General features: G+C 63.1%; 107 protein-coding genes and 1 tRNA gene. 53 read left to right on the top strand and 55 right to left on the bottom strand.

What is annotated here, in order from left to right:
* Positions 1-378: 378 nt before the first annotated feature.
* The gene (locus PVW51_RS17575) at positions 379-3438 is read left to right on the top strand and encodes a valine--tRNA ligase (protein ID WP_274576368.1); all 3060 of its coding nucleotides are present in this window, start codon (positions 379-381) and stop codon (positions 3436-3438) included.
* A gap of 79 nt (positions 3439-3517) precedes the next feature.
* Here the strand turns inward: PVW51_RS17575 and PVW51_RS17580 are convergent, their stop codons facing one another.
* Positions 3518-4306, bottom strand: coding sequence for a crotonase/enoyl-CoA hydratase family protein (locus PVW51_RS17580; RefSeq protein WP_274576369.1), 789 nt, complete (start codon positions 4304-4306; stop codon positions 3518-3520).
* Between the two features lie 134 nt (positions 4307-4440).
* Here PVW51_RS17580 and PVW51_RS17585 point away from each other — a divergent pair, with 134 nt between their 5' ends.
* The 3 genes from PVW51_RS17585 to rpiB are packed head-to-tail and all read left to right on the top strand — an operon-like array spanning position 4441 to position 6278.
* On the top strand, positions 4441-5544 hold the full coding sequence (locus tag PVW51_RS17585; protein WP_274576370.1) for a pyridoxal phosphate-dependent aminotransferase: 1104 nt from the start codon (positions 4441-4443) through the stop codon (positions 5542-5544).
* 51 nt (positions 5545-5595) lie between these two features.
* A complete protein-coding gene (locus PVW51_RS17590) occupies positions 5596-5778 on the top strand; it encodes a hypothetical protein (protein ID WP_274576371.1) in 183 nt (60 codons plus the stop codon).
* 50 nt (positions 5779-5828) lie between these two features.
* Complete coding sequence (rpiB, locus tag PVW51_RS17595; RefSeq protein ID WP_274576372.1) at positions 5829-6278, top strand: ribose 5-phosphate isomerase B; 450 nt, start codon at positions 5829-5831, stop codon at positions 6276-6278.
* Here the strand turns inward: rpiB and PVW51_RS17600 are convergent.
* Positions 6275-7483 carry a pyridoxal-phosphate-dependent aminotransferase family protein gene (locus PVW51_RS17600; RefSeq protein WP_274576373.1) on the bottom strand — a complete coding sequence of 403 codons (1209 nt, stop codon included), beginning with the start codon at positions 7481-7483 and terminating at the stop codon, positions 6275-6277. The two genes, rpiB and PVW51_RS17600, sit on opposite strands and share 4 nt — an antisense overlap.
* A gap of 142 nt (positions 7484-7625) precedes the next feature.
* On the opposite strand from PVW51_RS17600, the gene PVW51_RS17605 reads away from it, so the two are divergent.
* Complete coding sequence (locus PVW51_RS17605; RefSeq protein WP_269365132.1) at positions 7626-9482, top strand: ABC transporter ATP-binding protein; 1857 nt, start codon at positions 7626-7628, stop codon at positions 9480-9482.
* Positions 9483-9755: 273 nt separating this feature from the next.
* Here PVW51_RS17605 and PVW51_RS17610 read toward each other — a convergent pair whose 3' ends face one another.
* The gene (locus PVW51_RS17610) at positions 9756-10433 is read right to left on the bottom strand and encodes a TIGR04283 family arsenosugar biosynthesis glycosyltransferase (RefSeq protein WP_274576375.1); all 678 of its coding nucleotides are present in this window, start codon (positions 10431-10433) and stop codon (positions 9756-9758) included.
* A gap of 64 nt (positions 10434-10497) precedes the next feature.
* Here PVW51_RS17610 and ygfZ point away from each other — a divergent pair, with 64 nt between their 5' ends.
* Positions 10498-11259 (top strand): CAF17-like 4Fe-4S cluster assembly/insertion protein YgfZ, encoded by a 762-nt coding sequence (gene ygfZ, locus PVW51_RS17615; RefSeq protein WP_274576376.1) that lies wholly within the window; start codon positions 10498-10500, stop codon positions 11257-11259.
* 72 nt (positions 11260-11331) lie between these two features.
* On the opposite strand, the gene efp is transcribed toward ygfZ, so the two are convergent.
* Positions 11332-11895: an elongation factor P gene (efp, locus tag PVW51_RS17620; protein WP_114272728.1), complete on the bottom strand. Its 564-nt coding sequence runs from the start codon at positions 11893-11895 to the stop codon at positions 11332-11334.
* Between the two features lie 220 nt (positions 11896-12115).
* On the opposite strand from efp, the gene PVW51_RS17625 reads away from it, so the two are divergent.
* Positions 12116-12436 carry a DUF6280 family protein gene (locus PVW51_RS17625; protein ID WP_008228933.1) on the top strand — a complete coding sequence of 107 codons (321 nt, stop codon included), beginning with the start codon at positions 12116-12118 and terminating at the stop codon, positions 12434-12436.
* A 144-nt stretch (positions 12437-12580) separates the two neighbouring features.
* On the top strand, positions 12581-14038 hold the full coding sequence (locus PVW51_RS17630) for a cobyric acid synthase (RefSeq protein WP_274576386.1): 1458 nt from the start codon (positions 12581-12583) through the stop codon (positions 14036-14038).
* 3 nt (positions 14039-14041) lie between these two features.
* Here PVW51_RS17630 and PVW51_RS17635 read toward each other — a convergent pair whose 3' ends face one another.
* The 3 genes from PVW51_RS17635 to PVW51_RS17645 form a co-directional block, all read right to left on the bottom strand.
* Complete coding sequence (locus tag PVW51_RS17635; RefSeq protein ID WP_274576387.1) at positions 14042-15067, bottom strand: hypothetical protein; 1026 nt, start codon at positions 15065-15067, stop codon at positions 14042-14044.
* 74 nt (positions 15068-15141) lie between these two features.
* The gene (locus PVW51_RS17640; RefSeq protein ID WP_274576388.1) at positions 15142-16590 is read right to left on the bottom strand and encodes a TolC family outer membrane protein; all 1449 of its coding nucleotides are present in this window, start codon (positions 16588-16590) and stop codon (positions 15142-15144) included.
* 35 nt (positions 16591-16625) lie between these two features.
* A complete protein-coding gene (locus tag PVW51_RS17645; protein WP_274576389.1) occupies positions 16626-17279 on the bottom strand; it encodes a protein-L-isoaspartate O-methyltransferase family protein in 654 nt (217 codons plus the stop codon).
* 145 nt (positions 17280-17424) lie between these two features.
* Between PVW51_RS17645 and PVW51_RS17650 the strand changes: the two genes are divergently transcribed.
* Positions 17425-17498: transfer RNA gene (locus tag PVW51_RS17650), tRNA-Cys, on the top strand.
* A gap of 137 nt (positions 17499-17635) precedes the next feature.
* Positions 17636-18469, top strand: a complete 834-nt coding sequence (locus PVW51_RS17655) for a DUF3883 domain-containing protein (RefSeq protein WP_274576390.1) — start codon at positions 17636-17638, stop codon at positions 18467-18469.
* Between the two features lie 69 nt (positions 18470-18538).
* Here PVW51_RS17655 and hutU read toward each other — a convergent pair whose 3' ends face one another.
* The 4 genes from hutU to hutI are packed head-to-tail and all read right to left on the bottom strand — an operon-like array spanning position 18539 to position 23689.
* Positions 18539-20209: a urocanate hydratase gene (hutU, locus tag PVW51_RS17660; RefSeq protein ID WP_274576391.1), complete on the bottom strand. Its 1671-nt coding sequence runs from the start codon at positions 20207-20209 to the stop codon at positions 18539-18541.
* Positions 20206-21000, bottom strand: a complete 795-nt coding sequence (hutG, locus tag PVW51_RS17665; protein ID WP_274576393.1) for an N-formylglutamate deformylase — start codon at positions 20998-21000, stop codon at positions 20206-20208. Before hutG ends, hutU begins: the two co-directional genes overlap by 4 nt.
* On the bottom strand, positions 20997-22502 hold the full coding sequence (gene hutH, locus PVW51_RS17670) for a histidine ammonia-lyase (RefSeq protein WP_274576394.1): 1506 nt from the start codon (positions 22500-22502) through the stop codon (positions 20997-20999). The genes hutG and hutH overlap by 4 nt, the downstream gene beginning before the upstream one ends.
* Positions 22499-23689, bottom strand: a complete 1191-nt coding sequence (hutI, locus tag PVW51_RS17675) for an imidazolonepropionase (RefSeq protein ID WP_274576395.1) — start codon at positions 23687-23689, stop codon at positions 22499-22501. The genes hutH and hutI overlap by 4 nt, the downstream gene beginning before the upstream one ends.
* A gap of 78 nt (positions 23690-23767) precedes the next feature.
* Between hutI and PVW51_RS17680 the strand changes: the two genes are divergently transcribed.
* Together PVW51_RS17680 and PVW51_RS17685 are read left to right on the top strand one after the other, a co-directional pair.
* Complete coding sequence (locus tag PVW51_RS17680; protein WP_274576396.1) at positions 23768-25126, top strand: formimidoylglutamate deiminase; 1359 nt, start codon at positions 23768-23770, stop codon at positions 25124-25126.
* A complete protein-coding gene (locus PVW51_RS17685; RefSeq protein ID WP_274576397.1) occupies positions 25123-25767 on the top strand; it encodes a GntR family transcriptional regulator in 645 nt (214 codons plus the stop codon). The genes PVW51_RS17680 and PVW51_RS17685 overlap by 4 nt, the downstream gene beginning before the upstream one ends.
* Here the strand turns inward: PVW51_RS17685 and ptsP are convergent, their stop codons facing one another.
* The 5 genes from ptsP to PVW51_RS17710 form a co-directional block, all read right to left on the bottom strand.
* A complete protein-coding gene (gene ptsP / locus PVW51_RS17690) occupies positions 25768-28014 on the bottom strand; it encodes a phosphoenolpyruvate--protein phosphotransferase (RefSeq protein WP_269365159.1) in 2247 nt (748 codons plus the stop codon).
* 173 nt (positions 28015-28187) lie between these two features.
* Positions 28188-29426, bottom strand: coding sequence for an aspartate kinase (locus PVW51_RS17695; RefSeq protein WP_269365160.1), 1239 nt, complete (start codon positions 29424-29426; stop codon positions 28188-28190).
* A 170-nt stretch (positions 29427-29596) separates the two neighbouring features.
* A complete protein-coding gene (locus tag PVW51_RS17700) occupies positions 29597-30241 on the bottom strand; it encodes an SDR family NAD(P)-dependent oxidoreductase (protein ID WP_274576398.1) in 645 nt (214 codons plus the stop codon).
* A 10-nt stretch (positions 30242-30251) separates the two neighbouring features.
* A complete protein-coding gene (locus tag PVW51_RS17705) occupies positions 30252-30707 on the bottom strand; it encodes a DUF1178 family protein (protein WP_274576399.1) in 456 nt (151 codons plus the stop codon).
* 60 nt (positions 30708-30767) lie between these two features.
* Positions 30768-31199, bottom strand: a complete 432-nt coding sequence (locus PVW51_RS17710; protein ID WP_269365188.1) for an NUDIX hydrolase — start codon at positions 31197-31199, stop codon at positions 30768-30770.
* A gap of 185 nt (positions 31200-31384) precedes the next feature.
* On the opposite strand from PVW51_RS17710, the gene modA reads away from it, so the two are divergent.
* From modA to modC, 3 genes are read left to right on the top strand one after another with little or no spacing between them, the layout of a single operon-like run.
* Entirely contained in the window at positions 31385-32092 is a 708-nt protein-coding gene (gene modA / locus PVW51_RS17715) for a molybdate ABC transporter substrate-binding protein (protein ID WP_274576400.1), read from the top strand.
* Positions 32089-32778 (top strand): molybdate ABC transporter permease subunit, encoded by a 690-nt coding sequence (gene modB, locus PVW51_RS17720; RefSeq protein ID WP_274576401.1) that lies wholly within the window; start codon positions 32089-32091, stop codon positions 32776-32778. Before modA ends, modB begins: the two co-directional genes overlap by 4 nt.
* A complete protein-coding gene (gene modC / locus PVW51_RS17725) occupies positions 32775-33863 on the top strand; it encodes a molybdenum ABC transporter ATP-binding protein (RefSeq protein WP_269365170.1) in 1089 nt (362 codons plus the stop codon). The genes modB and modC overlap by 4 nt, the downstream gene beginning before the upstream one ends.
* Positions 33864-33865: 2 nt before the next feature.
* Here modC and PVW51_RS17730 read toward each other — a convergent pair whose 3' ends face one another.
* Entirely contained in the window at positions 33866-34633 is a 768-nt protein-coding gene (locus tag PVW51_RS17730; protein ID WP_274576403.1) for an EcsC family protein, read from the bottom strand.
* 45 nt (positions 34634-34678) lie between these two features.
* A complete protein-coding gene (locus tag PVW51_RS17735) occupies positions 34679-35167 on the bottom strand; it encodes a GNAT family N-acetyltransferase (protein ID WP_274576404.1) in 489 nt (162 codons plus the stop codon).
* Positions 35168-35248: 81 nt separating this feature from the next.
* Between PVW51_RS17735 and PVW51_RS17740 the strand changes: the two genes are divergently transcribed.
* Complete coding sequence (locus PVW51_RS17740) at positions 35249-35854, top strand: flavin reductase family protein (protein WP_274576405.1); 606 nt, start codon at positions 35249-35251, stop codon at positions 35852-35854.
* Between the two features lie 229 nt (positions 35855-36083).
* Positions 36084-37157 carry a ribosome small subunit-dependent GTPase A gene (gene rsgA / locus PVW51_RS17745; protein ID WP_274576407.1) on the top strand — a complete coding sequence of 358 codons (1074 nt, stop codon included), beginning with the start codon at positions 36084-36086 and terminating at the stop codon, positions 37155-37157.
* A 57-nt stretch (positions 37158-37214) separates the two neighbouring features.
* Here rsgA and PVW51_RS17750 read toward each other — a convergent pair whose 3' ends face one another.
* Entirely contained in the window at positions 37215-38876 is a 1662-nt protein-coding gene (locus PVW51_RS17750; RefSeq protein ID WP_274576408.1) for a SulP family inorganic anion transporter, read from the bottom strand.
* Positions 38877-39181: 305 nt separating this feature from the next.
* On the opposite strand from PVW51_RS17750, the gene PVW51_RS17755 reads away from it, so the two are divergent.
* The 3 genes from PVW51_RS17755 (at position 39182) to PVW51_RS17765 (ending at position 41346) form a co-directional block, all read left to right on the top strand.
* A complete protein-coding gene (locus tag PVW51_RS17755) occupies positions 39182-40054 on the top strand; it encodes an S-methyl-5'-thioadenosine phosphorylase (RefSeq protein ID WP_274576409.1) in 873 nt (290 codons plus the stop codon).
* A gap of 135 nt (positions 40055-40189) precedes the next feature.
* Positions 40190-40819: a LysE family translocator gene (locus PVW51_RS17760; RefSeq protein ID WP_274576410.1), complete on the top strand. Its 630-nt coding sequence runs from the start codon at positions 40190-40192 to the stop codon at positions 40817-40819.
* Entirely contained in the window at positions 40816-41346 is a 531-nt protein-coding gene (locus tag PVW51_RS17765) for an adenine phosphoribosyltransferase (RefSeq protein WP_269365184.1), read from the top strand. The genes PVW51_RS17760 and PVW51_RS17765 overlap by 4 nt, the downstream gene beginning before the upstream one ends.
* A gap of 527 nt (positions 41347-41873) precedes the next feature.
* Here the strand turns inward: PVW51_RS17765 and PVW51_RS17770 are convergent.
* Positions 41874-43295, bottom strand: coding sequence for an FAD-binding oxidoreductase (locus PVW51_RS17770; RefSeq protein WP_274576411.1), 1422 nt, complete (start codon positions 43293-43295; stop codon positions 41874-41876).
* Between the two features lie 139 nt (positions 43296-43434).
* Positions 43435-44262: an MBL fold metallo-hydrolase gene (locus tag PVW51_RS17775; RefSeq protein ID WP_269367565.1), complete on the bottom strand. Its 828-nt coding sequence runs from the start codon at positions 44260-44262 to the stop codon at positions 43435-43437.
* 123 nt (positions 44263-44385) lie between these two features.
* On the opposite strand from PVW51_RS17775, the gene glyA reads away from it, so the two are divergent.
* A complete protein-coding gene (glyA, locus tag PVW51_RS17780) occupies positions 44386-45726 on the top strand; it encodes a serine hydroxymethyltransferase (RefSeq protein ID WP_274576413.1) in 1341 nt (446 codons plus the stop codon).
* Between the two features lie 196 nt (positions 45727-45922).
* The gene (locus tag PVW51_RS17785; protein WP_269367563.1) at positions 45923-46390 is read left to right on the top strand and encodes a hypothetical protein; all 468 of its coding nucleotides are present in this window, start codon (positions 45923-45925) and stop codon (positions 46388-46390) included.
* Between the two features lie 65 nt (positions 46391-46455).
* Here the strand turns inward: PVW51_RS17785 and PVW51_RS17790 are convergent, their stop codons facing one another.
* The 9 genes from PVW51_RS17790 to coxB all read right to left on the bottom strand — a co-directional run bounded on the left by PVW51_RS17790 (position 46456) and on the right by coxB (position 54021).
* Positions 46456-47040 (bottom strand): GNAT family N-acetyltransferase, encoded by a 585-nt coding sequence (locus PVW51_RS17790; protein ID WP_114272698.1) that lies wholly within the window; start codon positions 47038-47040, stop codon positions 46456-46458.
* The gene (locus PVW51_RS17795; protein WP_269367562.1) at positions 47040-48302 is read right to left on the bottom strand and encodes a M16 family metallopeptidase; all 1263 of its coding nucleotides are present in this window, start codon (positions 48300-48302) and stop codon (positions 47040-47042) included. Before PVW51_RS17795 ends, PVW51_RS17790 begins: the two co-directional genes overlap by 1 nt.
* Positions 48299-49687, bottom strand: coding sequence for a threonine synthase (gene thrC / locus PVW51_RS17800; protein ID WP_274576415.1), 1389 nt, complete (start codon positions 49685-49687; stop codon positions 48299-48301). The genes PVW51_RS17795 and thrC overlap by 4 nt, the downstream gene beginning before the upstream one ends.
* 4 nt (positions 49688-49691) lie before the next feature.
* Positions 49692-50363 carry an SURF1 family protein gene (locus PVW51_RS17805; RefSeq protein WP_274576417.1) on the bottom strand — a complete coding sequence of 224 codons (672 nt, stop codon included), beginning with the start codon at positions 50361-50363 and terminating at the stop codon, positions 49692-49694.
* 96 nt (positions 50364-50459) lie between these two features.
* Positions 50460-51272, bottom strand: a complete 813-nt coding sequence (locus PVW51_RS17810; protein WP_269367559.1) for a cytochrome c oxidase subunit 3 — start codon at positions 51270-51272, stop codon at positions 50460-50462.
* Between the two features lie 19 nt (positions 51273-51291).
* Positions 51292-51867, bottom strand: a complete 576-nt coding sequence (locus PVW51_RS17815) for a cytochrome c oxidase assembly protein (RefSeq protein WP_274576419.1) — start codon at positions 51865-51867, stop codon at positions 51292-51294.
* Positions 51867-52052 (bottom strand): cytochrome C oxidase assembly protein, encoded by a 186-nt coding sequence (locus PVW51_RS17820; RefSeq protein ID WP_274576421.1) that lies wholly within the window; start codon positions 52050-52052, stop codon positions 51867-51869. Before PVW51_RS17820 ends, PVW51_RS17815 begins: the two co-directional genes overlap by 1 nt.
* The gene (gene cyoE / locus PVW51_RS17825; RefSeq protein WP_274576422.1) at positions 52052-52987 is read right to left on the bottom strand and encodes a heme o synthase; all 936 of its coding nucleotides are present in this window, start codon (positions 52985-52987) and stop codon (positions 52052-52054) included. The genes PVW51_RS17820 and cyoE overlap by 1 nt, the downstream gene beginning before the upstream one ends.
* Positions 52988-53094: 107 nt before the next feature.
* Positions 53095-54021, bottom strand: a complete 927-nt coding sequence (gene coxB / locus PVW51_RS17830; protein ID WP_269367556.1) for a cytochrome c oxidase subunit II — start codon at positions 54019-54021, stop codon at positions 53095-53097.
* Between the two features lie 180 nt (positions 54022-54201).
* Between coxB and tldD the strand changes: the two genes are divergently transcribed.
* The 7 genes from tldD to PVW51_RS17865 all read left to right on the top strand — a co-directional run bounded on the left by tldD (position 54202) and on the right by PVW51_RS17865 (position 62191).
* Entirely contained in the window at positions 54202-55623 is a 1422-nt protein-coding gene (tldD, locus tag PVW51_RS17835; RefSeq protein ID WP_114272756.1) for a metalloprotease TldD, read from the top strand.
* Positions 55624-55764: 141 nt separating this feature from the next.
* Positions 55765-56937 (top strand): DNA-processing protein DprA, encoded by a 1173-nt coding sequence (gene dprA / locus PVW51_RS17840; protein ID WP_274576424.1) that lies wholly within the window; start codon positions 55765-55767, stop codon positions 56935-56937.
* A gap of 306 nt (positions 56938-57243) precedes the next feature.
* A complete protein-coding gene (gene topA, locus PVW51_RS17845; RefSeq protein ID WP_274576425.1) occupies positions 57244-59835 on the top strand; it encodes a type I DNA topoisomerase in 2592 nt (863 codons plus the stop codon).
* 96 nt (positions 59836-59931) lie between these two features.
* Positions 59932-60492 (top strand): L,D-transpeptidase, encoded by a 561-nt coding sequence (locus PVW51_RS17850; protein ID WP_269367553.1) that lies wholly within the window; start codon positions 59932-59934, stop codon positions 60490-60492.
* 94 nt (positions 60493-60586) lie between these two features.
* Complete coding sequence (locus PVW51_RS17855) at positions 60587-61291, top strand: CoA transferase subunit A (RefSeq protein WP_269367552.1); 705 nt, start codon at positions 60587-60589, stop codon at positions 61289-61291.
* On the top strand, positions 61291-61914 hold the full coding sequence (locus PVW51_RS17860) for a 3-oxoacid CoA-transferase subunit B (protein ID WP_269367551.1): 624 nt from the start codon (positions 61291-61293) through the stop codon (positions 61912-61914). The genes PVW51_RS17855 and PVW51_RS17860 overlap by 1 nt, the downstream gene beginning before the upstream one ends.
* Positions 61862-62191, top strand: a complete 330-nt coding sequence (locus tag PVW51_RS17865) for a GNAT family N-acetyltransferase (RefSeq protein ID WP_443069638.1) — start codon at positions 61862-61864, stop codon at positions 62189-62191. Before PVW51_RS17860 ends, PVW51_RS17865 begins: the two co-directional genes overlap by 53 nt.
* Positions 62192-62546: 355 nt before the next feature.
* Here PVW51_RS17865 and PVW51_RS17870 read toward each other — a convergent pair whose 3' ends face one another.
* Positions 62547-63371: a lytic transglycosylase domain-containing protein gene (locus PVW51_RS17870; RefSeq protein WP_205388093.1), complete on the bottom strand. Its 825-nt coding sequence runs from the start codon at positions 63369-63371 to the stop codon at positions 62547-62549.
* A 395-nt stretch (positions 63372-63766) separates the two neighbouring features.
* Here PVW51_RS17870 and PVW51_RS17875 point away from each other — a divergent pair, with 395 nt between their 5' ends.
* The 18 genes from PVW51_RS17875 (at position 63767) to PVW51_RS17960 (ending at position 82390) form a co-directional block, all read left to right on the top strand.
* Positions 63767-63952, top strand: a complete 186-nt coding sequence (locus PVW51_RS17875; RefSeq protein WP_114272684.1) for a hypothetical protein — start codon at positions 63767-63769, stop codon at positions 63950-63952.
* Positions 63953-64063: 111 nt separating this feature from the next.
* On the top strand, positions 64064-64246 hold the full coding sequence (locus PVW51_RS17880) for a hypothetical protein (protein WP_114272683.1): 183 nt from the start codon (positions 64064-64066) through the stop codon (positions 64244-64246).
* A 203-nt stretch (positions 64247-64449) separates the two neighbouring features.
* Positions 64450-65307 (top strand): Flp pilus assembly protein CpaB, encoded by an 858-nt coding sequence (cpaB, locus tag PVW51_RS17885; RefSeq protein WP_269367549.1) that lies wholly within the window; start codon positions 64450-64452, stop codon positions 65305-65307.
* A 218-nt stretch (positions 65308-65525) separates the two neighbouring features.
* Positions 65526-66962, top strand: coding sequence for a type II and III secretion system protein family protein (locus PVW51_RS17890; protein WP_269367548.1), 1437 nt, complete (start codon positions 65526-65528; stop codon positions 66960-66962).
* Positions 66949-67647 carry an OmpA family protein gene (locus tag PVW51_RS17895; protein WP_274576432.1) on the top strand — a complete coding sequence of 233 codons (699 nt, stop codon included), beginning with the start codon at positions 66949-66951 and terminating at the stop codon, positions 67645-67647. Before PVW51_RS17890 ends, PVW51_RS17895 begins: the two co-directional genes overlap by 14 nt.
* Positions 67648-67934: 287 nt before the next feature.
* The gene (locus tag PVW51_RS17900) at positions 67935-69176 is read left to right on the top strand and encodes an AAA family ATPase (protein ID WP_269367546.1); all 1242 of its coding nucleotides are present in this window, start codon (positions 67935-67937) and stop codon (positions 69174-69176) included.
* 23 nt (positions 69177-69199) lie between these two features.
* Complete coding sequence (locus PVW51_RS17905; RefSeq protein ID WP_269367545.1) at positions 69200-70633, top strand: CpaF family protein; 1434 nt, start codon at positions 69200-69202, stop codon at positions 70631-70633.
* Positions 70634-70707: 74 nt separating this feature from the next.
* Entirely contained in the window at positions 70708-71670 is a 963-nt protein-coding gene (locus tag PVW51_RS17910; protein ID WP_114272678.1) for a type II secretion system F family protein, read from the top strand.
* Between the two features lie 9 nt (positions 71671-71679).
* Positions 71680-72666 (top strand): type II secretion system F family protein, encoded by a 987-nt coding sequence (locus PVW51_RS17915; RefSeq protein WP_274576433.1) that lies wholly within the window; start codon positions 71680-71682, stop codon positions 72664-72666.
* A complete protein-coding gene (locus tag PVW51_RS17920) occupies positions 72666-73247 on the top strand; it encodes a tetratricopeptide repeat protein (RefSeq protein ID WP_269367543.1) in 582 nt (193 codons plus the stop codon). The genes PVW51_RS17915 and PVW51_RS17920 overlap by 1 nt, the downstream gene beginning before the upstream one ends.
* A 39-nt stretch (positions 73248-73286) precedes the next feature.
* Positions 73287-74135 carry a tetratricopeptide repeat protein gene (locus PVW51_RS17925; RefSeq protein ID WP_274576434.1) on the top strand — a complete coding sequence of 283 codons (849 nt, stop codon included), beginning with the start codon at positions 73287-73289 and terminating at the stop codon, positions 74133-74135.
* A 4-nt stretch (positions 74136-74139) separates the two neighbouring features.
* Complete coding sequence (locus PVW51_RS17930) at positions 74140-74634, top strand: prepilin peptidase (RefSeq protein ID WP_269367541.1); 495 nt, start codon at positions 74140-74142, stop codon at positions 74632-74634.
* 66 nt (positions 74635-74700) lie between these two features.
* A complete protein-coding gene (locus tag PVW51_RS17935) occupies positions 74701-76008 on the top strand; it encodes an ATPase (protein ID WP_269367540.1) in 1308 nt (435 codons plus the stop codon).
* Positions 76009-76274: 266 nt separating this feature from the next.
* A complete protein-coding gene (locus PVW51_RS17940) occupies positions 76275-78728 on the top strand; it encodes a ligase-associated DNA damage response DEXH box helicase (RefSeq protein ID WP_274576437.1) in 2454 nt (817 codons plus the stop codon).
* A gap of 290 nt (positions 78729-79018) precedes the next feature.
* Complete coding sequence (locus tag PVW51_RS17945; protein ID WP_274576438.1) at positions 79019-79861, top strand: retron St85 family effector protein; 843 nt, start codon at positions 79019-79021, stop codon at positions 79859-79861.
* A 134-nt stretch (positions 79862-79995) separates the two neighbouring features.
* Positions 79996-80970: a reverse transcriptase domain-containing protein gene (locus tag PVW51_RS17950; protein ID WP_274576440.1), complete on the top strand. Its 975-nt coding sequence runs from the start codon at positions 79996-79998 to the stop codon at positions 80968-80970.
* 329 nt (positions 80971-81299) lie between these two features.
* Positions 81300-81962, top strand: coding sequence for a ligase-associated DNA damage response endonuclease PdeM (pdeM, locus tag PVW51_RS17955; RefSeq protein ID WP_269367653.1), 663 nt, complete (start codon positions 81300-81302; stop codon positions 81960-81962).
* A gap of 8 nt (positions 81963-81970) precedes the next feature.
* The gene (locus PVW51_RS17960; RefSeq protein WP_269367652.1) at positions 81971-82390 is read left to right on the top strand and encodes a PaaI family thioesterase; all 420 of its coding nucleotides are present in this window, start codon (positions 81971-81973) and stop codon (positions 82388-82390) included.
* Positions 82391-82402: 12 nt separating this feature from the next.
* On the opposite strand, the gene PVW51_RS17965 is transcribed toward PVW51_RS17960, so the two are convergent.
* The gene (locus tag PVW51_RS17965) at positions 82403-83131 is read right to left on the bottom strand and encodes a LytTR family DNA-binding domain-containing protein (RefSeq protein ID WP_274576443.1); all 729 of its coding nucleotides are present in this window, start codon (positions 83129-83131) and stop codon (positions 82403-82405) included.
* 114 nt (positions 83132-83245) lie between these two features.
* Between PVW51_RS17965 and PVW51_RS17970 the strand changes: the two genes are divergently transcribed.
* The gene (locus PVW51_RS17970; protein WP_114274638.1) at positions 83246-83650 is read left to right on the top strand and encodes a DUF2306 domain-containing protein; all 405 of its coding nucleotides are present in this window, start codon (positions 83246-83248) and stop codon (positions 83648-83650) included.
* Positions 83651-83674: 24 nt separating this feature from the next.
* Here the strand turns inward: PVW51_RS17970 and folD are convergent, their stop codons facing one another.
* From folD to ruvC, 16 genes are all read right to left on the bottom strand, one after another.
* On the bottom strand, positions 83675-84577 hold the full coding sequence (gene folD, locus PVW51_RS17975) for a bifunctional methylenetetrahydrofolate dehydrogenase/methenyltetrahydrofolate cyclohydrolase FolD (RefSeq protein WP_274576446.1): 903 nt from the start codon (positions 84575-84577) through the stop codon (positions 83675-83677).
* 81 nt (positions 84578-84658) lie between these two features.
* Positions 84659-86335 (bottom strand): formate--tetrahydrofolate ligase, encoded by a 1677-nt coding sequence (locus PVW51_RS17980; RefSeq protein WP_274576449.1) that lies wholly within the window; start codon positions 86333-86335, stop codon positions 84659-84661.
* Between the two features lie 141 nt (positions 86336-86476).
* A complete protein-coding gene (locus tag PVW51_RS17985) occupies positions 86477-87058 on the bottom strand; it encodes an MOSC domain-containing protein (protein WP_274576465.1) in 582 nt (193 codons plus the stop codon).
* A 112-nt stretch (positions 87059-87170) separates the two neighbouring features.
* A complete protein-coding gene (gene ftsH, locus PVW51_RS17990; RefSeq protein ID WP_114274642.1) occupies positions 87171-89093 on the bottom strand; it encodes an ATP-dependent zinc metalloprotease FtsH in 1923 nt (640 codons plus the stop codon).
* 104 nt (positions 89094-89197) lie between these two features.
* Positions 89198-90451, bottom strand: a complete 1254-nt coding sequence (gene tilS / locus PVW51_RS17995) for a tRNA lysidine(34) synthetase TilS (RefSeq protein WP_269367646.1) — start codon at positions 90449-90451, stop codon at positions 89198-89200.
* A gap of 7 nt (positions 90452-90458) precedes the next feature.
* Complete coding sequence (gene ybgF / locus PVW51_RS18000) at positions 90459-91280, bottom strand: tol-pal system protein YbgF (protein ID WP_274576485.1); 822 nt, start codon at positions 91278-91280, stop codon at positions 90459-90461.
* 16 nt (positions 91281-91296) lie between these two features.
* Positions 91297-91818: a peptidoglycan-associated lipoprotein Pal gene (pal, locus tag PVW51_RS18005; RefSeq protein WP_269367645.1), complete on the bottom strand. Its 522-nt coding sequence runs from the start codon at positions 91816-91818 to the stop codon at positions 91297-91299.
* An 87-nt stretch (positions 91819-91905) separates the two neighbouring features.
* Entirely contained in the window at positions 91906-93228 is a 1323-nt protein-coding gene (gene tolB, locus PVW51_RS18010) for a Tol-Pal system beta propeller repeat protein TolB (protein ID WP_269367644.1), read from the bottom strand.
* 126 nt (positions 93229-93354) lie between these two features.
* Positions 93355-94509 carry an energy transducer TonB gene (locus PVW51_RS18015; protein ID WP_269367643.1) on the bottom strand — a complete coding sequence of 385 codons (1155 nt, stop codon included), beginning with the start codon at positions 94507-94509 and terminating at the stop codon, positions 93355-93357.
* Between the two features lie 3 nt (positions 94510-94512).
* The gene (gene tolR, locus PVW51_RS18020) at positions 94513-94983 is read right to left on the bottom strand and encodes a protein TolR (protein ID WP_114274646.1); all 471 of its coding nucleotides are present in this window, start codon (positions 94981-94983) and stop codon (positions 94513-94515) included.
* A 2-nt stretch (positions 94984-94985) separates the two neighbouring features.
* Positions 94986-95681, bottom strand: coding sequence for a protein TolQ (gene tolQ, locus PVW51_RS18025; protein WP_114274647.1), 696 nt, complete (start codon positions 95679-95681; stop codon positions 94986-94988).
* A gap of 118 nt (positions 95682-95799) precedes the next feature.
* On the bottom strand, positions 95800-96198 hold the full coding sequence (locus tag PVW51_RS18030; RefSeq protein WP_269367642.1) for a YbgC/FadM family acyl-CoA thioesterase: 399 nt from the start codon (positions 96196-96198) through the stop codon (positions 95800-95802).
* Positions 96195-96818: a hypothetical protein gene (locus tag PVW51_RS18035; protein ID WP_274576466.1), complete on the bottom strand. Its 624-nt coding sequence runs from the start codon at positions 96816-96818 to the stop codon at positions 96195-96197. Before PVW51_RS18035 ends, PVW51_RS18030 begins: the two co-directional genes overlap by 4 nt.
* A 35-nt stretch (positions 96819-96853) precedes the next feature.
* Positions 96854-97873 carry a Holliday junction branch migration DNA helicase RuvB gene (ruvB, locus tag PVW51_RS18040; RefSeq protein ID WP_269367640.1) on the bottom strand — a complete coding sequence of 340 codons (1020 nt, stop codon included), beginning with the start codon at positions 97871-97873 and terminating at the stop codon, positions 96854-96856.
* Between the two features lie 46 nt (positions 97874-97919).
* Positions 97920-98582, bottom strand: coding sequence for a Holliday junction branch migration protein RuvA (ruvA, locus tag PVW51_RS18045; RefSeq protein WP_114274651.1), 663 nt, complete (start codon positions 98580-98582; stop codon positions 97920-97922).
* Positions 98579-99085, bottom strand: a complete 507-nt coding sequence (gene ruvC / locus PVW51_RS18050) for a crossover junction endodeoxyribonuclease RuvC (RefSeq protein ID WP_269367638.1) — start codon at positions 99083-99085, stop codon at positions 98579-98581. Before ruvC ends, ruvA begins: the two co-directional genes overlap by 4 nt.
* Positions 99086-99416: 331 nt before the next feature.
* Here ruvC and PVW51_RS18055 point away from each other — a divergent pair, with 331 nt between their 5' ends.
* On the top strand, positions 99417-99635 hold the full coding sequence (locus tag PVW51_RS18055; protein ID WP_114274652.1) for a DUF1127 domain-containing protein: 219 nt from the start codon (positions 99417-99419) through the stop codon (positions 99633-99635).
* 259 nt (positions 99636-99894) lie between these two features.
* Here PVW51_RS18055 and PVW51_RS18060 read toward each other — a convergent pair whose 3' ends face one another.
* The 6 genes from PVW51_RS18060 to PVW51_RS18085 form a co-directional block, all read right to left on the bottom strand.
* Positions 99895-100239, bottom strand: a complete 345-nt coding sequence (locus PVW51_RS18060; RefSeq protein ID WP_274576467.1) for a hypothetical protein — start codon at positions 100237-100239, stop codon at positions 99895-99897.
* A gap of 109 nt (positions 100240-100348) precedes the next feature.
* On the bottom strand, positions 100349-101221 hold the full coding sequence (locus tag PVW51_RS18065) for a 50S ribosomal protein L11 methyltransferase (RefSeq protein WP_274576469.1): 873 nt from the start codon (positions 101219-101221) through the stop codon (positions 100349-100351).
* Positions 101221-102615: an MATE family efflux transporter gene (locus PVW51_RS18070; RefSeq protein WP_274576470.1), complete on the bottom strand. Its 1395-nt coding sequence runs from the start codon at positions 102613-102615 to the stop codon at positions 101221-101223. Before PVW51_RS18070 ends, PVW51_RS18065 begins: the two co-directional genes overlap by 1 nt.
* Positions 102615-103847 carry an MFS transporter gene (locus tag PVW51_RS18075; RefSeq protein WP_274576472.1) on the bottom strand — a complete coding sequence of 411 codons (1233 nt, stop codon included), beginning with the start codon at positions 103845-103847 and terminating at the stop codon, positions 102615-102617. The genes PVW51_RS18070 and PVW51_RS18075 overlap by 1 nt, the downstream gene beginning before the upstream one ends.
* A 217-nt stretch (positions 103848-104064) precedes the next feature.
* Positions 104065-104253 carry a hypothetical protein gene (locus PVW51_RS18080; protein ID WP_269367633.1) on the bottom strand — a complete coding sequence of 63 codons (189 nt, stop codon included), beginning with the start codon at positions 104251-104253 and terminating at the stop codon, positions 104065-104067.
* A gap of 120 nt (positions 104254-104373) precedes the next feature.
* Complete coding sequence (locus tag PVW51_RS18085) at positions 104374-106569, bottom strand: primosomal protein N' (RefSeq protein WP_274576476.1); 2196 nt, start codon at positions 106567-106569, stop codon at positions 104374-104376.
* A 118-nt stretch (positions 106570-106687) separates the two neighbouring features.
* Here PVW51_RS18085 and fsa point away from each other — a divergent pair, with 118 nt between their 5' ends.
* The 3 genes from fsa to PVW51_RS18100 all read left to right on the top strand — a co-directional run bounded on the left by fsa (position 106688) and on the right by PVW51_RS18100 (position 109140).
* On the top strand, positions 106688-107341 hold the full coding sequence (fsa, locus tag PVW51_RS18090; protein ID WP_114274657.1) for a fructose-6-phosphate aldolase: 654 nt from the start codon (positions 106688-106690) through the stop codon (positions 107339-107341).
* A gap of 144 nt (positions 107342-107485) precedes the next feature.
* Positions 107486-108193, top strand: a complete 708-nt coding sequence (locus PVW51_RS18095; RefSeq protein ID WP_114274658.1) for a DUF484 family protein — start codon at positions 107486-107488, stop codon at positions 108191-108193.
* Positions 108190-109140, top strand: a complete 951-nt coding sequence (locus PVW51_RS18100) for a tyrosine recombinase XerC (RefSeq protein ID WP_274576479.1) — start codon at positions 108190-108192, stop codon at positions 109138-109140. The genes PVW51_RS18095 and PVW51_RS18100 overlap by 4 nt, the downstream gene beginning before the upstream one ends.
* Before the next feature lie 290 nt (positions 109141-109430).
* Here the strand turns inward: PVW51_RS18100 and meaB are convergent, their stop codons facing one another.
* Positions 109431-110411, bottom strand: a complete 981-nt coding sequence (gene meaB / locus PVW51_RS18105; RefSeq protein WP_274576487.1) for a methylmalonyl Co-A mutase-associated GTPase MeaB — start codon at positions 110409-110411, stop codon at positions 109431-109433.
* A gap of 79 nt (positions 110412-110490) precedes the next feature.
* On the opposite strand from meaB, the gene hrpB reads away from it, so the two are divergent.
* Complete coding sequence (gene hrpB, locus PVW51_RS18110; protein ID WP_274576481.1) at positions 110491-112686, top strand: ATP-dependent helicase HrpB; 2196 nt, start codon at positions 110491-110493, stop codon at positions 112684-112686.
* Positions 112687-112740: the final 54 nt, after the last annotated feature.

Here is a 112740-nt window from a genome sequence, read left to right on the forward strand (position 1 = left end):
CAAATCGCCTACCCGACCGGCGGGCAGGCGATGGCCCGGCGCCTTCGGCTTGTTCCGGGCCTGGGTGCTCATGTTTGATGGCAACAAAGTCCCGCTTGTCGGACCTTGACCCACACCGCTCCATAAGCCCTGCCTGGGTCAGAAATGCCTGACGTTTGCACCAATATTGAGTGACGACGCCCCTTGGCAAGATTCAACAAAACCAGTCCCGTTGAGGCAAAGATGCCCGATGTGCCACAAAGGGTATCGGTCCGGCCCATGTTGCCGCCGGGATCGGGGCACGTTTCGCCCCGCGCGCAGAAGCCTCGTACCGCCACCCTTTCCCTTCACCGCATCCTCCGCTAGATCAGCATCCAAACGACGACAGGATGGATCAGCATGGCCCTCGACAAGACATTCAACGCCCAGGACGCCGAAAAGCGCCTCTATGCCGCCTGGGAAAAGGCCGGTGCCTTCAAGGCCGGTGCCAATGCCCGCGAAGGTGCCGAAACCTTCTCCATCATGATCCCGCCGCCCAATGTCACCGGCGTGCTGCACATGGGCCATGCCTTCAACAATACCTTGCAGGACATCCTGATCCGCTGGCACCGGATGCGCGGGCATGACACGCTCTGGCAGCCGGGGCAGGACCATGCGGGCATCGCCACCCAGATGGTCGTTGAACGCAAGCTGGCCGAGACCCAGCAACCCTCGCGCCGTGAAATGGGGCGCGAGGCCTTTCTGGAAAAGGTCTGGGAATGGAAATCCGAATCCGGCGGCACGATCATCGAACAGCTCAAGCGGCTCGGTGCCTCCTGCGACTGGTCGCGCAACGCCTTCACCATGTCCGGCGCCCCCAACGCCCCCGAGGGCGAAGAGGGCAATTTCCACGATGCGGTCATCAAGGTCTTCGTGGACATGTACAACAAGGGCCTGATCTACCGCGGCAAGCGGCTGGTGAACTGGGACCCGCATTTCGAAACCGCGATCTCCGATCTCGAAGTCGAGAACATCGAAGTCGACGGCCACATGTGGCACTTCAAATACCCGCTCGCGGGCGGCGCCACCTATACCTATGTGGAAAAGGACGAAGACGGGAATGTCCTCTTCGAGGAAGAGCGCGACTATATCTCCATCGCCACCACGCGCCCCGAAACCATGCTGGGCGATGGCGCGGTGGCGGTTCATCCATCGGATGAACGTTATGCGCCAATTGTCGGAAAACTCTGCGAAATCCCGGTGGGGCCGAAAGAACACCGCCGCCTGATCCCGATCATCACCGATGAATATCCCGACAAGAATTTCGGCTCCGGCGCGGTCAAGATCACCGGTGCCCATGACTTCAACGACTACGAAGTCGCCAAGCGCGCGAAGATCCCGATGTACAACCTCATGGACACCAAGGGCGCGATGCGCGCCGATGGCAAGCCCTATGCCGAGGAGGCCGCCGTCGCCCAGGCCATCGCCAATGGCGAACAGGACTTCACCGAGGCTGACATCGCCGCCATGAACCTCGTGCCGGAAGCCTATCGCGGGTTGGACCGTTTCGAGGCCCGCAAGCGCGTGGTCGCGGACATCACCGCCGAGGGCCTTGCCGTGATGATCCCCGGCCCCATCGACGACAGCGACGGGCGGGTTTGCTCTGCCACCGACGACATTCCGCTGGTCGAGGCCAAGAAGATCATGCAGCCCTTCGGCGACCGCTCCAAGGTGGTGATCGAGCCGATGCTGACGGATCAGTGGTTCGTGGACACCAAAAAGATCGTCGGCCCCGCCATCGACGCCGTGCGCAATGGCGACGTGCAGATCCTGCCCGAGCAGGACAAGAAGGTCTATTTCCACTGGCTGGAAAACATCGAACCCTGGTGCATCTCGCGTCAGCTTTGGTGGGGGCACCAGATACCGGTTTGGTATGGGCCGAAAATGAACGGGATTTATCGCGAGCTAGGTGCTCTTGAGCCAATCTGCGCCGCAAGTGAAGAGGAGGCTATCGAAAAAGCTTCGAAAATCTACTCCGATACATGGCCCGGTACATTCGACATCACAATTGATAACAATCTTGTACCAAGTCAACGAATGGCTGAGGCCCAGCCATACCGTGGGCAGGAAGGGCAAGTAGAGTCTTACCATACGACTTTTACTCTTTCGCGCGACCCCGACGTCCTCGACACCTGGTTCTCCTCCGGTCTCTGGCCCATCGGCACGCTGGGCTGGCCCGAACAGACCGAGGAATTGCAAAAATACTTCCCCACCTCCGTCCTCATCACCGGCTTTGACATCATCTTCTTCTGGGTCGCCCGGATGATGATGATGCAATATGCCGTGGTCGACCAGAAACCCTTCGACACCGTCTATGTCCACGCGCTGGTGCGCGACGAGAAGGGCAAGAAGATGTCGAAATCGCTGGGCAATGTGCTCGACCCGCTGGAACTGATCGACGAATACGGCGCCGACGCCGTGCGCTTCACGCTGACCTCCATGGCCGCCATGGGGCGCGACCTGAAGCTGAGCACCGCGCGCATCGACGGCTACCGCAAGTTCGGCAACAAGATCTGGAACGCGACGGCCTTTGCCGAGCGTAACGGCGTGCTGGAGGTGCCGCACAGCGACACCCCCCCCGACACCACGCTGACAGTCAACAAATGGATCAAGGGCGAGATCGCCAAGACCCGCGAGGCTGTCGATGCGGCGCTGGCGCAGTACCGGTTCAACGACGCGGCCAACACGCTTTATGCCTTTGTCTGGGGCACCTTCTGCGACTGGTATCTGGAATTCACCAAGCCGATCTTTGACGGCGACGATGCGGCGGCCATCGCTGAGACACGCGCGACCTATGGCTGGGCGCTGGACCAGTGCCTGATCCTGCTGCACCCGATCATGCCCTTCATCACCGAGGAACTCTGGGGCCAGAAGGACCGCCCCGGCATGCTGGTGCACGCGGAGTGGCCGACCTATACCGCCGCCGCAATGGTGGATGCGCAGGCCGACGAGGAGCTGAACTGGGTGATCTCGCTGATCCAGAACATCCGCTCGGCGCGGGTGTCCATGGGCGTGCCCGGCAGCCTGAAGGTGCCGATGGTCTATACGGAAATCGACGCGGCAGGCCTGCTGGCATGGGAGCGCAACCAGGATCTGATCGCGCGGCGCGCCGGCGTCGAAAAACTTGAAAAAGTCGAGTCTTTCCCAAAGGGCACCGCCTCCATCCCGGCGCGCGCCGCGACGCTTGGCCTGCCGCTTGAGGGCATCATCGACATCGCGGCAGAAAAGGCCCGCCTGCAAAAGTCGCTGGACAAGCTGGCCAAGGAAATCGGCGGGCTCAGGGGACGCCTGAACAATCCCAGGTTCGCCGCCTCCGCCCCCGAAGAGGTCGTGGCCGAGGCCCAGGCCAACCTGGACGCCCGGCAGGAAGAGGCAGACCAGCTTCAGGCCGCCCTTGACCGGCTGGCGGAAATGGGCTGACCCCCTCTTTCATTGTTCCGGCAAATACACATGCGCGCGCCATCGCCCTGGCGCGCGCTTCATGTTTCCGGTGCCGCGGCTACTTGAAAACAGCGGGGCGTTTCCCGAATTCGGCCGCGACCACCTCCATCTGGTGCGGCTTGCCCAGCAGTTCGGCCTGCTCGCGCGATTCCGCCTCCAGAACCGCCGCCTCGCCGGCAACCTCCGCCAGTGAAATCAGCCGCTTGGCCGCGCGAATAGCCGAGGGGCTCTTGCCTGCGATGACCTCTGCCAGCGCCGTCGCCGCCGCCAGCGGGTCCTCGGCCACCTCGGTCACCAGCCCCCAGCGTTCTGCCTGTGCGGTGCCGATCGGCTCCGCCGTATAGGTCAACCGCCGCAGCACGTCGCTGCGCACCAGTTTCGGCAGCAGCACCATGCCGCCCATGTCCGGCACAATGCCCCATTTCATCTCCATCACCGCGAATTTCGCATCCGGTGCCGCAATCCTGATGTCCGCCCCCAGCGCCAGTTGCATGCCTGCGCCAAAGCAGACGCCGTGGATGGCGGCGATCACGGGGATCTCCATGCGGGACCAGACCATCGCGACCTCCTGCCACTGGTTCGTGGTGCCGTTGCCATGGCTGCGCGGCATCAGCAGTTCTGCCGGGTCCTTTCCGATCATGCCCGACAGGCCCGAAATGTCGATCCCGGCGCAGAAAGCCTTGCCCTCGCCGGAAAGCACGACACAGCGCGCCTCCGATGCCGCGACCTCGTTCCCGGCGGCGATCACCGCGTCGATCATCTCCTGATCCACGGCGTTCATCTTGTCCGACCGGGTCAGGCGGACAAAGGCGATGTGATTTTCATAGGTGATCGAAACGCGGCTCATGGCATCCTCCTGCAGGGTTTCGGACAGTAGAGCGCAAGCCGCGCCGCCGCGCCAGCCCAACGCTGCGGCACTCCGGAGCAGGGCTGCAGCGCGCACCCCCTTGCCCGGCGCGCCGACCGGGCCTATCAAACCACATGACAAACCATCGCCTCACCCCGCTTGCACATTCCCTGCCCGCCTCTGTCCCCTTTGTCGGGCCCGAAACCCAGGAACGTGCGCAAAAACGCCCCTTCACCGCCCGGCTGGGCGCGAACGAGAATGTCTTTGGCCCCTCGCCCCGCGCCCTTTCGGCCATGGCTGAAACCGGCCACTGGATGTATGGCGATCCCGAAAGCCACGATCTGCGCGCGGCCCTGGCCCGGCACCATGGCACGACGATGGAGAATATCGTGGTGGGCGAGGGCATCGACGGGCTGCTGGGCTATCTCGTGCGGCTTTTCGTGGCAGCCGGGGATGCGGTTGTCACCTCGGACGGCGCCTATCCGACCTTCAACTACCATGTCGCGGGTTACGGTGGCGCATTGCACAAGGTGCCTTACGTCGCGGATGGCGAAGACCCGGAAAGCCTTTTCGCCAGGGCGGCGGAAGTGGACGCCAAGCTGGTTTACATGGCCAATCCGGACAATCCGATGGGCAGCTGGCACCGGGGTGCCGATATTGCCGCCGCGATGAGCAATCTGCCCGAGGGCACGCTGCTGGTCCTGGACGAAGCCTATGTGGAAACGGCACCCGAAGGCACCGCGCTGCCGCTGCCTTTTGACGATCCGCGCGTCATCCGTATGCGCACCTTTTCAAAGGCTTACGGGCTGGCAGGCGCAAGGGTGGGCTATGCGCTCGGGGCGCCTGAACTGATCACCGCCTTCCACAAGGTCCGCAACCATTTCGGCATGAACCGCGCGGCACAGGCCGGTGCGCTGGCGGCACTGGAGGATCCGGACTGGCTGGCCCATGTGCAGGCCGAAATCGCCGCCGCCCGTGACCGGATCGCGCAGATCGCAGGCCGACACGGGCTGACACCGCTGCCTTCGGCGGCGAACTTCGTCACCATAGATTGCGGTCGGGATCACGCCTTTGCCAAGGCTGTGCTGGACGGTCTGGTTGCGCGCGGCATCTTTGTGCGCATGCCCTTCGCGGCCCCACAGAACCGCTGTATTCGCGTCAGCTGCGGCACGCCTGCAGATCTCGATGCCTTTGCCGCAGCGCTGCCGGGCGCGCTGGCGGATGCAGAAAAGGGCTGACTCGGCGCAATCGGCATATATACTTGATCACGATCAAGCTGCGAGAGACCGATGCGCGAGCCCCACGACCGTCCCGCTGCCCCGAACTACACTCAGGCCTGCATCGTGATGTTCGGCGTCAATCTGGCGTGGGTGCTGATGGCGATCTGGGCAATCTGGGGCCTGATCGCGGCAGCGGTTCTGGGCTGGATGGTGAACAAGGTGATTGATCGCATCGCCGCGACACGGCAATAGGGGCGCGCGCGGCCATCGCGCCCCAGACACCCTTTCGAAAGGCCTGCCTCATGTCCTCCAGCCTCCGCATCGTGCTTTCCAGCGATCATGCCGCCATCAACCTGCGCCGCGCCGTTGCCGCCCATGTCACATCGCGTGGCCATGAGGTGGTCGACATCGGCCCCGAGACGCCCGCGAGCACGCATTACCCCGACCACGGTGCCGCCGCCGCGCGGCATGTGACGTCAGGCGATTGCGCGCTGGGGATCGTGCTTTGCGGCACCGGCCAGGGGATCATGATGGCAGCGAACAAGGTGGCCGGGATTCGTTGCGGCGTCTGTTCTGACGTCTTCTCGGCCCGGATGATCCGCGCGCATAACGATGCCAACATGCTGGCCCTGGGGGCGCGGGTGATCGGCGATGGCGTCGCGCTCGACATTGTCGATGCGTTTCTCGACACCGCCTTCGAAGGCGGACGCCATGCCACAAGGGTCGACCTGATCATGGCGCTGGAAGGTTAGGCGCCTGCGATCACATCTGCTGCCGCCTCCAGCGCGCCGGGGCCGTGTTCGATCTTCATTGCGCGCATGCCGGCCTCGATCCCGCCCAGAAGGCCCATGATCATATGGCCGTTGGTATGGCCCATGTGCCCCAGCCGGAAAAATCCGTCGCGCGCCGGATCGCCGGGTTCAGCCATCCCAAGCCCGATGCCAAGGGTCAGCCCCAGCTCCTGTTCGACCCAGTTGCGCAATTCGGTGGCATGCGGGCTTTGCAGGCGCAGGGCGGTCACCGCGCAGCTGCGGTTGGCCGGATCGGCGACATTCATCCCGAAGGTGCCGGCCGTGGACCAGGCCTCGCAGGCGGCCCAGACCGCACGGGCCAGCATCAGGTGGCGCGCCCAGACCTGTTCGATCCCTTCGTCGTGGATCATGGTGAGGGCGGTGCGCAGGCCATAAAGATGGTGGGTGGGGGCGGTGCCCCCGTGGTATTGAAAGAATTCCTCCGGGTGGGCGCGCGGGCTCCAGTCCCAGTACCAGCTGACGCGGGGCAGTCTGGCGCGCGCCGCCTCCGCCCGGTCATTGAAAAAGACAAAGGCCATGCCCGGCGGCACCATCAGGCCCTTCTGGCAGCCCGTCACCATGACATCCACGCCCCAGGCATCCATCTCGAAGACGTCACAGCCCAGCGAGGCGATGCAATCGGCCATCAGCAGCGCGGGATGGTCCACATCGTCCAGCACCGCGCGCAGGGCCGCGATGTTGTTGCGGATGGAGGTTGCCGTATCCACATGCACGGCCAGAACCGCCTTGATCTGATGGCCCGTATCGGCCTTCAGCGCCTCGGCGATGCGGTCCATGTCCATCGGGGATTGCCTGCCGAAGTCGATGATATCCACCTCCAGCCCGAGGCTTCTGGCCATCTGCCCCCAGCCCAGCCCGAACCGCCCGGTGGCGGGGACCAGCACCCTGTCGCCGGGCTGAAGCACATTGGAGAGGGAGGCTTCCCAGGCCGCATGGCCGTTGCCGATGTACATGGCCACGTGATGATCCGTCCGCGCGACCCGTTTCAGGTCGGTGACCAGCCCCGGCATCATCTCTGTCAGCTCACCGGCATAGATATTGGGCGCGGCCCGGTGCATGGCGCGCAGCACCGCGTCGGGCATGACCGAAGGTCCGGGAATCGCAAGATAAGGACGCCCCTGCGCCAGTTTCGGAGTCTTTGCCATGGGTATGCCTTGTTGTGGTAGCTATGATCGGGCCGACACTACGCCCCCTTGATCCGGCGTCAATATCTCACCTGCCTTGCCCTGTCCCCATGGGTTGCGTACACAGGTCTGCAGACCGCCCCAAAGGAGCGTCCACGTCGATATGAACGATCAGACCTACACGTCGGGCGAGCTTTTGCGCTGGCTTTGGCGGGATTACCTGAAGAAACACACCAAGCTGATGATCGTCGCCATGATCTTCATGGGGATCGAGGGCAGCACGCTGGGTGCTCTGGCACGGCTGATGGAACCGATGTTCGACACGGTCTTTGTCGCCGGGGACCGCAGCGCGCTCAAATGGGTCGGGCTGGTGCTGGTCGGCATCTTTGCGATGCGCGCCATTGCCGGGGTGATCCAGAAGGTATTGCTGACCCGCATCGCGCAGCGCACCGCCGCCGACATGCGCATCGAACTGCTGGACAAGCTGATGGTCCAGGATGGCGCGTTTCACCAGTCGCATCCCCCCGGCTTCCTGATCCAGCGGGTGCAATCGGACGTGAATGCCGTGGGCGATGTCTGGCGCGCGGTCATCACGGGTGCCGGCCGCGACGCCATCGGCCTGCTGGTGTTGCTGGGGGTGGCGATCTCGATTGATCCGGTCTGGGCGTTCCTGGCCTGCATCGGGGTGCCGCTGATGGTGCTGCCCGCTGCTGCCGCCCAACGCTTTGTGCGCCGCCGTGCCCGCGAAGCGCGTGATCTGGGCGCGCATCTGGCAACCCGGCTGGACGAGGTGTTTCACGGCATCGTCCAGATCAAGCTGAATGCGCTGGAAGAATACCAGTCGCGGCAATACCGCGACCTGACCCGCAGGTTCATCACCACCGAAGTCCGCGCCGCCTTTGGCAATTCTGCGATACCGGGGATGATCGACATCATGTCCGGCATCGGTTTCATGGCCGTGATCCTTTATGGCGGCAGTCAGATCATTTCGGGTGACAAGACAATTGGCCAGTTCATGACGTTTTTCACCGCCATGGGCTTTACCTTCAGTCCGCTGCGGCGGCTGGGCGGGGTCAGCGGGCTGTGGCAGACGGCGGCAGCGGCGCTGGAGCGGCTCAAGGAGCTCTTGGATGCCCCCGCGCCCCAGACCAACCCGCAGCACCCCAAGGCACTGCCGCTGCCCGGCACCGATATCAAGTTGAAGAATGTGACCCTGTCCTTTGGCGAGGCCAAGGTGCTGGACGGTTTGTCCCTGACCGCGAAGGAAGGCGAGACAACGGCGCTTGTCGGGGCTTCGGGTGCCGGGAAGTCGACGATTTTCAACGTGCTGACCCGGCTCATCGACCCGCAGGAGGGCGAGGTCACCATCGGTGGCACCTCGGTCAAGGATCTGACGCTGGCGGACCTGCGCGGTCTCTTCTCTGTGGTGACGCAGGAAGCGCTGCTGTTTGACGAGACCCTGCGCGAGAACATCGTGCTGGGCCGGACGGATGTCAGCGAGGCGCGCCTGCAGGAGGTGCTGAAAGCGGCCCATGTGGCCGATTTCCTGCCCAAGCTTGAGCACGGGCTGGATACGAAGGTGGGGCCGCGCGGCTCTGCCCTGTCGGGGGGGCAACGGCAAAGGGTGGTGATCGCCCGTGCGCTGCTGCGCGACACGCCGATCCTGCTGCTGGACGAAGCGACAAGCGCATTGGATGCGCAGTCTGAACAGGTGGTCCAGGACGCGCTGGACCGGCTTTCGGCCGGGCGCACCACCATCGTGATCGCCCACCGGCTGGCCACCATCCGCAGCGCCGACCGCATCATCGTGATGGACCGGGGCCAGGTGATGGATGAAGGCACCCATGAGGAGTTGCTGGCGCGCGGCGGGATCTATGCAAACCTCTATCGTTTGCAGTTCGAAGACGGGAAGACCGTGTCGGACATCCGGGGCATGCGGGCGCTGCGGGCCCGTGAACGGGGGCTTGCCCCCGCCGCACCAAACCTTCTGCAACGGATTGGCCAGCGCCTGTTCGGCTGAGCATTGCCAGGTGGTGCGCTGATCGTCGCGATCTGGCCGGGGCCTTCGCTGACTACCGGGCGGACCATATTGGCTGGCTGATTGGCTGGCTGAGGCGCATGGCCAAGCCGTCCTTATGGTCGGAATGATGACATGTCATGCAAGATATGTCTTCTGAGACATGTCAAAAATGACATGTCATCATGTGACGCGACGCAGACCGGAAGACACCGCAGAGTCAGCAGAGCCTCCGGCCGGCAGGTTTGCACCGCGATTTTCCCGGATCAACCTGCCCTACCGCCGATACCCCTGAGCCAGCTGCTCCGGGTCGCTGCCCGCACTGTAGCGCAGCAAAGTCCACAGATTGCGCAGGCCCCGTCGCAGCCACCCCTGGCGCTGGTATTTCTCGGCGCTGGTGACGGCAACGGTATCAAGCCCCGACAAATGCCCCCGCAGGGCGCGCGCGATTGCCACGTCTTCCATTAGCGGGATGTCGGGAAAACCGCCGGTCTTTTCGTAAAGCGCCTTTGAAATCAGAAGCCCCTGATCCCCATAGGGCAGTCCGAAACGGCTGCGCAGGTTGGCCCAGCCACTGACCAACAGCGCCGGCAGCCCGCCCCTGTCGAACCTCAGGCGGCACCACCCGGCGTTGCTGCTGTTGCGGATGTGATGGCGCATGCAATCGGCCCAGCCGGGTTGCAGCCGCGTATCGGCATGCAGGACAAGCAGCCACTCGCCCCTGGCCTGCGCACAGCCGCGGCGCAGCTGCCCCCCGCGCGACGGCGCGCCCTGCAGCACCTGCGCGCCCCAGGCCTGTGCCAGCGCGGCGGTTGCATCGTCCGATCCGCCATCGCTGACGATCAATTCGCGGATAATCCCCGCCTCCAGCCCTTCCATCAGCGCCGTCAGACAATCCGGCAGCACGTCTGCCGCATTCAATGTCGGAATGATGACCGTGATCGGCGCGCGCATGGTGCCCCCTTTTGAACGCTGGACGGAAGCTATATGTCATGGCTACCGCAGAAAGGACACCATCATGACAAACCGCCGTATCCTGCGCCTGTCGGGCAAGGACACCCGCGAATTCCTTCAGGGTCTGATCACCAACGACATCCGCAAACTGGAAAAGGGGCCGATCTATGCCGCCCTTCTCACGCCGCAGGGCAAGTATCTGGCCGACTTTTTTGTCACTGGTCAGGAGGATGGCGCAGTCCTGCTCGATGTCGCGGAGAGCCTGGGCGATATGCTGGTGCAGCGGCTGACGATGTACAAGCTGCGCGCCTCAGTCACGATCGAAGACACCGGATTGCACCTGCATCGCGGCATCGGGACCCCGCCGCCCGACGGCTATGCCGACCCCCGACATCCGCAGATGGGCTGGCGCGCCTATCGCGCCGAGCCGCAGACAGATGACGAAACCGATTGGGACAGCCTGCGCGTGGCGCATCTTGTCCCCGAAACCGGCGTGGAGCTGACGCCCGATACATTCGTGCTGGAGGCCGGGCTGGACCGTCTGAATGGTGTCGATTTCCGGAAGGGCTGCTATGTCGGCCAGGAAGTGACCGCGCGGATGCGGCACAAGACGACGCTGCGCAAGGGTCTGGCACAGGTCGATGTCGCAGGATCGGCCGATGTGGGCACGGAGCTTTTGTCAGGTGACAAACCCGCGGGCACCCTGCTGACGCAGGCGGATGGCAAGGCCATCGCCTACCTCAGGTTTGATCGCGCCACGGGTCCGATGACTGCCGATACCGCCCAGGTCACATGGAACGGGTCGGGTTCAGCTATGACAAAATGAGCGGGCCTCGCCCCGATCCGCACCGGTTTGCGCTGCATGCGCAGCATAACGTCACGTCAAGGGCCTGACGCCTCAGGCGCGTTCGACGTATTCCATCGTCTCGGTGTTGACCACGATATCCTCGTCCTGGCCGACGAAGGGAGGCACGGAAACCTTCACACCATTGTCAAGAATGGCAGGTTTGAAGGAGTTGGCAGCGGTCTGCCCCTTCACCACCGGCTCGGTCTCGACAATCTTGCAAACGACCTTTTGCGGCAGTGAGGCGTTCAGCGCTTCTGCCTCGTGATATTCCACCACGATCATCATGCCGTCCTGCAGGAAGGGGCGGCGGTCGCCCAGAAGCTCGGCGGAAAGCTGCACCTGTTCGTAGGTTTCGGTATCCATCAGGACCAGCATCCCATTGTCTTCATACAGAAATTGCTGATCTTTCTGTTCCAGCCGCACACGCTCGACCTTGTCCGCAGACCGGAAGCGTTCGTTCAGCTTGGAGCCATTGCGCAGATTGCGCAGCTCTACCTGGGCAAAGGCCCCGCCCTTGCCGGGTTTCACATGGTCGACCTTGACCGCTGCCCAGAGGCCGCCGTTATGCTCCAGCACATTGCCGGGGCGGATCTCGTTTCCATTGATTTTTGGCATTTTGCAAAACCGTCATAAAGGTTGATGTATGTTCATCGCATCCTATATCTGGCGCATCGGCTCCCTGCAAGGCGAGCGCGGGTCATGCTGCAACCGCGAAAGGTCATGCGTTCACTGCATGGGAGACATGCGAAATATCGGTATCCGAATCGAGTGATATCCGTCATAAGAGGCCGCACGCCGAAATGACAAGAGCAAGAATAATAGAAAGGACGACGAGATGAAAGATTTCGTTGATGGCACCGCTTTCAATAACGAGCAAGGAAATCGGGCCAGGAAACTCTTCGCTGCCGTGGTACTGGCAGCGCTTGATGACGCGATTGCGGACGACAAGAAATACGGTAACGGACCAGAGCAGATTGCCCGCTGGGCGCGGTCACGTGACGGGCGCGAAGTGCTGAGCTGTGCCGGCATCGACCCGAACGAACGCGTCGTGACCGGGCTCATGGATTTCGTTGGAAAAGGTGTCAGGACCTCCGTCGCCCTGAGCCGTGAAGAATCCGAGCGGCGCAATGCTGCTCAGCAGGCCGAAGCGGCCTGATCCTCCCTCCGCTATCAGAACAAGATCAAACGCAGTCTCAGGGCTGCGTTTTTTTTCGCGCGGGGCGGAAGGGCCGAAGCCACATCCCCCTTTTCCCTCCGCGCGATTTGCGCCAGCTTGCGCACCAGTTGCAAAGGCGCTGAAATGACCAAAGCCATCATGATCCAGGGCACCGGTTCGAACGTGGGGAAATCCATGATCGTGGCCGGTTTGATTCGCGCCTGCGTGAACCGGGGCCTGCAGGTGCGCCCGTTCAAGCCGCAGAACATGTCCAACAATGCCGCCGTGACCGAAGACGGCGGCGAGATCGGGCGCGCTCAGGCGCTGCAGGCCCGTGCAGCGGGGGTGGCACCGCATACGGACATGAACCCCATCCTGCTGAAGCCCCAGTCGGCCACGGGGGCGCAGCTGGTGGTTCAGGGCAAGGTGGCAGGCCATCAGGAGGCGGCGGCATTTGGCGCGAACAAACGGGCGCTGATGCCCCATGTGCTGGAGTCCTTTCACCGGCTGGCGAAGGGCATAGACCTGATCATCGTGGAGGGCGCGGGCAGCCCGGCAGAAACAAACCTGCGCGCGGGCGATATTGCCAACATGGGCTTTGCCAATGCTGCCGGTGTGCCCGTCATCCTGATGGGCGACATCGACCGGGGCGGCGTGATTGCACAGATCGTGGGCACGCAGGCGGTCATGTCAGCGCAGGACAACGCAATGGTGCGGGGCTTTGCCGTCAACAAGTTCCGCGGCGACCGCAGCTTGTTTGACGCCGGTCGCGACGACATCGCGCGGCGCACCGGCTGGCCCAGCCTGGGGGTGATCCCCTGGTTCGACCAGGCGCACCGCCTGCCCGCCGAAGACGTGATGGACCTGCCCGCACGCGCACGTTCCGGCGGTGCGGGCTGCGTGATCGCGGTGCCGCGCCTGCCACGCATTGCCAATTTCGACGATCTGGACCCGCTGGCCGCCGAGCCGGGCGTGGATCTGCGCATGATCATGCCCGGCACGCCCCTGCCCGCCGAGGCCGATCTGGTGCTGCTGGTCGGCTCCAAAGCCACGATTTCCGATCTTGAGGCCTTTCGCGCCGAAGGCTGGGACATCGACCTGGCCGCGCATATCCGGCGTGGCGGGCATGTGCTGGGGCTTTGTGGGGGGTATCAGATGCTGGGGCGTCGGATCGCCGATCCGCATGGCATCGAAGGGCCGCCATCAGAAGTGGCCGGGCTGGGGCATCTCGACATTGAGACCGTGATGGCCCCCAAAAAGCACCTGTCCCTCAAGACCGGCACCCATCCGGCAAGCGGCACAGCCCTGTCCGGATATGAGATTCATATCGGGGAAACCACCGGCCCTGACTGCGCGCGGGGCTGGCTGTGCTTCGATGGCACACCCGAAGGGGCCACCAGCGAAGATGGCCGTGTCCAGGGATGTTACATGCATGGGATCTTCACGTCTGACGATTTCCGCCGCGCCTATCTGGCGGATTTCGGCGTCACCTCATCCCACCAGTTCGATCTTGGCGTGGACAAGACGCTGGACACCCTGGCGGAACATGTCGAAAGCTACATGGACGTGGACCTGCTGCTGTCGCTTGCAGGCGAGCTCTGAGCGTTATTCCAGTTCCTGCGCGGTCAGGGCGCGGTGGATTTCACGCCGCACCAGCTTGCGCACATTGCGGGTGATCCGTTCCCCCAATGCGCCTTGCAGTTCGGCCCGCACGATCTCGCTGACCAGATCGCGCAGCGCTTCCTCGTCCAGCAACTGATCATCTTCGGCAAACACAGGGCGTTCGTCGGATTTTGCCGCCTTGGCATCTTCCGCCGCATCAGGCTGGTCGGCTTTGGCCTGATCTTCCGCGCTCCGGTCACTGAAGAAGCTGGCGGGATCCGGCTGTTCGCCCCGGTTTTCGGGAAGGTTGTGCAGGCGCGCAGTCGAGACCGTCTGCTCCACATCATCTTCCCATGCCATCGCAGGCGCTTCGGTGCCGGAATATTCACCATCACCCGGGCTGTCCGGTTCCCAGGTTTCTGAAATATTGCCAATTGCGGTTTCCAGCGCTTCAATCTTGGCGCTCAGCGTTGCGGCCTGGGCGTCATGCCGGGCGGGGGTGGCATCATCATCCGCATCCGGCCCCGGTGCCACGGCTTCATCCTCGTCCGCATCCTGGAATGCGTCATCGAAGGCGTAGTCGTCACGGCCCCCCTCGCCATCCTGGTCGGCATCATCGGCGAAATTATAGGGATCGGTTTCGTAATCGAGGGCCGGGTCATCCAGATCTGTTTCGATATCACCGAAATCCGGATCACCGGCGACGTCCGGCGCGGCGGATAGGGCTTCATCACCTGCCGCGGTATCGGGCGCAGGTCCCGTCCCGACCGAGGCTTCATCGCTCGCATCTTCGCCATAGGCCGCCTCGAATGCGGCATCCTCTTCGGACCAGTCCTGCGCCATGGCATCGTCAGCTTTGTCCGGCGTTTCGACGTCGGGCTCTGCAACACGCAAGGCAGGGGTCAACACCAGCCGGTCAGAGACAACGGGCCGGGTTTTGGTCTGCAAAGGACGTTTATCTTCAGAAACCAGACGGCGGATCGAAGACAGAACATCCTCCACCTCGGCATTTGTGACGGGGTCGGACATAGATTTTTACCACTCATTCCTCACGCGGAGGTTAGCGCGGATCAGAGATTCCCACAATGGGGCGCTGAAAATTGTCAGTCTTTTTGCAAAGCCCGCAAAACACGGTCAAGTTGACGCCCCTGCCGGGATTCCTTTGCCGGGCCGTCCTTGACCAGATTGTAATAACCCGCAGGGTCATAGATCTGGACCGGCAGCCCCAGGCTGGCCGCTGTCAACTGCCCCGTCGCCGAGAGGATCGAATAGGCGGCGATATAAAGGTTCGCGCGGGCCGAAACCTGTGTCGACTGGGCATCCAGCAGGGATTGCTCCGCATCCAGCACATCCAGTGTGGTACGCGCGCCCAGCGTCGCTTCCTCGCGCACGCCCCGGAAAGCGATACGTGCCGCGCGAATCTGACGCTCGGATGCTTCAAGCTGCGCTCTGGCAGAGGCAAATCCGGCATAGGCATTGCCAACCGCCTGTTCGACATCAAAGCGCACCACATGCAGATTGGCCCGCTGCGCATCCCTTTGCGCCATGCTCTTGCGCGCGGCAGATGACAATGCACCGCCTTGATAGATGGTCTGGCTGACGCCCAGGCCAATGGAAGCATTGTTGTTGTAATTCTGGTTGCCGAATTCCTCGGACACGCCGACCGAGCCGGAGAGCTTGATCTGCGGCGCCATCGCCGCTTCGCTCGCACGGATCAACAGGTCGGCAGCGGCTACCTGATGCTGGGCCGACTGCAGCAGCGGATGGCGGCGCAATGCCAGCCCCTTGGCGGTGTCGATGTCATTGCTGATCGCGGGCAGCTTGGGCGGTCCGCTCAACCGGCCGGGCTTGCGGCCCACGGCGGTACGGTACTCTTCCTGCGCGCGCAACAGGTCACCTTCGGCCCCAGCCAGGCCGCTTCGGGCATTCGCCAGCTGCGCCTCGGCCAATGCAACGTCGGTCCGGGTCACCTCACCGACTTCAAAGCGGTCGCGTGCCGCGCGCAGCTCCTGCGTCAGCAGCCGCACGTTGTTCTGGCGCAGCGCCACGAATTCCGATGCTTCGATCACACCCATATAGGCACTGACCGCGCGCAACAGGATCTGCTGTTCGACATTCAAAAGCGAATCGCGGGTGGCAAGAACCGTTTCCTTGGCCGCCTCGATGCGGAAGGCCGAGGCGCCAAAATCATAGATCAGCACCTCGGCAATCAGGTTGATCGATGCATTCAGCGAATTGGAACTGCCTGTTGTCGCGAAAAAGCCCTGTGGCGGCGAATCGCGGTAGCTCTGGGTCAGGTCAGCGGTCCAGCGCAGAACCGGCTTCAACGCGGCGCCGGCAGCGGCGACATCTTCGTCGGCGGCCCGCAGGACCGCGCGATTCTGTTCCAGCAACCCTGAATGGTTGTATGCCCCGACCAGCGCATCCGCCAATGTTTCGGCCTGAGCCGGCCGGTCCGCGGCCACCAGAGCCGTCGCAAGACAGACAATGCCCGCCGCGCGCCGCAGTTTCTGGATGGAAATCACCTGCATCATGAGTTTCTCTCTGCTCATATCCTCGGCCCGGCACGCCGCCGGGTCTGTTTTTATCAGAATTCGAAGGCAACCTCGCGCCCGAAACCCGGCAATACCGGTGCCGCCGCATTGAAGGCCATCCGCCAGCTGATGTCCGCGCCGCGCTTGCGGCCGACGCGCACCTCGCCCAATTCACCGTTCATGAACAATGCCGCGATCCGCCCGTCTTCCTTGAGCTGATCGAGCAAGGGGGCTGGCACCTGCTGCACGCCGCCCTGAAGGATGATCACGTCATAGGGGCCATGTTGCTGCGCGCCCTCGACCAGCGGGCCGACATGCACCACCGCGTTATCCGCCCCGGCGGCCATCAGCGCTTCCTGCGCCTCATGGGCCATGGCCTCATCCTCTTCGACGGCAACGACAGCTTCGGCCATATGGGCGATCACTGCGGTGGAATAGCCCATGCCCCCACCGACATCCATCACAAGTTCCCGGTTGGTGATCGCCAGAACATCCAGCATCTTGGCCAGGGTGCGCGGCTCAAGCAGGACACGCCCCTGCCCCAGGTCGAGGTTTTCTCCCATATAGGCCGCTTCGCGTTGGGCAGATGGAACAAAGTCCTCTCTCGGCACGGACAGCATCGCCTCTATGATCGGAAACTTGGTCACATCGGAGGGTCGGACCTGGGTATCGACCATCATATTGCGGCGCGTGGCGAAATCGATCATCAGCTAAACTCATCTGTTCAGATTCTCTTTGATCAGGTGTGCCACATCACTCGCGGCGCGGCAACGGCCCGAACCTCATTTTCACCGCTTCATGGGACTTGCAGGCACAGATGTGATCAGATAGCAGTGCATCACCCCATCGGCTGGCGAGTTGGCGGAGTGGTTACGCAGCGGATTGCAAATCCGTGTACACCGGTTCGATTCCGGTACTCGCCTCCAATCTCTTTAACAACGCAGACGCTTGTTTCACTGCTTTGGTAGCGCGGATACTGGTGCGGTTTGCAGGCCGGCTTACAGATTCCGCAGTTTTCGCCTCCGCGCGTGACTGCCCAGCAGACTGCGGCTAAGGTCCTGAAATGGCAGAAGGTCCCTGGACAGACGAAGAGAACGATCTGATCGTGGCGGATTATTTCGCCATGCTCGCCGACGATCTCTGTGGCCGCCGATATGTGAAGGCGGAACACAACCGCGCCCTTCAGGAACGGATCGACCGCTCCAAAGGCTCGATCGAGTTCAAGCATGCAAATATCTCGGCCCTGATGCCGGCCTTCGGCCAGCCGATCCTTACCGGCTACCTGCCCAGGTTCAATGTTCAGACGACGCTGGCCGAGGCCGTCGACCGCTGGCTGCGCGCTCATCCGGAATGGGTCGAGCGGCTGCCAATGGCCGCGACCCCGGGTATGGCCTTCACCAACGACCGCCTGTTCCTGGATACTCCGCCCACGATGCGCAACACCCCGCCCCCAGAGGAGGCTGAACAGTTGCGCAGCATCGCGCAACATTTCGACGTCGCGGCACAGCAGGAACGCAATCGCGCGCTCGGACGGCTGGGCGAAGAACGTGCCCTGGCTCATGAACGCGCCACCCTCAGGGGTGCAGGAAGAAACGACCTCGCTGACAAAGTGGAGTGGACCAGTGATGTTCAGGGCGACGGCGCGGGCTACGACATTTTCAGCTTCGCCCCGGACGGCACCCCTCGCCTGCTTGAGGTCAAGACGACAAATGGCTGGGATCGCACGCCGTTCCATATCTCACAAAACGAACTGCGTGTGGCGGATGAGAACAGGGATACCTGGCATCTCTTCAGGATCTACAACAACGCGCGGGGACCGAGAGCATTCGAACTCCGCCCCCCGCTGGATCACCACGTCACCCTGACGCCGACGAGCTTTCAAGCCCGGTTCGATTAGTATGTCTGCTCATTTGCCGGGACGGCGGGCGGGGTGTCGTGAGCTATGCTCACGCACGCCGCCTTGCCGTCAGCGCAGAATCCCCGGCAGGTTCAGCCCGTGTTCGCGGGCGCAATCCAGCGCTGTTTCATAGCCTGCATCCGCATGGCGCATCACCCCGGTCGCGGGGTCGTTCCACAACACACGCGCGATACGCTGGTCGGCTTCGGGCGTGCCGTCGCAGCAGATCACCATGCCGGAATGCTGGGAAAACCCCATGCCGACGCCGCCGCCGTGGTGCAAGGACACCCAGGTCGCGCCGCTGGCCGTGTTCAGCAGCGCGTTCAGCAGCGGCCAGTCGCTGACGGCGTCGGAACCATCCTTCATCGCCTCCGTTTCCCGGTTCGGGCTCGCGACGGAGCCGGAATCGAGGTGATCGCGCCCGATGACGATGGGGGCCTTCAGCTCTCCGCTGCGGACCATTTCATTGAAGGCAAGGCCCAGCTTGTCCCGCAGGCCCAGGCCGACCCAGCAAATGCGCGCAGGCAGGCCCTGAAAGCTGATCCGCTCCCGCGCCATGTCGAGCCATTTGTGCAGATGCGGGTCGTCAGGGATCAGCTCCTTCACCTTGGCATCGGTCTTGAAGATGTCCTCCGGATCGCCCGACAGCGCGCACCACCGGAACGGGCCCACGCCCCGGCAGAACAGGGGACGGATATAGGCGGGCACAAAGCCGGGAAAGGCAAAGGCATTCTCAAGCCCCTCTTCCAGCGCCACCTGGCGGATGTTGTTGCCGTAGTCCAGCGTCGGCACACCCGCATTCCAGAAGTCGACCATCGCGGCGACATGAACCTTCATCGAGGCCCGCGCGGCCTTTTCCACCGCCTTCGGATCCGTTTCACGCCTGGCGCGCCATTCGGCCAGTCCCCAGCCCTGCGGCAGGTAGCCGTTCAGCGGATCATGCGCGCTGGTCTGGTCGGTCACGATATCGGGGCGCACCCCGCGCCTGACCAGTTCGGGAAAGACATCCGCCGCATTGCCCAGCAGGCCGACCGATTTCGCCTCGCCCTTCGCGGTCCACTCCGCGATCATCGCCAGGGCCTCGTCCAGCGTTTCGGCGCGTTCATCAAGGTAGCCGGTGCGGAGCCGGAAGGCGATGCTGTCGGGGTTGCATTCGACCGCCAGGCAACAGGCGCCCGCCATCACGGCCGCGAGGGGCTGCGCACCGCCCATGCCGCCCAAACCCGCCGTCAGGATCCATTTGCCTGTAAGGTTGCCATCATAATGCTGGCGACCCGCCTCGACAAAAGTCTCGTAGGTTCCCTGCACAATCCCTTGTGTTCCAATGTAAATCCATGATCCGGCGGTCATCTGGCCGTACATCGCCAGCCCGCGCTTGTCCAATTCGTTGAAGTGATCCCAATTGGCCCAGTGCGGCACCAGATTACTGTTTGCAATCAACACCCTGGGTGCATTTTCATGGGTTTTGAACACACCCACAGGCTTTCCTGACTGCACCAGAAGGGTTTGATCCGCCTCCAGCGCGGTCAGAGAGGCGACAATCTGGTCGAAATCCGCCCAGGTGCGCGCCGCGCGTCCGATGCCACCGTAAACCACCAATTCATGTGGATTTTCAGCGACATCCGGGTGCAGGTTGTTCATCAGCATCCGCAGCGGCGCTTCGGTCAGCCAGCTCTTGGCGGTGATCTCGGTTCCGGTGGCAGGATAGACATCGCGGATGTTGTGACGGGGGTCGGTCATCGCAGTGGCCTTTCGTTAAGAAGTTCGATCAAGTCATTGAGAATACGGTAAAGCACCGGTCTGAGCCGCTCTGCCTTGTCGGCGCGCCACTGCCATGGCGGGCGCTCGTCCATATAGGTGGATTGGGCCAGCTCCATCTGCAGCGCATGCTGGTTTTCGGCCGGTTTTCCATAGTGTCGGGTGGTCCAGCCGCCTTTGAAGCGCCCGTTGAGTGCCGTTCGATAGTCCTGCGCGGCCCTGCACCGGGTATGGACGGCCCTTTCCATGATCGGTGAACAACTTTGGGATGAATTTGTCCCGATGTTCAGATCTGGCAGAGTCTCCTCAAAAAGATAGGGGATAACAGACCGGATCGAGTGGCAATCGTATAAGAGCACCACGCCATGTTTGGCCTTCACCCGCGCCAGTTCTGTGGATAAGGCGTCATGATAGGGCCTGTGATAGGCCTCTTTCCTTCGCGCGATCTCTGCTGCGTCGGGTGCTGCACCTTCAAGGTGGATCAGCTTGCCGTCAAAATCCGTCAGCGGACAAAGGCCCGTGGTATTCAAACCGGGATAAAGTGAATTGTCCTCGGGGCTGCGATTCACGTCGATCACGTAGCGATGGATCGGTGTACGCACCGTGCTCACATCCAGCCCGAGGCCGTTGTACAGCCGGTCGATATGCCAGTCGGTATCGGCCAACGCACGGCCGGTTTCGTTCAGCCCCTCCCAGATGTCCGGCGGCACCTCGGTGCCGGTGTGCGGCAGGCCCAGCACGATGGGCAGGCTGCCCTGAACCACTTCGATCATGTCGCGGCCTCCACTAATGCACCGCTGCGCACCAATGCGGTCGCAGCTTCGATATCCGGGGCAAGGTAACGGTCCTGCGCCAGCGTCGGCACCGCCCTGCGCAAACAGGCGATGGCCTTTTGCAACCGGGGCGCCGTCGCAAGCGGCGCACGCGCCTCGATCCCCTGGGCTGCGCACATCGCCTCAACCGCTTGAATCACGTAAAGATTATCCACCATCCGTGCCAGCCTGTAGGCCCCATGCGCGGCCATGCTCACGTGGTCCTCCTGATTGGCAGAGGTGGGCGTGCTGTCGGTCACGCAGGGGTTGGCAAGGTGCTTGTTCTCGCTCATCAGCGCCGCCGTGGTCACCTCGGCGATCATGAAACCGGAGTTCAGGCCCGGATTGGGCGTCAGGAACGGCGGCAGATCGTGGCTGAGGGTCGGATCGACCATCAGCGCCACGCGCCGCTGCCCGATCGCGCCGATCTCTGCCAGTGCGAGGGCGAGCATATCCGCCGCAAATCCAACAGGTTCGGCGTGAAAGTTCCCGCCCGAGACGATCAGCCCCTGCTCCACCAGCACCAGCGGATTGTCGGTGACGGCATTGGCCTCGATCTCCATCGTCTGGGCGGCCTGTCGGATCACGTCCTGCGCGGCACCCAGCACCTGTGGCTGGCACCGGATGCAATAGGGGTCCTGCACGCGGGTATCGCCTTCGCGGTGGCTGTCGCGAATCTCGGAGCCTTCCATCAGCGCGCGCATCTCTGCGGCGACCTCGATTTGGCCGCTGTGGCCACGCAGGCTGTGGATCTCGGCAAGCAGCGGCGCGGTGGACCCCATGATCGCATCGGTGCTGAGTGCCGCGATAACCATGGCATTGCGCACGGCGTTTTGTGCCTCGAACAGGCCCGCCAAAGCGCAGGCGGTCGAAAACTGCGTGCCGTTGATCAATGCCAGCCCTTCCTTCGGCCCCAGCACAACAGGCGACAGACCGGCCCGTTCCAGCGCCGTGGCACCGGACATTTCCTGTCCGTCATAAACCGCGCGCCCTTCGCCGATCATCACCGCCGCCATATGCGCCAGCGGGGCCAGATCGCCCGAGGCGCCGACAGAACCCTGCGAGGGGATCACCGGCATCACGCCCGCATTCAGCATGCCCTCCAGCAGGGCGCAGATCTCCCAGCGCACGCCAGAGGCGCCCCGCCCCAGCGAGTTGAGCTTGAGGACCATCATCAGCCGGGTCAGCGGCGCGCCCAGCGCCGTTCCCACACCGCAACAATGGCTCAGGATCAGGTTGCGTTGCAGGGTTTCGGTGTCTTCGGGCGCGATCTTGCGGCTGGCCAGCTTGCCGAAACCCGTGTTGACGCCATAGACCGGCGCAGCCTGCGCCGCGGCCTCTGCCACCAGCGCCGCGGCGCGCACGACCTGCGGTTTCGCGGCCACATCCAGCGTCACGGGATCATCGCCGCGCCAGATGCGCTCCAGCGTTTTCAGGCTGACCTGACCGGGATTCAGGATCATGAGACACCTCCGAAATAGCGTTGATGCAAGGGGTTGAAGCCGATGCGATAGGCCAGTTCCGCCGGATGCTGCACATCCCAGACACAGAGGTCCGCGCGCAGGCCCGCCGCGATGCGCCCGCAATCCGTCAGGCCCAGCGCCGCGGCGGCATGGGCCGTCACGCCGCGCAGGGCCTCTTCCGGGGTAAGGCCGAACAGCGTGCAGCCCATGTTCATCGCCAACAGCAATGACGTCAGCGGCGATGATCCGGGGTTGCAGTCGGTGGCCAGTGCGATCCGGGTTCCGGTGGCGCGGAAGGCTTCCACAGGCGGGGCCTGCCGCTCTCGCAGGGTGTAAAAGGCACCGGGCAGCAGGACGGCCACGGTGCCGGCCTCTGCCATGGCGCGGGCATCCGCCTCATCGGCATATTCCAGGTGATCCGCCGACAGCGCAGCATACCGGGCAGCCATCCGCGCGCCGCCAAGGTGGGAAAGCTGCTCTGCATGAAGTTTCACGGGCAACCCGAGGTCGCGTGCCACGTCAAAGACGCGGGCGATCTGGCCGGGGTCAAAGGCGATCCCCTCGCAAAAACCGTCAACCGCATCCACCAGTCCTTCGTCATGCGCGGCGCGCAGGGCGGGGATGCAGACTTCGTCGATATAGGCATCCGGCCCTGCGCCGAAGTCCTTTGGCACCGCATGGGCGCCAAGGAAACTGGTGATGATCCGAACCGGGCGCAGCCGGCCCAGGGCGCGGGCGGCGCGCAGCATGGTCAGCTCTGTCTCCAGGTCCAGCCCATAGCCTGACTTGACCTCGACCACGCAGGACCCTTCTGCGATCAAAGCGTCCAGACGTGGCAGGGCCGAAGCGATCAGCGCATCCTGGCCCGCCGCGCGTGTCGCCGCCATGGTGGAGACGATGCCGCCACCCGCCTGCGCCACTTCGGCATAGCTGGCGCCCTTCAGCCGCATCTCGAATTCTGCCGCGCGGTTGCCGCCATGTACGATATGGGTGTGACAGTCGATCAGACCGGGTGTCACCAGCCTGCCCTGCAGGTCCTGCCGGGGCAAATCGGTGTAGGCTTCGGGCAGATCTGCCCCGACCCAAGCAATCCGGCCCGCGTCCAGCACCACCGCGCCATTCTCCACCAGCCCATAGTCGGCCCCCTCCATCGTGGCGATTCTCGCGTTGCAGAGCACCTGCTGCATGGGTTGACCTCACGGAATGGTTGTTCAATATGTATAGACATATTCATACCCCACCCCGAGTCGTCAAGAGGGCAGACCATGAACAGCATCTTTGCGAAAACGGCGCTTTTGCCCGATGGCTGGGCCAGCAATGTGACGCTCTACCTTGAGGGCGGGCGCATTACCGACCTTGTCACCGGGGTTCAGCAAGAGGCCCGTTCAAGCGTCGACATCCTGTTGCCCGCCCCCACAAACCTGCACAGTCACGCCTTCCAGCGCGCCATGGCAGGGCTGACCGAGCAGCGCGGCGCGGAAAAGACGGACAGTTTCTGGACCTGGCGGCAGCTGATGTTCCGCTTCCTCGACAAGCTGACACCGGACGACGTGCAGGCAATCACCGCGCAGGTGCAGATGGAGATGCTGGAGGCCGGTTTCGCCGCCGTGGCTGAATTTCACTACCTGCATCACCAGCCCGGTGGCCGCCCCTATGATGCCCGCGCCGAGATGGCCCAACGCATCTGCGCCGCCGCCGACCAGACCGGAATCGGCCTGACGCTGCTGCCGGTGATGTACATGCAGGGCGGTGTCGATGGCCGGGCGCTGGCACCCGGTCAGGTGCGGTTCGGCAATGACATGGACGGCTACATGCAGATCATGGGGGGTGCGGAACAGGCGGTGGCAGGGCTCGCCGAGGATGCGCGGCTGGGTGTGGCACCGCATTCCCTGCGGGCCGTGACACCCGATGCGCTGCGCCATCTGCAGCAGTACAAGGGGCCGCTGCACATGCACCTGGCCGAACAGAAGGCCGAGGTAGAGGAGGTCAAAGCTGCCTATGGCGCGCGCCCGGTGACCTGGGCGCTTGATCACCTCGACCTCGGGCCGCGCTGGTGTCTCATCCACTGCACCCAGATGACCAGAACCGAGACCCGCGGCCTTGCGCAATCGGGTGCTGTCGCCGGGCTTTGCCCGCTCACGGAAAGCTCGCTGGGGGACGGTATCTTCAACGCCGTCGAATGGGCCGACGCGGGCGGCACCCTTGGCATCGGATCAGACAGCAACATCCTGATTTCATTGAAAGAGGAGTTGCGGACGCTGGAATATTCGCAGCGCCTGGTAACGCAGAACCGCGCGGTTCTGGCAACGCCGGACCAATCCACCGGGCGCGTCCTTTACGACATGGCCTGTGCGGGCGGGGCGCAGGCCGCCGGGCGCGATGCCGGCCGGATTGCGCCGGGGCACTGGGCCGATCTTGTGGCCCTTGGCGGTGACGCCACGGATTTCATCGGCCGCAGGGGCGATCAGCTTCTGGACACCTGGATTTTCGCAGGCACTGACGCCGCCGTCAGTGATGTCTGGTCCGCCGGGCGCCATGTGGTCCGGGAGGGCACCCATGTCGCCCGCGATGCGATCACCGCAGCCTACCGCGCCACCCTGCGGCGGCTAGAGGACGCGATGTGAGCACCGGCTGGCAAGAGGTACAGGCCGAAGTCCTGCGCCGCATCCAGAACCGCGAATGGCCCCCCGGCGGGCTGATCCCCGGTGAGGTTGCCCTGGCCCGAGAGTTCGGCTGCGCCCGCGCCACGGTCAACCGGGCGCTTCAGGCGCTGGCCGATGACGGCTGGCTGGAACGCCGCAGGCGTGCCGGCACCAGGGTCGCGCTGTCGCCGCTGAGACGGGCGCAAATGTCCGTCGCGGTCCTGCGCAAGGAGGTCGAGGCGCTGGGAAAAACCTATGGCCACCGCCTGCTAATGCGGAAGGTTGCGGGCTCCCTGCTTTGCCTGCAGACCCTGCACCAGGCCGATGGCACCCCCTATGGCATCGAAGACCGCGAGATTGACCTGACCCATATACCGGCGGCGGGCTCTGCCGATTTCACCATTCTTTCCGCAAACGAATGGCTGGTCCAGAACGCCCCCTTCGACCATGGCAACATGTCCTACATGTCAGAGGGCGCGACGGCTTTCGACGCCCGCCATCTGGAATGCGAGGAAGCCACGCCGCTCTTGGTCCTCTACCGCGAAACCTTCAGCGAGGCGGGCCGGATCACCCGGGTCAGGCTGGCCCATGCGCCGGGCCATGTCGTCAGGTTGCAGATCTGATCACGCCGAATGCTGGGCGCGCAGGTATTCCATCACTGCCGGACGCACCGACATATCCCCCTGATCGCGCGCCTTTTCGATGATCGCACGCACCTCATCCAGATTGCAGCGCCGCAGCAGGCTCTTGACCGGGCCGATGGAAGCTGGCCGCATGGAGAGCGACCGCAGCCCGATGGCCGCGAAACATACCGCTTCCACAGGCCGCCCCGCATCCTCGCCGCAAAATGACACATCTGTCCCGGTTTCCCGGCACCGTTCAACAATGCCTTCCAGGAAATTCAGAAAGCTCAGGTTCAGCGTGTCATAACGACGGCGCACGCGCTCGTTCTCCCGGTCAGCGGCAAAGAAGAACTGCTTGAGGTCATTGCCGCCAATCGACAGAAACTCCACCTCTTCAAAGAATTGCTTCGGCGCAAAGGCAAGGCTGGGGGTTTCCAGCATCGCACCCACTTCGATCTTGGAAGGCAGCACATGGCCCAGCCGTTCCTCGCGCGCCAATGTCTTGTCCATCTCGGCACGGGCGGCACGGAATTCCTCGAACTGCGCGACAAAGGGAAACATCACCGTCAAAGGCCGCCCGTTCGCCGCGCGGATCAGCGCCTGCAGCTGCATCCGCATCACGCCCGGCTTGTCCAGCCCGACCCGGATCGCGCGCCAGCCCAGCGCCGGGTTCGGCTCATCATTGGGCTTCATATAGGGCAGCACCTTGTCCGACCCGATATCGAGGGTCCGGAACACCACCCGCTTGCCATGGGCCGCGTCCAGCACCCGTGAATAGAGGGCCGCAAGTTCCATCCGCTTGGGCATCTGGTTACGCACAAGAAACTGCAGTTCGGTGCGGAACAGCCCCACCCCCTCTGCCCCCGAAGAGGTGAGCGAGGGCAGATCCGCCATCAGCCCCGCGTTCATGTGCAGCGACACCACGGCACCGCATTTCGCCTGCGCGGGCAGGTCCAGGATCGAGGCATATCTTTCCTGCGCCGCCGCCTGCATCGCAATCTTGTCGCGAAACGCCGAAGCCACGCTTTCATCGGGCCGCAGGTGCACGACGCCCTGCTCGCCATCCACCATGATGTGATCGCCGTTCAGCGCATCATTGGTGATCCGGCCGGCATGCACCACCAGCGGAATCGCCAGCGCCCGCGCGACAATCGCCGCATGCGACCCGACAGAGCCATTCTCCAGCACGATCCCGCGCAGCGAGCGGCCATATTCCAGCAATTCCGCCGGGCCGATGTTCCGCGCGACCAGGATCGGGTCCGCAGGCAGTTCCGCCCCGGTGTCATGGCCCTGCCCGGTCAGGATGCGCAGCAGCCGGTTGGACAGGTCATCCAGATCGCTCAGCCGCTCGCGCAGATAGCCATCCGTGGCCTGCCCCATGCGGGAGCGCGCCAGCGATTGTTCCTTTTCCACTGCAGCTTCGGCGGATAGCCCGCTCTGGATGTCTTCGCACATCCGCCGCATCCAGCCCTTGGAATTGGCAAACATGCGGTAGGCTTCCAGCACCTGGGTCTGGTCCTTGTCGCCCCCCGCCATGGCCAGCATCTGGTCCACACCGACGCGCAGCTGGTCCACGGCATCAATCAGGCGTTGTTCTTCCAGCACCGGGTCGTCCGCGATCGGGTTGGAGACCACCACGCGCGGTTCATGCAGCCAGACATGGCCCTCCGCCACGCCTTCCTGCCCCACCGTACCGCGCAGCAGCACCGGCTGGGAGTGACGGGCAGACATTGCCGCCCCCTCGCCCACGAAAGCGCCAAGCTCGGTCATCTCGGCCAACACCATGGCAACCACTTCCAGCGCATAGACTTCGTCGGCCGAAAACTCCCGCGCCTGCTTGGACTGCGCCACCAGAACGCCAAGGGTCTCCCCCAGCCGCTGAATCGGCACGCCGAGGAAGCTGGAATAGATTTCCTCACCCGTCTCCGGCATGAAACGGAAACCCGGCGCCTGTGGCGCATCCGGCGTGTTGATCACCTGCTTGCGCTTGGCCACACGGCCGACAAGCCCCTCGCCCATCCGCATCCGGGTCTCGTGCACCGCCTCCGCCTTGAGCCCCTCTGTCGCGCAAAGCTCAAGGGTTTCCTCATCCCGGAACAGGTAGATGGAACAGACTTCGCAGCCCATGGAGGTGGCAATCAGATGGGTGATCTTGTTCAGACGCGCCTGGCCCGCATCATCGGATGCCATGGCGTCGCGCAGACGCCCCAGCAGCTTGCGGCTTTCGCTTTCAAAACGCTCTGCCATGCTGACACGCCCCCCTTTGCTGTTCCGGCTTAGAGCATAGTCCACAGAAAACGGAAAGTGCCTGACTGTCCACCTCAGCGTGTATCGACAGCGCGGTCACAGCCGCGCGCGCGCCATGGCTGCCCAATTTCACGGCACGCGCTCAGGCTGCCGTGATGAACATGCCCAAAGGCTCAGGCCGCCTTGTCCAGCTCAAAGGCATCATGCAGCGCCTGAACCGCCAGTTCCATGTACTTGCGGTCGATCAGGACCGAGATCTTGATCTCGGAGGTGGTGATCACCTTGATGTTGATCCCCTCGTCGCGCAGCACCTGGAACATCTTGGCCGCCACCCCGGTGTGGCTGCGCATGCCGATGCCCACGACAGATACCTTCGCCACATCCTCATCCGCGATCAGCTCCTGGAAGTTGATCACGCCGCTTTCCTTGGCGCCGGCAATGGCGCGCTCGGCACGTTTGACCTGATCCACCGGGCAGGACCATGTCATATCCGTGCGCCCTTCTTCCGCGATGTTCTGCACGATCATGTCCACGTTGACCCCCGCATCGCTCAGCGCGGTAAAGATCGTGGCGGCGATGCCGGGACGGTCCGCGACCGAGACCATCGTCATCTTTGCCTCATCGCGCGAAAACGCGACCCCTGCGACCACATTGCTTTCCATGATTTCCTCCTCATCGCAAACGAGCGTTCCCGCATCGTCGGATTGTTCCTCGAAACTCGACAGGACCCGCAGCTTGACCTTGTAGCGCATGGCCAGTTCCACCGACCGGGTCTGCAGGACCTTGGCCCCAAGACTGGCCAGTTCCAGCATCTCCTCGAAAGCGATGCGGTCCAGCTTGCGCGCCTTGGAGGACACCCGCGGATCAGTGGTATAGACCCCGTCAACATCCGTATAGATGTCACAACGCTCCGCTTCGAATGCGGCGGCAAAGGCGACGGCGGTGGTGTCAGAGCCGCCCCGTCCCAGCGTGGTGATCCGGCCCTCCGGGCTGACCCCCTGGAAACCCGCCACCACGGCAACCCTCATGCCTTCGGCAAACTTGGCGCGGATATTCGCAGGCGGGATCTCCTCGATCCGCGCGGCGGAATGGGCCGAGGTGGTGCGCACCGGCACCTGCCAGCCCTGCCAGGACCGCGCCGGGACGTCCATCTCCTGCAGGGTCAGCGCCATCAGACCTGCGGTGACATTCTCGCCGCTGGACACAACCGCATCATATTCACGCGCATCATAAAGCGGCGACGTCTCGTTCACCCAGCCGACCAGCTCGTTGGTCTTGCCCGACATGGCCGAAACGATGACGATCACGTCATAGCCCTTGGCCACTTCCACGCCCACACGTTTGGCCGCGCGTCTGATCCGGTCGAGGGTCGCCACCGACGTACCGCCGAATTTCATCACCAAAACAGGCATATCACCCCCGCCTTTCAATCCCGGCGGGGTTTACGCGCAAGCGCCGTCCACTGCAAGCCTGCGCCCCTTTCATTGTTCCAAAAATGCACCGGAGCGCGAGGCAGCGCCTCGCAGCAATTTGGGGAACCCAAATTCATCAATCAAATGCGGCGCAGCCGCTCATTTTCCCATCAGTAGGCGTGGGCGCGGCCGTCCCATGTCTCGAAACATCCGGTTGTCTCAAGGCTGAGCGCGGCAAAACGCGCGGCCAGCCCGCGCACCGCATCCTGCGTGGTGATCTCGGCTGCCGCACCGCCCATGTCGGTCTGCACCCAGCCGGGATGATAGATGCCCACCGCAATCCCCTCTCGCGCAAGATCCGTTGCCAGGTTGCGCCCCAGATTCAGCGCCGCCGCCTTGGAGGCGCGGTAGATATAGCTGCCCCCCGGCGCGCGGGTGGTGGAGCCCATCTGCGAGGCGATGATCGCCAGTTTGGCCCCCTCCGCCCGGCGCAGATGCGGCAACAGCGCCTGAACCGTCAGAAACACACCGGTCACATTGGTGGCAAAGCTCTGCGCCCAGAGATCGGCGCCATAGCCGGTATCCAGATCGGCCCCCTTGTCCAGATAGACACCCGCATTGCAGACCAGCAGGTCGATCGCCGTCTCGCCCAGGGCCTGCGCCATTGCCGCATGGCTTTGCGGGCGGGTGACATCCAGCTGGATCTGCGCCGTGACCGACCGGCCGGTGCCGATCACCTCTTGACCCTCTGACCGGTAATGCGCGGCCAGGCCTGCGCCGATGCCCCGGCTGGCACCGGTAATCAGAATTGTCATGAGATGCCTCTCAGCTGAGCTTCTGTTTCGGTCGGAACGGCAGTGGCATCAGCGGCACACCGTCTTCGATCAGGCTGCGCGCCTGATCCAGCCGCGCCTCCCCATAGATCGAACGTGTCGGTTTTTCGCCCAGATGCATTGCCCGCGCCTCCTGGGTGAACCGCTCCCCGACATAGTCCGAATTCGCCTCCACCTTGCGGCGCAGTTCCGCCAGCGCCTGCTGCACTTCGGTGCTCGGCACGCTCAGCATCGGCGTGTCACCCGCCTCCGGCGCCAGCTGGTCCGTTTCAGATGTTTGCGGCCGTTTCGACAGGCGCGGCGCCATCACCGCCTTGGTCACCTCATGCGATCCGCATTCCACGCAGGTCACCTGACGCGCTGCCACCAGCTTTTCGAATGCCGCAGCCGACTGGAACCAGCTGTCAAAGCTGTGGCCCGCCTTGCATTTGAGGGTGTAGCTGATCATGGCCGCAGGTCGTCTCCTGATATCCTGTTTCTATTGAGATGGGTGCGCGCCACAGGCGCGTCAAGAAACATCTTTGGACCCCGACACCAGGCGCGGGTCGAAATCCAGAATCAGCCGGGCCAGTTCCGGCTCCGATACCATGCGCGCCGCCTTCTTGCGCGAGACCCAGGTGCGGCGGCGCTGGTCGCTTTCGGGAAACTGCTTGGACAGCGATTTGACAGCGACCGGAAAGAGCATGGCAAGGCAGGGCACATCGCTGATCTGCCCGACCTCCTTGGCATAGGTAAAGACGCCCAGGCAGCGGTCATCGGCCCGGCCCGTAACCCCCGCTTCCTCCCAGGCTTCCTGCAGGGCAGAGGCGGCTGGTGTCTTTGCATCCATGGGCCAGCCTTTCGGCACGATCCAGCGCTTTGAGCCGCGCGACGTGACCAGCAAAACCTGCACCTTGCCACGCCGGATGCGATAACAAAGCGCCGCGAACTGGGTCCGCATCTCATCCTTTCGCGCACCATAGAGCGAAATCGGGAGTTGCTTGATCTTCAACTCTTTCACGGATCCTGCCAATACATCCTGCCTGCCATCCAAGTATAAGCAATCATCCGGCAAAGGCCACCACCAATGGGCAGGACTTGTGCGCCCCCGACCCTTCGTCGATAGTGCGCCTGATGATCCGCCTGATGCCTCTTCTCTGTCTGTTTCTGCTGTTCTCCGGCCCTGCGCTGGCGGAGCGAATCACGGTCTTTGCCGCCGCCTCCCTGCGCGGTGTGCTGGAAGATGTCGCAGCGCTGGCGCAGGACGAGGTGATCCTGTCTTTCGGCGGCTCCGGCACCATGGCGCGGCAGGTCGCGGCGGGGGCGCCGGCAGATGTGATCATGTTGGCCAGCCCGCTCTGGATGGACTGGCTGGCGGAACAAGGCGTCGCGGGTGCGACCAATCCCGCCATCGTGGCCCGCAATGCCCTGGTGGTGATCGGCCCGGCCGGAGCCGCCCCGCTTGACGGCCCCGAAGACCTTGTCGCGCGATTGCAGGGCAACCGGCTGGCCATGGGTCAGCGCGACGCGGTCCCGGCCGGCGCCTATGCCCAGAGCTGGCTGCGTGCAGCCGGTTTATGGGATGATCTCAGCACCCATCTGGCTGAAACCGACAATGTACGTGCGGCCCTGGCATTGGTGGCAAGGGGCGAAACACCGCTGGGCATCGTCTATGCCACGGATGCGGCGGCGGAACCCGGGGTTTCGGTGCTTTACGAGGTGCCCGCGCAGCTTACCGGTCCGATCCTTTATCCGGCGGCGGCGCTGAACGCGGCGGGGGCACCCTTTCTCGACCTGCTGGTCAGCCCGCAGGGGCGCGCGGTCTTTGCCCGGCACGGGTTTCGCGCGCCGTGAACCTGGATGCCGCCGCATGGGAGGCCCTGCGCCTGTCGCTTTGGGTGGGTTGCTGGGCCACGGTTCTGGCCATGCCGCTGGCGCTCTGGGTGGCATGGCTGCTGGCGCGGCGTGACTTCTGGGGCAAATCCGCGCTGAACGCGCTTGTACATCTGCCGCTGGTCTTGCCGCCGGTGGTCACGGGGTACCTGCTGCTGATGGCCTTTGGCCGCACCGGCCTGCTGGGGCAACTGCTGGAATCGCTGGGGCTGAGGCTGGCCTTTCACTGGACCGGCGCGGTGCTGGCGGCCATCGTCATGGGTTTTCCGCTGATGGTGCGCGCCATGCGCCTTGCGATCGAGGCGGTGGACCCGAAGCTGGAGCAGGCCGCCGCCACATTGGGCGCACCGCGCCATGCGATCTTTGCCCGTGTCACCCTGCCGCTGATTCTGCCGGGAATCCTGGCCGGTTCGGTGATGGGCTTTGCCAAGGCGATGGGCGAGTTCGGCGCCACGATCACCTTTGTCGCGAATATCCCGGGCCAGACCCAGACCCTGCCCAGCGCGATCTGGTCCGCGCTGCAGATCCCGGGCGGTGAAAGCCAGGCGGTCGCGATGGTGTTCATGGCCTGCGTCGTGGCGCTGGGGGCCGTGGTCCTGTCCGAAGCACTGGCGCGCCGGGTGGCGGCAAGGATCGCGGGCACATGACGCTTGATCTGCACATCCGGCACCGATTTGCCGATTTCACGCTGGATGTGGCCTGCAAGGCCGGTCCGGGGATCACCGCCCTCTTTGGCCGTTCCGGCGCGGGCAAGAGCACTGTCATCAATGCCGTCGCGGGGCTGTTGCGGCCCGATGCGGGCCATGTGGCCATCGGCGGCACACGTCTGTTCGATGCGCAAACCGGGCTTTTTGTGCCGCCTGCCGCGCGGCGGCTTGGCGTGGTGTTTCAGGATGCACGGCTGTTTCCGCATATGGATGCACGCGCAAACCTGATGTTCGGGGCGCGGTTCCGCCCCGCCGGTGCGACGGGTGCGGGATTTGACGATGTGGTCGCCCTTCTGGGCCTGTCCGACCTGCTGCACCGCGCCCCCGCGACCCTGTCAGGGGGCGAGAAACAGCGCGTGGCACTGGGGCGTGCCTTGCTCAGCCATCCGCGCATGTTGCTGATGGATGAGCCGCTGGCCAGCCTGGACGGGCCACGCAAGCAAGAGATCCTGCCCTATCTGGAACGGCTGCGTGACGGGCCACTGAAGCTGCCGATCCTCTATGTCAGCCATGCGGTGGACGAGGTCGCGCGGCTGGCCGACACGCTTGTGTTGCTGCAGGACGGACAGGTGCGCGCCCAGGGTCCGCTTTATGACGTCATGGCCGACCCCGCCGCGGTGCCGCTGCTTGGGGTCCGCGAAGCGGGAGCGGTCATCGAGGCCGAGATCACGGCCCATGCCGAGGATGGCCTGTCGACGCTGCGGATCGACGCGGGCGTGCTGGAACTGCCCGGTGTGCAGGCCGCCGTTGGCGCGAGGGTGCGGCTGCGGGTGCTGGCGCAGGATGTCATCCTGTCGCGGGAACGGCCCGAAGGGCTGTCTTCGGTCAATGTCCTGCCGGTGGTGATCGACAGTGTGCATCCCGGCGACGGGCCGGGGGCCGCCATCGGGCTGCGCGCGGGGCGCGACCGCTTGCTGGCCCGCGTCACCGCCCGCGCCGTGCGGGAAATGGAACTGGTGCCCGGCATGTCCTGCTATGCCATCCTGAAAGCCACCACCGTGGCACCGGGCAGCATCGGGCGTTAGGCTCAGGTCTTGACCGGCGTGCGTGCCATGCGCGCTTCCAGCCCCTTGAGCAGTTCCGCATGGGGGACATCAGCGTCAATGGCAAGTTTGCGCAGCCCGAAATGCACATGGGCAATTTCCTGGTAATAGCTGGTATAGGCGTAATTCGTCGCCGCCCCTGCCACCGCGCCCAGCACCGGCACGGTCTGGGCGGCCAGTTTCTGCCCCATGACAATCGCAAGCTTTGGCGCGACACGGTGGACCACCGCCTGCACCGCCTTGCCCGTGAGCGTCATCCGGGCGGCAAGAAATCCCAGATCGGCCCCGTCATCCCCCGACAAGGGCCCGGCGGCGGCAAAGACCTGCACGCAATCGAACTGCACATTCTCCGCGCCGGGGTCAAAGCCGTGTTCGACCGCAACCCCCTGGATCACCCGCAGCAGCAGCGTCGTGGTGACCGGCAATTCGGCCAGTGCCGTGGGCAAACCGCCCGCACCACCTGCCGCCCCCATCGCGGCAGAAACCGCATGGTTGAGCCAGCTTTTCTGATCCGGCACGACGCTGCGGCTGGAATGGGCCGCCTTCATCGCCTGTTGCAGGGCGCTGAGCGTTGCACGTTCAAGGTTGGTGCGCAGCGCCTTTGGCAGCCGGTCCAGCAAATTCTCCGCACTGCCACCAATCAGGTTGAGCACATTCATCCCCAGCCCGTTGGCGGCGCGATAGCGTTTTGCCAGACGGTCAAGTTCAGCATCAACATCTATCGTGGCAGGCAGGTTGGTCTTGATGTCCATGCGCGGTCCTCCATCCCCTCAATGTGGGTCAGGCCGGCCTGCTTTTCAATCCACCCAGCGGGTGACATTGCCCCGGACCCCGTCCCAGGCACCGGGGACAAGCGCCCGGCCCAGCACGCGGTCGGGGTTTGTCGGCGGCGGCATCACCACATCGTCCAGCCGCACAAAGCCGAACCGCCCGTAATAGGGCGCATCGCCGACCAGCATCACGCGATCCCAGCCCAGCGGCGCGGCCAGCGACAGGCTGTCCTCGATCAGGTCACGCCCCAGCCCTTCTCCCTGCCGGGTCGGGTGCACCGCAACGGGACCCAGCAAGAGCGCGTCGAATGTGCCGATATGCACCGGCCAATAGCGGATCGCCCCGGCCAGAATGCCACCTTCATCCCGCGCCACCCGGCTGAGGCCCGGCACCGGGCGGACACCATCGCGCAGGCGATAGGAGGACAGTGCCTCGCGCCCCGGCGCGAAACAGGTGTCATAAAGTGCTTCGACCTCCCAATGGTCGTCCGGTGTTTCGGGTCTGAACTGGTACAAGTGGGCGGCCGTTCTAGGTTTGCGGTGGCAAAGCCCCTAACATGCGGATAGCCATGGGGGCAAACGATCATGGAGTACCTGATGTTCTACCGCCCCGAAGACGGCCACGGCCTGCCACACAACCCGTTCAACGCCCTCATCACGCCACGGCCCATCGGCTGGATCTCGACCCGGGGCAAGGACGGACACGACAACCTGGCACCCTATTCCTTCTTCAACGGCGCGGCCTATGTTCCGCCCCAGGTGATGTTCTCCTCGACCGGGACAAAAGAGGACGCCGGCGATACCAAGGACAACGTGGCCAATATTCGCGAAACCGGTGTGTTCTGCGTCAATGTCGTCGGTCTGGCCGACCGCGATGCGATGAACGCCTCCTCGGAGATGCTGCCGCGCAATGTGGACGAATTTGCCCATGCGGGCATCGAAAAGACCGAATGCAAGACAATCGACTGCCCCCGCGTGGCCAATGCCCCCGCAGCACTTGAATGCCGCCTGACGCAGATCGTTCCGCTGGTGGGCAAGAACAACTTCGTCGTGCTGGGTGAGGTCACCGGCATCCACCTGCGTGACGACTGCCTGGTGGACGGCAAATTCGAAAGCGCGACCTATATCCCGCTCAGCCGGATGGGATACCGCGAATACACCGCCGTGCGCGAGGTGTTCGAACTGGCCCGTCCGGACGATTGACGCCGCCCGATGCGATCCCTGCGCGCTTGATCGCGCTGCGGTTCGCGCCTATCCTGTCTCCAGCCAGAATGGAGGTTTCATGTCCCGGTAATGTGGGGCGGCAGCGCGCCACCCCGATGCACACCCTGACCCGCCGGTCCTGCGAAGCAGCGCGGGACGCTTCAGATGTGCCTGGAACACCAGAACTTACCAACCGGCAATGGCCGGTACGACATGAAAGATCACAGTGATGACACGGGACTATTCCCAATTTCTCGGCCCGAACAAATCCGGCCTTCCGCGACAAGAACTCTCCCTTCTCAGCCGACTGGGCTGGCAAAACTTCTTTGCCCAGCAAACCGATGTCGACGAAATGGCCGCGACGCCGCCCTGCCGGGTGGTGGAAGTCCAGCGTTCCGGCCTTCGCGTCCTGGGCGACGGCCTTGCCACCGAAATCCCGCCGGGGCCGGAAGCGACCGTGGGCGACTGGCTGCTATTCGACGCCGATCACCCGCAGCGCAGCCGGGTGCTGGACCGCAAGAGCCTGATCAAAAGGCGTGCGGCTGGGCATGACCGCAAAGAGCAGCTGATCGGGGCCAATATCGACACGGCATTCATCGTCACCTCCTGCAACGCCGATTTCAATCTGGCCCGGCTGGAACGCTATGTGGCCCTGGCGATGGAGACGCAGATCACGCCGGTGATCCTGCTGACAAAGGCTGACCTGAGCGACGATCCGGCCCCCTATCTTGCCGATGCGCGCAGCATTTCCGACCGGATCACGGTCCTGTCGCTGGATGCGCGGGGCGATGAGGCGCGCGGCACGCTGGCGCCCTGGTGCAAACCGGGAAAGACCGTGGCCTTCCTTGGTTCGTCCGGCGTGGGGAAATCCACACTCACCAACGCCCTGTCGGAGACGGCACAGGCGGCCACGCAGGGCATTCGCGAGGACGACGCGCGGGGGCGGCATACCACCTCGCACCGGCAGTTGCACATCACCGGCGCAGGCTGTGCCGTGCTGGATACGCCGGGCATGCGCGAGCTGCAGCTGACCGATGCCTCGGCCGGGCTGGAGGAAACCTTTGCCGATCTGGCGACGCTGGCGGCCTCCTGCAAGTTCAACGATTGCGCACATGATACGGAACCGGGCTGTGCCGTGCGTGCCGGACTGGAGACCGGAGAGATCGACAGCGACCGGCTGGCGCGCTGGCGCAAGCTGCTGGCGGAAGAGGCATTCAATTCGGCCACGCTGGCACAACGGCGGGCCAAGGACCGCGCCTTTGGCAAGATGGTGCGGGGCATTGTGAAAGACAACCGCAAGTAGCCGGTGGCGGACGGAGGAACCTTAGACTTCTTCCGTCCGCGCCCGCCCGGTGACGGCTCAGTGACCGCCCAGGATTCCGGTACGGACCTGGTAATTGACCGCAAGCTGGTATTCGGGGTCATCGTCGCTGTCCACCACAAGGTGCCCCGCCTTGGTCAGCAGGCGGTGGCAGTCGCGGCTGAGGTGGCGCAGTTCCAGCACCTTGCCCGCCGCCTCGTATTTCGCGGCCATCGCCTCGATCGCCTGAAGGGCGGATTGATCCACCACGCGGCTGTCGGCGAAATCCACGATCACGCGGGAGGGGTCGTTCGCCACGTCGAAAAGCTCGGAAAACCCCTCGGCAGAGCCAAAGAACAGCGGGCCCTGCACCTGATAGACCTTGGCACCTTCCGGTGTCTCGTATTTCTTGGCATGGATGCGGCGGGCGTTGTTCCAGGCATAGGCCAGCGCCGAGACGATGACGCCGACAACCACGGCAACCGCAAGGTCCTTGTAGACCGTGACCACCGTCACCAGCAGGATCACGAAGGCATCCGTCAGGGGCACCTTGCGCAGGATGGTCAGGGAATTCCAGGCAAAGGTTCCGATCACCACCATGAACATCACACCCACCAGAGCCGCCAGCGGGATCTGTTCGATCAAAGACGAGCCGACAAGGATAAAGAGCAGCAGGAAGACAGCGGCAGCAATGCCCGCGACCCGTGTGCGCCCGCCTGATTTCACGTTGATCATCGACTGGCCGATCATGGCGCAGCCGCCCATGCCGCCGAAGAAACCGGTGACCGTGTTCGCCACGCCCTGTGCGATGCACTCCTGCGACGCACCGCCCCGGGTGCCTGTCATGTCGCCCACAAGGTTCAGCGTCAGCAGGCTCTCGATCAACCCGATGGCCGCCAGGATCACCGCGTAGGGTGCGATGATATAAAGCGTTTCAAGCGTCATCGGCGCCAGCGCCGTGCCATAAAGGCCAATCCCCTCGCCAAAGGGCAGATGGAACGACGGGAAGCCCCCCTCGATCGAGGCCAGATCGCCCACGCGCGGCACGTTCATGCCGGTCGCGATGACCACCACCGCGATAACGCCAATCCCCGCCAGCGGTGCCGGGATCAGCCTGGTCACGCGCGGCGTGACCCAGATGATCGCCATTGTCGCCGCCACCAGCGCCAGCATCAGGTACAGAGGCTGGCCAGACAGCCATTCGCCACCGCCCATGCCGTGGCCTGTGTCCACCATCGTGCCCGGCACCTTGAACTGGCTCATCTGTGCCAGGAAAATGACGATGGCCAGCCCGTTGACAAAGCCCAGCATCACCGGATGCGGCACCAGACGGATGAACTTGCCCCATTGCATGACGCCTGCGAAAATCTGGATCAGCCCCATCAGCACCACGGTGGCAAAGAGATATTCCACCCCGTGCTGGGCCACCAGCGCCACCATGACCACGGCCAGCGCACCGGTTGCGCCCGAGATCATGCCGGGCCGCCCGCCGATCAGGGCGGTGATCAGCCCCACGAGGAAAGCGGCGTAAAGCCCCACCAGCGGATGCACCCCCGCGACAAAGGCAAAGGCCACCGCCTCCGGCACCAGGGCCAGTGCGACGGTCAAGCCGGACAGAAGTTCGATCCGCAGACGCCCGGCAGAGAACCGTTCGCCCGGCATCCAGCGCAGATCGGTGACATCGAGATTCTTGGTGAAGCTGCGGAAGGTGGTGCGCACCATGGGCTGGCATCCTGTCTTGGATTAACTTTGGGGCAATGGACAAACGGCACGCCGCTCGCGCGGCTCCTAACAAGCTTTGCCGCGGAATGAAACCCGCAGGACCGCGCAATTTCCCTGCGTTGATGACGCGGTACTTCCCAGTTCGGGAGGTATCGGGGGGATCGGACAGGTTCAACCGGTTGGCTCAGGTGCTTGGCACAGGTGATAACCGGTGCGTGAACGGACCTGTTTTCGGGCTTTCCCCCGCCTGCACATCCATGCAAACTCGGCCCGAACCGACCAGAACCGAGCAGGATGAGGCCCATATGACTTCCACCAAGATCGCCGTGATCGGCGGCTCCGGTATTTACGACATCGACGGGTTGGAAGGGGCGGATTGGACGCAGGTGGAGACCCCCTGGGGCGCGCCGTCGGACGCGATCCTGACCGGCAGGCTGGACGGCGTGTCGATGGCCTTCCTGCCGCGTCACGGTCGGGGGCATGTGCATACGCCAAGCTCCGTGCCCTACCGCGCCAATATCGACGCGCTCAAGCGGCTGGGCTGTACGGATGTCATCAGCGTATCTGCCGTGGGCTCCTTCCGCGAGGAAATGGCGCCGGGTGATTTCGTGATCGTGGACCAGTTCATCGACCGCACCTTCGCGCGGGAGAAATCCTTCTTCGGGCCCGGTTGCGTGGCACATGTCAGCGTGGCGCATCCCACCTGCCCGCGCCTGGGCGACGCCTGCGAGACCGCCGCGCGGCACAGTGGCATAAAGGTGCATCGCGGCGGCACCTATCTGGCGATGGAGGGGCCGCAATTCTCCACGCTGGCGGAATCCAGGATATACCGCGAAAGCTGGGGCGCGGATGTGATCGGCATGACCAACATGCCCGAGGCCAAGCTCGCCCGGGAGGCGGAGCTTTGCTATGCCTCCGTCGCGATGATCACCGATTACGACAGCTGGCATCCCGACCACGGGGAGGTGGATGTGACCCGGATCATCGCCACCCTGACGGGCAATGCCGGCAAGGCCCGCGACATGGTCGGACGCCTGCCCGGACTGCTGGGGGCGGACCGGGCGCCCTGCCCGCATGGCTGTGACCGGGCGCTGGAATTCGCGATGATAACGCAACCGGAGGCCCGCGATCCGAAAATGCTGGCAAAACTGGACGCGGTTGCGGGGCGCATGTTGTGAGCTGAGCGGCAATCGCGGATGTATGCCTGGGCGGCGGATGTTGCTCTTGTGTATTTTGGGAACAATGAAAACAGGGGGTTGCAGCCCCTTTGCGATCCTGTCTTTGCTGGTTGAAACGGAGAAGGGAGCCCATTCATGACATTCGACCTTTGGCTGACATTCGTGGCGGCCTCCACCGCGCTGCTGCTGATCCCCGGACCCACCGTCTTGCTTGTTCTGAGCTATGCGCTCAGCAAGGGGCGCGCGGTGGCGCTGGCCTCCGCCGCCGGTGTGGCGCTTGGCGATCTTGTTGCGATGAGCGCATCGCTTGCCGGGCTGGGGACGCTTGTGCTGGCCTCGGCCACCCTCTTCACCCTGCTGAAGTGGGTCGGTGCCGCCTATCTGGTCTGGCTGGGGATCCGGCTGATCCGTTCCGCCCCCGCCGCGGGACTGGATGTGCCGGGCAGTGCCGATATCGGTGCCGCAGGGGTGTTTCGCCATGCGGCGGCGGTCACGGCATTGAACCCCAAGAGCATCGCCTTCTTTATCGCCTTCGTGCCGCAGTTCGTCCGGACCGATGCGGCACTATTTCCGCAATTCGCGATCCTCACCGGCACATTCGTGGGGCTGGCGGCGCTGAACGCGCTGGCCTATGCCCTGCTGGCGGACCGGCTGCGCCGCGTCATCGCGCGCCCCGCCATCCTGACCTGGATCACCCGCGCCGGGGGCAGCGCCCTGATCGGCATGGGGGTTCTGACCGCAACGCTGAGAAAGGCCACTGCATGAAGCGCGTCGAAGACTATATCCGCACCATCGTCGATTTCCCCCATGAGGGGATCATGTTCCGCGATGTGACCACGCTCTTCGCCGACCCGCGCGGGTTCCGCATGGCCATCGACCAGATGCTGCATCCCTATGCGGGGATCGACATCGACAAGGTGGTGGGGCTGGAGGCGCGGGGCTTCATCCTGGGCGGAGCGATTGCGCATCAGCTCAGCGTCGGTTTCGTGCCGATCCGCAAGAAGGGCAAGCTGCCCGGCACCACGATCAGCCAGGAGTACAAGCTGGAATATGGCGAGGCGATTGTGGAGATCCACGATGATGCCATCCAGCCGGGTGAAAAAGTGCTGGTGGTGGACGACCTGTTGGCAACCGGCGGCACCGCCGAGGCAGGCATCAAGCTGATCGAGCGGCTGGGTGGCGAGATCGTTTCGACCGCCTTCATCATAGATCTGCCGGAGCTGGGCGGCCGCAAGAAGCTGGAAGCCATGGGCATGGAAGTGCATGCCCTTTGCGCCTTTGACGGTCACTAGGTCGTGTTGACATTCATTGTCGCCCACCCGTTTCAGTCCAAAATTGCTCAGTTCCAGGCAAGAGAGCGCGGAATAGCCAGCTATTTCAAGCTCTCTTTGCGCGCCCCGCCTTGAAATTGAAGCGCCAATACCCTGCTGCGCTACCCGCTCTCGGGATATTGGCGATGTTATTTGCCTTATAGTAAAGGCGGGACGCTGTAACGCAGAAATGGGCAATTTTGGCGAAACCCCTGCGGGGCGCGGCGGATTTTGCCTCTGCCATCCCGGATGTTCGCTTCCAATGATCACATTGCTGCGCTCACATCAGGGCGCCAGCGGCAAAATCCGTCTCGCGCGGATGGGCGACAATGAATGTCAACACGACCTAGGATCAGCCACCGTCTGGCGGATGCCGGGAGGCCTGCCTGTGGGGCGGTTGCGCCAAACAGGACGGAAGTTACACCCGTAGCATTGACCTGCCAGCGGCTGCGGAGCCCGTCAGCAGGCCTGGTAACTGCCGCTGTTGCCAGCGGTGAAACAGGCCTGCATCACGATGCCTCCATCCGCAGCACAGCGCCCGGGTTCATGATGCCCCTGGGATCCAGCGCCGCCTTGATCGCCCGCATCGCAGAGAGCTTCGCGGGGTCGCCGTAACGCTCCAGCTCCCCGACCTTGAGCCGCCCGACGCCATGTTCCGCACTGAACGATCCGCCGACCTCATGAACCAGGTCGTGAACGGACCGTTGCACAAGGTCGCGTTGACTGCTGTAGGCGTCGCGGGATTTACCTTTTGCAGGGAAAACATTGTAATGCAGGTTGCCGTCCCCCAGATGCCCGAAGCAGTTGATCCGGAAGTCACCCAGATCGGCGATGCGCTTTGCCCCCGCCTCGATGAAATCGGGCAAGGCGCGCAGCGGGACGGAGATGTCATGGCTCGATACCGCGCCGATGATGCGGTTGGCCTCTGGCAATTGTTCGCGAACAGCCCAGAAATCCGCGGCCTGCTGGGCATTTTGTGCAATCAGCCCATCGGTGACCAGCCCCGCCTCCAGCGCGGCCACAAGCAGCCTTTCCATCGCTTCGGCGGCATCCAGGCCGCCGTTCAGGCCCAGTTCGATCAGCACGCACCATTCCGGCGGGGTGGCAAAAGGCTGGCGCACATGCGGCAGCACCTCGGTCAGGAAGTCGAACCCCTGACGGTTCATCAGTTCAAAGGCGCTGATGGCCTCGCCCAGCTGGCTGCGCCCCAGCGAGAGCAGCTCAAGTGCCGCGCGGGGAGATGGCACAATCAGCAGCGCCGTGCCGGTCTGCTCTGACTGCGCAAAGAGCTTGAAGGCGGCAGCGGTGATCACCCCCAGGGTCCCCTCCGCCCCGATCAGCAGGTTGCGCAGATCATAGCCGGTGTTGTTCTTACGCAGCCGGGTCAGCCCGTGCCAGATCTGCCCGTCAGGCAGCACCGCCTCCAGCCCCAGGCAGAGGTCACGGGTATTGCCATAGCGCAGCACCCCGGTGCCGCCCGCGTTGGTGGCAAGGTTGCCCCCGATCCGCGCCGACCCTTCGGCGGCAAGTGACAGCGGGAACAGCCGGTCCGCCGCATGTGCGGCCGCCTGTACATCGGCCAGGATCACACCCGCCTCGGCCACCAGCACGTTTTCGTCGGCATAGACCTCGCGCACCGCGTTCATCCGTTCCAGCGACAGGACCATCGGCGCGGGCCCGTCGGGGATCACCTGCCCCGCAACCAGCCCGGTGCCGCCGCCATAGGGGATCACGCCGACGCGCGCCGCATTGGCGCAGCGGATCAGGGTGGAGACCTCCTCGACCGTGCGCGGCAGGGCCAGCAGGCCGATCAGGCCCTTGAAATAGCCCCGCGGCTCTTCGGCATAGCGCGGTTCGACGGGGCGCAGGACTTCGGCGGGCAAATGGTCCAGCAGAAGGGCTTCGAAATCTTTATCGGCAGGGTTCAGCATGCCACTTGATCAGCCCTGGCCGCGCCGGATGCAAGCCCAATAGCGTTTCCGGTTCACGTTGAAACGCCAATACCCTGCCACGCCTTCGGCGCTCCCGGGACATCGGCGATGCTTCGTTTCAACGAAAACCGGAAACGCTTTATCGCGCGACGTTGATATAGGAGGGGTTCAGCACCATGATCGTGGGCCGCGACGGCAGCCGGTCGAGTGAGACGCTGAGGTTGGCGCTTTCCAGTTCCACCACCTGGAATTCATCCGACATCCCGGTCAGGAAGGCATCCAGTGCATGGCCTGAAAACCAGTGCATCGGGATCACGATGGAAGATTTGAGCCGCCGGATCACCTGCATCATCACCGGCAGCGGCAGGGTGTACCCGCCATCGACCGGGGCCATCAGCACGTCGATCCGGCCCAGCGCGGCATATTGCGCCTCGGTCGGTTCGTGGTGCAGATGGCCCAGGTGGCCGATGCACAGGCCTGCCATCTCGAAGACGAAGATCGAATTGCCCTCCGGCTCCACCTCGGAAAACTGCGAGCGGATGTCAGTGGATACGTTGCGGATCAGCACTTCGCCCAGGTCGACCTCGTGGTCGATGCCTTCTCCGAACGGGCCCCAGCCCGGCAGCGCATGGGGAATCGCCGGGTCGGGAAAGGGGGTCCAGTGGCTGTCGTGGGCGTGGTTCATCGTCACAACATCCGGGATCAGCGGCAGTGTCCCGGTAAAGCCGGTGTAATCCGTCACCATGTTCAGCCCGCCGTGGCTGCGGATCAGAAAGGAGGCATGGGCGATGTAATGCAGGTGCACCGTTTCGGGCGCCACATCGGGCAGGTTGGCGGGGATCACATGCGCAATGCCCGGCGTGGCATCCGCCAGGGCAATGCAATGGCTTGGCGTGCGGTCCTGCGCCGAGACGGCGACGGGCAGCACCAGCGCGGCAAGGATCAAGGTGAAACATCGAGGCAACATGGCAGACCCCCTGCCGATCAAACTAACACGCGAATTCGATATTTCGAGCGGTTTGAACAATGCGGTTTGCCAAATCCCGCTGCGGCGATGCATGCTGCCCGAAAAACAGCAGAAAGACCTGAGATGCTTGCCAAAAGAAACTGGGTGCCTGCCGCCAGCGAAGCCCTTGTCCAGCGGGTTGCCACCCGGACCGCTGCCGCCGATACCGGCCAGACCGCAACGCGGATTGACGCGCTGATCGCGCAGAACCGGGAAATTCATGAACGCGCCTGTTTCAACCTGAACCCTGCCACCAACGTCATGTCACCCCGCGCCGAAGCGGCACTTGCCAGTGGCATCGGCACCCGGCCCTCGCTTGGGTATCCCGGCGACAAGTACGAAATGGGTCTTGAGGCCATCGAAGAGATCGAAGTCATTGCCGCCGAACTTGCCGCAGAGGTTTTTGACGCGGCCTATGCCGAAATCCGCGTGCCTTCCGGTGCTCTGGGAAACCTTTACGGCTTCATGGCGCTCTGTCAGCCGGGGGATACGATCATTGCGCCGCCTGCCTCTGTCGGGGGGCATGTGACGCATCATGCGGCCGGTTGCGCCGGGCTCTACGGGCTCAGGACCGTGCCCGCACCGGTTGATGCAGACGGCTATTCGCTGGACATCGACCAGCTGCGCAGGCTGGCCCATGAGGTCCGCCCCAAGCTGATCACGGTCGGGGCCTCGCTGAACCTTTTCGAACATCCCGTGGCGCAGGTGCGGGCCATCGCAGATGAGGTCGGCGCGAAAGTGCTGTTCGATGCGGCGCATCAATGCGGGATCATCGCCGGGCGCGCCTGGCGCAATCCCCTGAAAGAGGGTGCGCATCTGATGACGATGAGCACCTACAAGAGCCTTGGCGGACCGGCTGGCGGATTGATCGTGACCGATGATGCGGCCATTGCCGAAAGGCTGGACGCCATCGCCTTTCCCGGCATGACCGCGAATTTCGATGCGGCCAAATCGGCGGCTCTGGCCCTGACCCTTCTGGACTGGGTGGATTACGGGGCCGCCTATGCCGCTGAAATGATTGCGGTGGCGCAGGCGCTGGCCGAAGCCCTGGACGCCGAAGGGCTGACGGTGTTCGGCAAGGCGCGCGGCTTTACCCGGTCGCATCAGTTCGCGGTCGAGGCCGAGGCTTTCGGCGGCGGCCAGACCGCGTCAAAGACGCTGCGCAAGGCCGGGTTTCTGGCCTGTGGCATCGGCCTGCCGATCGCGGAGGTGCCGGGCGACATGAACGGCCTGCGCATCGGCACGCCTGAATTGGTGCGCTGGGGTGTGGGTGTGGCGGATGCCAAGCCGCTCGCCGCCATGATTGCCCGTGCGCTGCGGTCAAACGACCCCGCCGGCATGGCAGAGGAGGTCCGCGCGTTTCGGGCAACCTTTGACAGGCTGCATTTCGTGGGCGGCAATGCGGGAGGGCAAAATTCTGCCTAAGCAGGGCATGCCGCGAAAAATCCGGGCGAAACCCGTTTGTTTCCATAGAATCGCCATTGTTGTGTGATTGTTTCGTCATCGCGTTCGGGGAATTCCGTGTATGATCACCCCGACGTAATTGTTCGCGCGCGACCCAGGGGACGGCGGTTGTGCGTTTGGTACCAGTTTCGCCAATGTCCAAGGAGGGATTGCCCCCGTGTCCACCGAGTTCGAAAAGGCAAGTGACATAGCCGAATATCTTCTGCGCCGCACCGGCGTCGCATTGATGTGCGGCGACTTCGACGCATTTGCGCCCTGTTTCATCCTGCCCCAGCATCTCGAAACCATCGAGGGGCGCCGTTTTGTGACCGACAGGGAAACACTGCACCAGATCTTCCGCGCCGTGCGCGCCAACTACCGCGAACGCGGCGTGACCCGGGTGGTCCGGCATTGCGTGGAGGCCAAGTTCAAAAGCAAGAACCTGGTCGAATCCCTGCATGAGGCGCGCATCTATCGGGGCGAGGAACTGCTACAGCCCCCCTACCAGACCTATTCGTGGCTGGAACGCCGGGATGGCCCGGACTGGCGCGTTGCCTACAGTCTTTATGCAATCACCCAGGCCGAAACCCTCAGCAACGCCCTGTTGTCGGTAGAGGCGCAGGCGCGGACGGCAACTGTGCATTAGAACGCGCGGGGGCGGCTTGCACCGGGCCGGTGACATTGAGGTATCGGCTCCGCGCGGTCCCAGCCCTATCCCGCTTCCGATTTGCCCCGCCGGTCACCGCGCAGCGCGGCATAGAGCACATGGGTCCGCCAGCGCCCGTCGATTTGCAGATAGCTCTGCGCGACGCCCTCGTATTTGAAACCGGTCTTTTCCAGCAACCCGCGCGAGGGGCCGTTTTCGGGCAGGCAGGCCGCCTCGATCCGGCTCAGGTCCATGCGGGTAAAGGCGTGATGCACCATCGCCTCGATCGCCTCGCGCATATAGCCATGCCTGGCAAAGGTTTCGCCGGTCCAATAGCCCAGCGTGGCCGATTGCGCGGGGCCCCGGCGCACGTTGTCCAGCGTGATCGCCCCCACCAGGGTTCGATCCTCGCGCCGGATCAGGAACAGCGGCATGGCGGTGCCGGAGTTCACCGACCGCTGCGCCCAGTAGACCCGGTTGGTAAAGGCCTTGCGCGTCAGGTGGTCTTCGGCCCAGGCCGGTTCCCATTTGGTCAGGTAATCGCGGCTTCTGATCCTCAGGCTGGTCCAGTCGCGGAAATCGGCATGTTGCGGCGGACGCAGGGTCAGCCTCTCTGTTTCGATGCGTATTTTCCGTTTGACCAACAGCATCAGGCAGCGCGTCGGGCCTGTAACGCATCCAGCGTCGGCGCGTTCTCCACCGGGCCGTAGAGCGCCAATGCCGCCGGCGAAATCTCTGCCATATGTTGCGCCAGGTCGCGCACATCACCGGTGGTCACGGCATCGATTTTCTCGATGGTCTCGGACAGGGGCGGGATGCGATCCCAGATCTGGATCAGCCGCGCCAGCCGTTCGGCCCTGTTGGAGGGGCTTTCCAGCCCCATCAGCAGGCCCGCTTTCATCTGTGCGCGGGCGCGGGCGACCTCGGCCGGCGACATGTCACTGGCGGCACGTTTCATTTCGTCAATGGTGATCTCGGCCAGTTCCGGCAGCTGCGCTGCAGATGTGCCCGCATAGATCGTGGTCATGCCGGTGTCGGCATAGGCCCCGGCCTGGGCAAAGATCGTATAGCACAACCCGCGGTTCTCGCGGACCTCCTGGAACAGGCGGCTCGACATGCCGCCGCCCAGCGCGGAGGCATAGATCTGCGCCACGTAGATATCGTCGGCACGGTAGCCGGGAGATTCGAAACCCAGCGCGAAATGGGCCTGCTCCAGCGCCTTGATCTGCCGGGTCTCGCCGCCCCGGAAGGTCGCGTTCTGCATCTGGAACATCGGCTTGGCCTGCATGTCGCCAAACAGGGTCTCTGCCAGCTTCACGATCTCGTCGTGGTTCACGGCACCGGCGGCGGCAAGGATCATCTGGTCGGGGCCATAGTGATCGGCAATGAAACCCTGCAGGTCCTGGCGGTTGAAATTCGACACCCGTTCGGTCGGCCCAAGAATGGTGCGTCCCAGCGGCTGATCAGGATAGGCTTCTTCCTGCAACCAGTCGAAAATCACGTCATCGGGGGTATCCAGCGCCTGTCCGATTTCCTGCAGGATCACGCCGCGCTCGACCTCGATCTCCCTGGGGTCCAGCACCGGGTTGCGCAGGATGTCGGCAATCACGTCCAGCCCCAGCGCCACGTCGTTTTCCAGCACCCGCACGTAATAGGCCGTCACCTCGCGCGAGGTATAGGCGTTGATATAGCCGCCCACATCCTCGATCGCCTCGGCGATCTGGAGCGAGCTGCGTCTGGCCGTCCCCTTGAACGCCATATGTTCAAGGAAATGTGCGATGCCGTTCTGCTGCGGCGTCTCGTGGCGTCCGCCCGCAGTCACCCACACCCCGACGGAGGCCGAGGCGAGCCCCGGCATATGTTCGGTCACGATGCGAAAGCCATTGGGCAGGCGGGTCTGGTTCAGGCTCATGCGGAAAGATTTTCCTTGATATGTTTTTTCAGGGCACCGAGATCGTTGTCGATGCGTGTGAAACGCTCCGGCCGGTCAAAAAGGTCCGCCATATGCGGCGGCAGGTCAGGGCGCAATCCGGTGGCAGCCTCGACCGCATCGGGGAATTTTGCCGGATGTGCCGTGGCCAGTGTGACCATTGGGGTGGTCGCGTCACGATGTTCCTCGGCGACCTTGACCCCCACGGCGGAATGCGGGCAGAGCAGTTCGCCCATGGTTTCACGGGCGCTTGCGATGGTGGCGGATGTCTCCTCTTCCGAGGCGCGGCCCGAACGGTAAATGGCCTGCAGGGCCTGCATCGCGCCCTGGCTCACGTCGAAACCGCCCTGCGCCAGCTCGGCCATCAGTTGTCCCACCGCGTTGCCGTCGCGCCCGTAGGCATCAAACAGCGCGCGTTCGAAGTTCGAGGAGACCTGAATGTCCATCGAAGGGCTGATCGAGGGATGTACAGTGGATTTGTGATACCCCTGCCCCTTCAGGCAGCGGTCCAGGATGTCGTTCTGGTTGGTGGCCACAACCAGGTCGCGGATCGGCAGGCCCATCCGCTTGGCGATATAGCCTGCGAAGATGTCACCGAAATTGCCTGTGGGCACGGTAAAGCTGATTTCGCGCTCAGGCGCGCCGAGGCTGACCGCGGCAGAGAAGTAATAGACCACCTGTGCCAGCACCCGGCCCCAGTTGATCGAATTGACGCCTGCCAGCTTTACACTGTCGCGGAACTCGAAATCATTGAACATATCCTTCAGCCGGGCCTGACAATCGTCGAAATCGCCATCGACGGCCAGCGCATGCACGTTGGATTCCGACGGCGTGGTCATCTGGCGGCGCTGCACGTCGCTGACCCGGCCATGCGGGTAGAGGATGAAGACATCCACGTTGCTCAACCCCCGGAACGCCTCGATCGCCGCCGATCCGGTATCGCCCGAGGTCGCGCCGACGATGGTCACCCGGTCGCCCCGGCGGGCAAGCGCCGCCTGGAACATCTGGCCGATCATCTGCATGGCGAAATCCTTGAACGCCAGCGTCGGGCCGTGAAACAGCTCCAGCAGGAAATGGCCGGGGGCCAGTTGCACCAGCGGCGCGCGGGCGCCATGGCTGAACCCGGCATAGGCACGATCGATGATGGCGCGGAAGGCGTCGTCGCTGAAGGTATCCCCGATAAAGGGGCGCATGACGGCAAAGGCGGTTTCCTCATAGCTCTTGCCGTGCAGCGCCGCGATCTGGTCGGAGGTCAGGGTCGGAATCACCTCCGGCACATAGAGCCCGCCGTCGCGCGCCAGCCCGGTCAGCATCGCCTCTTCAAAGGTCAGCGCGGGGGCCTGGCCCCGTGTGGAGATATAGCGCATGGGTTCAGCTTTCGGTTTTGGCACGGCGGCGCAGGAAATAGAGGGACATGGCGGCCCAGATTGCCGCCAGCGAAAACCATGTAATGGCATATTGCAGATGATCGTTCGGGATACGCGACGTGTCCACGGGCAAGGGCGACACCGGTGCCGCGTCATACGACAGGGCGCGCGCAACCACCAGCACCGGTTCGCTTTGCAAGAGCTGTGACATGGCGGTAACATCGCGGGCGAACCAGATGTTGCCGTCAATGTCCGGGGCGGGTGTGAAACTGTCGGTCTCCTGCGGCCACTGCAGGTTGCCGGTGATTGTCACCGGCCCGTCCGGCAGCGGGGGTGCAGCCGCCTCATTGGGGATGTAGCCCCGATCCACCAGCACCCGGCGATCTCCGGTGTTCAACGCGGTGATCAAACGGTAACCCGCGCCCTGATCTTTCTGCGAGACAAGTACACGCAGGGTCTGCCCTTCAAAGCTTCCGGTAACCTTGACGGGCAGATAGGCCGCCTCTCTTGGGTCGGGCTGCTCCGGCAGGGGGACGGCGGGTGCCTCGATCCTGCCATTGATCTCGGCCAGGATGCCCTGTTTCCAGGTCAGGCGCTGCACCTGCCAGACGCCGAGGCTGATCAGGATGGCGGCACCGCCGAGACCGATGAGGATGACAAAAAGCGCGCGGCTCATGCAGGGGTCCGTGTTGCAACGAAAAAGCGCGCGAAGCGGATCGCGCGCTTTGGGGTTTTAGGCGACGGGGCGGCGGATGCAACCCCGCGCGAAGGATCAGCCCGCGGGCACGCCCCAGATGTAGACCGCAAAGAACAGGAACAGCCAGACGACGTCCACGAAGTGCCAGTACCAGGCAGCGGCCTCGAAACCGACGTGCTTCTCGGGTGTGAAATCACCCCGCATGGCGCGGATCAGGCATACCGTCAGGAACACGGTGCCGATGATCACATGTGCGCCGTGGAAACCGGTGGCCATGAAGAAGGCGGAAAAGAACGCGTCGCCGCCAAAGGTCCATTCGTGATGCAAAAGCAGCTCGCCGTATTCATAGGCCTGCAGCGCGGTAAAGGCGATGCCCAGCACGATGGAGATTGCCAGCCCGCTGACCAGGTCCTTGCGGTTGTTTTCATGCACCAGCGCATGGTGCGCCCATGTCACGGCGCAGCCCGACAGCAGCAGGATCAGCGTGTTGATCAGCGGCAGGTGGAAGGCGTTCACCGGGTCGAAGACCGGCGGCACGTATTCCGAGCCCACATATTCGTTCATCGGGTAGAGGGCCTGTTTGAAGAAGGTCCAGAACCAGGCGACAAAGAACATCACCTCGGACATGATGAACAGGATGAAGCCATAGCGCAGGCCGATGCGCACGACCGGAGTATGATCGCCGATGTGGCTTTCTGCGACGACGTCCTTCCACCAGGCGAACATCACGTAAAGCACGCCCACAAAGCCGCCCCAGAACAGGAACGGTGTCACGTCATGCATCCACAGGACAGCGCCGAACAGCATGGCAAAGCCGCTGATCGCGCCGATAAGCGGCCAGCTGGACGGGGCGAGAATATGGTAGTCGTGGTTCTTAGCATGGGCCATGTGCCGGGGTCCCTCTTGATTAATTCAGGTCTGTTGCTGTCTCTGCATCAAGGGCGGCATAGCCCTCGGGCAGATCAATTTCGTAGAATGTATATGACAGGGTGATGGTGTGTACATACTTGCCATCCCTGTCATTGACGATTTCAGGATCGACATAGAAGCTGACCGGCATCTGCACGGTCTCACCGGGGGCGAGAACCTGTTCGGTAAAGCAGAAACAGTCGATCTTGTCGAAGAACGCCCCCGCGGAATAGGGCGTCACGTTATAGCTGGCCTGCCCGGCGATGGGCCGATCCGTGGGATTATGCGCCTCGTAGAAGGCAAGGGCGGTCTCGCCGATGCGCACTTCCATCTCGCGCTCCACCGGCTTGAAGCTCCAGGGCATGCCGCTGTTGAGGTTGCCGTCGAAGCGGACCTTGATGGTCTGGTCGAGGATGTTGTCGCCGCCGCCGCCCACGACCTGCGGCACGCCGCCAAAGCCGGTGACCCGGCAGAACCAGTCATAGAAAGGCACGGAGGCCCAGGCCAGCCCGCCCATGAGGACCACAACAGAAACGGTTTGAAGAACTGTCTTCTGCGGACCGGTAACTGCCATCAGTCCTGCCCCCCAACGGCGGCGGGCGGATTGGCTGTTCCCGGCGCGCGGGTGAAATCGGTCTGGGTAATCTTGACAAAGGTCAGCACCATGACCAGCACCACGAAGCCGCCCAGCATCAGGCCGACGCCGACGTTGCGCCCCTTGCGTCTGGTGTGAATCTCATGCTCTGCGCGAATGGTCATTACCAGCCTCCCATGCCCCAGGTCCGCAGCGTCGCCTCGACCAGGATCGCGCCGAAGTGCAGGAACAGGTAATACAGTGACAGACGGAAGAACTTGCGCTCCACCATATAATTGTCCGCTTCGGCCGCTGCCTCGTCCCGCTGCCAGATGCGCCATGCGCCGATCAGGAACAGCAGGTTCAGCACCACCGATACGGTCAGATAGATATAGCCGCCGATGGCGGTAAAGCCGGTGCCGACAGCCAGCAGCGCAAGCAGCACGGTATAGGCCATGATGTGACGGCGTGTGGCCGGGCGGCCGTGGGTCACGGTCAGCATCGGCACATTCGCATCGTCATAATCGGACCGCATGAACAGCGCCAGCGCCCAGAAATGCGGCGGCGTCCACATGAAGATCAGCGCGAACATCAGCCAGGCCTCGACCGAGAAACTGCCGGTTGCGATGATCCAGCCGATCACCGGCGGAAAGGCCCCCGCCGCGCCGCCGATCACGATGTTCTGCGGTGTCGCGCGCTTGAGCCACATGGAATAGACGACGGCATAGAAAAAGATGGTGAACAGCAGCATGCCGGCTGCCAGAAGATTCGCGGAGAGGCCCAGCATCATGACAGAGAGGAACGAAAGCCCCACGCCCAGCGCCAGCGCCTCGCCCGGTTGCACCTTGCCTGCCGGAATGGGCCGCTTGGCCGTGCGGCGCATCACCGCGTCGATGTCCGCGTCCCACCACATGTTCAGCGCACCCGAGGCCCCCGCGCCAATGGCCACAAAGAGGATGGAGGCGAAACCGATCACCGGATGCACCGACACCGGAGCGGCCAGCATGCCGACCAGGGCCGTGAAGACCACCAGTTGCATCACGCGCGGCTTCAACAGGGCAAAGTAATCACCCAGTTCCGCTTCGTTTTCCAAGGCTGGCGTTTGGCTGACGTCGGTCATGGGACACCTTTAGCTGGCAACAGGGTGGACAGCATCCACCATACAATCACTGCAGGCCGCTTGGGGCCTGCAGGTCGGGCGCGGTGACGGACACCGCGCCGCGAGGATCAGTCAGCCGAAGCGACTGTCAGCGTCTGGGGAATACCGGCGTATTCCTCCTTGGCCTTGCCCAGCCAGTCGGCATAGGCGGCTTCGGACACCACTTTGACAGTGATCGGCATATAGGCATGGGCCTGGCCGCAAAGTTCGGAACACTGGCCGAAATAGACACCTTCACGCTCCGCGCTGAACCACAGTTCGGCCAGACGGCCCGGCACCGCATCCTGCTTCACGCCAAAGGCCGGAACGGTCCAGGCATGGATCACGTCAGAGCCGGTGACCTGCATCACGATGGTCTTGCCCACCGGCACGACAACAGCGGTATCTGTCGCCAGCAGCCATTCGTCACGCGAATAACCGGCGGCTTCAAGCTTGGCCACCATGACATCGTCCAGGGTGTTGGCGATGGCACCTGCGGCTTCGTCCTCGGCGGTCAGGGTGGCGGGCGCGCCGATCATGTAGCTGTCAAAGCCGAAACCTTCGTCCACGTATTCATAGGACCAGTACCACTGGTTGCCGGTCGCCTTGATGGTGATGTCGGCTTCGGGAATTTCCTGCTGGCGGAACAGGATCGGCAGCGAATAGGCGCCGATCAGCACCAGAATCACGATCGGACCAACCGTCCAGGCGATTTCGATGGGTGTATTGTGGGTAAAGGACGACGGGTTCGGATTCCGCTTCTTGCCGTAGCGCAGGATCACCCAGATGATCAGACCGGTCACGAAAAGGGTGATCAGGGTGATGATGACAAGGATCAGCCAGTCGAGATCATGAATATCCTGTGCCAGCCGAGTCACGGCAGGCTGAAAGCCCATTTTGCCGTCCACGGGCGTACCGATGACCTCAAGCCCATCAATGCGCAGATTGTCCTGGGCCAGTACCGGCATGGCCCCGAGGCCTGCCAAGAGCGCGCTAAGAGAGAGAAGTTTTTTCATAAGTCGTCCTGATCTTGTGACCATGTTTGGCTACGGTTTCGCCGGAAGAAGCAGATGATCCCTGCCCGCCCCGTTGTAATCTGGGTGCTTACAATCATATTCTATCCTCAAGATAAAGCCACTTCGATTGCGGCAAACAGACGCGATGCGCATTTTGTGGCACCAATTCAGGACAATTTCATGAGCAGCACCCCCTTTTCCCCCTTCAACGACCTGCTGGACCGCGATGCGGCCCTGAAAACCCTGCGCGAGGCCGTTGCCGGTGCCGATGATGGCGAGCTGTTCTTTGAACGGCGCCGGTCGGAGGGGCTGATGTTCGATGACGGGCGGCTCAAGACGGCAAGCTATGATGCCTCCGAAGGGTTCGGATTGCGCGCGGTGCGCGGCGAGGTGGCGGGTTACGCCCATTCCACCGAAGTCTCCCATGCCGCGCTGGAACGCGCCTGCGAGACTGCGCGCCTGGCCGTGGCAGACGGCGGCGGCACCTGGGCCGATGCGCCCGAGGGCACCAACCGCAAGCTCTATACGGACGAGGATCCGATCGCCGGGGCCGCCTTTCCCGTCAAGATCCAGACTCTGCGCGAGATCGACGCCTTTGCCCGCGATCTGGACAGCCGGGTGGTGCAGGTCAGCGCCAGCATTTCGGCCTCGCTGCAGGAAATCGAGATTCTCCGGCCGGAAGGCACCTCTGTCAGGGATGTGCGCCCGATGACGCGGGTGAATGTCTCGGTCATTGTCGAACAGAACGGCCGCCGCGAAAGCGGCACGGCAGGCGGCGGCGGGCGGATCGGGCTGGATGGCATGCTGGCCCCCGAAGACTGGCAGGCCAAGGCGCGCGAGGCGCTGCGCGTCGCGGTGGTCAACCTTGATGCCGTGCCTGCCCCCGCAGGCGTGATGGATGTGGTGCTGGGCCCCGGCTGGCCCGGTATCTTGCTGCACGAGGCCATTGGCCACGGGCTGGAGGGCGATTTCAACCGCAAGGGGTCGTCGGCCTTTGCCGGGCTGATGGGCCAGCAGATCGCCGCCCCCGGTGTCACGGTGCTGGATGACGGGACGATCCCGGACCGGCGCGGGTCGATCAGCGTCGATGACGAGGGCACGCCCTCGGCCAGGAACGTGCTGATCGAGGACGGGCGGCTGGTGGGTTACATGCAGGACCGGCAGAATGCGCGGCTGATGGGGGTCAAGAGCACCGGCAACGGGCGGCGCGAATCCTTTGCGCATATTCCCATGCCGCGCATGACCAACACCTATATGCTGGGCGGCGATGCAGCCCCCGGCGACATCGTGGCGGACCTGCGCGATGGCATCTATGCGGTGGGATTCGGTGGCGGTCAGGTCGATATCACCAATGGCAAGTTCGTGTTCTCCTGCACCGAGGCCTACCGGGTTCAGAACGGCGTGGTCGGCGCACCGGTCAAGGGGGCGACGCTGATCGGCGACGGGGCCACCGCGCTGAAGCAGATCAGGGCCATCGGCAATGACCCCAGCCTTGACCCCGGCATGGGCAATTGCGGCAAGCAGGGCCAATGGGTGCCGGTGGGCGTGGGCCAGCCGACGCTGATGATCGGCGGGCTGACGGTAGGCGGCTCTGCCACCTGAACCGGCGTTGCCGTTGCGCCCTTCATGGTATACCGACCCTTGCCGTCAGGCAGGCAGTTTGTGCCAAAACGGCAGCAGTTGATTCACGCCCTGTTAACCGCGCTGTCCTATACCTGATTCTGCAACGGACGGAGACACGGGATGACTGACAAGGACCAACATCCTTCTTCCACTCACCCCCCACTCCCACCCACCCCGGAAGACGAACAGCTTGCCCGGCTTCGTCTGTTGCGCTCGCGCCGGGTCGGAATAGCGACGTATAAACGACTGCTGACTGAATACGGCACTGCGCAGAACGCGCTGGCCGCGCTGCCGGAGGTGGCGCGCGCCGCAGGCGTTTCCAGCTATACCCCCTGCCCCGAGGGCGTGATTCTCGCTGAATTGAAAACCGCCCGTGCTGCGGGGGCGCAATTGCTGGCACTGGGAGAATCCCCCTATCCCGAACAACTGGCGGAACTTGCGGATGCGCCGCCCTTTCTGTGGTGTCTGGGCGATCCCGCACTGCTGTCGCGGCCCATGGTTTCCCTGGTGGGTGCGCGCAATGCTTCATCGCTGGGCACTAGGATGGCGCGCGCCCTGGCGCATGATCTTGGTGCCGCGGGATATGTCGTGGTCTCCGGCCTTGCGCGCGGGGTCGATGCCGCCGCACATCTGGGCGCATTGGACAGCGGAACCATCGCCGTGCAGGCGGGCGGCGTCGACGTGATCTATCCTGCGGAAAACGCCGAACTGGCCCGCGACATTGGCCGCCGCGGGTTGCGGCTTTCCGAACAGCCCTTTGGCCTGCAACCGATGGCGCGCCACTTTCCCAGCCGCAATCGCATCATATCGGGCCTGTCGCGCGCCACGGTGGTGGTGGAGGCTGCCGCGAAATCCGGCAGCCTGATCACCGCGCGCGATGCGCTTGATCAAGGCCGCGAGGTGCTGGCGGTGCCGGGTCATCCGCTGGATGCGCGTGCGGCGGGCTGCAACATGCTGATCCGCGATGGGGCGATGCTGGTGCGGTCGGCGGTGGATGTCCTGGATGCCCTGTCGGAAAGCACCCCATTCAATGGCACGGTACCGGGCACTGCCGAAAACCTGTCGGGCCTGCGCGCGCCCGCCTCGGCGCCACCGCCCCGGCACAGCCTGAAAGACGCCGCGCGCCTGCACCAGCAGATCCTGTCACGTCTTGGCCCGTCGCCCCTTGCCGAAGACCAGTTGATCCGCGATCTGAAAGCCGCACCGGCGCAGGTCGCACCGGCACTTGTCGACCTCGAACTTGACGGACAAATCGCGCGGCAACCCGGCGGCCTGCTGACCAGAGTGGTTTGACCATCGCCCGATCCGCCTCGCAAGGCGGCAGATGAAACAAGGTGGCGGCCGGGAAAGGCGGCCCTCATCCGCTGAGCCTTGCCGCCCCGGACCAGGGGGGCGCGAAGCGGCCAGGGCCGCAGTTTGCCGCGCGCATCGCATCGTCGACAGAGCAGCCTTTGCCGCCATGCTGACCGCCACGATCAGCCCCTCCCGCTGCCTTCGGGGATCGGCCCGTCGGACTGAGGCGCATTGACAATCCACCCCGCCATCCCACATGACACAACGCACGAACGCGCCCGCTTTTATTATCAAGGTACTGAATTCATGCCAGTTGTTGTTGTCGAATCTCCTGCCAAGGCCAAAACGATCAACAAGTATCTGGGGGACAATTACACCGTTCTTGCCTCTTACGGCCACGTCCGCGACCTGCCGCCCAAGGACGGGTCTGTCGACACCGAGCATGATTTCGACATGAAATGGGAAGTCGCCAGCGACAGCAAGAAACATGTCAAGGCCATCGCCGATGCGCTGAAGAACGACAACGAACTGATCCTCGCAACCGACCCCGACCGCGAAGGCGAGGCGATCAGCTGGCACCTGCAAGAGACGCTGACCGCCCGCAAGTCGATCAAGAAGGACACGCCGGTCAGCCGCGTGGTGTTCAACGCGATCACCAAGGCCGCGGTAACCGAAGCGATGAAAAACCCGCGTCAGGTCGACATGCCGCTGGTGGAGGCCTATCTGGCCCGTCGCGCGCTGGATTATCTGGTGGGGTTCAACCTCTCTCCGGTGCTGTGGCGCAAGCTGCCCGGCGCGAAATCGGCGGGCCGGGTGCAATCGGTCACCCTGCGCCTGATCGTCGAGCGCGAGATGGAGATCGAAGCCTTCCGCGCCCGCGAATACTGGACCGTCAAGGCGCTGCTGGCGACACCACGGGGTCAGGAATTCGAGGCCCGGCTCGTCACGCTGGCGGGCGACAAGCTGGAAAAATTCGACCTTTCCGATGGCACCAGGGCCGAAATGGCTGTGCAGGCGATCACCAGCCGCGACCTCACCGTCACCAGCGTCGAGGCGAAACCGGCCACCCGCAACCCATCCGCCCCTTTCATGACCTCAACCCTGCAGCAGGAGGCCAGCCGCAAGTTCGGCATGGGCGCGCGCCAGACCATGAGCACCGCGCAGCGCCTATATGAAGCGGGGCACATTACCTATATGCGGACCGATGGCATCGACATGGCGCCCGAGGCCGTGACCATGGCGCGCGACGCGATCAAGGAACGATTCGGCGCCGATTATGTCCCCGGTGAGCCGCGCATCTACAAGAACAAGGCGAAGAACGCGCAGGAAGCACATGAATGCATCCGGCCCACGGACATGACCCGTGATGCGGCCTCGCTCAAGCTTGAATCGGACCAGGCCAAGCTTTACGACCTGATCTGGAAACGCACCCTTGCCTGCCAGATGGCCAGCGCCCGGATGGAGCGGACCACGGTCGAGGTCGGCAGCAAGGACGGTCAGGTCGGCCTGCGCGCGACCGGTCAGGTCGTGCTCTTCGACGGGTTTCTGCGCGTCTATGAAGAAGGCCGCGATGACGTGGTAGACGAGGACGACAAGCGCCTGCCCCAGATCAGCGAAGGCGACAAGATGGACAAGCGCGCCGTCACGCCCGAACAGCATTTCACCCAGCCCCCGCCGCGCTATACCGAGGCGACGCTGGTCAAGCGGATGGAAGAACTGGGCATCGGCCGCCCTTCCACCTATGCCAGCATCGTCACCACGATCCAGGACCGTGAATATGTGCGCCGCGAGGGCCAGCGCCTGATCCCCGAGGACAAGGGCCGTCTGGTCACCGCCTTTCTGGAAAACTACTTCCGCCGCTACATCGGTTATGATTTCACCGCCGATCTCGAAGACCAGCTCGACAAGGTCTCTGCGGCCGATGCGAATTACAAGGATGTGCTGGGCCGGTTCTGGCGCGACTTTTCCGCCGCGATTGCGGAAACCTCCGAGCTGCGCATCACCGAGGTGCTGGAAAAGATCAACGAGGTTCTGGAGCCGCATCTGTTCCCGCCCACCGAAGACGGCAGCGATCCGCGGCTGTGCCCGCATTGCGGTGCGGGCCGGCTTTCGATGCGCACCGCGCGGTCCGGCGGGGCGTTCATCGGCTGCTCCAACTATCCTGAGTGCCGCTATACGCGCCCCTTTGGCCCGCCCGACCCGGAAGCCGAGGCCAGCGCCATCCCCCCCGACGGCAAGCTTTTGGGCACAGATCAGGGCGAGGAGATCCGCGTTTTCAAGGGCCGCTTCGGGCCTTATGTCCAGCGCGGAGAGGTGACGGAAGAGAACAAGAAGCCGCCGCGCCAGTCGATCCCAAAGGAATGGCCGCCGGAGGAGCTGGAGCTTGAACGCGCGCTGATGCTGCTGTCGCTGCCGCGCGAGATTGGTCCGCACCCCGAGGATGGCGTGATGGTCTGGTCCAACATCGGGCGCTATGGCCCCTACCTCAAACACGCGGAAAGCACCTCGCACCGGGGCGGCACCAATGCCAACCTGGAAAACATCGAAGAGGTCTTTACCGTCGGCATGAACCGCGCGGTGCAGCTGCTGGCCGAGAAAGTCGCCAGCCGGGGCGGACGCGGACAGGCCGCGAAACCGCTGCGCGAGCTGGGTGAGCATCCGGAAGCGGGCGGCGCCGTCAATGTGATGAAGGGCAAATACGGGCCCTACGTGAAGTGGGAAAAGATCAATGCGACGATTCCCGACACGATCGACCCCGAAGATCTGACCATGGCGCAGGCGATCACACTGATCGACGAACGCGCGGCCAAGTCCGGCAAGAAAAAACCCGTGGCAAAGAAAAAACCGGCTGCGAAAAAGAAGACCGCCCCCAAAAAACCCGCTGTCAAGAAAGCCTGACTGCGACAAAATGACCGCTGATCAAAGACTTGTGATTTGAACCTGCCCCCGAAGCTTGCCAGACCAGTGGCAAAACTTGAGGCGAAAGGCAGACCAATGACAGAGCATCTGAGCAAGCGCGGTTTCATCATCGGGGCAACGGCTACATTGTTTGCCCCGACTGTCCTGCGGGCAGACCCCGGTGACCTCAACCCGGTGCGGCGCAATGCGACCAGCTTTGTCTCGCAACGCTGGCAGGACCACTTTGACAGCCTGGGCAAGGCCGCCATCGTTGCCGACACCACCAGCCGCGCGCTGCATTTCTGGAGCGGTGACGGAAAGACCTACAATGTCTACCCCACCTCCGTGCCCCGCAGCGACGAGCTGACCAAGCGCGGGTATACAAAGATCGTGCGCAAGCGCGTCGGTCCCGACTGGACCCCGACACCCAGCATGATCGAACGCGACCCGGAGCTGAAATACATGCCCCCCGGCCCGGACAATCCGCTGGGGACCCATGCCATGTACCTGAGCTGGCCCGCCTATCTGATCCACGGCACCCATGACACGCGCAAGATCGGGAGGCAAAGCTCTGACGGCTGCATCGGGCTTTACAACCACATGATCGAAGCCCTGTACCAGATCGCCCCGATCGGGACGCAGGTGCGTATCGTGTAATCCGCCGGTCGGCGCGCAACCCCTGCATGAATTGACTTTGCCGCGACGCGGCGTCACAAGTTCTTCTGACCATAGCGACAGGGGATCATGCAGAATGAACAAAATCTACGCAACCGCCACCGAGGCGCTGGAAGGCGTTCTGTCAGATGGCATGCTGATCGCCGCCGGGGGCTTTGGCCTCTGCGGCATACCGGAATTGCTGCTGCAGGCGATCAAGGAGAATGGTGCCAAGAACCTGACCTTTGCGTCCAACAACGCGGGCGTGGACGATTTTGGCATCGGCATCCTGTTGCAGACCCGGCAGGTGAAAAAGATGATCTCCTCCTACGTGGGCGAGAACGCGGAATTCATGCGCCAGTATCTGTCCGGTGAACTGGAGCTTGAGTTCAATCCCCAAGGCACCCTGGCCGAACGGATGCGCGCGGGCGGCTGCGGCATCCCCGGTTTCTACACCAAGACCGGTGTCGGCACCCAGATCGCTGAGGGCAAGGAAGTCAAACAGTTCAACGGCGAGGATTACATCCTCGAAGAGGGCATTTTTGCCGACCTCAGCATCGTCAAGGCCTGGAAGGCCGACGACACCGGCAACCTGGTGTTCCGCAAGACCGCGCGCAACTTCAACCCGCCTGCCGCCATGTGCGGCAAGGTCTGCATCGCAGAGGTCGAGGAAATCGTGCCGCGCGGGTCGCTTGACCCCGACGCGATCCACCTGCCGGGCATCTATGTGCACCGGATCGTCCAGGGCACCCACGAGAAACGCATCGAACAGCGCACCACGCGCAAGCGGGAGGAAGCATAATGGGCTGGGATCGCAATCAGATGGCCGCACGCGCGGCACAAGAGCTGGAAGACGGCATGTATGTGAACCTCGGCATCGGGATTCCGACGCTGGTGGCCAATTATGTCGGTGACAAGGACATCACCCTGCAATCCGAGAATGGCATGCTGGGCATGGGCCCCTTCCCCCTTGAGGGCGATGAGGACCCCGACCTGATCAATGCGGGCAAGCAGACGATCACCGAACTTTCCCGCACCTCCTATTTCGACAGCGCCATGAGTTTCGGCATGATCCGCGGCGGCAAGATTGCCGCGGCGATCCTGGGGGCCATGGAAGTGGCCGAAAACGGCGATCTGGCGAACTGGATGATCCCCGGCAAGCTGGTCAAGGGCATGGGCGGCGCGATGGACCTTGTCGCAGGGGTCGGCAAGGTCATTGTCGTGATGGACCACCAGAACAAGGCCGGCGAAAGCAAGGTGCTCAAGGAATGCAGCCTGCCGCTGACCGGCAAGGCCGTGGTGGACCGGATCATCACCAACCTTGGTGTGCTGGACGTGGTCGAAGGCGGTTTGAGAATTGTCGAATGCGCAGATGGCGTCACCGAGGACGAGTTGCGCGCGGCGACCGAGGCGACGATTGTCTGAGATCACCCGCGAGGTCAGCGGCAGCAAGGGCCGCTATGTCCTGACCCAGGACGGTCACGAGGCTGAGCTGACCTATTCGCGCCTTGGTGAAACCCAGGTGATCGCCGATCACACCGGCGTACCGGAGGCCCTGAAAGGCACCGGCGCCGGTCTGAAACTGGTGACACGGCTGGTCGAGGATGCGCGTGCCGAGGGTTTCAAGATCGTGCCGCTCTGCCCCTTCGTGAACGCGATGCGGCGGAAACATCCGGAATGGGCGGACGCCTTCAACGTCTGAAGGCCGGGTTGCACGATCTTTTCAAAAAGATCGGACCGGAGTTTTCAAAAACTCCGGTTCTCCCGCCGACCATGCCGCTCTGACCTCTCGTGAGCGGCGGGCGGCGAAAACATCCGTGACTGGCGGAGGCTTTCGATGTCTGCAAGGCCGGGTGTCGCGATCTTTTCAATAAGATCGGGCCGGAGTTTTCAAAAACTCCGTTTCTCCCGCTGACCATGCCGCTCTGACCTCTTGTGAGCGGCGGGTGGCGAAAACATCCGTGACTGGCGAAGGCTTTCGATGTCTGCAAGGCCGGGTGTCGCGATCTTTTCAAAAAGATCGGGCCGGAGTTTTCAAAAACTCCGTTTCTCGCCACTCAGTTCATCGCGGCAAATACACAACCGTCCGAGATCAGCTCGGGCGGGGTCTTGCACAAACCCTTGGCCACCTGGAAGGCCGCCAGCACCTTGGGCACGTAGTCGCGTGTCTCGGCAAAGGGCGGCACACCGGCGTGTTTGCGCACCGAGCCCTCTCCGGCATTATACCCTGCCAGCACCAGGATCGGGTCGCGGTCAAATTCGTCCATCAGCCAGTTCAGGTATTTCACCCCGCCGGTGATGTTCTGGGAAGACGCCAGACTGTCCGTCACCCCGAACCGTTCCGCCGTGGCCGGCATCAGCTGCATCAGCCCCTGCGCGCCGGCCCGGCTGACGGCATCAGGCTTTCCGGCGGATTCCACGGTGATCACCGCCAGCACCAGCGCGGGCGAGACCTGTGTCCCGATGGTGGAACGCAGGATGTCGATGCCGTTGACCTTGGCGATATCCTGCATCTGCTGCAGGCGCGGGCTGTTGACGCGGTCGGCCGCGCCCGCCAGCGTTGCCATCGCGGTTTCCAGACGTCCCGGACCGGATTGCGCAATATTCGGAGATACCTTTTCCCAGAACCAGTCATATTGACCAGGTTCCCTGGGCGTGATGGCCCCCGATGGCTGCGCCACCACGTCGGGGCCGACCCTGGGCTTCAGCGCCGCGGCCTGAACCGCCGGGTCGATCTGGATGCCGATCCGTGGCCGGCTTCCCGGTTTGGGGGCCTTGATCCGCTTGGCGCTGAAATCTGCAAAGGGACGCGCGCTCTCCGCCCATAGCGGTGCCGCCACCATGGCGCCCGAAAAGAGCGCGATTGCCAGAATACGATACATGCCTGCCTGCCGTTGTTTGTTTATCGGCTCGATTTTCAGACAGCTTCCCACAAAATCACTGTCGAAACCAGTAAATCGCGCCGCGCGCCCTGCCAAAACCCTTAAATCGAGGCAGGAATTGCGGCAATTTCGCCATAATTCGCCCCAAGATCTTTCGAATTTAACTAAACCCACACGTGTATCGCGGGAAATTTCGTTTGATAACATGTGCTTGTAAATTTTTTGGCCAGAGATGGGCGAAAAAACCAAAAAGTCACATTTGCCGCCAAATTCATGCCCCAATCAGACAGCTATATAGCGTCATACCAAGTCGGACAGGCGCTCAACTGAGAGAACGGCGCCACCAACGGACGGCAGGGTGTAACCTTAAAACCTGATCCTTGGAGGGACAAAACATGATGAACTTCTTCGCAAACTTCAAATCTGACGAATCCGGCGCCGTGACTGTTGACTGGGTCGTGCTGACCGCCGCCGTTGTTGGCCTGGCCGTCGCAGCCTACTCCTCGATCCAGACCGGCGCTTCCGGCCTGACCGACCGTACAGCGACATACCTGGACAACCGTACACCCGGCACCAACTAATTCTCACCTGATGGTGTGAAATTGCGGGGCCGCACTCTGATGATCAGACTGCGGCCCCGTTTTCGTCCCGGTCGGACGATCGGGTCAACCCTCTTTAAGAGGAGCACAACCATGTTGCGCAAACTGAAGCAATTCCGAAAATCCGAACGTGGCGCAGTCACGGTGGATTGGGTTGTCCTGACTGCTGCAGTCGTCTCACTGGCGGTTGTAATTGTTGTGGCGATCCACAACGGCGCAGAAAGCGTGGGCGATGGCACCGGCACCTGGCTGGGCAATCGATTGGTCGGGAACTGACCACAAACTGACTTGACGGGCCGGCCTCCGGGTCGGCCTTTCGGGCGCTCTTCTCCGATGATCCTGACCCTGTCAGCGTCGCGGCGGCGGGCGCCCAACCCTTTCCACCGGAGAGGCAAAGTTTCGTCATATTCGGCTGCTACGCCGGATGTTGACAAAGAGGCGTCGGGCAATCCCGGCACGAATGAGCAAGAGGTGATAACATGCGGATGGTATTTGGACTGGTCCTTTTGGTGGGCATCGCGCTTGCCGGCGGGGCGGTATATCTGGCCAAGGATCGGATCGCGCAATACCAACTGGCGAATGCGCGCGCTCAGGAAGCCTTGTCCCAGGTTGTGCCCACGGTTTCGGTCTTTGTCGCCGAAGGCCCCCTGAAATACGGGCAGCGGCTGACTCCGGAGGACGTGCGCGAAGTTGCATGGCCCGAGAATGCCATCCCCGAAGGGGCCTTTACAGATTATGCGGTCCTCTTCCCCGAAAATACGGATGAACCCCGCGTTGTCCTGCGCGCCATGGAGAAAGACGAAGCAATCATGGCGCTCAAGGTCACGGCACCGGGTGAAGATACCGGTCTGACCTCGCGGCTGGAACGCGGCAAACGCGCGTTTACCATCAAGGTTGACGTCTCCAGTGGCGTTTCGGGCTTCCTGCGTCCGGGCGACAAGGTCGATGTCTATTGGACAGGCCGCGTCAGCATCAACCGCGACACACCCAGCACCGAAGTCACCAAGCTGATCGAGGCCGGCGTGCAATTGATCGCGGTGGACCAATCTGCCGGTGGCGAGCTGAGCGAGGCGACCATCGCCCGCACCGTCACCGTTGCCGTCAGCCCGCAGCAGGTTGCCGGGCTTGCCCAGGCGCAATCGACCGGGAACCTCTCGCTGTCGCTGGTGGGTGCCGAAGATGACACGGTGGCCTCTGCCATCGAAGTGGACCAACGCGCGCTGCTTGGCATCGCTGCCGAGGAAATCAAGGCCGAAGTTGCCAAGGAAAAGGTCTGCACCATCCGCACACGGCGCGGTGCTGAAGTGGTCGAACTGCCGATCCCCTGCACCAACTGATCAGCCCCAAGGCCATCAAGGTTGTTGGAAACCAATCGCTTGACCCGGCGCCGCAGTGATGCGGCGCCGGTTCGGTTTTGCGTTATGTTGCTATTTGTCCACATAAGAAAACCAGCCGAACACCTTGATTCTTGCAATAAAATCGAAACTGACGCAGAGTGTTTCAAACGACGGGCGAAAAGACCCTACATTGAGGCGTGATCAAAAAGGCAGGTCACATGAAAATCGACAGATTTCTGAAAGCGGCTCTATTGGGCCTGACACTGACCGCTGCGCCTGTCGCAGTGCTCGCTCCCCTGACCGCCCAGGCGGATACGCTGCGGGTCATGAAACGTGGCACGAACGCGGCGCTCAACGTGCCGATGAACCGTGCGGTGGTGGTGGAAAGCGATATCCCCTTTGCCGAGCTCAGCATCGCCAACCCCGGTATCGCGGATATTTCATCGCTCTCCGATCGCACCATCTATGTGCTGGGCAAATCGCCGGGTCTGACCACGCTGACACTGCTTGACGCAAGCGGCCAGCTGATCACCAACGTCGATGTGCGCGTCGCGGCGGATGTGTCGGAGTTCAAGGAACGCCTGCGGCAGATCATGCCCGGTGAGAATATCGAAGTGCGCACCGCCAATGACGGCATCGTGTTGTCGGGCATCGTCTCTTCCACCCAGCGCCTTCAACGCGCGCTGGACCTCGCGGAGCGCTACGCCCCCGAACGGGTGTCCAACCTGATGAGCGTCGGTGGTATCCAGCAGGTGATGATGAAAGTGCGCTTTGCAGAAATGCAGCGCAACGTTTCCAAATCGCTTGGCGCATCGCTGGCGCTGAACGGGGCCATCGGCGGCACCGGGATCAACGGCGGCACCGGAACGACAAATACCTCCGGCGGGGTCGCAGGCTCGCTTGGTGGCAACATTCCAGCCGGCAACCAGAACGCGGGCGCGGTCCTCTTCGGATTCAATGCAGGATCGACCCAGGTTGGTATCCTGTTGGAAGCATTGGAAGAAAAAGGTGTCGTCCGGTTCCTGGCAGAGCCGAACCTGGTTGCACTTTCCGGGCAGGAGGCAAAATTCCTCGCCGGTGGCGAATATCCCGTCCCCGTGGCGCAGACGGACAACCGGATCTCGGTCGAATTCAAGCCTTTTGGCGTCGAACTGGTATTTATCCCCCGCGTGGTCGACAAGGATCTGATCAACCTCGAACTCAAGGCGGCGGTTTCCGCCATCGACCCGACCAACAGCCTCGAACTGGGCAACGGCATCTCGATTGCCGCCTTCACCCGGCGCGAGACCTCCAGCACGGTTGAAATGCGCGACGGTGAAAGCTTTGCCATCGCGGGGCTTCTGACCGACGACTTTACCGACAATTCCCGGCAGTTGCCGTGGATCGGCGATGTACCGGTCCTGGGCGCCCTCTTCCGCTCCGCGGATTATCAGCGCAGCCAGACCGAACTTGTCATCATCGTGACCGCGCATCTGGTCACACCGACCCGTGGCGAAGCGCTTGCGCTGCCCACCGACCGGATCAAGCCGCCTACCGAGAAGGACCTGTTCCTTTATGGCCGCACCGCAGAAGGCACACGCGCCCCGAGCAAGGGTGCCGCCGGCGAGGTTGCCAAACAGGACTTTGGCGGGTCATATGGTTATGTACTGGACTGAACAGATGACACCAATGCTGGTCATGAAACTCAAAGTAACCACTGCTTCGGCAGCTCTGGCCGCCCTTCTGGGCTGCGCGCCCAGTTCCGATCCGGTCTATACCCAGTTCTACAGCGAGGCGGGCGCGCTGGCCGATACCGGCTACTTTGGCAATGCGACGCTGAACAACCGTCTGGTGATGACGGGCGAGCGGCAATATACCTTCGATCTGGCCAACCGCTTTGCCAACGAAGTGACATCGGTCGTGAACTTCGATTTCAATTCATCGCAGCTGGATGGCAACGCCCAGGCGATCCTGCGCCAGCAGGCCGGCTGGATCCGCCAGTTCCCGGAAATCCGCTTCCGCGTCTACGGTCACACCGACGCGGTGGGATCGAACCGCTATAACAAGGGCCTTGGCCTGCGCCGCGCCAATGCTGTCGTCAGCTACCTGTCGACACTGGGCATCAGCCGCAGCCGTCTCGAAGCTGTGGTGTCCTTTGGTGAAACCCAGCCCCTGATCGTGACACAGGGCCGCGAGCGCAGGAACCGCCGTACCGTGACCGAGGTCAGTGGTTTTGTGGAACGCCACCCCACCGTTCTGGATGGCAAATACGCGCAGATCATCTATCGCGACTACGTCGCAAGCGGTGTGCCCCCCAGTCAGCTGAGCGAGACGCTGACCGCAGGGGTCGGCGGCCAGTAAACCGGACAGCAGGGGGCCATTGGCCCCCTTCTTCTTGCCCGTCCCCTGCCTTTTTGGCCCCGACGGAGCGGTCTGATCAATCTCAACCGCAGCGCCTGATCGTTTCAACATACCCAACAATCAGACCGTTTTGGCCCCAATCTCGCCCAAGTTTGCCGCGATATTCACGCAATAGGACAGATGTGTCTGTGCAGAATGCCAGACATGGGTGACCGCGCGGGATCGAAACTGCATTGAACCTGCAGCAGCTCCAGCCGCCAAGCCCTTGTGAGTAGAGGATAAAGGCTATGAGTAGTGTAATGCCCCAACCAGAAACAGCGCCGATTGTTGCCTGTACCGTCAGCCGTGACGTGCAGAACTTCGATCTTTTGATCGAGGACATGGAAGATTCCATGGGCGAAAGCTGGGGCGATCTCGGGTTTGCCGAGGCACTTGCCTTTTTCAACCAGCCCGAAGCCAATGCGATGGAATTCATCGCCCTGGCGATGGACCAGGAGGACGAGGACAACCTGGTGCTGATGACCCAGATCATCAGCCAGGCCAAGGCCCACGATATCAAGGTCATCCTGATCGCAGAGGATGTAACCCCCGCCGCGCTGCACAGCCTGCTGCGGCAGGGCGCGGATGAATTTGTTCCCTATCCCCTGCCCGAAGGCGAGTTGGCGCAGGCCATCGACCGCGTGCGCATGGTCGACCAGGCAGTCCAGCAGCACGTCGAAGCCAGCGGACCCAGCCTGCGTGCAGGTGCCAACAAGAATGGCGCGGTGATCGTGGTACACGGTCTTGCCGGTGGCACCGGCAGCACCACCATGGCGGTGAACCTGGCTTGGGAACTGGCCACAGCCGACAAGAAAAACGCGCCCTCGGTGTGCCTGCTGGATCTCGATTTCCAGTACGGTTCCGTTGCGACCTTCCTCGACCTGCCGCGCCGCGAGGCCGTCTACGAGATGCTGTCTGACACTGAAGCAATGGACGACGAAATTTTCGGTCAGGCGATGCTGACCTATGAAGACAAGCTGAACGTGCTGACCGCCCCCACGGATATGCTGCCGCTGGACCTGCTGGGCTCCGAAGACATCGAACGTGTGCTGAGCATCGCGCGCAGCCAGTTCGATTATGTGGTGATCGACATGCCCTCGACGCTGGTGCAATGGTCTGAAACCGTTCTCAACCAGGCGCATGTCTATTTTGCCATGCTCGAACTCGACATGCGGTCGGCCCAGAACACGCTGCGGTTCAAGCGCGCGCTGCAATCAGAGGATCTGCCGGTTGAAAAGCTGCGCTATGTGCTGAACCGCGCGCCCAAGTTCACGGACCTGAACGGCAAGAGCCGCGTCAAGCGGATGGCGGAATCGCTGAGCATCTCCATCGACGTGCAACTGCCGGACGGGGGCAAGCCGATCACGCAGGCCAATGACCACGGCCTGCCGCTTGCCAATTCCGCGCCGAAAAGCCCGCTGCGCCGCGAAATCGCCAAGCTTGCCGCCTCAATCCATCACTTGAAAGGCGACCAGGCCGAAGCGGCCTGATCCCCGAACTGAAAGAGCCTGCCATGTTTTCGAAATACAAGAAGACGCCAGAGACCGCAGCGGCCCGCAAACCGGCGGCGGTGGTTGACCTCGCACCGCCACCCGCTGCCCATGCGGCCAAAACGGTGGTGCGCAAGGCCGCGCAACCCGCCGCAGCCGCACCCATCGACAAGGATGTGAAGCGCAAGCAGCGGATGGGCGAGATCAAGCTGGAACTGCACCGCGCCCTGCTGGACAACCTGAACCTGGCGGCGCTGGAACATGCAAGCGAAGCCGACCTGCGTCAGGAAATCAACGCGATCTCGGCGGAGATTCTGGCCGAGAAAAGCATCGTTCTGAACCGCGAAGACCGGATGACGCTGAACTCCGAGCTCTTTGACGAGGTGACGGGCCTTGGGCCGCTGGAAACCCTGCTCAAGGACGATACGGTCAACGATATCCTGGTGAACGGCCCGCAGCAGATTTTCGTCGAACGCGACGGCAAGCTGCAGCTGACCGATATCACCTTCAAGGACGAAAAACACCTGCTACGCATCATCGACAAGATCGTCAGCGCCGTGGGCCGCCGGGTGGATGAATCCAACCCCTATGTGGACGCCCGTCTGCAGGATGGCTCGCGCTTCAACGCGATGGTGCCGCCGGTTGCGGTGGACGGCAGCCTTGTTTCCATCCGTAAGTTCAAGAAAGACAAGCTGGGGATCGACGATCTGGTGAATTTCGGTGCCTTCACCGAGGAAATGGCCGCCTATCTGCAAGCCGCCGTGGCGACCCGCCTGAACATCATCGTGTCGGGCGGCACCGGTTCGGGCAAAACCACGACGCTGAACGCCCTGTCGTCCTTCATCGACAACGCCGAGCGTATCCTGACCATCGAGGATACGGCGGAACTTCAACTGCAGCAGACCCATGTGGGCCGGATGGAAAGCCGCCCCGCCAACGTCGAAGGCAAGGGCGAGGTTTCCCCCCGCGACTGTCTGAAAAACGCCCTGCGGATGCGTCCTGACCGGATCATCGTGGGCGAGACACGTGGCGAGGAAGTCATCGACATGTTGCAGGCCATGAACACCGGCCACGACGGTTCGATGACCACGATCCACGCCAACTCCGCCCGCGACGGCGTGTCCCGTCTGGAGAACATGATCGCCATGGCCGGGATCGAAATGCCGCTGAAAGCCGTGCGCAGCCAGATCTCCTCGGCTGTGAACCTGATCGTGCAGGCCAGCCGCCTGCAGGACGGTTCGCGCCGCATGACTTCGATCACCGAGATCACGGGCATGGAGGGCGATGTCATCTCCATGCAGGAAATCTTCCGCTATCAGCGCGTGGGCCTGACACCCGACAACAAGATCATCGGCCATTTCACCGCCACCGGGGTGCGCAGCCACTATGCGGAACGCTTCCGCATGTGGGGCTATGACCTGCCCTCGTCCATCTATGAACCGATTGCGGCCCAATAGGCCGTATCCCAGGAACCCCCCGGCCCGCCGGGCCGCGTCACAAGAATGCATCTGCCCTGTAAGGAATTAGTGCTATGAGCGCCGAACCAATCATCTACGGCCTGATCTTCATCGGTGTTCTGGTGCTGGTCGAAGGCCTTTACCTTGTCGCCTTTGGCAAATCCATCAGCCTCAACAGCCGCGTGAACCGCCGCCTTGAGATGCTGGAAAAAGGCACCCGCCGCGAGGAGGTGCTGGACAAGCTGCGCAAGGAAATGCAGCAGCACATGGATGCCAAGACCATCCCGCTGTATTCGCTGCTGTCGATCAAGGCACAAAAGGCGGCCATCGCCTTTACGCCCAAGCAGCTTCTGATGATCATGGCCGGGGTCTCTGCCGCGGCCTTCATGGCGCTGACCGTGGGCACCGAAACCGACGCGCCGGTGCGCGCCCTTCTGTCGGTCGGCATCGGTGTCGGCGGCGTCTATTTCTGGATCTCGGCCAAGGCGAACAAACGCATGGGCATGATCGAGGAACAGCTGCCCGATGCGGTGGAGCTGATGGTGCGTTCGCTTCGGGTGGGGCATCCGTTCTCCAACGCCATTTCCATTGTCTCAAAGGAAATCCAGGATCCGCTGGCCTCCGAATTCGGGGTGATCGCCGATGAATCCGCCTATGGCCGCGACGTGGGCGAGGCGCTGAAAGACATGGCCGAACGCCTGGACATGCAGGATCTGCGCTTTCTCGCCGTGGCCGTGACGATCCAGCAGCAATCAGGTGGTAACCTGGCCGAGATCCTCGCCGGTCTGGCCAAGGTGATCCGCGCCCGTTTCCGCCTGTTCCGCCGGGTCAAGGCGATCACGGCAGAGGCAAAATGGTCCGGCAAGTTCCTGTCCGCCTTCCCCATCGTGGCGCTGATCGTGATCAACGTCTCCGACCCGCATTACTATGACGAAGTGCGCGACCACGCCCTGTTCATTCCCGCCTGTTTCCTCGTGGGTATCTTCCTGGCGATGAACCTCTTTGTGATGCGCATTCTCACCGACATCAAAGTGTAAGGCAGAGACATGGATATCCTTTTGCAGATCAACGATCAGGTCACCCGGACCCTCGGCCCGATGGGGTTGATCATCATCGCTGGTGTCGTGGGCTTTGTCATGGTGGCCACCGCCGCCATCATGTACCTGCGCCAGCCCGAAGACCCGCTGACCAAGCTCAAGCGCAACGCGGCGAACCCGGGCAAGGCAGACCAGAACGCCAGGCTGCGCCAGGCCGACCAGAACGCACAATTGCAGAAATTCGCCAAATTCCTCGAACCCGAGGATGTTGCCGAACTCTCCGCCAAACAGCTCATGCTGCGCCAGGCCGGATATCAGTCGCGCGACGCGGTGCGCATCTTCTACTTCGCACAGATGGCGCTGGGGCTGCTCGGCATGGCTGCGGGCATCTTCTACACCGGTGTGCTGGGCGGCGGCGAAGGCATGAGCACGCAAAAGACAATGATCTACACCCTGATGCCCGGCGCATTGGGATATTTCCTGCCGAAATACTGGGTGACGCGCCGCGTCGAGGCCCGCAAGGAGGAAATCACCCGTGGTTTCCCTGACGCGCTCGACATGATGCTGGTCTGCGTCGAGGCCGGCCAGTCGCTTGACCAATGTATCGTCCGCGTCAGCGCCGAACTGCGCGCCTCCTACCGCGCCCTGTCCGAGGAATTCCAGATCGTCGCCTACGAGATGAAGGCCGGCAAGGACAAGATCACGGTCCTGAATGACATGGGCGAACGCTGCGGCGTGCAGGACGTGTCATCCTTCGTGACCGTGCTGGTGCAATCGGCCGCCTTCGGGACGTCGATCTCGGACGCGCTGCGGGTCTATGCCGCGGAAATGCGTGATAAACGCGTGATGCGCGCGGAAGAGGCCGCAAACAAGTTGCCAACCAAGATGACCCTTGCCACAATGATGCTCACGGTGCCGCCGCTGCTGATCATTCTTGTGGGTCCTTCGGTCCATGGCATCACGCAACTTGGCAATATGGGTGGACTGGCGGAATAATGACACCACGACACGGGCGCGGATCTATCCGTGCCCTTGCCCTGACCACGATCCTTGGATTGGCCGCCTGTTCACCGGGCGGCTTTTCTGCGTCGAAATCCGAACAGGTCTATGCCCCCGGCGTCGACCAGCGGGCAGAGGCGGTTGACGGTGTCGAAGTGGGCCACCGCCTGATTGCCGCCGGGCAATACGAACTGGCCATCAAATCCTTCAACCGTGCAGCGCTCGACCAGGGGCTCAACGGCGAAGTGCTGTCGGGTCTCGGTTCCGCCAACCTCGGGCTTGGCCGTCTGGGACAGGCCGAAACCCTGCTGCGCCGCGCCGTGAAGGAAGATGGCAGCCAGCCCGAAGTCTGGAACAACCTGGGCGTTGTCCTGATGGAACGGGGCAAGACCGTCGAGGCCGAGCAGATCTTCAAAAAGGCCTATGCGCTCGACAATGGCCAAAGTGACGCAATCCGCGACAATCTTCGCTTGGCACTCGCCAAATCGCAAAATTCTGATAACGTAGAACTTGACGACAACGATTATAAGCTGGTGCGCCGGGGCGGCGGTGATTTTCTGATCACAGCCCCTCTTTAACGACACCGGCATCGAGGTAGAGCAGAAAAGGACGCAAACATGCGCCACCCTATTCTTTTGGCCGTCTGCATCGCAGGCGTGACCACTGTTGCAGGCTGCGGTGAAAAAGACGCAAACGCCACTGTCGAACGCGCCTTCAAGGACGTCAACGTGGTCGACGAGAGCAATCTTTCCGATGTGATGCTGACGGTTGCGGACCCGAACGAGGCGGTGACCTATTTCGCACGCGCCACCGCCGAGAAACCCGATGACATCAGCCACCAGCGCGGCCTTGCATCTTCGCTGATCCGGGCAAAACGGGTGACAGAGGGTGCCGTCGCCTGGTCCAAGGTGACCAAGATGAAAGGCGCCACCAGCGACGACAGCGTCGAATATGCCGATGCGCTGATCCGCGCGGGCGACTGGGCCAAGGCGGAAAAAATCCTCGATGGCGTGCCGCCCACCCATGAGACATTCAAGCGCTACAGGCTTGAGGCGCTGGTCGCCGACAGCAAGCAGGAATGGAAGAAGGCCGACAGCTTTTACGAGATCGCAGTCGGGCTGACCACCACGCCGGGTGCCGTCATGAACAACTGGGGCTATTCCAAACTGACCCGCGGCGATTATGCCGATGCGGAGCGGCTGTTCTCTGAAGCCGTGCGTCAGGACACCACCCTGTTCACCGCCAAGAACAACCTGATCCTGGCCCGCGCCGCACAGCGCGACTACACCCTGCCCGTGATCCCGATGGACCAGACAGAGCGCGCGCAACTGCTGCACACCATGGCATTGTCCGCGATCAAGAAAGGCGATGTGGAAACCGGCAAAGGGCTGTTGCGCGAAGCCATTGACACCCATCCGCAGCATTTCGAAGCCGCCGTGCGATCGCTGCGCGCTTTGGAAAGCTAGTCTCTTGACGATCAGCGCCACGGACGCACTGTGGTTCCTGCCCTTTGTCCTGCCGATCTGTCTTTACGTCGCCTATACCGACATGGCGCTGATGAAGATCACCAACAAGGCTGTCATCCTGCTGGCCCTGATCTTTGTCGTGCTGGGTTTCTTCCTGTTGCCTTTCGACGTCTACCTGTGGCGGCTTGCGGCACTGCTGATTGTGCTGGCAGTGGGTGTGGTCCTGAACGCGGCCGGGGTCCTGGGCGCGGGTGACGCCAAATTCGCCGCGGCCGCCGCGCCTTACATCGCATTGGGTGACCTGCGGCTGCTGATCTCGCTGTTCATGGTGACCCTTCTGGCGGCTGTCGTGGCACACAAGGGGGCCAAATATTCCCCCCTGCGCCGGATGGCCCCGGAATGGGTCAGCTGGGAGCAGACCAAGAAATTCCCCATGGGCCTCGCCCTTGGCCCCACTTTGGCCATCTATCTGATCCTGGGTGCCCTCTATGGCGCCTGATAAACGCCATAATCCCACGTTAAACCCCGTCTGAGCAGCAACGCCCCGCCCGACAGGAGCCGCACCGTGAACATGCAGACCACCGCCGTCATGGCCCCGCCGCCGCCGAAGCGGCTCGAAGACATGAAATTGCCGATCGTGATGATGCGGGACATCCTGCTCAAGACGATCTTCCGCAAGAACGTCGAGCTTGTCAGCGAACTCTCGGCTGCCATCTGCCTGCCGATCCCGGTGACCCAGGAGCTGGTGGACATGGCCCGCACCCAGCGCCTGCTGGAGGCAACAGGCACGCTGAATGCCCAGAACGGCAACGAAATGGGCTACCAGCTGACGGACGCAGGCAAGGCCCGCGCGCTGGACGCGCTGGCGCAGTCGGAATACTTCGGCCCGATGCCGGTGCCGCTGGACGTCTACCGCGAACAGGTCAAACGCCAGTCGGTGCGCAACCTGCAGATCACCCGCGAACAGCTGACCGGCGCCATGGGCCACCTGGTGCTGCCCGACAGCCTGCTCGACCACCTCGGCCCCGCTGTCGGCGCAGGCCGGTCGATCCTGATGTACGGCCCGCCCGGCAACGGCAAATCCTCGATCTCAAACGGCATCCGCGACGCGCTCGGCGACAGGGTCTATGTGCCGCGCGCCATCGAATACGCCAGCCAGGTGATCACGGTCTATGATCCTATCGTGCATTCCAAGGCCGAGGACGAAGTGCAGGATCCGACATCGCTGCGCCGTGTCACCCGCTATGACATGCGCTATGTCTGCTGCGAACGGCCCACGGTGATCACCGGGGGCGAATTGTCGCTCGACATGCTCGATCTGGTCTACAACCCCACCGCGCGCACCTATCAGGCACCTCTGCAGCTGAAATCCACCGGGGGCATCTTCATCGTCGATGACCTTGGCCGGCAAAAGGAACCGCCTCAATCCATCGTCAACCGCTGGATCGTGCCACTGGAGGAAAGCAAGGACATCCTTGCCCTGCAATCGGGCGAAAAGTTCGAGGTGCCTTTCGACACGCTGGTGATCTTCTCCACCAACTTCCACCCGAACGAGATCTTTGACCAGGCCGCCCTGCGCCGCATCTTCTTCAAGATCAAGATCGACGGCCCGAACCAGCAGAACTTCCTCAAGATCTTTGCCATGGTCGCCAAGAAACGCGGCATGCCGCTGGACGAGGCGACATTGGTGCATCTGCTCAAGGTGAAATACCCGACGATCGACAACATCTATGCGAATTACCAGCCAATCTTCCTGATCGACCAGATGATCGCGATCTGTGAATTCGAAGGCATCCCCTACCAGATGAGCCCCGATCTGATCGACCGCGCCTGGGCGAACATGTTCGTGAAGGACGAACATATCGTGAAATAGATGCACCCAATCCGACCGGCTGACGCGAACGGCACCTGGTTCACCAGGGGTTTACGGAAATCAGGCGCTGTTTTCCGCGCCACGACCCGCATTCAAAAAGCGTTGTCGTGACCTGACGCTGCCGGAAATCAGAGATTTCAACGCTCAGATGACAAGAACTGCCTCAAGGTAAACGCGAAACGCTCTTATCCATTTCTTTTTGGCCCCAAATATTCCCGGGGGTCCGGGGGCTGGCCCCCGGTCTGTGCCATGCTACCTTGCCCGACATGCGCCCCCTGCCCCCCCTCTTCTCCGACTGGTTCGCCGCCAAGGGCTGGTCCATCCACCCGCACCAGCAGGCGATGCTGGACCGCGCGGATGACCCCGCCCTTCTGCTCATCGCACCCACCGGCGGGGGCAAGACGCTGTCGGGCTTCCTGCCCACGCTGATCGACCTTGCCGATGGGCAGCACGAGGGGATGCACACGCTTTATGTCTCGCCGCTGAAGGCGCTGGCCGCCGATATCAAACGTAACCTGACCACCCCGGTGCAGGAGATGTCGCTGCCCGTCACCATCGACGAACGCACCGGCGACACCCCCTCCGCGCGCCGCCGCCGCCAGCGCGCCGACCCGCCCAATATCTTCCTCACCACACCGGAAAGCCTCGCCCTGCTGGTCAGCTATGACGACGCGCCGCGCATGTTTCGCGGCCTCAAGCGGGTGGTGATCGACGAAATCCATGCCCTGGCGGAAAGCAAGCGGGCCGACCAGCTGATGCTGGCACTGGCGCGGTTGCAGACCCTCTGCCCCGATCTGAAGCGCGTGGGGCTTTCCGCCACGGTGGAAGACCCCGCCGCCATTGCCCATCTGATGGCCCGCCACCCCGACCCCTGCGAGATCCTGCTGGCCGATCCCGGCCCGGCCCCCGACATCCGGATGCTGCGCACCGAAGAGGCTCCACCATGGTCCGGCGGCGGTGCGGCCTATGCCATCCCGGCGGTGCTGGAAGAGGTGCGCAAGCACAGAACCACGCTGATCTTCCACAACACCCGCGCCCAGGCCGAGATCTTCTTTCACAACCTCTGGCTCGCCAATGACGACAGCCTGCCCATCGGCATCCACCACGGCAGCCTCGACCGCGACCAGCGCCAGCGGGTAGAGGCGGCGATGGTCCGTGGCGACTTGCGCGCCATCGTCTGCACCGGGAGCCTCGATCTGGGAATCGACTGGGGCGATGTGGACCTGGTGATCCAGATCGGCGCGCCCAAGAACGTCAAACGTCTGGTGCAGCGCATCGGCCGCGCCAACCACCGCTACAACGCCCCTTCCAAGGCGCTGCTGGTGCCCGCCAACCGCTTTGAAGTGGTGGAATGTGTCGCTGCCCTCGATGCGGTGCTGGCGGGGGAGCTGGACGGCGACCCGCGCGGCCCCGGCCCGCGCGACGTGCTGTGCCAGCACATCCTGATCGCCGCCTGCGCCGGGCCCTTCGACGCCGAGGCGCTTTTTGCCGAAGTCACTTCCGCCGGCGCCTATGCGGCCCTGTCCCGCGCCGAATTCGACGCCTGCCTCGCCTTTTGCGCAACGGGCGGCTATGCCCTGCGCGCCTATGACCGCTGGCAACGCCTGCTGCAGCGCCCCGACGGGCGGTGGCAGCTGCGCGACCCCCGCGCGGCACAGCGCATCCGCATGAACATCGGCACCATTCAGGACACCGACACGCTCAAGGTCCGCCTGCGCCGCAACCGGGGCGGCAAGCCGCTGGGCGAGATCGAGGAAGGCTTTGCCGCCAGCCTGACCCCCGGCGACACCTTCCTGATCGGCGGGCAGATCGTGAAATACGAGGGCCTGCGCGAGATGACGGTGGAGGTCAGCCGGGATGCTGCCCGAAAGCCAAAGATCGCCACCTTCATGGGCACCAAATTCGCCACATCGACGCAGCTTTCCGCCCGGGTGCAGGAGATGTTCACGCAAGACAACTGGCCCGACCTGCCACGCCACACCGCCGAATGGCTGCATCTGCAGCGTGAGGTCAGCCAGCTGCCGCAGCCGGGCCGCCTGCTGATCGAGAGTTTTCCCCATGACGGGCGCGAACAGACGGTCGTCTACGGCTTTGCCGGGCGCAACGGGATGCAGACCCTGGGCCTCTTGCTGACCAAGCGGATGGAGGAACTGGGCCTGCATCCCCTGGGCTTTGTCGCCACCGATTATGCCACGCTGATCTGGGGTCTGGAGGCGCTCAAGGACCCCGCGCCGCTCTTTGACCCCGCAGCGCTTCACGAGGGGCTGGAGACCTGGCTGGCAGGCAATGCGGTGATGAAACGCACCTTCCGCGCCTCCGCCACCATCGCGGGGCTGATCGAACGCAACACGCCCTCGGCGCGCAAGTCGGGGCGGCAGGCGACGTTTTCCTCGGACATCCTATATGACACGCTGATGCGCTACGACCCGGACCACCTGATGCTGCAGATCACCCGCGAAGAGGCCCTGCGCGGTTTGGTGGATTTCGGCCGCATCGAAGAAATGCTGACCCGCATCGGCGGCCGCATCGACCACCGCCGCCTGTCCCGGGTGACACCGCTGGCCGCACCTCTGTTCCTTGAAATGGGCCGCGTCCCGGTCCAGGGCGAGGCCGAAGAGCGCCTGCTGGCGGAAGAGGCCGCCCGGCTGATGGAAACCTCCGGCCTTGCGCAGATCACCCCGGCGCCGTCGAACAAACAAAAATGGCGGGCGGGGTTCTGAACGCAGGTGCAGGTGGCCTCAAGGGCCGCAGAGCGGAGGTTCAATTGAAGCAGTCCGCCGGGTGCCAGGCCGGGCAGCGCCTCATGTCGCAGCGGATCTGGGGGCTGAGCGGAAAAGACGGCCTTCGATCTTGCTACTATAATGTTTGCTTTCGGCCCTGAGCTGCCGTTAAAGCATGACTAAGCGAGAGGCAGAGATCGTCTCGACATGTCCTCTCGTCTCAAAAATATCGGGGTAGCCTTTCTAGAATGTTCCAGTATCCTAGATTTGCGAACTGATCGGAAAGCGCATTGATAATTCAGCCAACACTTCTTAAAATAGCCGCGCAGAATGTTTCGTCTCGCGTGTTTGTTTGCGGCCCCGGGTATTCGTCCGATGGAATAGCTGTTCGAGATATGGCGCGTGATGCACTTCAGAAAATACCAAATGTCAAAGCCCACTACGGCGAAGAAATTGAGAGCCAAAGCAATTACAAGAGACAATCAACCGACCTGCAAACGCTCGAAGTCCGGTTCGCCCACGATGTTGACTTCACACTTCTGATCCTAGAATCTCCAGGCTCTATTGCAGAGCTTGGAACATTCACTCAAATTCCCGGAATAAGGGAGCGACTGATTGTTTTGTTGTCCGGCAGATTCTACCGAGCAGAAAGCTACATCTCACGGGGCCCCCTAAGCTTGCTCACCCGCCTCAATCCAAACAGTGTCATCTATTTCGATGCAGAAAATAAAAACGAGATGTTGGATCGCGTAAGGTATCCACTGACGTTTTTCAAATACGCTCAATACCTGAACCGATTTGACTATCTAAGAAATACGATGCTCCGCTACCAGAGAAAGCCCGCCAACTATTCCGGCTATATTAAGCCAATTCGCGAACAGTACCAGATGGCGACCACACTGATTGCAGTCTTGATAGGTGATAGGCCTAGCTACTCTGAGCTGCTCCTATCTTCTGGACTTCACCCCGACCAGCTAAACTCAGCACTGCATAGCTTGTACAAAGCGGGGAAAATCGAAAAGGTTGGTTCTGGCCGCTACCGCTCGGTGAACGGCTTTGCGGACGATCTCTTGGAGCCGTTTAGTTCGACCGCGATCAGCAAAACTCGATCAAAGAGGCTGGCCGCTGCTTGACGTCAGCCCCCGCTGAGGTAGTGTTGACGTATTCCTAGCAATTCCCTGCGAGGGGAGACGCAATGTCATCGTTGCGGGCACGCGAAGTACGCAGAAGCCTGCCATGCAATAAACCGATCCGAGGGTTTCCTCGCATGCGTTTTATTGCCTGGCATCGAGAGAGAGAAGAAGTAGGAATGGGTGCTGCGGACGATTGCAAGGACTTGGCGTCTCTTGCTGATTTCTTGGGATTTGCTCCGCAGCACATCTTCTACTTAGTCGAAGACCCGAACAGGTGCTACGTCTCCATCGAAATTCCGAAAAACTCTGACCCCACAAAGTTTCGAAAACTAGACATCCCCATATCAGAGTTGAAAGGCGTTCAGCGCGCGATCAACAAGAAGATCCTGTCTGAGTTTCCGGTTGATGAGTGCGTACACTCATATGTGACCGCTCGGTCAATTCTAACGGCGGCCAGAGAGTTTTGCCCAGGTCGTGCTGTCTTAAAGGTGGATATTGAAGACTTCTTCCCATCTATCACCTTCGTGCGGGTTTTAGGACTTTTCAAGGCACTTGGCTTCACAGACGCGGCTTCCTTCATCCTTGCTCGACTAACCACATTCGGGGATCGCTTGGCTCAAGGCGCTCCAACAAGCCCTGCCATATCAAATTTGATCATGCGAAGTATTGACCTTCGCCTGAAAAGGTTGGCGACCACTTGGGAGTTGAAGTACCTAAGGTATAGCGACGACATGTTCTTCCACAAGGAAAAGAACTTCAACCATCCGAAGCTGGCTGCCTATGTTTCAAAGATTATCTTGGATGGTGGTTTTGCCGCAAACGAGGACAAAACCAAGTTCCATCCAAAAGGCCTGCCTCGAACTACGTTGGGCCTCCTGACACATGGCGAGAAACCGAAGATACCGGGAAGCCAGCGTCGTGTTTACAGGTCGATGTTTTTCAAAGCTTCTAGAAGCATCCATTGGGCGCACGAAAACCGAGAAAAGCTACGTGGCATTATCGAATGGTACAAATGCGTCTATGGGCGAGATGATACCTACACGCAATACCGTGCAATTTTGGACAATGAGGCGCGGCTGAGAATTCACGATACCTATCAGAGTAAGTAGGGTAAGTTTAACCAGCAGTGCGGTTTTCATTTTTGGGCTATTTCTGCCGTTGGTGCATGCTGCAGCAAACGACCGCTTCCCGCCCAAGTTACCCATCTTCAGCATCGAAGAACCCGGGTTCGCAGCTCGCATTCGCGCGCCTCGCCAGATGACCGAAACGCCACGTTGAAAAGGGCAATCAAACAGCCCTGCAGCGCTGGCTACCGCAAAACCGCTTGCTGCAAATATCTCTGTAAATCACTGCAGATTTTCGCGTCACGCTACAACAACATCCAAACACCTTCATCCATCCCCTTGCCAAACCGGGTCATTTAAAACATGAACAAAGGATGAACGGATGTGACTTCACCCTTTCCGGAACACAGCTGACCGCGCTGGGGTCCGGGGCGCTCTGGTGGCCGGAGCAAAGCCTGCTCTGCATCAGCGATCTGCATCTTGGCAAATCCGAGCGGATCGCCCGGCGCGGCGGGGCTGCGCTGCCGCCCTATGACACGCGCGACACGCTGACCCGGCTGGCCGCTGACCTTGCGCTGTCAGGGGCGCGGACGGTGGTCTGCCTTGGCGACAGCTTTGATGATGCGCAGGCGGCCCGCGCCCTGCCCGAGGAGGAACGGCTGTGGATCGCGCGGCTGCAGGCGGGGCGGCGCTGGATCTGGATCGAGGGCAACCATGACCCCGGCCCGATGGACCTTGGCGGCAGTCATCTGGTGGAACTGCCCCTGGCGCCGCTGACCTTTCGCCATATCGCCCAGGCCGGTGCCAGCGGCGAAGTGTCGGGCCATTACCATCCCAAGGCCAGCGTCAGCACCCGCAACACCCGCATCACCCGTCCTGCCTTCCTGCATGACAGCGACCGTCTGATCCTGCCCGCCTATGGCACCTATACCGGCGGATTGCACAGTCACACGGAGGTGCTTTGTGCCTTGATGCGCCCCGAAGCCCGCGCCATCCTGACCGGCAAGACCCCCCTCGCCATCCCCATGCCAAGATAGGATACCCGATGTCACCAGAAGCCGTTCAGCGCATCCGCGACAGCTTTGCCGCGCAAAGCATGATGGCCACGCTGGGGGCTTCCCTTGATGCGGTGGCCAGTGGCGAGATCCGCATTTCGGCCCCGATCCTGCCGGGCGCACGGCAACAGCAGGGCTTTGGCCATGCGGCGCTGACCTTTGCCTTGGGCGATACTGCTGCGGGCTATGCGGCGCTGTCGGTGTTGCCGATGGACAATGAGGTCGTCACCGCCGAGATCAAGATCAACCTGCTGGCCCCGGCGCGCGGCGACCGCCTGTTTGCCATTGGCAAGGTGGTGAAACCCGGCAAGCGGCTTTGCGTTGTCACAGCCGAAGTTTTTGCGGAAACGGATGGCAGGCAAAAGCGCATCGCCATCCTGCAAGGCACAATGGTGCCTGTGCCGATCTGACCCCTTACCGGGTCAGAACAAGCCCGCCTGTCTTGCCGCGTCACGTTTGCCCCGCGCGACAGGAACTTCGGCACCATCCGACATCACCAGCACATCCCGCCCCTGCACGCGCCGATGGGCGGTGACCGCATCCAGGCTGACCCAATGGGAGCGATGGGTTTGCAGGCCCCGCACCCCGTCCAGCGCTTCGACAGCCTCGCCAAGCCGCATCAGGATCAGGGTGCTGCCCCGCGCCGTCACGATCTTGAGGTAATGGTCCTGCGCCTCGATCCGCACCAGCGGGCCGCGCAGTTCAAGCGGAAGACGGCGCAGAAACAAGGCGGCGGGGTCGGCGGGTGCCTCTGTCGGCTGCGGGTTGGCCAGCCACCTGCGTGCAAGATAGACCAGACCGTTCGCCACCAGCACCGTCGCGCCGACAATGGCGATCATGTATCCAAGGCCCCCGCCCACCTGCCCGCCAAAGACAAGACTGTTGATCCCATGGATCAAGGTGGCCAGCACCAGTGCAAAGGCGGACCAGAAGGCAATCTTGCGCGGCAGGCTGTCAGGCACGAACCGCCGCAGCAACGTGGTGCAGAGGATCGACAGCGCCACGACCCCCGCCCAATAGGCGGCGCGGCCCGCAAAACCCAGCGCTTCATGGGTGCCGAAGGGGCCCGCAACGGCACAAAGCAGTGTCACCAGCAGCCATAAAGCCACCAGGAAACCAAGCCTTTGCCACTCGCGATGCGTCAGATGCATCTGCCGCCTTCTCTTTGCCATTCACGAAGCAGCACTGCGCTTCACGTAATTCCACTGTGTCTGAATGGGCCATCCTGCCATGCAAAGGCAACCCGTCAAAACACAAGGTTTACCATGTCATTCGATCCGCTTTTCGCCGCCCCTGCTGTCATTCAGATCCATGCCTTTCTGGCGCTGGCCGCAGTAGTGCTGACCGCATGCATCCTCACCCTGCGCAAGGGCAGCCCCCTGCACCGCACCCTCGGCTGGACCTGGGTTCTGATGATGGCTGCCGTGGCGCTGTCCAGTTTCTGGATCAATCAGATACGCTGGATCGGCCCCTTCGGCCCGATCCACATCCTGTCGGTCGTCACGCTGATCAGTCTGGTTCTCGGGGTGCGGGCCGCGCGGCGGCACGACCGGGGCACACACGCCCGCATCATGCGGACGCTGGTCTTTGGTGCGCTGATCATCGCGGGGGGCTTCACTCTATTGCCCGGCCGGATCATGCATGCGGTGGTCTTCGGTGTGGCCTCCTAGGGTCTGACCCCGGGTGTCATGCCCTCAGGCGGTCAGGCCCTCGGGCTCATCCAGCCCGTTGGCCCGGCAACAGGCCGTCACGGTATTGGCCAGCAGGCAGGCGATGGTCATCGGGCCGACGCCACCCGGCACCGGGGTGATCGCCCCCGCACGCGCGGCGCAGCTGTCATAATCCACATCGCCCACGAGCCGGGTCTTGCCTTCGCCTTTTTCCGGCGCGTCCAGCCGGTTGATGCCCACGTCGATCACGGTGGCCCCTTCCTTGATCCAGTCGCCCGGCACCATTTCGGGGCGGCCCACGGCGGCGACAACGATGTCGGCGCGGCGCACGACATCGGCCAGATCCTTTGTCCGCGAATGGGCGATGGTCACGGTGCAGCTGTCGCCCAACAGAAGCTGAGCCATCGGTTTGCCCACGATGTTGGAGCGTCCGATCACCACCGCATCCATGCCGGAGAGCGATCCGTGATGATCCCGCAGCATCATCAGGCAGCCCAGCGGCGTGCAGGGCACCATGCTTTTCTGTCCCGTGCCCAGCAGCCCGACGTTGGAGATGTGGAAACCGTCCACATCCTTGGCCGGGCTGATCGAGTTGATGACCAGATCCTCGTCCAGATGCTTCGGCAGGGGCAGTTGCACCAGAATACCGTGGATTTCCGGATCGTTGTTCAGCCGGTCGATCAGCTCCAGCAGCTCCGCCTCCGAGGTGTCGGCCTCCAGCTTGTGCTCGACCGATTTCATGCCGACCTCGACGGTCATCTTGCCCTTGGAGCGGACATAGACCTGGCTGGCCGGATCCTCGCCCACCAGCACCACCGCAAGGCCGGGCGTGATGCCGTGCTGATCCTTCAAACGGGTCACATGCCCGGCCACCTTGGCCCGCACGCGGGCGGCGAATTCTTTTCCGTCGATGATCATTGCAGTCATGTTATCTTTCCTGAGGTGCGCAGTAAATGCGCACCCTACAAGGGTTTCGTAGGGTGCGCATTTACTGCGCACCACTCTTGATCAGAACAAGCCTTCGACGTCGCCGTCGGCGTTCAGACGGATGTTCTCGGCCGAAGGCACCCTTGGCAGGCCCGGCATGGTCATGATCTCACCGCAGATGGCCACGACGAAACCGGCACCCGCAGAGAGGCGCACTTCGCGCACCGGGATGTCGAAACCGGTGGGCGCGCCGCGCCGCTCGGGATCGGTGGTGAAGCTGTATTGCGTCTTGGCCATACAGACCGGCAGGTTGCCATAGCCCTGATCTTCCCATTCCTTCAGCTGGGCGCGGATCTTGCCGTCCATCACCGCCTCGTCGGCGCGATAGATCTTGGTGGCGATGGTGTTGATCTTGTCCGCAAGGCTCATCTCATCGGGGTAGATCGGTGCGAAATTCGCCTCGCCCTTCTCGATTGTCTCGACAACCTTGGTTGCCAGATCGGCAGAGCCTTCGGAACCCAGTTCCCAATGCCGCGACAGCACTGCTTCGGAGCCCTGGCTGGCCACGTAGTCCTTGACCGCCTGCACTTCGGCATCGGTATCGGTGACGAAGTGGTTGATCGCCACCACCACCGGCACGCCAAAGCTCTTCACGTTCTCGATGTGGCGGCCCAGGTTGGCGCAGCCCGATTTCACGGCTTCGACATTCTCGGCGCCCAGATCGGCCTTGGCAACGCCGCCGTTCATCTTCATCGCGCGGACAGTTGCCACAACCACCACGGCAGAGGGCGAAAGACCCGCCTTGCGGCACTTGATGTTCAGGAACTTCTCGGCCCCCAGATCGGCACCAAAGCCCGCTTCGGTCACCACGTAATCCGCCAGTTTCAGCGCGGTTGTCGTCGCAATGACCGAGTTGCAGCCATGCGCGATATTGGCGAAGGGACCGCCATGCACGAAGGCCGGGTTGTTCTCAAGCGTCTGCACCAGGTTCGGCTGCATCGCGTCTTTCAGCAGAACGGTCATCGCGCCGTCCGCCTTGATGTCGCGGGCAAAGACCGGCGACTTGTCGCGGCGGTAGGCGACAATCATGTTGCCCAGACGTTCCTGCAGATCTGTAAGGTTCTTGGCAAGGCAGAGGATCGCCATGACTTCGGAGGCCACGGTGATGTCGAAGCCCGCTTCGCGCGGGAAGCCGTTGGCGACCCCGCCCAGCGAGGTGGTGATCTGGCGCAGCGCGCGGTCGTTCATGTCCACGACCCGGCGCCAGACGACGCGGCGGGTGTCGATTTCCAGCTCGTTGCCCCAGTAGATGTGGTTGTCGATCATCGCAGACAGCAGCGAATGCGCGCTGGTGATGGCGTGGAAGTCGCCGGTGAAATGCAGGTTCATTTCTTCCATCGGCACGATCTGGGCATAGCCGCCGCCGGCCGCCCCGCCCTTCATCCCGAAGTTCGGCCCAAGCGAGGCTTCGCGGATGCAGACCGCGGCCTTCTTGCCGATCCGGTTCAGCCCGTCACCCAGACCCACTGTGGTGGTGGTCTTGCCCTCGCCCGCAGGGGTCGGGTTGATCGCTGTCACCAGGATCAGCTTGCCGTTCTTGTTGCCCTGGACGCTGTCGATGAATGTCTGGCTGACCTTCGCCTTGTCATGGCCATAGGGCAGCAGGTCCTTGCTGCCGATCCCAAGCTTCTCACCAATCTCCTGGATGGGGCGTTTGTTCGCTGCGCGTGCGATTTCGATGTCGGATTTGTAAGCCATGTGAGGGTTCCCCTAAAGACCGATGTGCCGTTTGCCCCTCTTATCGTGCAATCGTTCGGACCACAGGTCGCAATTCCGACATTTCCACCACCCGATGCGGCGGTGGACCGATAAACCGTTTCTTTTTGGAAACGATCGTCGCTAAAGGAGCGCCCAGGCCCGCTGCCCCGGCACATGCAGACGCAAGGTATCGCCGATGGCCAGATCGCCTTCGCGCTCCACCCAGGCGGTGACGCCCCTGCGTCCCATCGCTGCTGCCTTGAACCCCTTGCCATGCCCCGGCGCTTCCTTTTCGATCTCGCGCGCGGGCAGGTTGCAGGGGCCGTTCAGCATGTCGACGGTCAGGGTGGTGCCGGAGGGCGACTGCAACCGCGACGCGGGCGGGATATGGGTAAAGTCGGCAATGCCCTGCACCACGATCGACGCTCCCAAAAGCCGGGGGTCCAACTTGTCGACGCCGATCTCGGCGGCGATCTCGGCCAGTTCCTCTGCCGACAGGATGGAAAACTGCCGCGTGTTGCGGATCTCGGTGCCCTGCGGATATTGCGATTTCACCCGCACGCAGGATGGTCTGGTGAGCCCCGCGTGGAAATCGCCTGCAAACCCGGCATAGGTGGCGCGGGCGCGGTCGATTTCCTGTGACCGGATATCGCTGCGGTCCTGCGGCACCATCCCCATCCAGACGATGGTCGCGGTATGATCGGTGGGCAGTAGTTCAGGCATGGTCAAGGCTCCTTATGGTCGCCGCCACTTTGGTCAGACCCTGCGCAAAAGAAAAGACCCCGCCGTGGCGGGGCCTTATGACATTCCGTTACGCCATGATCAGCGGTTGTGATCAGGTGGTCGGTTCCGGTTCCAGACCGCCATCCGCGGGGGGCAGTTTCTTGCCCTTGCCCTTGGCCTTGGGAATCGCGGTGACGCTGGGGGCGTTGCCCTCGTCCGGGCCGCTCTCGTCATTTTCGTCGGAGGGCGGCAGCCCGTCCATCACGCGCTTGATCTCATCCCCGGTCAGGGTCTCGTATTCCAGCAGGCCCTGGGCGAGACGCTCGAACTTTTCCTCATTCTCGGAAATGATCTTCTTCGCCCATTCATAGCCGTCCTGAATGAACTTCTGGACCTCTTTCTCCACCAGTTCCTTGGTGTTGGCAGAGACAGAGAAACCCGCCGTATTGCCCTGATAGCCCTGCGCGGCTTCGGAATAGTCGATGTTGCCGACCTTGTCGGACATGCCCCACTGGAGCACCATCGCGCGGGCCAGCGCGCTGGCCTGCTGGATGTCGCCGGCCGGGCCGTTGGACACGGCCTCTGGCCCATATTTGTGGATTTCCGCAGCCTTGCCCGCCATGGTCATGGCCAGGCGCTGGTGGCATTCGTCCTTGAACATGTTCAGGCGGTCCATTTCGGGCAGGCTCATCACCATGCCAAGCGCACCGCCGCGCGGGATGATCGTGGCCTTGTAGACCGGATCGCATTTCGGCAGCGACATGCCGACCAGCGCATGACCGGCCTCATGGTAGGCTGTCATTTCCTTTTGTTCGGCGGTCATGACCATACTGCGGCGTTCAGGCCCCATCATGACCTTGTCCTTGGCCTGCTCGAAGTCGATCATGGTCACGAAACGCCGCCCCACACGCGCGGCCATCAGCGCCGCCTCGTTCACCAGGTTGGCGAGGTCAGCACCCGAGAACCCGGGCGTGCCGCGCGCGATGATGCGCAGGTCGACGTCGGGGCCAAGTGGCGTCTTGCGGGCATGAACGCCAAGGATCTTCTCGCGGCCCTTGATGTCGGGGTTCGGCACGGTGACCTGACGGTCGAAACGGCCCGGACGCAGCAGCGCGGGGTCCAGCACGTCGCGGCGGTTGGTGGCGGCCAGGATGATCACACCCTCGTTGGCCTCAAAACCGTCCATCTCGACCAGCAACTGGTTCAGCGTCTGTTCACGCTCATCGTTACCGCCGCCATAGCCTGCGCCACGATGGCGGCCCACGGCGTCGATCTCGTCGATGAAGACAATACAGGGCGCGTTCTTTTTCGCCTGTTCGAACATGTCGCGGACACGGCTCGCGCCCACACCCACAAACATCTCGACAAAGTCGGAACCGGAGATGGTGAAGAAAGGCACGCCCGCCTCGCCCGCAATGGCGCGCGCCAGCAGTGTCTTACCTGTGCCCGGAGGGCCGACCAGCAGCGCCCCCTTGGGGATCTTGCCGCCAAGGCGGCTGAATTTTTGCGGATTGCGCAGGAACTCGACGATTTCCTCAAGTTCTTCCTTGGCCTCGTCGATGCCTGCCACGTCATCAAAGGTGACCCGGCCATGTTTCTCGGTCAGCATCTTGGCCTTCGACTTGCCAAAGCCCATGGCCCCGCCCTTGCCGCCGCCCTGCATCCGGTTCATGAAATAGATCCACACACCGATCAGCAAGGCGATGGGCAGCAGCGACATCAGGAACGTCTGGAAGCCCGATTGTTCCTGGGGCCGCACCTTGATCGGCACGTTGTTGTTGATCAGCAGGTTGGTGATTTCTGCGTCCTCGGGTTTGACCGTGACGTAATCAGATCCGTCCGCCTTGCGAAACCGGACCTGTTCTCCGTCCAGGGTGGCGTTCCGCACTTCGCCCTTTTCAACCGAGCTTACGAATTCGGAATAGGTGACTTCGTTGCTCTGAAGGGCATTATTTGAGCCGCTGAAGAGGTTGAACAGCGCCAACACCAGCAAAAGCAAGACGACCCAAAACGCGAGGTTACGCATATTTCCCAAGGAAGTTCTCCTAATAACAACAATTTGCGCCTGTCTAGGCTGAGTTGCGCATGTCGAATGGTCTCATCGAACACTGACCTAAGATAGGGATCATCACAGTAGATTCAATGCGATAATAGCCCGCCAAAGAAGGTCTCTTCTCCACCTTCCAGTGCCGCATGCCAGTTTTGGTCCGGTCGGACAAGGGGGGCGGCGAGAAGGACGTCATCTTGCCACACGGCAGGCAATGACATGACCGCCTGCAGCGGCAGCCCGGATGCACGCCAATCTCCGCATTGCTCGACCCCCTGCGGGCCCATCGCGGCCACATAGTGGCACTGGCGGGCAGCCTCTTCAGTAGCCGGTTTGACGCGCCAGCGTGAATCCCACAATTGACCCGCAGGCACCCGCAGGTCCTGCACCGCCTTATGCTCGCGGAACACCCAGATGCTCTCTTTCTCGCGCAGGGCGTGGCAGCCATCCAGCGTCGAGGCCAGCCCCCGGCGCAGCGCCGCCATCAGCGTGGCAACAGCGGCCCGTCGGGGCGGATAGGGATTGCCGCTGATCCAGCTCAGCGCATGAACCAGCAGGCGGCGCTGAATTTCTTCAGGCTGGATCCGCAGCCGCCGTTCATCCAGTGCAATGGCACCTTTCTCTACACGTGCGATATCGCGGGCGGCGAGGAAGGTCTGCCAGTTCAACGCAGCCCGCGCCTGACGCATCTGTTCGGCCACGGTGGCCAGAGCGCTTGCATCAATACCCAGCTTGCCCAGTTCTGCCAGTGCGTTGCGTGCCCTGATGCGTTCAAAACTCGTGTCATCATTGCTCGGGTCTTCTACCCAGCTGACCTGTTGGCTGCGCAGGTAGCTCCGCAGGTCTTCACGGGTGACAGACAGCAAAGGCCGCACCCAATGGATACCATGGCGTAACATACGGGGCGAAATTGACGACAACCCATCCACGCCGGCGCGGCGCGCAAGACGCATCAGAACCGTTTCAGCCTGATCATCGGCGGTATGACCCACCGCGACGGTGCGGATTCCGCGCTCCTTTGCCCAATCCGATACGCATTCATAACGCGCATCGCGGGCCTCTGCCTGAAGATTGCCAATGCCATCCCAGTCATCCCAGATCAGGATATCATGGGGCACGCCAAGCGTCGCGCAATAGGCACCCACAGCCTCGGCTTCCTCGGCTCCCTCCGGCCTGAGGCAATGATCCACTGTCACAGCAAAAAGACGCGATCCGTGCAGCCTGCAAAATCCGTGCATCAGATGCAGCAGCGCCATGGAATCGCCACCGCCCGAAACCGCGACCGCAACCCTGTCCGGCGGATGGGGCAGGAAAGCGCTGGACACTTGCTGGGTCAGCCAGGCCATGGTCACGTCAGCTACATCCTAGCGCAAGCCTTTGGTTCTCGGCCTCGGCAACCGCTGGCGTCGATGGAAAGCGCACGCCGACCTCGGAGAGCGTGACGCAGGCTTCCTGGGTCTGCCCAAGCTGCCCCAGGGCGCGTCCCAGCTCAAAAAGCGCCTGTGGCGCCATCGGCCCTTCGGGCGCAGTGCTGAAAGCGGTCAGGAATGCGCGTGCCGCCTCCTTTGAATCGCCCAGACCCTGCAGGGCATCGCCCCGGCGCAATTCGGCCTCGGCGGCTAGCGGACCGCCCGGATAGGTCTGATTGAAGGTCGCAAAGAGGTCTGCGGCGGCGCGAAAGTCACCGGATGCGAGCGCCTCCTGCGCCCGCTTGAAATCGGCCTCTTCACCAACCGCAAGAGAGGCCTCGTCAGTCGGTGTGGCCGGGGCGGTCAGCGGAGCAGAGACCGAAGCCTGCCCCTCTCCCCCAAGTGTGGTGGTCTGGCCCAGCTTGCCCACATCACCGCCTTCAAGTTCGACCAGCCGGAATTCCAGGTCGCCGATCCGGCGGGTCCCGTCGTCGACGATACGGTTGATGCGGTTTTCCAGTTCTTCCGTCTTGGAGGTCAGGCGCTGCAATTCGCTTTCCATCGCGCCCACGCGTTCCAGCACCGACGCGCCCCCGGTGCTGGTCGAAACACCACCCGTGGTGGACAATTCGCGCCGCAGTTTCTGGACCTCGACAAACAGGATGTTCAGTTCCTGACGCACATCTGCCAGAGTCTGATCATCCTGTGCCAACACGGCCGCGGGGCTGACCATAAGCCCCAGCATCATACCCATTACCAAACGCATCTTCATCAGATCAGCCTCAGCTTGTCAGACCGCCTGCCAGAACTGTCACCGCGCGGCGGTTCTTGGCATAGCAGGATTCTTCGGAACAGATCTCGATGGGGCGTTCCTTGCCATAGCTTATGACCCGCAGACGGCCCGGCGGGACCCCCTTTGAGATCAGGTATTCCTGCGCCGCATTGGCACGGCGCGCCCCCAGGGCCAGGTTGTATTCACGGGTGCCCTGTTCGTCCGCGTGACCTTCAATCACGGCCTGGTAGTCCGAGTTTGTCATCAGCCACTGCGCCTGCCCGTCCAGCGTCGCGCGGCCGATGGCGGTCAGGTTCGACTGATCCACTTCAAACAATACACGGTCCCCGATCGACTGCTGGAAATAGGCAGCCGAGGTCGGGTCATTGGCGCTGCCCGGCACCACACCATTGGCACCGGCACCTGCGTTTGCCCCTGCACCGGCACCATCGGCGCCAAAGCGGTCCGGGTTGGTACAGGCGCCCAGCGCCAATGCTGCAATCAAAATACCGCTTGTCAGAAATCTGTTCATCGTGGTGCCTCTCTTTGGTGGCGACTTTTGTTAACCTTTAGTAGCACAGGCCCGCGGCCATTGGAAATTCGCTACAACAACTTCGTGTTATTTTTGCAAAGGCGACCAGGACGGATCCGAGCCCCCTTCCGGTGTGCGCACCGGCCGCAGGTTGCGTCCGGAAATGTCCACGGAATAAAGGGTCGATGACCCGCCCGCCCCCTGGGTTTCGCGGGCAAACATGATCACCCGGCCATTGGGGGCCCATGTCGGCCCCTCATCCAGAAAGGAAGCAGTCAGCAGACGCTCTTCCGAACCATCCAGCCGCATCACACCGATGTGGAAACGGCCCTTGTTCTGTTTGGTAAAGGCCACCAGATCGCCGCGCGGCGACCAGACCGGCGTGCCATAGCGCCCCTCGCCGAAGGAGATGCGCGTCGGCTCGCCGCCGGTGGCGGACATGATGTAAAGCTGCTGGGTGCCGGAACGGTCGCTCTCGAACACGATACGGCCGCCATCGGGGCTGAAGCTGGGCGCGGTTTCGATCGCGGGTGTATTGGTCAGGCGCACGGACTGGCCGCTGGCGATGTCCATTGTGTAAATGTCGGTATTGCCGCCCTGGGTCAGCGAATAGACCACGGTCTGCCCTGAGGGCGAGAAGCGCGGCGCAAAGCTCATGGTGCCTTCGGCGCTTTCCAGCACCCGCCGCTGCACCGAACCGATGTCCAGCACATAGATCCGCGGAAAACCGCTTTCGTAGCTGGTATAGAGAACCCGGTCACCCGAGGGCGAAAAGCGCGGTGCCAGCACGATGGAGCCTGAATCGGTCAGGTACTGAACATTCGCCCCGTCGTAATCCATGATCGCCAGCCGCTTCTGGCGCGCATCCTTCGGCCCGGTTTCAGAGACATAGGCCACGCGGCTGTCGAAATAGGCCCCCTCGCCGGTGATCCGGCTATAGACCGCATCCGCCACCTTGTGCGCCATGCGTCGCCAGCCTTCGGTGGTCCCCGAAAACTGAAGGCCGTCGCCCAGTTCCGCGCCCGAAAACACGTCATAGAGACGGAACTTCACGCTGACCGAATTGCCCTGCACATTCACCGCCCCGGTGATCAGCGCCTGCGCGTTGATCGCCTTCCAGTCGGCATATTGCACCGGCGCGTTGAAATCGCTGATCGTAGAGATAAAGGCCGATGCCGGAACCTCGCGGAACAGGCCGGTTCCCGTCAGATCCTCCGACACCACCCGGGAGATGTCACCGGCAAGCTGCCCGGATTCCGCGCTTTCAGGCTGGAAGCTGGGCACGGCAAAGGGCAAAGGCTCGATCACCCCTTCGGTGATCTCGATCCGCAGGGGCCCCTGCTGTGCCGCTACCGCACCGGACAGGGCGCAGATCAGCACCAGGAACAGGCTCAAAAAACGCAATTTCATCTCGTCAGCATCCTTTCGGGCTTAAACGTAAATCCACTATTTCGCGGCTTTGCCGATAATTCGAGGGGAAGTTCACGCAAAATAACACCATAGCGGAATAATGCCGGTGAAACGACACATGTTCCATCATTTTACCCGCATCCTCTCGGGGTTGAAGGTCATCTCGATCTCCTGCCACTGGCTGTATTTTTCGGCCGGCAGCTGATAGCCCTTCGATCCGCACAGGATGATCGCGCGGCGGGCCGCCTCGAACGCCTGTTTGGCGGCGGCGGATGATCCGCCCTCGCTGCCGATCATCTGGATCGACCCGATGATGGGGGTCCCGTCCTGCGCCATGTTCACCGCGACAACCACGGTCGTGCGCAGCGCCTCGGAAGAAAGCGATCCGACGTTCCAGCAGTTCGACACCGCAACACGCAGATTCTCCTTTTCCCCGGAGGTCAGCGGCGGACCGCTCGGCGCAGGCTTGGCCGGTGTCTCGGTTGCCGCCTGGGCCGCGGCGACAGCAGCGGCGATGGCGTCGGCATCTACGTCTGCGTCCGGTGTCCTGGTCGGGGCCGGTGTCTCGGCCACGCGCGGCGTCTCGGTCGGAGTTTCCACCGGCGTTTCGGCGACCACCGGGGCCGCGGGGCGTCGCCCGGGCGGGCGCGGCGAAGCGGCGGGTGCCTTGGTGGCCTCCGTCACGATCTCGGTTGTCGCCTCCTCCGGCGCGGTGGCTTCCTGGCTTTCCTGCGGCGCATCGCCGGTTTCGTCCGGTGCCACGGCTTCCTGCTGCACCGGGTCCGGCGTTGCCTCGGGCTCGGGCTGCGCGACAGGCTCGGGTGCGACACGCTCGACCGGGCGCGGGGCAGCTTCGGGCGCGACCTCGGGCACCAATACGGCCTGGTCGCCAACAGGTTCATCCAGGACCGGCGGCGTATCCGCCACATCCGTCTGCGGCGGCAAAGCCAGCTCCACCACATCGGGCGGCGTGTCATCGGCGGGCGGATCGGCCTGGGCCGGTGCAGGCTGCTCAACCTGCGTGTCCGGCTCCGCCGCGACCTCGGGCTGATCAGGTGTCACCTCGGGTGCCGCAGGCTGTGCCACCTCGGTCGCCGTGTCGGGCGCCTGCTGCCCTGCCACCAGCGCATCGAAATCGGTGCTTGAGATCACCGATACCTCGGTCATCTCGAAGGGCGGCGGCTCGGAGGTGAAAACATTACCCAGCAGAAGCCAGCCGATCACCGTCAGGTGGCCGGCTCCCGATACATAATGCCCGATATGAAGATCGTTGCGGTGCAAGTGTCACTCTGACCCCGGACTGTCCAACGCCGGACCACCGATGTCGGTCACCAGCCCGATGTTGGAAAAACCGCCCGCGTTCAGCGCGCCCATGACTTCCATCACCTGCGCATAGGGCACCTTGCCATCGGCACGCAGATAGACGCGGTCGCTGGCCCGTTCCGCCGCAATCCCGCGCAGCCGCGTCACCAGCTGGTCGCGCGCCACATCCGTGGTCTGGATCTGCACCGCGCCATCGGCGCTGACGGTCACCGTCAGCGGCTCCTCCTGCTCTGCGGGCAGGGCACCGGCGGCGGTCTTGGGCAATTCCACCGGAACGCCCACGGTCAGCAGCGGCGCCGCAACCATGAAGATGATCAGCAGAACCAGCATCACGTCCACGAAAGGCGTCACGTTGATCTCGGACATCGGCTGGGCGCGCCCGCGCCGCCGTCCGCGTCCACCGCCCTGTTTCTTGATCGCACCCGCGCCCATGCTCAGCTGTCCAGCTGACGCGACAGGATGGTGGCGAATTCATCGGAGAACGCTTCATGCGCGCCGATGATACGTTCACTGTCGGCATTGAGCTTGTTGTAGAAAATCACCGCCGGAATCGCGGCCAGAAGCCCCAGACCGGTGGCCAGCAGCGCCTCGGCAATGCCGGGGGCGACAACCGCAAGGTTGGTGTTCTGCTGGGCGGCAATCTCGACAAAGGCGTTCATGATGCCGATCACCGTGCCGAAAAGGCCGATGAAGGGCGCGGATGACCCGACCGTCGCCAGCACCGTCAGCCCGCCTTGCAGGCGCTCGGCCTCCTTGGCGATGGCCACATCCATCGACCGGTCGATGCGCGCCGTGGCACCGGGGATCAGCCCGCCATCATCCCGGTGCGAACGTTGCCATTCGGTCATCCCGGAGGCGAATATCTTTTCCGAAGGCCCGCTGGGATCCGGGCCGATCTGATCGAAAAGACCGTCCAGCGGTTCCCCGGACCAGAACGCCTGATCGAAAGCCTTCTGCTCCGAACGCGCAAGGCGATATTGCAACAGCTTTTGCACGATGATCGACCACGACCAGAAGGAGGCGATGATCAGAATGATCATGACCAGTTTGACTCCCAGCGTCGCCCGCGCGAAAAGTCCCCACACGGAGAAATCAATCTCCTGCGCCAATGCCAGCGTTTCTGCTTCCATTATTCCTGCTCTTGTTGTGCCGCCACGTCGCGGCTGCATGCCTCTGCGGCCCTGTTTTCCAAGGCGCTATTTGGCGCAAACTTATCCCAGTGCAAGCGGGAAAGCCAGAACATTGGCGTTAACCCGCCGCATCCTTCGGCAGTGAGCGGAGTTTTGCTGGCAATCTGGTGGGTTTTCCATCGGTGGTCATGCAGACTGCGGTGACAAGGGCGCGGAAGATCACCTTGTCCTCCCGGCAGACATCCTGATGGAAGATCCAGCGCGTCGCCCCCTTGGCGAAATGTGTTGTGCGCACCTCCAGACGGTCGCCGAACCCGGCGGTGCCCAGATAATCGGCCTCGACCCTGGTGACGACAAAGACAATGCCCTGCGCCCGCATCTCGCGCTGGTCGAGCCCGAACTGCTCGACGATATCGGAGCGCGCCCGTTCAATGTAGCGCAGGTAATTGGCGTAATAGACGATACCGGCCATGTCGGTATCTTCATAGAAGATGCGGATCGGGAAACGATGGCTCATTGCAACACACCGATCCTTGCAGCCAGCCGCAATGCATGGGCCGGGTCCCGGGCCGCAACCGGCAGCACCGGATCATAGGCCGCCCTCAGCAGCGCGGCCACATCCGGCTGCAGCACCGTCGTCTCGCCCGCCACGGCCAGGGGTGACCAGTCCTGAAACGCCACATCCGACCACATGAGCATGGACTGGACGATCTGGCTCAAGGCCAGGGTATGCGCAGGCACGTCGCTCAGATGCGCATCCATCCGCAGAAAGACGAAACAGGCCTTGATCGCGCCGCGCTTGTCGAAGCGGAAGAACCGGTACTGGTTCGCCTCCGCCGCCTCCAGCCGGGCCACCAGCGGTGCAAGGTCCTCCACCAGCCGGTCCATGCCCGGCACATCCAGAAGCTCGTTCCAGTCGCGAAAGAAGAACATCATCAGATTGCTGCCCAGCTCTGCGTCCATCTCGCCCATCTCGTGACCCGCCAGACCACACACCGCCTCGACCGCGCCTTTGACCACGCTCAGCGTGGCATCATCCACGCCAAAGACCACCGGACAGACCGGCCGCCCCCAGCGCGCAAAGGCAAAACTCCCGTCCCCACGGGTAAACAGCGCCTCGACCTGTTCAGCATCCATGTTTCATTGTTCCCAAAATACACATCACCGACAGTTCAGCCAAACAGATCGCTCTGCCCCCTGGGCGGTGCCATCCCCAGATGCGCCCAGGCCTTCGCCGCCAGCATGCGCCCGCGCGGGGTACGCTGGATCAATCCCTGCTGCAACAGGAAGGGCTCGATCACCTCTTCCAGGGCATCGCGGCTTTCCGACAGGGCCGCCGACAATGTCTCGATCCCCACCGGCCCGCCCTGATAATTCTCCGCAATCAGGGTCAGGTAACGCCGGTCGGCCCCGTCAAGCCCCAGATGATCCACCCCCAGCCGTGTCAGGGCCATGTCCGCCAGCGCCCTGGTCACCCTGCCGTCGCCCTCCACAAGCGCGAAGTCCACGACCCGCCGCAAGAGCCGTCCGGCGATCCTGGGGGTACCCCGCGCGCGGCGGGCGATCTCGCGGGCACCATGTTCGTCTGCCGGTGCGCCGAGCTTTCGGGCATTGCGGTCGACGATGATGAAAAGCTCGTCCTCGCTGTAGAACTCCAGCCGCGTGGGGATGCCGAAACGGTCCCGCAGCGGTGTCGTCAGCAATCCCATCCGCGTCGTGGCCCCCACCAGGGTGAAAGGCTGCAACTCGATCCGCACGGTGCGCGCCGCGGGCCCCTCGCCGATCACGAGGTCCAGCTCGAAATCCTCCAGTGCAGGGTAAAGCACTTCCTCCACCGCCGGGTTGAGCCGGTGAATCTCGTCGATGAACAGCACATCGCGCGCTTCAAGATTGGTCAGGATCGCCGCCAGGTCCCCCGCCTTGGCCAGCACCGGACCGGATGTCATGCGGAACCCCACCCCCAGTTCGCGCGCCATGATCTGCGCCAGCGTGGTCTTGCCCAGGCCGGGAGGGCCGTGAAACAACGTGTGGTCCATCGCCTCGCCGCGCTGGCGCGCCGACTGGATGAACACCCGCAAATTCGCCCGCGCCTCGGCTTGGCCTACGAATTCGTCCAGCATCTGCGGCCGCAGGGCGCGGTCGAGGTCTTCGGGCAGCGGGTCAGGCCGCACTGTGGGGTCAATCTCGGTCATCTGTCATCCGCGCCATTCCCGGCCCTTGGGGCTGTTGAACGGCACCCTACCCCTTCGGTGCCAGCAGTTTCAACGCCGCGCGGATCAGGGCGGGGGTGTCGGCCCCGGGCATGTCGCCTGCTGCCTGTGCCACCGCGCCCGCCGCGTCGCCGGGGCCATAGCCCAGATTGCCCAGCGCCGACAAAGCGTCAGCCTGCGCCGATGTGGCGGCAGGCGCCGCCCGCGCAGGGCGGGAAACCGGTGTCTCGATCACCTCGGCGGGGTCTTCGCCCTGCGCCTGCGCCAGCGTGCCGCTCATTGCCATGACACCGGGGGCCTTGTCCTTGAGGTCCAGCACCACGCGCTGCGCGATCTTGGGGCCGACGCCCCTGGCCGCCTTGACCGCGTTCCAGTCGCCCAGCGCGATCGCGCGGCTGACGCCATCCGGCCCCAATGCGCCCAGGATCGCCAGCGATGCCTTGGCCCCGACCCCCTGCACCGAGGTCAGCAGGCGGTGCCATTCCTTTTCCACCAGGGTCTGGAACCCGAAAAGCTGCATCAGGTCCTCGCGCACCACCAGATCGGTATAAAGCGCCACGACCTCGCCCACACCGGGCAGGGCGGCAAGGGTGCGGTCCGAGCAATAGACCAGATAGCCCACACCGCGCACGTCGATCAGCAGGTGATCCGCCGCGCGGTAATCAATGCGTCCCGTGATCTTGCCGATCATGCGCTGGCCCGCGCCACGGCCGCCGCCAGCCCCGAGGCCCCGCCGTGATGGGCATGACAGATGGCAATGGCCAGCGCGTCAGCCGCATCCGGACCGGCAATCTCGATCCCCGGCAGCTGCATCCGCACCATATGGGCGACCTGGCCCTTGTCGGCATGGCCCACGCCGACAACCGTCTTCTTGATCGTGTTGGGCGCATATTCGCCAACGCAGAGCCCCGCCTGCGCCGGCACCAGCATCGCGATGCCCCGCGCCTGCCCCAGCTTCAGCGTGCCGGCCCCATCCTTGTTGACAAAGGTCTGCTCCACCGCCGCGGCCTGGGGGCGATAGGTCGCGAAGATCCGCGTCAGCTGCGCGTGCAGCGACAGCAACCGCTGCCCCAGATCGTCGCCCTGCGACACGATCACCCCATTGGCCACATGGGAAAGCCGTGGTCCGGCCACGTCGATCACCCCCCAACCAAGGTTGCGCAGCCCCGGATCAATGCCGATTACCCGTATCATCCTGTCCGAATTCGCCTCTATGTTGTTTTTTTGATGCACTAGCACGAAAGGCGAACATTCACCAAGTCCTTTCGCGTGAGGCCTGGTTGCGACATACCTTGCGTCGCTTTTGAGCCACGCGGCCTGCTTGCGCCGTAAAATCACCCGCAAACGACAGGAACTGCGGGTCTCTTTCCATTAATTTTCAGCGTTTTACACGCAAGGAGGACCTATGCAATAGCCGCAGAACACACATGCATTTCTGGTGATTGTGCCGGGTTTCATATCCGCCTATTTGCGCAGCACACCGCCGGGAAAACCGGCATAACACTAATGTAAAAGGACGGCTCCAATGGCAGCTATTGACACCACCCGCACCGCATACGGCTCCATCATTGCCGTTTCTCGTTTCTTCTCCGGTCTGAACGCACTGGCGGCAACGCTGGTCGCATGGAACGACGCCCGCGCAACACGCCGCGCGCTGTCCTCGCTGACCGACCGCGAACTTGACGATATCGGCCTGGTCCGTGGCGACATCGACCTGGTTGCACAATCCAACCTGATCCGCTGATCGCGGCGCGGCGGCTCTCCCGCCGCCACGCCTTCACCACGCCTAAAGCGCCCCGCCTTAAACTTGAATCGCCGATACCCTGCCACGCTTCGCGCTCTCGGGACATCGGCGATACTGAATGCATCAGGTGAAAGGCGGGACGCTGTGGACAAAAAACCGCGTTCTCCAAGCCTGGGGATCGCGGTTTTTCTTTGCCGGACAGCGGATTGTCGGAGAAAGGCGGATGCAGCAGCCCGTAACCGGGCCGCTGCCGTTTTCGTCAGCGCAGGACCGGGCCGGTCATGCTGGCAAGCGTTTCGGTCACCGGATCAATCGCCAGAACCTTTGCACCCGCCTGTTCGATGACACTGCCGCTTTCAAGTTTCGCCAGGCGATCATTGTAGGTCACCGGGCCAACAGCCGCGACCATGAAGACCTTGAGGCCAAGAAAGCCAAGCCCGAACATGATCAGAAGCTTGAAGGGAAATCCGCGGCGGCGGCGTTTCGGCGTCACGATGATCAGGCCATCGCGACCCACCTTGGTGGAATAGCCATGCGCCAACTTCGCGTGCTTTTTCCCCAGATTCGAAAGGCGGGCAACAAAGTGGTCGTGTGTCTCAACCATGTCTTATTTCTCTCAACATCGGCCCCCACCGCTGTTGAAATCAGAATTAGACAAGGAATGTGGCAAATTCTGGGCAACTGCCTCAAATGTACCTTAAAACCCCTTCAATCTAGGTGTTTTTTTGCAGTGTGAGTGTCGTCCAGTCGACAATGCTCTCCCGTTCGACCAGATTGATGCCGCATCGTGCATAAACGCCGATCACTTCGTCGGCCTGCTCGTTCAGAATCCCCGAGAGAATCGCATATCCGCCCGGTTGCAGGGAATCGGCCAGGTCGGGGGCCAGCGCGATCAGCGGACCCTTTAGTATGTTGGCAAAGATCAGGTCGAAAGGCGCCGCCGCTGCGAGGTCGGGATGGCCAAAGCCTGCCGCCTCGACACAGGAGACCCGGCCGGTCAGCCCATTTGCCGCCACATTCGCCTTTGCGACCTCCACCGCGACCTCGTCAATGTCGCTGGCCAGCACGTTCTGCGGCCAGATCCGCGCCGCCGCCATGGCCAGCACCGCCGTGCCGCAGCCGATGTCCACCACATTCGCACCAGCAAAACCGCCCGCCGCCAGCCGGTCCAGCGCCCGCAGGCATCCCAGCGTGGTGCCGTGGTGCCCGGTGCCAAAGGCCATTGCCGCCTCGATCAGCAGCGGCTCGACCCCTTCCGGCACCTTGTCCGCATCATGGCTGCCATAGACAAAGAAACGTCCGGCCTCCACCGGGGCCAGTTCCCGGCGCACATGGGCGACCCAGTCGGTCTCTGGCAACTCTGATACCACGAAGGGTTTCGCGCCCATCGCTGCGGCCAGCAGGGCCAGGCTTGCCTCGTCCGGGGCCTCCTCGAAATAGCCGCCGACCTCCCAGAGGCCCGATCCGTCTTCCATCTCGAACACGCCGATGCCGGTGGGTTCGGGGGTCATCGCCTCCATCGCCTCGCCCAGCTTGTAGGCGGGCGCGCGGCCTTCGAGGGTGGTCAATGCGGTGAAGGTGGGCATCAGCGTCTCCGGTATCTGTCAGGGTTCGGGTAGGGCCGTGGCGTGCCGGGGTCAAGGGGCGCGCCCACAGGGTCGCGCAGCCCCCTGACATAGAACCAGCCCCAGAGTGCCGCCCCGATCCCGACGACGCCGCCTGCCAGCGCCTGACCATAGATCACCCCCTGCGCCCCAAAGAGGGCCGCAAGCCACGCAGCGGCAGGCCAGCTCAGCAGCCCGTCCTTGATCCAGTTCACCAGGGTGGAGCGCCCGGCGCGCCCGAGGTTGTTGAATGCCGCGTTCGACACGAAGAGCGCCCCGATAAAGATGAAGCCTCCTACACCCACAAAGGTGAAAGAGCGCAGGACATCCGCGCCCAGGCCGCTCAGCCCGAAAAGCGCGATCACATGAGGCGTCACCATGATCAGCAGCCCCCAGGCCAGCAATGTATAGATGCCGCAGAACAGCAGCGCGTCCCGGTAGGTGCTGCGGACGCGGCTCATCCGGCCCGCGCCGTAATTCTGCCCGAAGATACCGCCGATCGCCCCCGACAGGGCAAAGACGCCGCCAAAGACCACAACCGTCAGCCGCCCGATCACCGCCCAGGCCGCCATCGCGTCATCGCCGAACTGCGCCATGACGATGGTCAGAAAGTAGTTGCCCGCAGGGGTGGACATCTGGGTGGCAACCGCCGGGATCGCCACGGCGGCAAAGGGCCCCGCGATGTTGCGCAGGGTGCGCAGCCGGGGACGCTCCAGCAGCCCCATCTGCGCGACGGCGTAATACAGGGCCAGCCCCAGCAGCGAAAAGCGGAACAGCACCAGCCCGATCGCGGCCCCGTCCAGCCCCCAGCCCAGATAGAAGATCAGGACAGGGTCCAGGAGCAGCAGCACAAATCCGGAAAACAGCGTGACATACATCGCCTTGGCCCCATAGCCATGGGCCCGCAGCACGCCGGAACAGGCCAGCGCCGCCGACATCGGGATCAGCGAGGGGATCGTGATCGCCAGGTAGCGTGACGCGAGGCGCGCCGTCTCTCCGGTGGCGCCGGCCAGCGCAATCAGCTCATGCCGGAAGCCGACTATCGCCGCGACCACCAGAGTCAGGATCGCGGCGGCGATCACCGTGCCCGCCGCCGCCTGCCTGCGCGCCTGCGCATGGGCGCCCTGCCCGATGCTGCGCGAAATCACCGCCGTGGTGGCGATCATCAGCCCCACGGCAATGGATACCGAAAAGAATTGTACCGCATAGGCAAAGCCGATCGCGGCCACCAGCCGCGGATCGCCAAGCTGCGAAATCCACAGCAGGTTGGCGGCATCCACCACAAAGACAAAGGTGATCCCCATCGCCCCGGTCGCCGTCATCCGCACCACATGGCCCATCGTGCCACCGGTCAGGAAACGGCCCTGTTCGGCCATCACTCGGCCGCCTGCGGCACCGCGCTGGCAAAGATCGTCTCGTTCCCCGGCGCCGGGTGGCGCGGGATCAGCATGGCAAGGCTCAGTGAAACGCCCGCCATCCCCGCGGCAAGGAAGAAGACCGCAGCAGGCGAGACCAGCCACAACAGCCCCAGCAGCACCGGCAGGAACACCGCCGCAATATGGTTGATGGTAAAGGCCACCGCCGCAGTCGGCGCAATATCCGCCGGGTCCGCGATCTTCTGGAAATAGGTCTTGAGCGCCAGCGCCAGCCCGAAAAAGATGTGATCCAGCACATAAAGCACGGCGGCCACCATCACGCCCCAGCCCAGGTAATAGACACCACCATAGCTGAGAAAGACGATGATCAGCCCGATATATTCGAACCCCAGCGTGCGGCGCTCACCGAAATAGCCGACCGCACGGCCCATCATCGGGGCGAGCACCATATTGGCAACAAGGTTCACCAGATAGAGCGTGGTGATCTGATGCACCTCATAGCCGAACCGTTCCACCATCATGAACCCGGCAAAAACCACAAAGATCTGCCGCCTTGCGCCCGCCATGAACTGCAGCGCGTAATAGAGCCAGTAGCGGCGGCGCAGCACCATCTTCTTGATCTGCGGCGTGGGGGCTTCGAACTGCGGATAGGCCACCATGGCAAAGATCGCGATCAGCAGCGTCACCCCGCCCCCCGCCAGGTAGACGGCGTTATAGCTCAGATCCAGCGTCTCCCAGAGGGACATGATCGCCAGATAGGCCACCAGCGTCGCAAAGGAGCCCGCCGCCAGCAGCCAGCCCAGCATGCGCGGCGCATCCTCGATCTTCAGCCATTGCAGCTGCAGCGACTGGTTCACCGTCTCGTAATAATGAAACCCGATGGAGGACAGCATGGTGATCGTCAGAATGCCGCCCATGGAGGGGAACCAGGCCGTAACCGCTGTTGCAGCGCCCAGCAGGGCCAGCGACACCAGCCCCAGCACCTGTTCGCGCACGAAAATGATGATCGCGATCACCCCCACCGCGAGGAAACCCGGAATCTCGCGCACCGTATGCAGCAGCCCGATATCGGAGCCGTCGAAATCCGCGACCTCGATGACGAAGTTGTTCAGCAATGCCGACCAGGTGTTGAAGGCAATCGGCATCGCCAGCGCCATCAGAAACAGCAGGGCCACGGGTCGCCGCCAGAACGGCTGATGCTTGGCGTCTTCAAGGGTCACGAATTGCGTCATGCCAGCGCTAATACGCCTGCATCAGGCCAAAGACGAGGCCAAAAACGCACATCTGCCCTTCCCGAATGCACCGCTCCGCATTCTTTTTGGCCCCAAATATCCCTGCGCGACGCCTCCCCGCATGGACCCTCTCCATGTCAGACGACACGGCGACACGGGACGGCGGGCGGGGCGGCTTGCGCGCAGCGCAACAGCGCTGCGCGCCGTTCCGCGCCCATCAAAGCGATGTCTGCGCCGCGACGGGTCCGGAATTGCCGTACCAGACCGGCCCGTCGCCCGCGGCGTCGGTGCCCTGCACGGCCCAGACCAGAAGAGCGGCAAAAACAGCGCCGATCAGCAGGGCGACCGGGGCGGTCATCCGGACATGCATCTGTGAAGATTTGAAAGATTGTTCCTGAAGTGACATGGTAGACTCCTATGCTGTGTGAGCCATAGATAGGGACCACTGGCCAATCATTGAAATGAATGTTTATGCGGGATCACTTCACAAAATGTGATGGATCGTCGCAGCGGTGACCGGGCAGGGTCAGTAGAAGCTCTGGGGGTCGATATCCACTGCAAGGCGCAGCTCACCTTTCAGCTTCACCTGCGCCACCCATTGCGCAAGCGCCTCCTGCAGGGGCGCGGATTTTTCCGCCTTGACCAGCAGCCTGACGCGATGCCGCCCGCGCACCCGGGCGATGGGTGCCGGGGCCGGGCCAAAGACCTGCGCGCCGATGCGCCGCAGCGGCGCGTCGCGCTGCGCCAGCAGGTTGCCCGCATCAAACACCTGCGCCACATCCGGGCCGGACAGGATGATCCCCGCCATCCGGCCATAGGGCGGCACCCCGGCCTGGTGACGTTCCTTTGCCTCTGCCGACCAGAAAGCCTCTTCATCGCCCGCCAGGATTGCCCGGATCACCGGATGATCCGGCTGATAGGTCTGCAACAGCGCCGCCCCCGGTGCCTCCGCCCGGCCCGCCCGGCCTGCCACCTGGCGCATCAGCTGGAATGTCCGCTCTGCCGCCCGCAGGTCAGACCCCATCAGCCCCAGATCCGCGTCGATCACGCCCACAAGGGTGAGATTGGGAAAGTTATGCCCCTTGGCCACCAGTTGCGTGCCGATGATGATGTCTGCCGCCCCCGCCGCAATGCCCGCGATCTCGGCCTTCAGCGCCCGCGCTGACCCGTACATATCCGAGGACAGCACCGCCACCCGCGCATCGGGCCAAAGCGCCGCCGCCTCCTCGCCCAGCCTTTCGACCCCCGGCCCCACCGGGGCCAGCCGGCCCTCCGCCCCGCAGGAGGGGCAGGTTTCGGGCATGGGTTTGCTTTCACCGCATTGGTGACAGATCAGGCGCTTGAGGAACCGGTGCTCCACCATGCGCGCATCGCAATGGTCGCAGCCGATCTGATGCCCGCAGGCCCGGCACAGCGTGACCGGCGCATAGCCGCGGCGGTTGATGAAGAGCATTGCCTGTTCGCCCTTTTCCAGCCGCTTGTTCACCTCGCCCTGCAGTGTCGGTGACACCCAGCGGTCAGAGGGCAGCCCCTCGTCGCGCATGTCGATGGCCCCCATCTGCGGCATCACCGCAGGGCCGAATCGCGAGGTCAGTTCAAGACGCCGGTATTTGCCTGCTTCCACATTCGCCCAGGTCTCAAGCGAGGGTGTGGCGCTTGCCAGCACCACCTGGGCACCACAGATGGAGGCCCGCAGAACCGCCATGTCGCGCGCGTGGTACAGCACGCCGTCCTCCTGCTTGTAGGAGGTGTCATGTTCCTCATCCACGACGATCAGCCCGAGATTCTGAAACGGCAGGAACAGGGCCGACCGCGCCCCGATCACCAATTGTGCGTGTCCCTGGCCCACCATCCGCCAGATGCGGCGGCGTTCGGTCATGGTGGCCCCCGAATGCCATTCGGCGGGCTTCGCGCCAAAGCGTTCCTCGACCCGGTGCAGGAATTGCTCGGTCAGGGCGATCTCGGGCAGCAGCACCAGCGCCTGACGGCCCATGCGCAGAGTGGCAGCGACGGCTTCGAGATAGACTTCGGTCTTGCCCGAGCCAGTGACACCGCGCAGCAGGGTGGTGCCATAGCTCTGGCTGCGCACCGCCTCTGCCAGAACTTCTGCCCCGGCGGCCTGATCCGCGGTCAACGCCTTGCCCGGCAGTTCCGGGTCCAGCCGGGGAAAGGGCAGATCGCGGGGGCTTTCTTCTTCGGCCACGGCGCCCTGTGCCACCAGCCCCTTGACCACCGATGCGGTCACCCCGGCCATCTCGGCCAGTTCCTTGAGGGTAAAGGAAAGATCGCCATAATCCTGCAGGGTTGCCAGGACGCGGCGGCGGGCGTCGGTCATCCGCTCGGGCTCCGACACACCGCGCCGGTAGACCCTGCGCATCGACGGCGGGTCGCCCAGGCCCGGCGCACGGGTGGCAAGACGCAGCATCGCGGGCATTGGCGTCAGCGTATAGGCGGCGGCCCGCGCAAGGAAGCTGCGCATTTCCTCGCGCATCGGCGCGGCATCCAGAACCCGGATCACGGAGCGGATCTTGGACAGGTCATAATCGCCCTGCCCGGCCCCCCAGACCACGCCCAGCACCTTGCGCGGCCCCAGCGGCACCTCCACAAACGCGCCCCGGTGACAGCCCCCCTCGGGCGCGCGGTAATCCAGCGCCCGGCCCAAAGGCTGGGTCGTCAGCACCGCCACCAGGTCGCCTTGATCGAAGAATTCCGGACCGTCCACGGATGCCCCACCTTGGAAATTCACAATTGAAGGCTTTCAGCATCGCAGATCATGCGATAAAGCCAAGGCGACAGAGATAACCGTTAGCGCCACCATTCCAAGCGATAAGGACACCGAGATGAAATTTTTCGTAGACACCGCAGAGATTGACGCGATTGCCGAGCTGAACGACCTGGGCATGGTAGACGGCGTTACCACAAACCCCTCCCTGATCCTCAAGTCGGGCCGCGACATCATCGAGGTCACCCGCGAGATCTGCGCGCTGGTCACCGGCCCGGTCAGTGCCGAAGTGGTAGCCCTGGATGCAGAGACCATGATCGCCGAGGGCCGCAAGCTGGCCGAGATTGCGGACAACATCACCATCAAGCTGCCGCTGACATGGGACGGGCTGAAAGCCTGCAAGATCCTGTCCGGCGAGGGCCGCATGGTCAATGTGACACTGTGTTTCTCCGCCAACCAGGCGCTGCTGGCCGCCAAGGCCGGTGCGACCTTCATCTCGCCCTTCATCGGGCGGCTCGATGACATCCACATCGACGGCATGGACCTGATCCACGACATCCGGACGATCTATGACAACTACGGGTTCGAAACGAACATCCTCGCCGCCTCCATCCGGTCCGTGAACCACGTCCACGAATGCGCGCTGGCCGGTGCCGATGTGATGACAGCGCCGCCCGAGGTGATCAAGAAGCTGGCGATCCACCCGCTGACCGACAAGGGGCTTGAGCAGTTCACCAAGGATTGGGAAAAGACCGGCCAGAAAATCCTCTGACCCGGTTTCGGGGCGGCATGCCCGCCCCGCACCCCGAAGGGCACAATTTCGCAACGCCACGGCTTTTTGCCCCGGCATGGCGAAAAAGGGGCGGCAATTGCCGGCCAGCGGTGCTATACCGGAGCAAATCAAGCAGAGACTGATATGAGCAGCAGCCCCAAGATTGACGACGCCCTGCGCGAGGCGATCATTTCGCAACCCGATGTGATACTCGACGACACCGATCTGATGCAGGCCCTGATCGCTGCCAATGAAAGGGCGATGGGCGGCAATATCGTCGATCTGCGCGGCATCGCGATGGAACGGCTGGAATCGCGGCTCGACCGGCTGGAGGACACGCACCGCAGCGTGATCGCCGCCGCCTATGAAAACCTGGCCGGGACCAACCAGATCCACCGTGCCATCCTGCGGATGCTCGACCCGGTTGAATTCGAGCCCTTCCTGCGCGATCTGGGCGGCGAAGTGGCTGATATCCTGCGTGTCGATGCGGTAAAGCTGGTTCTTGAATCGGTTCAGAACGACAATGACCCGGCGGTACAGCGGCTGGGTGATGTGCTGAGCGTGGCAGAACCGGGCTTTATCGACAGCTACCTGACCCATGGCCGCGGCGGCGCGCCCCGCCAGGTGACCTTGCGTGGCGTACAGGACGGGGCGCATCAGATCTATGGCGAGAAATCCGACTGGATCCGGTCCGAAGCCTGCCTGAAGCTCGATTTCGGCGCGGGCCGCCTGCCCGGCCTGCTGGTTCTGGGGGCGGAGGATCCGCATATGTTCGGCCCCCAGCAGGGCACCGACCTGCTGACCTTCTTTACCGGTGTGTTCGAGCGCGCGATGCGCCGCTGGCTGTCTTGAAGCGCGGCGACACAGCAGCACAGACCGGGCTGATCAGCCCCGCCGCGCGCGATGCGCTGGCCACATGGCTGGACCAGCAGCGCGCCTTGAAAGGGGCGGCAGAGAATACGCTGACCGCCTATCAGGGCGATGTCGCGGATTTCCTGGCCTTCATGACCGCCCATAAGGCGGCACCGCAGGGCCTTGGCGCCTTGGCACAGATCACGATTTCGGACATGCGGTCCTGGATGGCCCGCACACGCGGCCCCGGCGTCGGCCCCCGCTCCATGGCGCGCAAGCTGTCCGCGGTGAAAGCCTTTTACCGCTGGCTGGCAGAACGCGAAGGCTTTGAACCCACAGCGGTCCTGACCACCCGCGCGCCGAAGTTTTCCAGGAAACTGCCCCGCCCGCTGGCGGTGGATGCCGCGCGTGCGATGATCGACTGTGTCGAACTGCAATCGCGTCACCCCTGGGTTGCAACCCGCGACGTCGCGGTGCTGACCCTGCTTTGGGGCTGCGGTCTGCGGATATCGGAGGCGATTGGCCTCAGGGGCGCGGATGCCCCCCTGCCCGAGGCGCTGCGCATTTCCGGCAAGGGCGGCAAGGAACGCGTGGTTCCGGTTCTGCCTGCCGCCCGCGAGGCGGTCGGTGCCTATCTGCGCGCCTGCCCCTTCCCGCAGGAGGCCGATGGCCCGCTGTTTCGCGCCGTGCGTGGGGGGCCCCTGGGGCCGCGCGCGATTTCGCAGGTGATGGCGGATGCGCGCATGCAGCTTGGCCTGCCTGCGACCGCGACCCCCCATGCAATGCGCCACAGCTTTGCCACCCATCTGCTGGACGCGGGCGGCGATCTGCGCGCGATCCAGGAATTGCTGGGCCATGCCTCGCTTTCCACCACCCAGGCCTATACGGCGGTCGACACGGCGCGGTTGATGGAGGTCTACAACCGGGCGCATCCCAAGGCGGGATGAGATTGCGTTTTCTTCAAAGAAAACGGGCCGGAGTTTTCGAAAACTCCGTCGTCATATCAAGTCCCTGAAAACCGCATGAACCGCCGATTTCTTCAAAGAAATCGAACCGGAATTTTCGAAAATTCCGACTTTGTGACTTTCCCTACACCTCAAGATTCGGAAAACAAGCGTTTTCTTCAAAGAAAACCGACCGGAGTTTTCGAAAACTCCGCCGTCACATCAAGCCCCTGAGAACCGCATGAACCGCCGATTTCTTCAAAGAAATCGAACCGGAATTTTCGAAAATTCCGTCAGGATACCGACCTGCGCATCCCGTCCACAAAATCCTGCGCGGCGGCTGAGGGGTCCTGCTTCCCGGCGGCAACGGCGTCGCTCAGCGCGGTGAGCCGCGCCTGTGTTTCGGCTTCGGACAATTGCGCCAGCAAGCGCTGCTTCACGTCCTCCAGAAACCAGTAACGCGCCTGCGCGGCACGGGTCCGGTCCCAGAATCCGTTTTCGCGCCGCCAGTCTGCCAGGTCTTCAAGCGCCCGCCATGCCTGATCCAGCCCGTTCTCCTCCAGCGCGGAAACCGTCATCGCACAGGGATAGCCCGCCGGGTCCTGCGGACGCTTGCGCAGCAGGCGCAGCGCGCCCGCGTAATCGGCGCAGGTGCGGGTGGCCGCCGCCTTCAGTTCCCCATCGGCCTTGTTGATCAGGATCACATCCGCCACTTCCATGATGCCCCGTTTGACGCCCTGCAATTCGTCCCCGCCCGCCGGCGCCAGCAGCAGCACGAAAAGGTCGGACATCTCTGCCACCACGGTTTCGGACTGGCCGACACCCACGGTCTCGATCAGCACCACGTCAAAACCCGCCGCCTCGCACAGGCGCACGGCCTCGCGGGTGCGCCGCGCCACGCCGCCCAGGTGGGTCTGGCTGGGCGAGGGCCGGATAAAGGCATTGGGATCGCGGCTGAGCTGATCCATCCGGGTCTTGTCGCCCAGGATCGACCCGCCGGAGCGGGAGGAGGACGGATCGACCGCCAGCACCGCCACCCGCTTGCCCATGCCGGTCAGCATCATGCCAAAGCTTTCGATAAAGGTCGATTTGCCCACGCCCGGGGTGCCGGACAGACCGATGCGCAGCGCCTGACCCTCCTGCGGCAGGGCAGCCAGCAATTCGGCGGCGGCGGCGCGGTGATCGGCGCGGCCCGATTCCACCAGCGTGATCGCACGCGCGAGCGCCCGGCGCTCCTGTGCGCGGATGCGGCTGGCAAGGTCCTTGATATCCATGGCGCATCTTTTGCGGGACAGCGCAAAAATGTCCAGCCCCGGCCCTTGGCGCGCCAGGCGGTTTGCCGGATAAGACGACATGTCCTTTACCCTGCCCATCGACGCGGTCCTGCCGCAGGCCATCGCCGCCCTGCGCGAAACCGGCCGTCTGGTGCTGCAGGCTCCGCCCGGCGCGGGCAAGACCACGCGCGTCCCCCTGGCAATGCTCGACGCGGCGCTGACAAAGGGCAAGATCCTGATGCTGGAGCCGCGCCGCCTTGCCGCGCGGGCCGCAGCAGAACGCATGGCCGCCACCTTGGGCGAAGAGGTCGGCCAGACGGTCGGCTACCGCGTGCGCGGGGCTTCGGCGGTTGGCAGGACGACCCGGATCGAGGTGGTGACCGAAGGCATCCTCACCCGGATGTTGCAGGCAGAGCCGGATCTGCCCGGCGTGGGTGCCGTGATCTTTGACGAATTCCACGAACGTTCGCTCAATGCGGACCTCGGCCTGGCGCTTTGTCTGGAGGTGGCGGAGGCACTGCGCGACGACCTGCTGCTGGTGGCCATGTCTGCCACGCTGGACGCGGCCCCGGTGGCCGATCTGATGGCCGCACCCGTGGTCACCTCCCAGGGGCGCAGCTTTCCGGTCACCCCGTATTGGCTGGACAAACCCGTTGGCAACAGGCGTCTCGAACAGGCGACCGCAGATCTTGTGCTGCAGGCCCTGGCCGAGGCGGAGGGATCGGCGCTGGTGTTCCTGCCCGGTGAGGGCGAGATCCGCAAGGTCGAGGCGATCCTGCGCGATCAGCTGCCCAAGGGATGCACCATTGCCCCGCTTTTTGGCGCGATGGACTTCAAGGCCCAGCGCGCCGCCATCGCCCCCGCCCCGTCGGGCCGCAAGGTGGTGCTTGCCACCTCCATCGCGGAAACCTCCCTGACCATCGAGGGGATCACCATCGTCGTCGATGCGGGCCGGGCGCGCCGGGCGCGCTTTGACCCCGCCTCCGGCATGTCGCGGCTGATCACCGAAAGGGTCACCCGGGCCGAGGCCGCGCAACGCGCGGGCCGGGCGGGCCGGATGGCGCCCGGGGTGGCCTACAAGCTGTGGACGAAGGGGGAGGAGGGCGCATTGGCCGCCTATCCGCCCGCAGAGATCGAGGCCGGAGACCTGACAGGTTTCGCGCTGGAACTGGCGCTTTGGGGTGGTCAGGCCGAAGAGATGCGCTTTGTCACGCCCCCGCATGAGGGCCGTCTGGCCGAGGCGCGGCGCGTTCTGCAGATGCTGGAAGCGCTGGATGCGCAGGGCAGGATCACCGATCACGGCCGGGCGCTGGCGCGCCTGCCGCTGCACCCCCGCCTTGCGCATATGGTGGCACGGGGCGGTGCGCGGGCACCGACGCTTGCGGCCCTGCTGGCAGAGCGTGATCCGCTGCGCGGCACCGGCGTGGACCTGATGCTGCGCATTCAGGCCATCGAACGCGGCAATCCGCAGGCCCATGCGGCAACGGTAGCGCGCATCCGGCAGGAGGCCAAGCGCCTCGCCAGAGGCCAGACCGCGCAGGGCCCTGAAGATATCGCAGTGCTGGCTGCGCTGGCCTATCCCGACCGTGTGGGCCTGCGCAGGCCCGGGGACGCGCCGCGCTATGTCCTGTCGGGCGGCAAGGGCGCCATGCTGCCACAGGGTGACGCGATGGCCCAGGCGCGGCTGATCGTGGCCACCGATCTGGACGGCGATCCGCGCGAGGCGCGCATCCGCCAGGCCGCGCGGCTGGAAGAGGCCGATCTGCGCGCGACATTCGAGGGTCAGATTACCTGGAAAGACGTCTGCATCTGGTCGCGGCGTGACAACCGGGTGCTGACCCGTCAGCAGGAAACATTCGGTGCATTGGTCCTACAGGACCGCAACTGGACCGATGCGCCGGAAGATCAGGTGGCGCTGGCGATGCTGGAGGGTGTGCGGCAGCTGGGACTGCTGCCCGGTGCCGCGGCCCGGCGCTTTCTGGCCCGTGCAAGGCTGATGCCCCCGCCCTTCCCCGATTTTTCCGAAGCCCATCTGATGGCAACGCTGGAGGACTGGCTGCTGCCGCATCTGACCGGGCTGCGCAGCGCCGGGGACTGGAAAGGGTTCGACCTGCTGCCCGCCCTTCGGGCACGGCTTGACTGGGACCAGCAGCAGGCGCTGGACAGCGCCGCCCCGGCACATTTCGAAACGCCGCTGGGCCGCCGCATCCCCATCGACTATGACGGCGCGCAGCCTGCGATTGCTGTGAACAGGCATGCAATTTTGACCCCGTAGCGGGGTGATCGGCATCCAAAAATGACCCCCTTACACTGATGTGGATAATGCCCC

The sequence above is a fragment of the Sulfitobacter sp. PR48 genome (genome assembly GCF_028807335.1).
Classification (GTDB): domain Bacteria; phylum Pseudomonadota; class Alphaproteobacteria; order Rhodobacterales; family Rhodobacteraceae; genus Sulfitobacter.

Excerpts from the sequence above, each read along its gene's own strand:
- PVW51_RS17575 (WP_274576368.1), top strand. The coding sequence starts at position 379 with ATGGCCCTCGACAAGACATTCAACGCCCAGGACGCCGAAAAGCGCCTC.
- PVW51_RS17580 (WP_274576369.1), bottom strand. The coding sequence starts at position 4,306 with ATGAGCCGCGTTTCGATCACCTATGAAAATCACATCGCCTTTGTCCGC.
- PVW51_RS17585 (WP_274576370.1), top strand. The coding sequence starts at position 4,441 with ATGACAAACCATCGCCTCACCCCGCTTGCACATTCCCTGCCCGCCTCT.
- PVW51_RS17590 (WP_274576371.1), top strand. The coding sequence starts at position 5,596 with ATGCGCGAGCCCCACGACCGTCCCGCTGCCCCGAACTACACTCAGGCC.
- rpiB (WP_274576372.1), top strand. The coding sequence starts at position 5,829 with ATGTCCTCCAGCCTCCGCATCGTGCTTTCCAGCGATCATGCCGCCATC.
- PVW51_RS17600 (WP_274576373.1), bottom strand. The coding sequence starts at position 7,483 with ATGGCAAAGACTCCGAAACTGGCGCAGGGGCGTCCTTATCTTGCGATT.
- PVW51_RS17605 (WP_269365132.1), top strand. The coding sequence starts at position 7,626 with ATGAACGATCAGACCTACACGTCGGGCGAGCTTTTGCGCTGGCTTTGG.
- PVW51_RS17610 (WP_274576375.1), bottom strand. The coding sequence starts at position 10,433 with ATGCGCGCGCCGATCACGGTCATCATTCCGACATTGAATGCGGCAGAC.
- ygfZ (WP_274576376.1), top strand. The coding sequence starts at position 10,498 with ATGACAAACCGCCGTATCCTGCGCCTGTCGGGCAAGGACACCCGCGAA.
- efp (WP_114272728.1), bottom strand. The coding sequence starts at position 11,895 with ATGCCAAAAATCAATGGAAACGAGATCCGCCCCGGCAATGTGCTGGAG.
- PVW51_RS17625 (WP_008228933.1), top strand. The coding sequence starts at position 12,116 with ATGAAAGATTTCGTTGATGGCACCGCTTTCAATAACGAGCAAGGAAAT.
- PVW51_RS17630 (WP_274576386.1), top strand. The coding sequence starts at position 12,581 with ATGACCAAAGCCATCATGATCCAGGGCACCGGTTCGAACGTGGGGAAA.
- PVW51_RS17635 (WP_274576387.1), bottom strand. The coding sequence starts at position 15,067 with ATGTCCGACCCCGTCACAAATGCCGAGGTGGAGGATGTTCTGTCTTCG.
- PVW51_RS17640 (WP_274576388.1), bottom strand. The coding sequence starts at position 16,590 with ATGAGCAGAGAGAAACTCATGATGCAGGTGATTTCCATCCAGAAACTG.
- PVW51_RS17645 (WP_274576389.1), bottom strand. The coding sequence starts at position 17,279 with ATGATCGATTTCGCCACGCGCCGCAATATGATGGTCGATACCCAGGTC.
- PVW51_RS17655 (WP_274576390.1), top strand. The coding sequence starts at position 17,636 with ATGGCAGAAGGTCCCTGGACAGACGAAGAGAACGATCTGATCGTGGCG.
- hutU (WP_274576391.1), bottom strand. The coding sequence starts at position 20,209 with ATGACCGACCCCCGTCACAACATCCGCGATGTCTATCCTGCCACCGGA.
- hutG (WP_274576393.1), bottom strand. The coding sequence starts at position 21,000 with ATGATCGAAGTGGTTCAGGGCAGCCTGCCCATCGTGCTGGGCCTGCCG.
- hutH (WP_274576394.1), bottom strand. The coding sequence starts at position 22,502 with ATGATCCTGAATCCCGGTCAGGTCAGCCTGAAAACGCTGGAGCGCATC.
- hutI (WP_274576395.1), bottom strand. The coding sequence starts at position 23,689 with ATGCAGCAGGTGCTCTGCAACGCGAGAATCGCCACGATGGAGGGGGCC.
- PVW51_RS17680 (WP_274576396.1), top strand. The coding sequence starts at position 23,768 with ATGAACAGCATCTTTGCGAAAACGGCGCTTTTGCCCGATGGCTGGGCC.
- ptsP (WP_269365159.1), bottom strand. The coding sequence starts at position 28,014 with ATGGCAGAGCGTTTTGAAAGCGAAAGCCGCAAGCTGCTGGGGCGTCTG.
- PVW51_RS17695 (WP_269365160.1), bottom strand. The coding sequence starts at position 29,426 with ATGCCTGTTTTGGTGATGAAATTCGGCGGTACGTCGGTGGCGACCCTC.
- PVW51_RS17700 (WP_274576398.1), bottom strand. The coding sequence starts at position 30,241 with ATGACAATTCTGATTACCGGTGCCAGCCGGGGCATCGGCGCAGGCCTG.
- PVW51_RS17705 (WP_274576399.1), bottom strand. The coding sequence starts at position 30,707 with ATGATCAGCTACACCCTCAAATGCAAGGCGGGCCACAGCTTTGACAGC.
- PVW51_RS17710 (WP_269365188.1), bottom strand. The coding sequence starts at position 31,199 with ATGCGGACCCAGTTCGCGGCGCTTTGTTATCGCATCCGGCGTGGCAAG.
- modA (WP_274576400.1), top strand. The coding sequence starts at position 31,385 with ATGCCTCTTCTCTGTCTGTTTCTGCTGTTCTCCGGCCCTGCGCTGGCG.
- modC (WP_269365170.1), top strand. The coding sequence starts at position 32,775 with ATGACGCTTGATCTGCACATCCGGCACCGATTTGCCGATTTCACGCTG.
- PVW51_RS17730 (WP_274576403.1), bottom strand. The coding sequence starts at position 34,633 with ATGGACATCAAGACCAACCTGCCTGCCACGATAGATGTTGATGCTGAA.
- PVW51_RS17740 (WP_274576405.1), top strand. The coding sequence starts at position 35,249 with ATGTTCTACCGCCCCGAAGACGGCCACGGCCTGCCACACAACCCGTTC.
- rsgA (WP_274576407.1), top strand. The coding sequence starts at position 36,084 with ATGACACGGGACTATTCCCAATTTCTCGGCCCGAACAAATCCGGCCTT.
- PVW51_RS17750 (WP_274576408.1), bottom strand. The coding sequence starts at position 38,876 with ATGGTGCGCACCACCTTCCGCAGCTTCACCAAGAATCTCGATGTCACC.
- PVW51_RS17755 (WP_274576409.1), top strand. The coding sequence starts at position 39,182 with ATGACTTCCACCAAGATCGCCGTGATCGGCGGCTCCGGTATTTACGAC.
- PVW51_RS17760 (WP_274576410.1), top strand. The coding sequence starts at position 40,190 with ATGACATTCGACCTTTGGCTGACATTCGTGGCGGCCTCCACCGCGCTG.
- PVW51_RS17765 (WP_269365184.1), top strand. The coding sequence starts at position 40,816 with ATGAAGCGCGTCGAAGACTATATCCGCACCATCGTCGATTTCCCCCAT.
- PVW51_RS17770 (WP_274576411.1), bottom strand. The coding sequence starts at position 43,295 with ATGCTGAACCCTGCCGATAAAGATTTCGAAGCCCTTCTGCTGGACCAT.
- PVW51_RS17775 (WP_269367565.1), bottom strand. The coding sequence starts at position 44,262 with ATGTTGCCTCGATGTTTCACCTTGATCCTTGCCGCGCTGGTGCTGCCC.
- glyA (WP_274576413.1), top strand. The coding sequence starts at position 44,386 with ATGCTTGCCAAAAGAAACTGGGTGCCTGCCGCCAGCGAAGCCCTTGTC.
- PVW51_RS17790 (WP_114272698.1), bottom strand. The coding sequence starts at position 47,040 with ATGCTGTTGGTCAAACGGAAAATACGCATCGAAACAGAGAGGCTGACC.
- PVW51_RS17795 (WP_269367562.1), bottom strand. The coding sequence starts at position 48,302 with ATGAGCCTGAACCAGACCCGCCTGCCCAATGGCTTTCGCATCGTGACC.
- thrC (WP_274576415.1), bottom strand. The coding sequence starts at position 49,687 with ATGCGCTATATCTCCACACGGGGCCAGGCCCCCGCGCTGACCTTTGAA.
- PVW51_RS17805 (WP_274576417.1), bottom strand. The coding sequence starts at position 50,363 with ATGAGCCGCGCGCTTTTTGTCATCCTCATCGGTCTCGGCGGTGCCGCC.
- PVW51_RS17810 (WP_269367559.1), bottom strand. The coding sequence starts at position 51,272 with ATGGCCCATGCTAAGAACCACGACTACCATATTCTCGCCCCGTCCAGC.
- PVW51_RS17815 (WP_274576419.1), bottom strand. The coding sequence starts at position 51,867 with ATGGCAGTTACCGGTCCGCAGAAGACAGTTCTTCAAACCGTTTCTGTT.
- PVW51_RS17820 (WP_274576421.1), bottom strand. The coding sequence starts at position 52,052 with ATGACCATTCGCGCAGAGCATGAGATTCACACCAGACGCAAGGGGCGC.
- cyoE (WP_274576422.1), bottom strand. The coding sequence starts at position 52,987 with ATGACCGACGTCAGCCAAACGCCAGCCTTGGAAAACGAAGCGGAACTG.
- coxB (WP_269367556.1), bottom strand. The coding sequence starts at position 54,021 with ATGAAAAAACTTCTCTCTCTTAGCGCGCTCTTGGCAGGCCTCGGGGCC.
- tldD (WP_114272756.1), top strand. The coding sequence starts at position 54,202 with ATGAGCAGCACCCCCTTTTCCCCCTTCAACGACCTGCTGGACCGCGAT.
- dprA (WP_274576424.1), top strand. The coding sequence starts at position 55,765 with ATGACTGACAAGGACCAACATCCTTCTTCCACTCACCCCCCACTCCCA.
- topA (WP_274576425.1), top strand. The coding sequence starts at position 57,244 with ATGCCAGTTGTTGTTGTCGAATCTCCTGCCAAGGCCAAAACGATCAAC.
- PVW51_RS17850 (WP_269367553.1), top strand. The coding sequence starts at position 59,932 with ATGACAGAGCATCTGAGCAAGCGCGGTTTCATCATCGGGGCAACGGCT.
- PVW51_RS17855 (WP_269367552.1), top strand. The coding sequence starts at position 60,587 with ATGAACAAAATCTACGCAACCGCCACCGAGGCGCTGGAAGGCGTTCTG.
- PVW51_RS17860 (WP_269367551.1), top strand. The coding sequence starts at position 61,291 with ATGGGCTGGGATCGCAATCAGATGGCCGCACGCGCGGCACAAGAGCTG.
- PVW51_RS17865 (WP_443069638.1), top strand. The coding sequence starts at position 61,862 with ATGGCGTCACCGAGGACGAGTTGCGCGCGGCGACCGAGGCGACGATTG.
- PVW51_RS17870 (WP_205388093.1), bottom strand. The coding sequence starts at position 63,371 with ATGTATCGTATTCTGGCAATCGCGCTCTTTTCGGGCGCCATGGTGGCG.
- PVW51_RS17875 (WP_114272684.1), top strand. The coding sequence starts at position 63,767 with ATGATGAACTTCTTCGCAAACTTCAAATCTGACGAATCCGGCGCCGTG.
- PVW51_RS17880 (WP_114272683.1), top strand. The coding sequence starts at position 64,064 with ATGTTGCGCAAACTGAAGCAATTCCGAAAATCCGAACGTGGCGCAGTC.
- cpaB (WP_269367549.1), top strand. The coding sequence starts at position 64,450 with ATGCGGATGGTATTTGGACTGGTCCTTTTGGTGGGCATCGCGCTTGCC.
- PVW51_RS17890 (WP_269367548.1), top strand. The coding sequence starts at position 65,526 with ATGAAAATCGACAGATTTCTGAAAGCGGCTCTATTGGGCCTGACACTG.
- PVW51_RS17895 (WP_274576432.1), top strand. The coding sequence starts at position 66,949 with ATGTACTGGACTGAACAGATGACACCAATGCTGGTCATGAAACTCAAA.
- PVW51_RS17900 (WP_269367546.1), top strand. The coding sequence starts at position 67,935 with ATGAGTAGTGTAATGCCCCAACCAGAAACAGCGCCGATTGTTGCCTGT.
- PVW51_RS17905 (WP_269367545.1), top strand. The coding sequence starts at position 69,200 with ATGTTTTCGAAATACAAGAAGACGCCAGAGACCGCAGCGGCCCGCAAA.
- PVW51_RS17910 (WP_114272678.1), top strand. The coding sequence starts at position 70,708 with ATGAGCGCCGAACCAATCATCTACGGCCTGATCTTCATCGGTGTTCTG.
- PVW51_RS17915 (WP_274576433.1), top strand. The coding sequence starts at position 71,680 with ATGGATATCCTTTTGCAGATCAACGATCAGGTCACCCGGACCCTCGGC.
- PVW51_RS17920 (WP_269367543.1), top strand. The coding sequence starts at position 72,666 with ATGACACCACGACACGGGCGCGGATCTATCCGTGCCCTTGCCCTGACC.
- PVW51_RS17925 (WP_274576434.1), top strand. The coding sequence starts at position 73,287 with ATGCGCCACCCTATTCTTTTGGCCGTCTGCATCGCAGGCGTGACCACT.
- PVW51_RS17940 (WP_274576437.1), top strand. The coding sequence starts at position 76,275 with ATGCGCCCCCTGCCCCCCCTCTTCTCCGACTGGTTCGCCGCCAAGGGC.
- PVW51_RS17950 (WP_274576440.1), top strand. The coding sequence starts at position 79,996 with ATGCGTTTTATTGCCTGGCATCGAGAGAGAGAAGAAGTAGGAATGGGT.
- pdeM (WP_269367653.1), top strand. The coding sequence starts at position 81,300 with ATGAACGGATGTGACTTCACCCTTTCCGGAACACAGCTGACCGCGCTG.
- PVW51_RS17960 (WP_269367652.1), top strand. The coding sequence starts at position 81,971 with ATGTCACCAGAAGCCGTTCAGCGCATCCGCGACAGCTTTGCCGCGCAA.
- PVW51_RS17965 (WP_274576443.1), bottom strand. The coding sequence starts at position 83,131 with ATGCATCTGACGCATCGCGAGTGGCAAAGGCTTGGTTTCCTGGTGGCT.
- PVW51_RS17970 (WP_114274638.1), top strand. The coding sequence starts at position 83,246 with ATGTCATTCGATCCGCTTTTCGCCGCCCCTGCTGTCATTCAGATCCAT.
- folD (WP_274576446.1), bottom strand. The coding sequence starts at position 84,577 with ATGACTGCAATGATCATCGACGGAAAAGAATTCGCCGCCCGCGTGCGG.
- PVW51_RS17980 (WP_274576449.1), bottom strand. The coding sequence starts at position 86,335 with ATGGCTTACAAATCCGACATCGAAATCGCACGCGCAGCGAACAAACGC.
- PVW51_RS17985 (WP_274576465.1), bottom strand. The coding sequence starts at position 87,058 with ATGCCTGAACTACTGCCCACCGATCATACCGCGACCATCGTCTGGATG.
- tilS (WP_269367646.1), bottom strand. The coding sequence starts at position 90,451 with ATGGCCTGGCTGACCCAGCAAGTGTCCAGCGCTTTCCTGCCCCATCCG.
- ybgF (WP_274576485.1), bottom strand. The coding sequence starts at position 91,280 with ATGCGTTTGGTAATGGGTATGATGCTGGGGCTTATGGTCAGCCCCGCG.
- pal (WP_269367645.1), bottom strand. The coding sequence starts at position 91,818 with ATGAACAGATTTCTGACAAGCGGTATTTTGATTGCAGCATTGGCGCTG.
- tolB (WP_269367644.1), bottom strand. The coding sequence starts at position 93,228 with ATGAAATTGCGTTTTTTGAGCCTGTTCCTGGTGCTGATCTGCGCCCTG.
- tolR (WP_114274646.1), bottom strand. The coding sequence starts at position 94,983 with ATGGGCGCGGGTGCGATCAAGAAACAGGGCGGTGGACGCGGACGGCGG.
- tolQ (WP_114274647.1), bottom strand. The coding sequence starts at position 95,681 with ATGGAAGCAGAAACGCTGGCATTGGCGCAGGAGATTGATTTCTCCGTG.
- PVW51_RS18030 (WP_269367642.1), bottom strand. The coding sequence starts at position 96,198 with ATGAGCCATCGTTTCCCGATCCGCATCTTCTATGAAGATACCGACATG.
- PVW51_RS18035 (WP_274576466.1), bottom strand. The coding sequence starts at position 96,818 with ATGGATGCTGAACAGGTCGAGGCGCTGTTTACCCGTGGGGACGGGAGT.
- ruvB (WP_269367640.1), bottom strand. The coding sequence starts at position 97,873 with ATGACCGAGATTGACCCCACAGTGCGGCCTGACCCGCTGCCCGAAGAC.
- ruvA (WP_114274651.1), bottom strand. The coding sequence starts at position 98,582 with ATGATCGGCAAGATCACGGGACGCATTGATTACCGCGCGGCGGATCAC.
- ruvC (WP_269367638.1), bottom strand. The coding sequence starts at position 99,085 with ATGATACGGGTAATCGGCATTGATCCGGGGCTGCGCAACCTTGGTTGG.
- PVW51_RS18055 (WP_114274652.1), top strand. The coding sequence starts at position 99,417 with ATGGCAGCTATTGACACCACCCGCACCGCATACGGCTCCATCATTGCC.
- PVW51_RS18060 (WP_274576467.1), bottom strand. The coding sequence starts at position 100,239 with ATGGTTGAGACACACGACCACTTTGTTGCCCGCCTTTCGAATCTGGGG.
- PVW51_RS18065 (WP_274576469.1), bottom strand. The coding sequence starts at position 101,221 with ATGCCCACCTTCACCGCATTGACCACCCTCGAAGGCCGCGCGCCCGCC.
- PVW51_RS18070 (WP_274576470.1), bottom strand. The coding sequence starts at position 102,615 with ATGGCCGAACAGGGCCGTTTCCTGACCGGTGGCACGATGGGCCATGTG.
- PVW51_RS18075 (WP_274576472.1), bottom strand. The coding sequence starts at position 103,847 with ATGACGCAATTCGTGACCCTTGAAGACGCCAAGCATCAGCCGTTCTGG.
- PVW51_RS18080 (WP_269367633.1), bottom strand. The coding sequence starts at position 104,253 with ATGTCACTTCAGGAACAATCTTTCAAATCTTCACAGATGCATGTCCGG.
- fsa (WP_114274657.1), top strand. The coding sequence starts at position 106,688 with ATGAAATTTTTCGTAGACACCGCAGAGATTGACGCGATTGCCGAGCTG.
- PVW51_RS18095 (WP_114274658.1), top strand. The coding sequence starts at position 107,486 with ATGAGCAGCAGCCCCAAGATTGACGACGCCCTGCGCGAGGCGATCATT.
- meaB (WP_274576487.1), bottom strand. The coding sequence starts at position 110,411 with ATGGATATCAAGGACCTTGCCAGCCGCATCCGCGCACAGGAGCGCCGG.
- hrpB (WP_274576481.1), top strand. The coding sequence starts at position 110,491 with ATGTCCTTTACCCTGCCCATCGACGCGGTCCTGCCGCAGGCCATCGCC.